This is a genomic window from Herminiimonas arsenitoxidans (assembly GCF_900130075.1).
Lineage (GTDB): Bacteria > Pseudomonadota > Gammaproteobacteria > Burkholderiales > Burkholderiaceae_D > Oxalicibacterium > Oxalicibacterium arsenitoxidans.
Map to the genome: position 1 here is coordinate 1 of NZ_LT671418.1, position 115,343 is coordinate 115,343.

Genomic DNA, 115,343 nt, shown 5'->3' on the forward strand with positions numbered 1-115,343 from the left:
TACGTATGGCACCTGAGTTCAAGTACGACACGGTATCGACCACATCGGGCGGCATTCTGATTTTCGATGAAATCAACGGCTTTGACGGCAAGATGGATAAGTTCGATTTCAAACTGATAGGCAAGAAAGAGATGTACGTTCCATATAACTCTTACAAGTTCATCAGTGCTGCGACTGAAGACACGATGAAAAAAGGTCATGCGAACCCGGATCTTTTCCGCTGGGAATTGCATAGAACCTGGATGGTCGAGGCAACTTTGAAAGCTGGTGAGCGTCATGTGCAGAAAAAGAAAGTTTTCTACGTTGACGAAGATAGCTGGATTCCAGTCATCTACTATAGTCTGGATCAGTCCGACAAGGTACATCACTTGATGCATTTGCCGGTATGGCAGCAATACGACTGGCCAGGCCCGCGCGGTGGCAATTATGTGCTCTACGATCTGAACCGCGGCATTTACGTAATCAGTCCAAACCTTCGGGAAATCGTCCTGAGGATACCGGCTGGTACAAAGTGCCACCACGCCCAGCGAATTACTTCACACCGGACGCGATGGCTGGTAGCGGAGTGCGGTAATTTACTGAATCAGGAAGGCGCGCCGGATTCGGCCGCCTTCTCTGATCGCATTAAGAGAGCAAGTAAGAACGCAAGTGTCAGACTGAGCAGTATTGGATGTTCAGCTTGTTCGTGCTGTACCTGGCAAGGAGTTATGGAATTGCGTAAATTCGTATTAGCAGCCGCGGTTGTTCTTTCAGTAGTACACACTTATTCCATCGCAGACAGTTTCAAGGATCCTCTTGATGTCGCTGCTCCTGCTACCCATCTGATCACGAGCACACCGCTGTCGGGAATAGCCGCAGCCGGCAATCGTCTTATTTCGGTTGGTGTACGTGGTCTCATTATTACTTCCGAAGATGCGGGTACGACTTGGGTGCAGCGAGGCTCCCCGGTATCTTCTGATTTACTGGCAGTGAATTTTCCTACGGCGTTGCAAGGCTGGGCAGTAGGGCATGACGGCGTCGTGTTACATAGCGAAGACGGCGGGAAAAATTGGAACAAGCAGTTTGACGGCCGTATGGCCGCTACGCAGTTGATCGCACGCTTCCAGAAACTTGTCGATGGCGGCGATGAAAGTAGCAAGCATTTGCTGCAGGACATGAAACTGAATTATGAAAATGGACCGGAGCAGGCCTTGCTGGATGTCTGGTTTGAGGACGCGCAGCACGGTTTTATCTGTGGTTCCTTCGGTACCTTGCTATCGACCGCGGATGGCGGCAAGAGCTGGCAGTCGCGCATCGAGGATGTCGAATATGGTGAGCTGCTGCATTTCAATGCTATCCGCTCTGATGGTAAAAATATTTATATCGCGTCGGAAAAGGGGATTGTGTTTCGCTTTGATCGCGAGCGCAAACGCTTCGTTCCGGTACAGACTGGTTACCAAGGTAGTTATTTCACCCTGGCGATCGATGGCGACACTGTGGTCGCGGCTGGTCTGAAAGGCAATGCCTATCGTTCGGTCGATGCCGGGAAAACATGGAGCAAAATCGACACTGGTGTGATGTCGACGCTGACTGCTGCAGCTTCTGCTGGACGCGGGCGCATGCTGCTGACCAGTCAGGCCGGCAATCTTTTGATTAGCGACGATGCTGGTCGCAATTTCAAGTCCATACGTGTCCCACGTCCTACTTTGCTGTCGGGCGTTGTGCCGACGGGAACAGATAACGTAGTGGTGGTCGGCCTGTCCGGCGTACAACAAGTCAAGCTGAAATAACGGCCTGTCATCCATACAGTATCAACTTATACGGAGCACCAAATGGCAGTATCGGACCGGTCAATTGACTTGCCAGTGATTACGGACTTGAGCAAGTTCGACCGTAATAGCGGATCGTGGCTTGAGCGATTTATTTTCAATCATCGTGCCATCATGGTTGGCATTTGTGTGCTGATGACGGCATTTCTCGGATGGCATGCTTCCAAGCTGCCGGTCAATGCCAGCTTCGACAAAATGATTCCGGGCTCGCATCCGTATATCAAGAATTACATGGAGAACCGCGAATCGTTGCGCGGCATGGGCAACTCGATTCGTATCTCCCTGGAAAATACCAGTGGCGATATCTTCGATAAAGATTATCTGGAAACCTTGCGTAGCATTAACGACAAGGTATATCTGATGCCTGGCGTTGATCGCGCGTTCATGCGCGGGCTCTGGACTTCAAGTCTGCGCTGGACAGAGATTACGGAAGAGGGCTATCGCGGTGGTGCCGTCATGCCGGAGCGCTGGGACGGTAGTGAAGACTCGACCAAGCAATTGCAGATCAATATCGCACGTGCCGGTATCGTCGGTAGTTTCGTTGCTGACAATCTGAAATCCTCGGTGATCTTTGTGCCGCTGGTCGAGAAAAATCCGGAGACTGGTGCGCAACTGGACTATGCAGAATTCTCGCGTCAGTTGGAGCGTGAAGTCCGCTCGATGCAGACCGACAAGTTCAAGGTTCACATCGTCGGCTTCGCCAAATTGGCCGGCGATCTGATTGATGGTCTGTATGACGTGATGATGTATTTCGGCTTGTCCGCCCTGATTGCTGCCGTGTTTGTGTTGCTCTATACGCGCTGCATACGCAGTACCGTTTTGCTGGTGGTGATGGCATTGCTCGGTGTGGTGTGGTTGCTAGGCTTGCTGCAATTGATGGGCTATGTGCTTGATCCGTATTCGATACTGGTACCGTTCCTGATCTTTGCCATCGGTTTGTCGCACGGCGCGCAAAAGATGAACGGCATCATGCAGGATGTCGGGCGCGGCACTCATAAATATGTTGCCGCACGCTATACCTTCCGACGTTTGTTTATGGCCGGACTTGCTGCATTGTTGACTAATATCGTCGGTTTTGCCGTGCTGATGATTATTGATATTCCGGCGATACGTGAAATGGCACTGACCACCAGCGTCGGCGTAACAGTGTTGATTTTTACCAAGTTGGTGCTGATCCCGGTGATGTTGTCTTATACCGGCGTGAGTGAAAAGGCGGCAAAACGTAGCGTGATGAATGAGGACAAGGCCGCGACGACAGGCATTTTCCGTTTCATACGCGCTGGTCTGATCAGCTTGTGCGAACGGCGCAATGCCATCATTGTTATTCTGATAGCAATCGGCCTGGCTAGCATGGCGATGGTGGTGCGTAAGGATATTCAGATCGGCGATCTGGATCCCGGCGCACCGGAACTACGGCCTGACTCACGATACAACAAAGACGTTGCGTTCATTACTGCCAACTACGGTCTTTCTACTGATCAGTTTGTGGTGATGCTGAAGACCAAGCAGGGCGAATGCTATTCCTATCCGACGCTGGTCGAAGCGGACCGTTTGGGCGCTGCACTGCGTCAGGTACCTGGCGTGCAAACTACATTCTCCTTGGCTGACGGTATCCGCCGCGGAACTTCGGGCATGTTTGAAGGCAGTCCTAAATGGCAGGCGATTTCTCGCAATGCAAACAATCGCGCTCAGGCATTCAATATTTTCCAAGGGGATAGACCTGATCTGGCTGACCGTACTTGTGCCGTCACGCCACTGATTGCGTATCTGAGCGATCACAAGGCTGGGACGCTAACTCGCGTAGTGCAGGAAGTGGAAGCTTTTTCTGCCGCACACGGTTCTCCTGATCGCGAATTTTTGCTTGCTGCGGGTAATGCCGGTATTGAAGCGGTGACCAACATCGTAGTCAAGAAGAGTTTTTGGACCATGCACTTTGTGTTGTACGGTGCAGTGACTCTGTTGTGCTTGATTACCTTCCGTAGTTGGCGCGCAACCCTGGTGGCGATCATTCCACTGCTGTTGACATCCATTCTGTGCGAAGCGCTGATGGTCTGGCTCAATATTGGTATCAAGGTCGCTGTACTGCCGGTGATTGCAGTCGGCGTTGGCGTTGGCGTCGACTATGCCTTGTATCTGTTGAGCATCCAGTTGGCGATGCAACGTCGCGGGGCAACGCTGGCAGAGGCTTATGCGCATTCGCTGGATTTCACCGGCAAGATTGTTGCGTTGGTCGGCATGACGATGGCTGCCGGCGTCATCACCTGGGCTTGGTCACCGATCAAGTTCCAGGCTGATATGGGAATCTTGCTGACCTTTATGTTCATCTGGAATATGGTCGGTGCGCTGCTCCTGATTCCTGCCTTGTCTTATTTCCTGTTGCGCACTAGCGCTGATCGCGACAATGCCAAGGCTGCGAAAGGCGTCAAGGCGGAGGATGCCAAGACCGAAGAATCCGTCCGCTCGGCAATGATATCGGGCCTCTCTGTGAATAACTAATAATAACGATCTAGTTCAGGGAATTAACAGCCGCATTTGCGGCTGTTTTTTTGTCTGCGACTTTTGTTGTGTGCCGACGGCAGCCAATGCACTGCTCAACAATTCATGCATTTAATTTATTAAAAACTGATGAAATGTCAGTTATAATAAATCGGCGTCGCGGCACCTTGAAGTTGATGGTTGTGCCGAAGACCTGAGTGCGCCCAGCGATCTACCATTTTGGGACATGCAAACAGCATTTTCGTTGACATACTTTTCGATTAGGAATCACGATGAAATTATCTGAATACAAAACTATTAGCTTTGAACGACGCGGCAAAGTGCTGTACTTGACATTCAATCAGCCGGATACGCTGAACAGTTTTCATGGCGAGTCACATACCGAGTTGTCGCATATTTTCTACGACGTGGTGGAAGATCCAGAGAGCGAAATCATCGTTGTGACAGGTGCAGGTCGTGCCTTCAGCGCTGGCGGGGATTTGAGTACATGCAGTGGTTGTACGACAATCCGAAAGAGTTCTATCGTTGCGTGCGTGAAGCCAAACGCGTTGTCATGGGCATGCTGGAATGTGACAAACCTATCATCGGTAAGATCAATGGCGATGCTATTGGTTTGGGCTCAACCGTCGCCTTGTTCTGCGACATGATCTTTGCAGCTGACACTGCTCGCTTCGGTGATCACACAATAACGTTGGCCTGACATCGGGTGATGGCGGTCAAATCATTTGGCCGCATCTGATTGGCTATGCACGTGCCAAACACTATTTACTGACTGGTGAAAAGATTGATGCCAAGGAAGCGGCCAAGATCGGCCTGATCAACGGTGCTATGCCGGCTGCTGAGCTGGATGCTTATGTCGATCAATACGTGGATAAACTGGCGGCGTTACCGACGCAATCTTTGCGCTGGAGCAAGTCGACCATCAATGTGCCGTTGCGCCAGATGGCTGCGAGCATGATGGATGTTGGCATGGCATACGAAAATGTTGCTGCACGTACCGCAGATCACGTAGAGGCGATTTCGGCATTCCGCGAAAAACGTAAACCGGCTTTCACGGGCAAGTAATCTGATTTACTTTCTATTTGATGGAAATTGCCGCAAATGGAGAGTAATTGGAGCGGACTTTGCCACAGATCACTATGTCTATTTTGATATGGTGATTGTCAATTGACAGTGGTAGGTCCGTGTGCTTTAATAAATGATGAGTTGTCATTTATTGTGCTCTGTACAACCATCAATCAGCACACATAAAGAAGTGTATGGTGGTATGAATACCGGTTCCGCCTGCGTTGTTATGCGCGACGGTCAGATGAATTCAGAAAATAATAATTATTTTTTGCACGGCATCGCGTCATATCGGATGACTGTTGCAGGAGACAGAAATGAAAGTACGCTTCCCCAAGCTGGACTTCTCCAAGGTGCGTGCCCATTGGGCCAGCAGCATAGAGTTCTCGCAGCGCTATAACTCAGCATCCACAGTGCCCGCTCATATCGAACCATATTTGGTCAAGGTCATGATACAGGCCAAGAAGGTCCTCGATCCCAAACATAAAAAGCTGCATGAAGATCTGGATATCTTCATCAAGCAGGAAGTCCAGCATTGCAAGCAGCATCTGGCATTCAATAATTCCCTGTATGCCCAAGGCTACGAAGGAATGAAAGCGATCGAAGATGTTTATCGCGCTGACTACGATCGCTTCCTGAAAGAGAAATCACTGCGTTTTAACCTGGCCTATGCCGAAGGTTTCGAGGCCATGGGCTCTGCATCTGCTCTGGTGTTCTTTGAAGATTTGGGTGATCTGTTAGATGGGGCCGATAAGGAAGCTGTCGATCTGTGGAAATGGCATCTGGCAGAAGAATTTGAACATCGGGAAGTTGCATTCCAGGTGTATCAGGCTATCTGTGGTCGTGGCTTCTTTGCCTGGCTGTATCGCTTGTATGGTCTGTTTTATGCCGTCAAACATCCGTACCCATACGACGATATTGGAAGAATTCCTGATCAGTCAGGATCGCAAAGGTATGACACCTGAACAGGTGGCGCAATCCATCGAGCGTCAGAAGGAAGTTGCCAAGCGCGTCTCCAAAGCATCCTTGCCACGCATGCTGGGTACTTTGTCACCATTCTACGATCCGGGCAAAAAAGTCGCGCCAGCTGGTATGGATGCGTATTGCAGCAGTTCTAATAATTTAAGCCAAAGATATCCATGATAAGAGGGTTGAACAAAGGGCAGAAGGCAGCTTTGCTGATCAGTGAGTGCCAGCGTGGTGTGATCGAAGCAGAATTGTCATCGTTCCCCGGATTGGTTGAACAAGTCAATACGCGTGGCATCGTCAAGAAAATTTCACGACTTGCAGATGAATTTCGTGCAGCCGGACTGCCTGTTGTGCATCTGCATGTGGTGCATAGGACAGACTATGCGGATTTGCCGGTGACCAGCGTCATCATGGGTATGTCGGTCAAGAATGGCCGCATGAAAATCGGTAGTGTGGATGTCGAATCGGTGCCGGAACTGCCGGTACAGCCTGGTGACATTCTGCACGCCAGAAGCTACAGTCTGGTTGCATTTCACGGCACAGATCTCGATCAAATTCTGCGTAATATGGGTGTGCAGACGGTGGTTCTTGCTGGTGTTTCTACCAACGTCGCCATAAATGGTTCGGCGCTTTGTGCATCTGATCTAGGTTATCAAGTGGTCGTGCCGGAAGATTGCATTGCCGGTGCATCGGCCGAGTCGCATGCTTTTTTATCAAAGCAACTTTTGCCGCTATATACGACAGTGACAAACAGCGATACGGTGATAGAGGTTATTGGCCAATATCATCCTGCTTGAATTAACCGCTAATATTTCAGATAGAAAAACGGGAGCTCACTGCCGTGAAGCTGACGCAGTTTTGTCAGCCTCAGGCGGAGAGCGATTCCAGTAAAGACTTCAGCGGCAGATTTTCATCTGCCAATTGTGCCGGATCAACAGCGCGGCGTAGCGCGACCAGTTTTTTCGCCAGCATGAATTCTTGAGGGCGATTAAGACAGTCAGCCGAAATCACAACATCGTTTTGCAGATAAAAAACGGCAAAGGATTTATCCTCTGGCGAACCACGCGTCACGGTGCGATCGTATCCCTGCGACAGGCCGGTCATTTGCAGCTTGGTTTCGTACTGGTCGGACCAGAACCAAGGGATCGATGCATATGGCTGCGGTTTCCCGCAAATGACAGCTGCAGCGACGCGTGCCTGTTCCAGTGCATTCGGCACTGATTCCAGGCGTATGCGACGCGCATAGATGGGATTCGGATGATTGGAGCAATCGCCTATGGCAAGAATGTCCGGATCGGACGTGCACATGAATTCATCGACCACGATGCCGTTATCGACTTCAAGACATGCATTGCTGGCCAGTTCACAATTGGGAATGACACCGACGCCCGCAATGATCAGATCGACGGCAATTTCGCTGTCGTCAGCGAGGTTGACCGACTGGATGTTGCCGTTCTTGTCTAGTTGGATATTTTCAATTTGAGCATCAACACGTATCTCGACACCCGCATCGCGATGCAACTTTTCGAAGAAGCTCGAGATGGCAGGCGCTGCCACACGCGCCAGCACGCGTGACTGCGTTTCTAACATGCTGACTTGCAAGCCGGATTTGATCGCGACGGCAGCGACTTCGAGGCCGATATAGCCGGCACCGATGATCAACAGTCGTGCTCCTGCGACGAAATGTTCGCGCATGCCTTGTACATCGTTCAGCGTACGCAAATAAAAAAGATTAGACGGTTTGACGTCGGCATTGAGTCCGGCAGCACTTACGGACGCGGGCGACTGCCGGTGGCGATACCAGCTTCGAATAGACGATTTGAGTGCCGTCAGACAATGTTGCCGTTTTGGTCGCTCGGTCTATGCTTTCGACACGTATGCCGGATAGGATTTCGATGTCGGCTTTTTCGTAAACAGCAGGAGCTTTGAGCAACAAAGTCTCGGCAGTGGCGGTTCCGGCCAAATAAGCTTTTGATAGCGGCGGACGATGATAGGGGAGAGAGTTTTCTTCTCCTACCAGTACGATGCGACCGACATGGCCAGCCTGACGTATTGCGGTTGCCGCTTCAGCTCCGGCATGTCCGGCACCGACCACCAATACTGTTGTGTTGTCGACTGTCACGCGACTTCTATCATGGCAAAATCGTTCTTGGTCGCGCCGCATTCAGGACAAGCCCAGTTTCGGGCACATCTTCCCAGCGAGTACCGGGTGCGATGCCTTCGTCAGGCAAACCCGGCCGCTTCGTCGTAAAAAAAATCCGCAAAAAAAAACATTGCCACTTCTTCACTCTGTTCTCCTTAAAAATATTATTTGCAGCCTATTAAACGAGAGCCTTTATCCATGGCTCAGAGTTCGCGTTGGAGTTTGCCATAGGCGCGTGCCGAAAGGATGAAATGTACAGCGGCCCAAGGGCAACTAATACAGATCACGGTGGCGATGGCATAACGCAGTGATTGATCGCCGCCGTAAAAGTCACTCAGTATGCCGACCAGGAATGGTCCCATGCCGTAGCCGATCAGATTTGTGCAGACTTGCATGGTGGCCGACGTGGTGCCGCGCATATTTGGTTTGGCTAAGCTCAGCATGCTGCCGAAAGCGGCTGGGAAAAATCGCAAACGCCACAAACATTGCGAAACAGAACATACCCATCGCCAAAGATGTGTGCTTGAGCAGCGCGCCGCCACAACCCAATAGCAAAATGCCGAAGCAAATGAAAAAACAGAGGTCGATGCGTCGTCTTGCACCACCTTTGCCGAGCTTGTCGCTAAGCATGCCCGCCGAGTACTGATCCGGCTGCAGCGAAGAAGCCACCGGCCAGCGCGGCCATGATGCCGGCTTCCTTGATCGACAGGCCGTGGAAACGCATGCCAAAAGAAGGTAACCATGCACCGATGGTGGCAATCGCCGCAGTAATGAGAGCTACGCCGGCCAGCAAGTGCAGCATAGCTTTGTTATTTGCTATGAAGTAAATCACTTCGCGGGGGGAGGCAGCCGCTTCCTGTGGAATGCCACTGGTGTCGGTAGCACCCGCGTTTTGGGTTACGTACAGTCAGTATCAACACTGCGGCCAGAATAATGCCAGGTATACCAGCCAGCAGCATCGCGGTGCGCCAGCCGTATTGTGCGGTAACAAAGCCGCCGATGATGATGCTCAGGGTAGCGCCAATGGCATTGCTGAGAAAGAAATAGCCAACCGCAGTAGAACGTTTGCTAGGCGGGAATAGATCAGAAATAAGCGAGAGACTGGCTGGGGAACCGCCAGCTTCTGAAGCGCCGACACCCATGCGCGCAAGCAACAGATGGATGTAACTGTTTGCTATACCGGACAAGATGGTCATGCCGCTCCAGATGGTCACCAGAATGGCAAGCAATTTGATGCGATTGACGCGATCAATCAGTAGCCCGATCGGGATGCCGGCGATGGCGAAAGTCGCACCGTAGGCGAGGCCAGTTAGTAGGCCGATCTGGCTGTCGTGTAAATGGAATTCTGCTCGTACCGGTTCGACAATGATAGAGATCATCGTGCGGTCAAGAAAGTGGCAGGAGTAAATCATGGTGAGGATGCTGAGGGCGTACCAGCTTTTGGCAGGTACGGCATCTTCTGTGACTTGTATTTTCGTTTCGTCGCCGACAACAGGATCGTTCAGTTTCATTTGCAAGGTCTCCTGGATGCAATGAATAAACATGGTTTTGCCGGCGCTTGTTTTTTTGTCTTCCGGGTCGATCTGATAATGCCATATAAATTTAAAAAATGATATAGTGTTAGTTATTGATCTGTGTCATGCGCGAATTCGGTGCAGCACGTATAAAAAAATGACGTGAAAAGTTTGCTGGAGTGACTTTTACGCATATAGAGGAGAGCATTGAAATGGATGTGGCAGACGATATTTCCAGCATCTTGCGGGATGCAGCCAGTACCTATATTGCAGGTCGCTACGACCCTGCGGATTTGCAGAAGGATTCGCTGAAACCACGGCTGGTCGATCGCCGTTTGTGGCGAGAGATGGCGGAAATGGGCTGGTTGGGCATCTGCCTGCCGGAATCAGTAGGTGGTTCTGAGTTGGGGCTGGATGGTGCGGTCGTGCTGTCGGAAGTTTTCGGAAGGACTTTATTCCCAGTTCCTTTTGCAACTGCTGTCTGTATGCCATCGGAACTGATACGTGTTGCGCTGAACGACGGCGTTTCTGATGCCGCTGCGGCGATTGAATTTTCTCAGTGGATCATCGCCGGGGAACGACTTCTTACCTTGGCATGGCAGGAGCGTCCAGGACAGATGTTTGTGGAACAGGCGGAAACAGTATTGAAGGACGGTAAAGTTTCTGGCCGAAAAATTTTCGTTCCAGCATTGGAAGAAGATTCTGTATTGCTGGTACAGGTAAGCAATGACGGTGAATCCGCTGTCGTCGCCGTTGCTGCAGATGCACCTGGTGTCAGCTACGAGCTGTTCGCGTCCGGCCTTGGCAGTTATGCCACTGTGACTTTCGACGCTGCTCCGATTTTGCATACGCGCCCCTTGTTGCAAGGACGGTCGGCGGAGGCCGCGCTCAGACGTGCTCTGGCGGCAGGCCGTATTGTGCTGTCTGCGCAACTGGCAGGACTAGCGTCCGGCTGCCTGGAAAAAACCATCAAGTATGTCGGCGAGCGTGTGCAGTTCAATCGTCCTATCGGGAGTTTTCAGACGATACAGCATCGTTGCGTCGATTTGCATATAGATACCTTGCTGGCGGCTGCGAGTTGGCGCAATGCAGTGCACTGCTGGCCTCAAGATGAATCTATCGACATTTCTCATGCAAGCGACGCCGCAATCAGTGCCGCTAAAGCACGCTGTGGCGATACTGCAATGAAGGTTGCAAAACAAGCGGTACAGATGCACGGTGCGATGGGTTTCGCGGAAGAGGTCGATGTCGGGTTTTATCTGCGTGCGGCCATGCAGTCAGCTTCCATTCTTGGTGATGCACATGCGCATCGTCGACATTTTGTCCAGGCCAGTGCGGCCCTTGTTGCAGGAGTAGCCCATGTCTGAACTTATTGCTGATGATCTGGTTACCAATCTTGCTGCGACACCATTGCAGCGTCAGACGCTGGCTGATCTGCCCGATGATGTTTTTCGTAGCACATTCAGAAACTGGCTAGAGACGCATTATCCGCACGAGTGGCGACAAAATCATCGCCGACCGTTTCTGCGTTTGCGCGGTGAAGATTTGCGTTACTGGTTGCGTTTGCTCAATCAGCATGGCTGGCGTGCGCCGGCATGGCCGCACGAATATGGTGGCATGGGTCTGAGTTTTCGCAAGCAACTGATCTATTACGAAGAAATCGAAAGACTCGGTGTGGCGCGCATTATCGATAATGGCGAGACCCAACTTGGACCGACGTTGATTCATTGCGGTACCGATGAACAGCGTAGCTATTATCTGCCACGCATTTTGGCTTGCGAAGATGTCTGGTGCCAGGGTTATTCAGAGCCAGGTGCCGGTTCTGATCTTGCGAGCTTGCGTACGCAAGCATTGCGCGATGGCGACAGCTTTGTCGTGACAGGACAAAAAATATGGACCACGCATGCCACCGAAGGTACACATATCTTCACGCTGGTTCGCACCGGCCGCTACGAAAAAAAACAGCAAGGCATCAGCTTCCTGTTGATCGACTTGAAAGCACCTGGCGTCACCATCCGACCGATTGCGAACATCGCTGGTGAGGATGAATTCTGCGAAGTCTTCTTTGATGCAGTGCGCGTACCGGCCGAGAATCTGGTCGGGGAGCTGGATCAAGGTTGGAATGTTGCCAAGGCCTTGCTCGGCCACGAGCGAGTGTGGCTAGGCAGTCCTGCATTGGCGTCAAAAGCACTGACTTTGGCGGAGTCGCTGGTAGAGCAACGTGGACTCTCTAACGATCTGGGTGTGACTGATCGACTGTCGGTTTTGCAGGCTGATCTGCATGATTATCGTTTGCTGTACGCAGAGATATGTAACCGCATCGCGGATACCGAAGGCCAGCCTGGTGCTGAGGTATCAGTGCTGAAGGTATATATCTCCGAGCTCTTGCAGCGTATTACCGAATTCAACGTCGAAATAGCGGCGGAATATGGTGGTGTCATCGGTGATGTACGGATTGCCGATCTGCATACTGATTTGCATTGGCAATTGATGATGGCACGACCGGCGACGATTTATGCGGGTGCCAACGAAGTACAGCGTGACATCCTTGCAAAGGCGGTGCTGCACATGCCAGCAGAGATACGCAAGACGGTTTGAAGCAATGAAAAGTAAGGAAAGGCAGGGAAAAAAGTAAGACATCATAATGACTAAAAGGAGACAGCATGGATCTGGGAATCAGAGGAAAGGTAGCTTTCGTATCTGGTGGTAGTAAAGGCATAGGTCGACAATGTGCGGAAATGCTGGGCCGCGAAGGATGCAAGGTGGTGGTTGCAGCACGTGGTCAGGAGGCCATCGACGAAGCTGTTGCCAGCATCAAGAAAGCGGGCGGCGAAGCGATTGGTATTTCAGTCGATCTGACTAAAGAAAAAGATGTCAAACGTGCCTTGTCCGTTGTAAAGGAAAGCTTCGGTTCACCTGACATTGTGATCACCAATGTTCACGGACCAGGACCTGGCGACTTCTTTGATCATGATGGCGAAGACTTTGTCGATGCGTTTCGTGATCTCACCTTGAGCGTCGTCTTTCTGGCGCGCGAAACCTTGCCTGACATGAAAAAGAAAGGCTGGGGACGACTGGTAACGATAGGTAGTGGTGCCGCCAAGGAACCGCCGTCTGAACTCAAGCACATCCTTGCCAATACCGCGCGCGCATCTGTGGTGTCACTCAATAAGTCACTGGCGAACGAATTTGGGCAATACGGTATTACTGTCAATACGCTGGGTACCGGCTGGATCGGTAGTGAGCGCATGTATAAATATCTGGAGCATGTGGCTGAAGAAAAAGGCCTGTCGCCAGATGGTGCAATGGATATGTTGAAGGGGCTTATTCCGGTTGGACGTCCAGGCAAGCCGGAAGAGATGGCGTCGCTGGCGGTGTTCCTTTGCTCGGCACAGGCGTCTTATATTACCGGCAATCTGATGGCGGTAGACGGCGGCTTGCATCGTTCGGCCTGGTAATAAGAATGCGTCGCGAGTGGGTTTGATATTCGCAGCGTATTGATATTGATGTAAAAAATAGTCAGCCGAATCGGCTGACTATTTTTTTGTCGGCATGTGTCGCGCAAGAAAATCGCGTACTGCCGCATTGAAAGCATCATTGCGGTCGCCGGCGATCATGTGGCCTGCACCTTGAATATTGGCCAGTTCTAGCTGCGGTATATGTGTCCGTAATTCGGCCGCGCCTTCCGGACTGACTACATCGCTTTCCTTGCCACGCACCAGTGCCACTGGAATCTTGATGCGATCCGATGCTGCCAGCATTTGCGTCGAAATGTTGGATAACTTGGCGTTGCGATCGCCTCCGATGATCTTCGGATCCCAATGCCAATACCAGCGACCGTTGTCGTGTAGCCGCAGGTTCTTGCGTAGACCATCCAGATTGCGCGGTCGTGGTCGTGCCGGGTTATAGGCAGCGACAGCATCTCCAGCTTCTTCGATACTAGCGAATCCATCCGGATTGCCGGCCATGAATTTATGGATATGTTCCACACCTTTCGGTTCCAGCTTGGGCGTGACATCCACCAGGATGAGGCAGCTTGCCAAATCCGGATGGTTGCCACAGGCGATCAGTGAATTGACGCCACCCATCGATGCACCGACCAAGGCAGGTTTGCCACCGACTGCTCGGGCGACAGCGATGACGTCGCCTACCTGTCCTTCTAGTGAGTAATCAGCATCGCTCATCCAGTCCGATTCGCCGTGACCGCGCGCATCGAACAAGATCACACGGTAGCCGGCGTTGATTAGTTCACGTTGTGCCTGTCCCCAGGAGTGGCGAGTCTGACCGCCACCATGAAGCAGAATCACAGCTGGTGCAGATGCATCACCACCGACGTCGGCAACAAGTCGATTGTTGCCAGCACCGATGAAGATTTGCTGCTGGATTGCTTCGTGCATGGTGGCCTTGTCGGTGATCAACGCTTCTGCAGGACAACACCAGCTTTTTCACGATCCCAGGTTGTTGGCGTGATGCCTTGATCGCGCAGCTCATACTTGAGAATGCGACCAACTGGACTGCGTGGGAAGTCCGTGCGGAACTCGAAGTAACGAGGCACCGCATAGTAGGGCAGGTGATCGACCGACCAACGGCATAGGGTTTCTTCATCGAGTTGAGTGCCGGCCTTGAGCACGATAGTCACCTTTAATTCATCCTCGCCGAGCTGATCATGGACCGCGTGTGCAGCAATGTCTTCGATGGCTTCATGTGCGCGGAAAGCATTTTCCACTTCGAAGCTGGAAATGTTTTCACCGCGACGACGCAGATAATCCTTCTTGCGATCGACAAAATAGAAATAGTCGTCTTCGTCGAACATGCCGATATCGCCAGTATGGAACCACATGTTCTTCATTACTCGCAACGTCTCTTCCGGACGGCGCCAGTAACCTTCGAACATGATGTGCGGCATGCGCGGGCGTACGATGATTTCGCCTGCTGTGTTGGGAGGCAGCTCGATATCGTTTTCATCGACGATGCGCACATCGAATTCTGCGTTACGCAATCCGGAACTGCCTGGTTTAGCTGGTGTGCCAAATGGCAGTGTCGACACGATAGAGCATTCCGTCAGACCAAAGCCACCAGCGACCGTATGTTTGACGCCGAAACGTTCTTTCCAGATCGCCTGGATATCAGGTGGGAACGGTGCGCCCCATGCTGCAAACAATTGGCCTTTGCAGCGCTTCATCGCGTCATTGTCTGGAGCCTTGGCCAGCATCGGGAACATCGCTGCCAGCATCGCAACATCGGTTGCCTTGGTGCGTTCGATTTCAGGCCAGAAGTTGGAGACGGAAAAGCGGGTATAGATAGATACGCGCGCGCCTATCATCATATTGACGAGGACGGTCGAGACAACGGCATTCTTGTGGAATAAAGGCAATGGCGTCCAGGTAATTGCATCCTTGGTACGTGCTGTCAGCGTGATCATTTGCCCGGCGAAGTTGCAGCAATAGTTGTGGCTGATCATGCATCCCTTGGAAGGGCCGGTAGTGCCGCCGGTATAGACCAGCATGGCCAGGTCACCCGGTTTGACTTCGACAGTCTGATCCGCAGTGTTGTCGCTGAGAATTGCTGACCATGGTAGTACCGGCAGCTTGAAGTTTTTCAGCTCAGGTTTTTGGCCGCGATAAACCAGTGTTTGGAGTTCCGGCAGACGGTCGGCAATCGCAGCGACGCGTTCTGCATAGTCATGCTCGGCAATGATCACTTTAGCGCCTGCATCTCCAACCTGATGCCGCAGGAACTCTCCCTTCAATGCTGTATTGATAGGCACGCTGATCGCACCGAGCTTATTGATAGCCAGCCAGATCAAGACGGTGTCCACCGAGTTGTCCATGAGAGTGACGACGGTGTCACCTTTCTGGATGCCTAGACCGTTGAGACCGTTCGCCAGCCGGCAGGCGAGGCGGTTGACATCAGCAAACGAATATTCCTCACCGAGGAACTCCAGAAAAATGCGGTCCTGGTGGCGCTCCGCCGATTGCCTCAATACCTGATTGATCGTGTTTTGCGAACCGGATGTCCAGGCATTCAATGTTTCGGTGCTCATTCCATATCTCCTTAGTTGTTATCGAATTGCTCGGGTAAGCCCGGCGATCGGCCTCTGCGAGCACGTCGTGTACTTCTATCGTTTTACTGCTGTCTCGTTCTTGTCCTTACCGCATTTCAATGCAACTTCGGGTGGCGGTATTGAAGACCGTCGCCGATGTTGCTCTTGACGCGATAGTGAAACCGCTTCATAGTTTAGTCTAAAAACTGACACTATGCCAGTTTTTGAATTATGATGTTTTCTTGATACATCAGCATCGCTTCAACAGACCTGAAAACAGGCTGGATGCGAGGCATCAAGAAGTATTGCACAGCTTTTTGTGGTGGCGCGATGGCGTTGCCCTAAACTTTTTTCAACCGAAAGAAAGTCATTTATGCGTGAAGCACTGATTGTATCCACCGCGCGAACACCGATTGCCAAAGCACATCGCGGCGCTCTTAACAATATCAAGTCGCCCACCATGACTGCGCACGCCATCAGTCATGCCGTGCAGCGTGCAGGTATTGATGGTGGGGAGGTGGAAGATGTAGTGATCGGTTGCTGCATGACAGCAGGAACTTCCGGCCGCAATCTGGCCAGAGCTGCTGCCTTGACCGCTGGATTGGGTGTAACAGTGGCAGGTTCGACAGTCGACCGCCAGTGCGCTTCTGGCTTGATGGCAATCGCAACCGCCGCCAAGCAGATCATTGTTGATGGCATGGAGATAGTGATAGGTGGCGGTTCGGAAAATGTCAGTGCATTGGCACCGAGTTATGGTGAATGGTCCTTGCGTGAAAAAGATCCGCGCCTGGTAGAGCAGGTGCCGCATGCGTATATGCAGATGATAGATACCGCCGAGTTTGTCGCCAATAAGTACAAGATCAGTCGCGAGGTTCAGGATCAGTTTTCGTTGATCTCACAGCAACGGATTGCAGCTGCGATGGCGGCTGGCCGCTTTGCAGATGAGATCGCACCGATCACGACGCAGATGAAAATCTTTGATAAGGACACAAAAGAAGTCAGTTATCGCGATACCACCTTATCCGTAGACGAATGTCCGCGCGCGAGTACCACCTTGGAAGGGTTGGCTGCGCTTCGTCCGGTTCTTGAAGGTGGTAGTGTGACGGCCGGGAATGCCAGCCAGTTGTCGGATGGTGCTTCGGCTTGTTTGATGATGGAAGCGAAGCTGGCCGAGCAGCGCGGTCTGACGCCGCTCGGCGCTTATCGCGGTTTGATGGTGTCGGGTTTGGCACCGGAGGAAATGGGGATAGGGCCTATCTATGCCATTCCAAAACTTCTATCCAAGCACGGGCTTAAGGTTGGTGATATTGGCCTGTGGGAGTTGAATGAGGCCTTTGCTTGTCAAGCCTTGTTTTGCCGCGATTACCTTGGTATCGATCCGGAATTATTCAACGTCAACGGCGGTTCGATTCCGTTAGGCCATCCTTTCGGCATGACTGGTTCGCGTTTAGTCGGGCATGCCTTGATCGAAGGTAAACGTCGTGGCGTCAAGCATGTCGTTGTCAGTATGTGCGTTGGCGGCGGTATGGGCGCGGCCGGTTTGTTCGAAGTTCTGTGATCTGATTGTCGCAGGTTGACAACATGCTGTCATGCTGGCAACCTGCGCAACTATGGAAAAAAAATTAACGACATCGACTGGTCGTCTGGTCGAACTCTTGGTGGACGAGACGTTGCGTCTGCGTGGACGTATCTTGTCGGCCTCGCGCGAAGCCAATGAGAAGCGTGGCCTGCAAAGCCATTCACAAGGTTTGATTTTGACTGCTGTCGTGCGGGCAAGTGAGCCGCCGACAGTCGCGAAGATTGCTCGTAGTCTCGGCCTGACGCGACAATCCGTACAACGTACCGCTAACGAACTGGCCGCAACTGGCCTGGTCATCTTCGAAGATAATCCGCATCATAAAAGAGCAAAGCAATTGGCGCCAACCAAGGCAGGCCTGAAGATGCATGCGCAAAATGCAGATTCTCAAGGCAAGTGGACGGATCGTGTTGGCACCGCGGTCAGTGCCGCGGATCTTGAGCATGCAGTAAACGTACTGCGTAAAGTGCGACGCTATCTTGAGCATCCTGAAGCAACGCACGAGGAGCTTGATGCGCCGCCAGAGAAAAGTACTGTAACTCGGCGCAAAATCAAGCAGACCTGAACGACAAGCGATCAAGTTTGCTTGAAGGATTGTTATTAAGCGCTTTCCACCCCAAACTTTTGCAACATTCCCTGCAAGCGTTCCTCTTCAGTAGTGGCATCGATATGTGGAAGCCCGTTGACTGCATTAGGATCGCAAGCACGTCGTAACGGACCCGGACGGAACATTTCATCGACCACATTGCGCGCTGCGATCTCTGGTGCTAGCGCATTGGTGCGTGCCGTTTCGGACATAGCAGCTTGCGATTGCGCCATCGGTCGATAAAGTTCATATTCGATTGCTTCCGGTGGTCGATGTGCGATGCCGGTGCGCAGCATGTCGGTATCGACTCCGCCGATCGGAATCTCGATCACACGCACACCGAATGGCGCCAGCTCGATACGCAAGCCTTCCGATAGCGCAGCCACCGCAACCTTGCTGGTGCGATAAATCGAATAAAAGGGCAACGGCACATACGCACCCAGCGATCCGATATTGCAGATCAGTCCGTGACCATGATTACGCAGTGCTGGTATGGCTCTACGTGTCAGATCGATCAAGCCAAAAAAATTGGTGTCAAAAGTCCTGCGCCACTCATCCATGCCTGCTTCCTCTATCGGCAGGTAAGGGCCGCGGTAACCAGCGTTGTTGACCAGTATGCGCAAGTCGGCTGGAGGTTGATAGTCGCCCAGCGCAGCCATATCCATGCGTTCAAGGACAAGTGTGCCGGGCAGGCTGCGCGCTTGTTCCAATAGATCGATTGCTGTATCAGGATTGCGTACGCCAGCAATCACGTCGAAGCCACGAGAGACTAATTCCAATGCAATTGCCTTGCCTAGACCGCGATTCGCACCGGTGACTAGCGCCTTGCCTTTCTTGTCCATATTTACCTTTCATGATTGGCCTGCAAGCGGCCGTCAGCAGTTGACCCGATGCGGGTAATATTGCACATAAATAATACATCGTCATTTTTAATTATTGACAGCATTCTGTCAATATGACATATTTGTGTCAATTGTTCGGTGGTTGTCGTGCCGGCTATTACAGCAATGACATTAACGTGCGGCGTAGCCGCCTCATCAAAATCAAGGAGATGATTCAAATGTGGGATTTTTCGACTGATGCTGAATTTCAAAAGAAGCTCGACTGGATCAAAGTGTTCGTTGAGGCCGAGTGCGAACCGCTGGACCGTTTGTTCCCAAGTGCAGGTGATTGCTATGACGTTGGCAACAAGAAAGCACGTGCCATTGCCAAGCCGCTGATGGAAGAAGTCAAACGTCAGGGATTGTGGGCTTGTCACCTTGGACCGGAACTGGGTGGTCAAGGTTATGGTCAGGTCAAGCTGGCCTTGATGAATGAAATTCTCGGTCGTTCGCTGTGGGCTCCGACAATTTTTGGTACTGCCGCTCCTGATACCGGCAATGCGGAAATCATCGCCATGTTTGGCACTGATGAACAAAAAAAGCGCTATTTGCAGCCTTTGCTGGATGGCGATATCGTCTCCTGTTATGCGATGACAGAGCCACAGGGCGGCGCCGATCCTGGTGTGTTCGAATGTAAGGCAGTGCGTGATGGCGATGAATGGGTCATCAGCGGCGAGAAATGGTTTGCATCGAATGCTCGCTATGCCGAATTTCTTATTGTGATGTGCGTTACCGACAAGAAAGCACCAATCTACAAAGGAGCATCGATGTTCCTGATGCCGACGAATACGCCTGGTATCAATATTTTGCGCAATACCGGCATACACGGTGAGCCTGGAGGTATAGGTTCGCACGGCTATATTCGTTTTGAGAATGTGCGTCTGCTAGCCGATGCCTTGCTGGGCGGCGAAGGCGAAGGCTTTGCTGTAGCGCAGGCGCGTCTGGGCGGTGGCCGTGTGCATCATGCGATGCGTACTGTCGGTCAGTGCCAGATCGCCATCGAAATGATGTGTGAACGCGCAGTCAGCCGTAGCACCAAAGGCAGCATGTTGGGCGACAAGCAAACTGTTCAGGGTTATCTCGCCGATTCATGGATAGAACTTAAACAATTCCGCTTACAAGTCTTGCAGACTGCCTGGTTGATTGACCAAGGCCACGATTACAAATCCAATCAAATTTCGATTGCCGGCATCAAGGTGATGGCTGCGAAAGTTTTCCACGACATCGTGCAACGCGCGATTCACATGCACGGCGCGCTTGGTGTATCTGACGAAATGCCGCTCGGTCATATGTGGTTGTACGCTGTGATGATGGGCATCATGGATGGCCCAACCGAAGTGCACAAGGCGACAGTTGCCAAGACGATGCTGAAAAATTACAAGCCTGCAGCGGGACTGTTCCCTAGCGCACATCTGATTCCACGCACACAGGCTGCTCGTCAGAAGTACGAAGGGCAGTATTGAAAACATACGTCAGGAAATCATGAAGCGCTGGCTATTGGCCGGGCTAACTGGAAGAGGCGAGCAGCGCCGCTTCTTCTCTCTTCATTTGAATTGATTGAAGGTGCATGCACATGACAGATTCTCTTTCGGATTTTGACGGCTTGCTCAATTGGCCATCCTTGCAAGACTGGGTGGCGACGCAGTCGTTACCGGGAACCGGACCGATCACTGCCGTGAATAAACTATCAGGCGGCTCGCAGAATAATATTTTCCTGCTCAGTAGAAAAGACGCTAGCTTCGTACTGCGCCGTCCGCCCAAGCATTTGCGGCCCAACAGTAACGAAACCATGTTGCGTGAAGCACGTGTTCTGGCGGCGCTGAAAGGCAGCGCTGTACCGCATCCGGAGTTTCATGCCGCTTGCGCTGATGAGTCTGTTATCGGCTCAGCGTTTTATGTGATGGCGGCCTTGGATGGTTTCATGCCGATAGGCGCTTTACCCGGTAACTACGCCACCGATCCGCAATGGCGTCGAGCGATGGGACCAGAAATGGTTAAAGCAGCAGCGGCATTGGCGGCGGTTGATTATCAAGCGGTTGGATTGTCCGATTTCGGCAAGCCTGATAATTGGCTGGAACGCCAGGTATCGCGCTGGCGCACGCAATTGGACGGTTATCGCGAGATGCCGAACTATCCTGGTTCTTCCTTACCGTACATTGATGAAGTAGGCGATTGGCTTGAACGTAATCGTCCGGAAAAAGCGCATATCGGCATCATTCATGGCGATCTGCAATTCGCCAATGTCATGTTTCGCAAGGATGAGCCACGCATGGCTGGATTGATCGATTGGGAGCTATCGACGTTAGGCGATCCCTTGCTTGATCTGGGCTGGATATTGACTAGCTGGACCGAGCCGGGCGATCCAGATATGGGGCGCAAACCAGCGGTAGAGCCGTGGGATGGTTTCGTCTCACGTGCCGATTTAATCAAGCAGTACGGCGAGATCAGCGGCCGTGATATGAGCGACATGCCCTGGTTCTTCGTGCTGGCTTGTTTCAAGCTGACCTGTCTGTTGGAAGGTACTTATGCGCGCGCTTGTGCTGGTAAGGCCTCGATGGAAATGGGAAATTTCTTGCACAACTACGCGCTGTGGCTGATGGCAAAAGCGCGGCAATTGATCGCATGAGTGCGGCCATCCAGTTTCGTGGGAAAACCGTGCTGGTTACCGGCGGCGCACGTGGCATAGGGCTCGCGTGCGGACGACGTTTTGCCGCTGCCGGTGCGAAAGTGGTGTTGGCCGATGTATTGAATGAAGCACAGGCACGCAGCGAAAACGATCTTGATTTCGTTGCTGCCTACATACAGGCAGATGCGGGCAATGCTGACGATATGCGCAATCTTGTCGCAACGACGATAGCGCAATGTGATGGCATCGATGTTTGCATTTGTGCTGCAGGTATCGGTGGTGCGCCAACACCATATTGGGAAATGGCCGACGACGATTTCGATCGCGTACTGGGTGTCAATCTGCGTGGTCCATTTGTACTCGGCAAGCTGGTCGGAAAACATATGCAGGAGAGCGGACGACATGGCTCCATCATTCATGTGTCTTCGGTTGGTGGCCAGTTGGCCGTCGATATGCAGGCGGCTTATTGCGTGAGCAAGGCCGGTCTAGATATGCTGACCAAAGTGATGGCGGTTGCATTAGCTTCGTATGGTATACGCGTCAACGCGGTCGGACCCGGCCCGGTTGATACGCAGATGACGGCGGGTTTGCGTCAGCATCCTGCCGTCATGAAGCAGGTCTTGTCACGTACGCCGTTGGGTCGTTTTGGCACGGTGGAAGAAATGGCTGGTACTGTGTTTTTTCTGGCGAGTGCAGATGCCGGTTTCATCACGGGTCAGACGGTGTACGCCGATGGCGGTCGTCTGGCGCTGAACTATATGATGCCGGATCAGACTGAGAAGTAAGTCGAAATCAGATCGGCTGAGCTTCTTGTTTGTGCGCTGCTAGCAGTGCACGCAGGATGCCAATCACGGTAATCGGTTGGTCCAGCATGAGATGATGCTGTCCGCCGGGAACAACGATAGGGCCGCGTACATCTTGCAGGGCATCGATGATGCGAGCAGCATGCTCTGGCGTGACCAGCGCGCTGCGTTCTCCACATAAATAATCGACCGGTGTTGTGACGCGAGCCAGCATTTCGCCGCCATCGCACAGGTGCGAATCTTGTGCCTGCAAGCGGGTATCGAATTTCCAGCGATAGCCACCTTCGACGGCTCGGATGGAATGATGGGCAATGTAGTCGAGGACGTATTCCTGTGGCGGTGACTGTTCTGGCAGCAGGCGATAGCGCTTTCTTGCAGAAGCTGCATCCGCATACAAACGGCCAGTAATTGGCGCAGGGTCAGTCGGCAGATTCACATTCTCAAAAATCACAAAGGTATCCATGATCACCAATCGGGCGAACAGCTCTGGTCGCTGCGAGGTGGCGCGGAAACTGCACAGACCGCCGTAACTGTGTGCAACCACCGTTATCGGTGATATTTCAGGTGTTGTTGATTTCGATAAAACTTCTGCCAAAGCAATGATGTCGTCCGACATGGTGAAGGGCGTATAACTATCACGCCAGCCACTGTCACCCATGCCCGACATGTCCATCGCCATGACGCGATGCGTCTGTGTGAAGAAGGGCGCAATAAATCCCCACCAACGTGCATGAGCACGAAAGCCGTGCACGAACAACAGCACCGGTTTATGAATTTCTTCCGGATTCCATGTCAGGTAATGCAGGCGATTGCCGTTCGCTTCTATATAGCAGGAGCGCGGTGTCTGCGCGATTGCCGAGCGGAACCAGTCGGGAGCAAAGTCATCAGCCTTGGATATGAATGGGGCAGGAGCGAGCGTCATGAAGATCCTTTTCTGAAAAAACTGATATTCGGGGAAGCTTGTTGTGTTTGTTCTGTTTCTGTTTTGCGGCTTCCCTTGTCTTGCCTCTTTTCGGGTACTGAGCTAGAGTAGCATAAAACTGAATGTATGTTAGTTATTGACTTGCATGGATTCCCGACTGGCTATATTTTGATGGGCCTCAAATGGAACGATTTCCGCGCGGTCGCAGCGCAATTGTTGGAGCGGCAACTTACGGCATCGGCGAATCGCCGGGGCTGAAATCACTGGATCTGGCATCGCGTGCTGCTTTGCTGGCATTGGATGACGCCGGTTTGAAGTTGAGCGATGTCGATGCCTTGTTCGTCTGTACACCGGATGATGCCTTGTCCGGCCTAAGTGCTGCCGAATATCTCGGCATCTCGCCACGCTTCACCGAAAACAATCGTACCGGTGGTTCTGCCTTCCATTCGCATGCCATCGTTGCAGCGATGATGCTGGATGCCGGTTACTGCGACACAGCCTTGATCATGTACGGCAGCAATCAGCGTACGGGAGCTGGCGGTCTGGTATCGATGCGTGTCGCATCGCCTTATGAAAAGCCTTACAAACCTCTGACTCCATTGTCTTCGTATGCGTTGGCAGCGGCGCGTCATATGCATGAATATGGCACCACGCGTGAACAATTGGCAGAAGTCGCCGTGGCTGCGCGCAAATGGGCCAACCTTAATCCGGATGCTTACGCAAAAGGGGAATTGAGTATTGAAGATTGTCTCAAGGCGCGACTGGTTTCTGATCCTTTGGGTGTACGTGATTGCTGTTTGGTAACCGATGGCGCGGCGGCGATTGTGATGACGCGTGCCGATCGAGCGCGCACTTTGCATGCGCAACCGATATATCTGCTCGGCGCGGCGGCCGCAACCTGGTATTCCGGTGTTGATCAGGCGCAGGACCTGACTACGACTGCTGCGGCTGAGTCGGGCAAGCGTGCCTTCAATATTGCTGGTTTCGAACCAAAAGATATCGATGTCGTGCAGCTGTATGACGCCTTCACCATCAACACTATTTTGTTTCTGGAAGATTTGGGTTTCTGTCCCAAAGGTGAGGGCGGACGTTTCGTTCAGGATGTTGGTATTGGGCCGGACGGCGTGTTGCCAGTCAATACGAATGGTGGTGGCCTGTCCTGCTGCCATCCCGGTATGTACGGTTTATTCACCATGGTGGAATCTTGCGTTCAGTTGCGCGGGCAAGGTGGCGCACGTCAGGTGAACAATGCCAATCTGGCGCTGGCGCACGCCAACGGCGGCACTTTGTCGAGCCAGGCCACGATGATTCTGGGCAGCGCTGCAACACTATAAAAATAGAAGGAGATCAGATGGAATTTCTACAAATTGATATCAGTGAGCGCATCGCCACGGTGACGCTCAATCGTCCGCCGGTCAATGCGTTGACAGCCGACATGTTTCGAGAAATTACCGAAACCTTCAATGCCCTGGGTCGTTCCAAAGAGGCCAGCGTGATTGTCTTCACCGCACCGGGCGACAAACTTTTCTGCGCCGGCGTTGATCTGAAGGATTCTGCGCGTCGTCATGCACGCGAATTAATAGAAAGCGATACGGTTGTTGATCTACTCGATCCAGGTGCCGCGCCGCGCGATTGTTTCAATGCAGTGCTGGATTGTCCGCTGCCCGTGATCGCCGCTGTCAATGGCAAGGCTATCGGTGCCGGACTAGTGCTGATCGCTTGCTGCGATATTGTTATTGCATCGCACAATGCGTCGTTCTCGGTGCCGGAAATCAAAGCTGGTGTACTGGGTGGTGCACGTCATCTGCAACGACTGGTCGGCACGCATAAGACACGCATGATGTATCTCACCGGTGAGCCGGTTTCTGCCGAAGAGTTTTATCGGCTCGGCGCGGTAGAGTCCATCGTCGCACCGGATCAGTTGCAGCAGGCAGCGCGCGCGCTGGCAATGAAGATCGCGCAGCACAGTCCGCTCGGCCTGCGTCTGGGCAAGGAAGCCATGAATCGCGTCGAAGATATGGCGCTCAAGGATGGTTATCGTCTAGAACAGGATTACACCGGCCGTGTCACACGCTACAAAGATTCGCAGGAAGCGCGTAATGCCTATATGGAAAAACGCGAGCCAAACTGGACTTGGTCATGATGCGTTATCGCTTGCTGGGGCGTTCCGGCTTGCGCGTGTCGGAACTGGCTTATGGCGTGATGAACTTCGGTATGAAAGCCTGGGGCACACCTGATGCAGGCATGTGTGCGGAGTTGTATCGCACCTATCGCGACGCAGGTGGAAACTTTCTTGATACCGCCAATGAAGTCTATGCCAACGGCCGCTCGGAAGAATTTTTAGGAAAACTGGTCACCGGTCACCGGGAAGAAGTGGTGATCGGGAGCAAATACAGCTTGCACGTTCCCGGTACGCAAAACGCCAACCTCGCAGGCAATCATCGCAAGAGCATGATGCATTCGGTCGAGCGTAGTTTGAAGCGGCTGGGTACCGACTATTTGGATTTGTTGTGGATGCATGGTTGGGATGGCATTACGCCAGTCGATGAAGTCATGCGTGGCTTTGAGGATTTGGTCAGGCAGGGCAAGGTATTGCATGTTGGTGTTTCCAACACACCCGCGTGGGTGATTGCGCAGGCGAACACCTTGGCCGATTTTCGTGGCTGGACGCCGTTTGTTGGTTTGCAGGTTGAATACAACCTGGCTGAACGCGATGTCGAGCACGAGTTATTGCCGATGGCACGTAGTCTCGGTCTGGGCGTACTGGCTTATTCGCCACTGGCATCGGGCATCCTCAGCGGCAAGTACAACAAGGAGGTCGATGTCGGCCAACGTCGTCTTGATGTCAGCAAGATCATGAAGACAGTCGATCAGCGCTCGCTGGCAGTCACAGATGCCCTCATGCGAGTCGCCGAAGAAATCGGGCGGCCGCCGTCGCAAGTCGCACTCAACTGGCTGCGTCGTCAGCAAGGGGTGATTCCATTAGTGGGCGCGCGCACCGTGACACAGTTGCAGGATAATCTGGGCTGTCTCGAATTCAGTATCGACGATGCACACATGATGGTGCTGGATCAAGCCAGCGCGCGTGAGCAACCTTATCCGCAGCGCTTTATTGCTCAGACGCGGGCCGTGACTTCTGGTGGTTATCACGATCTGATCGATTACTAATATCGTGAAGCGGGCAGGTATCATCCGCGATAATGAGGAAATAAAATTAGTCGAGAAATTTCAATTGGCAATCGAAACAAGAACAACGATAACAACTAAACCAAGGAGAGCAATGTGATTGATTTCAAGGTCGAATGGTCGGAAGCAGAGGTCGCCCGTGTTCTGCAACGCGTCAAGGACTGTCGCTTGCCACCAGCTTTACCTGGCATGGGATGGAATCTCGGTTGCGATGCGGAATTCTTGAATAAGATTCAGAAATATTGGGTCGATACCTATGACTGGCGCGCTGCTGTTGCGACCTTAAATCGCTACCCACAATTCAAGGCTGAAGTCGACGGACTTGACATTCATTTCGTCCATGTCGTCGGTGAAGCACAAGGACGTCGTCCCTTGCTGCTGACACATGGCTGGCCGGGCTCGCATTTCGAATTTTGGGATTCCATCGATGCATTGGCTTATCCGTCACGTCATGGCGGTCGTGCGGAAGATGCCTTCGATTTGATTATCCCGAGCTTGCCGGGTTTTGGCTTCAGCGGTAAACCGCAAAAGATTATCAGTCAACGTGCTACTGCCGTACTGTGGAATAAGTTGATGACTGAAGTGCTGGGATATAAGCGCTATCGCGCGCAGGGTGGCGACTGGGGCGCAATCGTTACTTCCTGGCTGGGGCTCGATCATGGCAATGCCGTGGAAGCGATCCATCTCAATATGCTGGGTTTTCGCAGCATGGACCCGCCGCAGAATGAGGCGGAGCAAGTCTGGGCCAAACAATCAGAAATGGCACGCGGAAAACTGGGCGGCTATGCTGCCTTGCAGATGACCAAGCCGCAATCGCTGGCCTGGGCTGTTGCCGACAATCCTTTGGGGCAGGCGGCGTGGATACTGGAGCGGTTTCACGATTGGTCGGATCTGCGTCAACGCAGTTTTGAAGAAGTTTTCAGCATGGATCACTTGCTGACCAATATCATGATCTATGTCATGACGGGCAGTTTCGCTTCTGCCGCATGTTATTACCCTGGCGTTGCCATCGATGGTTTTGGACTATTGCCACATGGGCAGCGTTGCCAGACACCGACAGCGTATGCGGATTTTTCCGGCGACGCATCGCAGCCATCGCCACCGCGCAGCAGAGTCGAGCTTACATATGATGTGAAGCGCTGGTCGACTGCACCGGAAGGTGGTCATTTTGCGGCGATGGAAGCACCGGCCTGGTTTGTTGAAGATGTAAGGGCATGGGCAAAAAACTGATCTTATCTGTTGGTAAATAAAAAGGGCGCCGGAATACAGCGCCCTTTTTTACATCGGTGAAGACTAAAGCATCACAATGACCTTGGCCGATTGCTTGGCATTTTGCGCCGTCTTGAATGCCTGATCGAATTCATTGAACGCAAATACATGGCTGATCATTGGTTCCATATCTATGGATGTATCGTCCAGCATATCCAGTACTTCACGGAATTCGGTCGGATAGGATAGCGAGCCGCACAAGCTCAGTTCCTTGGTCATCAGCTGAACGACATCCAGCGGTACGACATCCTTGTGACGCGCCAGTATGACGATGCGTGCACGGTCTTTGGCCATGATGACGGTTTCTTGCAGCAAGGGACCGTGGCCAGCGCAGTCGACGTACAGTTCGCAATCTACCAGCGGTTCGCCGGACACGATGCGTGGTACGGTGCCGTAGAATTTTTCCAGTTCTGCGCGGACGTCGGCCTTGGTCGGATTGATGGTGAATTCTGCACCTAGCTGGCGAGCACGTTCCAGACGTTCATCGACGACATCGATGGCGACGATTTTTTTTGCGCCGCGATACTTCAATGCGGAGATCGCTCCCAATCCGATCGGGCCTGCACCCAGCACAACAGCGCGATCACCTGGTTGAATCTTTCCAAGATTGAGACCGTGCATGCCGACTGCGATTGGTTCCGTCAACACTGCGCGTTTGAATGAAAGATCTTCGCTGATGGGGAAGATGGAGTCGCCCAGTTTGGCTTTACGCACCAGCAGATATTCGGCAAAGCCGCCATGTTCGGTGTCGCCGGTACCGATGCGATTACCATCCTTCATCGGATGTACTACGACGCGCTGGCCTAGCTTCAAGCCCTGTACCTCGGCACCAATTTCATCGATGGTGCCGGCCAGCTCATGTCCCAGTGGCATCGCTTGCCCGTTGGGTTTGCCGATGTAGCCGAGATGGGCGAAGTTGAGATCGCTGCCACAAATGCCGAAGGCAGCCACTTTGATCACGACATCTTGCGGACCTGCGCTGGGTCTGCTGACATCTGCGATGCGCAGATCGTTTTGTCCATACAGTCTTACCTGTTTCATTGCTATCTCCATTATTGTTGAGCGGGAGCATGCGGCATTTCCCGATTATCGTTCAATGATCCTTTATTTGTGCAGCGGCGATAGGGATAAACTTTATATCTATCCTGCGAGCAATATTTCACTGCAATTCATCCGTGATACAGATTCCACTCTCCCGTTGTCGGTGATCGTGTCCAGCCACTGGAGGCAAGGGCGCCACCATCTACGGGAATCGTCAAGCCGTTCAGATAAGACGCCATGCCGGATGCAAGGAAGACGATGACGTTTCCTATTTCATCGGTAGAACCCAAGCGCGCCAGCGGAATGTAACGATCACGCGCTGCGTTCATCTCGGCGCTGGCCAGATCGAAGTAGGGGCTAAGCCCGGGCGTTTTTATCATGTCGGGCGCCAGTGCATGGACGTGGATGTCGTGATTCGCCAGTTCCAGTGACATGGATTTTGTAAAACTGACCATGCCTGCCTTGCATGCTGCGTAGACCGCATAGCCGGGTGCGGCGCGTAGTGCTTCGCTACTGGCGATGTTGATGATGGTGCCGCCATTACCTGCGCTGATCATGGCACCGGCAGCGGCCTGCGTTGCCGTCAACATGCTGATGAAATTAAGGTCGATATGTTTGCGCCAACTGCGTTCACTCTGTTCGAGAAAGGAAACTCTGCGGGAGCCACCGGCATTGTTGACGAGAATGTCGAGTCGACCAAAATGTGTTGCAGTTTGTTTGACGGCGGAATCGATCTGCTCGGTATGCATGACGTCGGTTGGAATATAAATAGCCTTGCGACCAAGCGCACGCACGGCCGCGGCTACGCGCTCGCCGTTTTTTGCATCATTGTCTGCAATGGCAATGTCGCCGCCGTAGCGGGCGATGTTCATGGCGGCACCTTCGCCTATGCCATTGGCTCCGCCTGTGATGAAGGCAACTTTGCCGTCGAGGCGAATAGCGTTCATTACGCTGTTTCCTTGCGCGTGATGGGCGCGCCCAGCGGCAATAAATGAAAGACTGCAGCGCTGGATGGATCCGCTGCATCGGACGGCGGTAGTTTGCCGGCTTGCATCAGGGCATTCATGCGTTGCAGATAAGCGCCCATATCGTTGGTCTCTATCGTGTACAAGGTGGAAAAGCGCCAGGTAGGGATGCCGTCGGGGGCAAAGTATTGCGTGACGCCAAAGCGCTGGGCAGAGAGCACTTCCGGCTGATGCTCCATGATGTCAGGAATATGACGATGGTCGTAATAGTCGTTGTACTCGGCTTCTCTACCGGCTTTGCAATCACTGATGACGAGAATAAATTGCTGGCTCATACACTCTCCTGTCTTGATGTTGCTACGTTAGAAAACTGTTCGCGCAATTTGAATTTCAATACCTTGTTGAAGGTTTCATTGCGCGGGAGCAGATCCACGATCTCCAATTGTTCTGGAATTTTTTGTCGCATCATGCCGGCCTCTTTGAAGTAAGCGGTCATTTCTTCAAAGGTCAGTGTTTGCTTGGGATCGTGCAATTCAATGACGGCGCACACACGTTCGCCGCGTTCCTGATCGGGTAAGCCGATGACTGCAGCGGCACGTACCTTGGCATGAGAAAAAAGCAGGTCTTCGATTTCTCGCGCCGAGACATTTTCACCCTTGCGTATGATGACGTCCTTGAGCCGTCCCGTAATGGCGAGATGTCCATCGGCACGCAACATGCCCAGATCACCAGTATGGAAATAGCCATCGGCATCGAAGGCTACCTTCGTCAGATCTGCGTTGGTATAGCCCTGGAATACGGTAGCGCCCTTGACGCAAATTTCGCCCGACTCGCCAGCATTTACCGGCGAGCCATCCAGGCGAACGATACGAATCTCAACACCTTCTACCGGGAGACCGTCGCTATAGGCCAGTTGCTCATCACTATGCGAGGGTGAGGCGCCAGCGATCATCGGCGCTTCCGTCATGCCGTAGCTGTGTGCAATTCGGCAATGCAATTCACTTTTCACCTGGAAGAATAATTCGGGTGGTTTTGGTGCGCCGCCGCCGGACAGCAAGGCAAGTTGTGGCGTTACAGGTATATCAGGCTGCTTGCGTTGCTCACCCAGGAAGGCTTGATAGTGCGCGGTACTGCCACCGCTGGTAGTCACGCCGTAACGGTGAAACAGCGCCATCGCCTCAACTGCAACAAACTTCGGTACAACCAGCGCCGACATGCCGACGCATAACAGCACGATGACATACATGGAACCGCCCACGTGTGCATACGGAAAAACGATGGAACCGATATCTTGCGGTTTTACCGCGAGAGCTGAGGCCAGAGCGCGGCCACTGGCGATCAGCGATGCATCGGTATGACAGACACCTTTGGGATCAGATGTAGTACCTGAGGTGTAATAGATCCAGCGCGCTATATTGTCCGCTGATGGCGGAGGTAATACGGTGGAGGTTGTATCAGTATCGCCGAGATGAATATCAACGGTAATGATTTGTGGCGGCGAGTCCAGTTCGCGACATGCCGCTGTAGCAAGTTCCTGATAGTCGCGTTCACCGGCGCGTGCAATTGGTATCAGATAAAAGGCCGAACGATTTTGTTTGAGTATGATCGCGACCTCTTTCTTGCCGTAGAGATGGATCACCGGATTCTGTATTGCACCCAGTCGTGCCAATGCTAGTGAAACGAAAATTGTCTCGATGCGCGATGGCAATTGCCAGGTGACTTGGGTGCCTGGTTCTATGCCCAGTCGCAGCAGCGCGGCAGCAAAGCGTTCAACCTGTACAACTACTTCGCTGAAATTCCACGTTCTGCCATCCATCGCTTCATCGCCTGCATCGATCAGCATAGGGGCTGCAGGTGTCAGGCGTGCACGCTGCAGCAACAGATCCCATAGCGTCGTTGCGTTCAATAGAGATCTGTTCATGGCGATGCGTGCTTATCTTGCGAGCAATGTGATCTTGCCGTTGTTGATCGCAAGAATATTGCGTTCGACGGCATGGACGGTAAAGCTGAGTACATCGCCGTCGCGCCAGATATCGGTACGGAATGTTTCGCCCGGATAGACTGGCGCGGTGAAGCGGCCGAAGATAGAGGCGATGCTTGCCGCGTCGTAACCACAGGCGCTTTTCAGGACGGCATGCACGGCTATGCCCCAGGTGGCGAGACCATGCAATATCGGTTTTTCGAAGCCGGCTTTGCGGGCTACTTCCGGGTCAGCATGCAAGGGATTCCAGTCGCCATTGAGTCGATACAGCAGTGCTGCATTCGGCTGGGTATGCAACACGCAGGAATAATCCGCAGGCCGGTTCGGTATCGCATGCGGTGGTACGGATGGCTTTACGGGGCCGCCGAAGCCACCATCTGCGCGCGCCAACATGGTTTGGCTGATGGTACAGAGCGCATCACCACTATCGCGTTCGTAGATCTTGCGTTCGTAGCTGATCAGTGCACCTTTTTCAGCGCCTTTGTCGATGATGTCGACCACGCGTGATTTACCGATGACATGCGCTTCTGGTGGCAAGGGTTTGTGCAGAACCAGCCCTTGTTCTGCGTGTACGATCTTGACCCAGTTCAAGCCAGTGTCTAGCGTGCGTGGCCAATAACCGGGATGCGCCAGCACGACGCCCATGCTCGGTACAGCCTGCAATATCGGCTCGAACACATAAGGTAGCTGTGCAGTATCCATAGGATCGGAGCCATAACCCAGACTGAGCGCATACAGCATTGCATCTTTGCGACTGTAACTTTGCTGTGTATCCGGGATATGCAGCGCCAGCAGTTTCTCGTAATCGATAGCCATGAATATAGTCCTTGCGATGGGATCAGACGCCCTTGAAGACTGGCGGACGTTTTCCCAGGAAGGCGGCGACGGCTTCCTTGTGGTCGGCAGTCAGATATAGCGCGGCCTGGTTGTCGACTTCGTTGCGCAGGGCATCTTCTAAAGTTTCCACACCCTTGGCATAGGCCGACTTGACCAACGCTATTGATAATGGTGCACCGACACTGAAGCTTTGCGCGACTTCCAATGCGGAGCTCATCAACGCATCCGGTTCGACTAATTGATCGATCAATCCAAGTTGCTTGGCTTCCGCAGCAGTCACCACACGGGCAGTAGCGAACATGCGCTTTGCTTCAGCGATGCCGATACGGCGTGGCAGCGTCCACATCAGACCGAGATCGGGAATCAGACCGACCTTGGCAAAGGATGAAACATACTTGGCACTGTTGGAGGAGACAACATAGTCTGCAGCGGCGGCCAGCGACAGACCGGCACCAGCGGCATAACCTTCGACGGCGGCAATGACCGGCTTGGCACCGCCGATAATGGCGCGTACCACGCGGTGTCCGATTTCCATACGCGTGCGTCCTATCATCAGTGGGCGCTCGGCTGCCATACCGGAGATATCACCGCCGGAGCAGAAGTGACCTTCAGCCCCTGTCAGCACGATGGCGCGGCAATCAGGATTGCGGTCAAGTTCATAGAGTTTTTCGGCCAGCAAGGCAAGCATGTCCCATGAGAGTGCATTACGGGTTTTGATATTGTTGAGCGTGACGATGGCAACCGTGCCGCTCATGGCGACTTGTACTAGTGGGTTCATGAAAGCTTCCTTGACTGTTGAGATGAATCGGTTGTGAGAGGGTGACTGCCAACATCAGCCAGCAATGCGCGCAGGGTGCTGATCAGTGCCAGCGGTTGATCCAGCATCAGATGATGTTGTCCTTGCGGGATCGCGATAGGACCGCGGACAGTTGCCGCACGTGGAGCGGCGCGCAGTTCTTTTACCGTGCGTGCGGCACGTTCCGCGCTGACAACAGTGCTGTATTCGCCGCAGATATAGTCGACTGGTGTGCGTATCCAGGAGAGCATGCCTTCGCCATCTTGTTCACGGTAGCCGGTGGCTGGCATGTCTGGATCGAATTTCCAGCGCCATCCGCCATCCACTTTGCGCAAGGCATGACGGGCGATGTGATCGACCAGAAATGCTAATGCGGCAGGCTGTTCCGGCATCAAGTGGTAACGTGCGCAGGCTTCATTGAAGTCGGAAAAGGTGCGCGTGCCCAGCAATTTGTGCGGCATTGATGGAGGTGTATCGCCAGAGAACAGGATGTAACTATCGATGACGACTGCATGCTGAAAAAGATCCGGTCGTTCCGCGCAGGCGCGCAAGAGGCGTGAACCACCGTAGCTGTGGCCGACGCCAATAACGGGTCCGATATCGAGCGCTTCAATCAGGCCGGTAATGTCAGCGGCGAATGTATCGAGGTCGTACTGTGTGCGATGCCCGCTATCGCCCATACCAGAAAAGTCCATTGCCAGCACGCGATAGTTGTCGGTAAAAAATGGCGCGATGAAATCCCACCAGTGCGCATGAGCACGAAATCCATGGAGAAAAAGCAGGACGGGCTTGGCTGTATCTTCTTTGCTCTCGGTATCATCCGACTGCCACGAAAGGTAATGTAGCTCGATGCCATCGACTTCTACTTTTGCCGATATGCCGGGCTGACGATTGGCCGTTCGATACCACTGCGGCAAAGACGCATCCTCTATGGCAGCAGGAATGACGTCGGAGAGTGCATGTGACATGATGAGCAGATCCTTTTACGCAGCAGTTTTTTTGTAATCTCTGCCTTTGACCAGACGCAAGGGTGTGTACTCCATCACGACGGTACCGTCTTGCTTAACTACCTTGTTGCGTGTGCGCACCAAGCCGAGACCAGGGCGTCCATTGCTTGCACGGCTCTCGATCACTTCACATTCGACATGCACGGTATCGCCGGCATAAGTTGGGCCTTTGATATCCAGTTCCATATTGAGGAAGGCGAAACCTACGCCTTGTAGTGCAGTCTGGAACAGCAAGCCTTCGGCAAAGCAGAACACCATGCCACCCGGTGTCAGACGATCTTTGAAGCCGGCTTCCTTGGTCAGGAATTCGATATTGGTGAACAATACTTCCAGCATCCCTGTGGCGGAGATGAAGTTGACGATATCTGCTTCGGTAATGGTGCGGCCCAGCGTCTTGAATTTGCGGCCTACTGGCATGTCTTCCCAAGGAAATCCCAAGCCTATCGTTTCGATTTCTTCCATGTCTGCTCCTGAATATGGTGACGTACCTTGCGCTTAGATTGGATCCCAGGTGGTTAGGGTCGGCGATGGTACGTTGTCGTAAAAGTAGGTGCGCATAGCCGGGATTGCGTGTTCAGCGATGCTCTCCGGTGTCCAGCCTTCACTGCGATGAACTGAGCGGATGACCCGTGATTGTGAATACAGATAGATTTCGTTGGCACGCACACCAAATACTTGCCCAGAAACCGCAGCACCGGCATCGCTGCCGAGGAATACTGCCAGTGGTGCGATCAAACGCGGTTCCATGCGTTTGAGTTTTTCTATACGTGCTGCAGCTTCCGGCGTATCCGTTGGTATCGATGCTGTCATCGGTGTCCAGGCAAATGGCGCGATGCAGTTGGAGCGAACGTTGTAGCGCGCCATGTCGAGTGCAATACTTTTCGACAAGCCGACCAGGCCGAGTTTTGCGGCTGAATAATTTGCCTGTCCCGGATTGCCGATCAAGCCGCTGGTGGACGTCAGGTGTATATAACTACCCGATGCCTGGCTCTTGAAGTGGGGTGCTGCAGCGCGCGATACATAGAAGGAACCGTTCAGATGAACGTCGATGACGGCCTTCCATTCTTCCTGACTCATATTGAAAAAGAAGCGGTCGCGCAAAATACCTGCATTGTTGACGACGCAATCAATGCGGCCGAAATTGTCGATCGCCGTTTGCATGATGCTATGTGCGGAATCCCATTCAGACACGCTATCGGTATTGGCGACTGCAGTGCCGCCGGCCTTGATGATTTCTTGTGCGACTTTGTCCGCAGCAGATACACCTGCCGCATCACGTGCTAGATCGTTGACTACAACCTTGGCACCGGCAAGGCCGAACGCCAGTGCGAATTCACGGCCGATCCCGCTGCCTGATCCGGTGATGACGACAACCTTGTCTTTGGCAAATCCTGTCATATAAATCTCCTCGCAATAACTGTTTTATGCGCTGCTTTTGTCCGACTGCTCGCGATGCCTATGCAATTTCTATTAACTGTCTTACGAGCATGGATGCATTTGATTGAACATTAGAATATCATAAAACTAATGAATCATCAGTTATTGAGGGAAAAGTTTTATCAGGAGTCTGCACGGTTTGTTTTAAGCACGGAGTTGATTGCAGAGAGATATCAAAAATCCTTTCACGGCGAATAAAATGCCGTATAAAATAAAATGATAATGTGTCAGTTATTTAATGTGGTCCATGTATTGAATGATATGAAGCCGACTATTGCAGTCGGATATAGCTATCGGCGGGAATGCTTAAGGGGAATGACATGAAGAAGGTCGGCATATGAAACTTGATCTGACCGAAGAGCAGCAAATGCTATGCGATTCAGTCGCAAGGCTGCTGCAAACAGAATCCAGCATGGCGCGTGTACGCGCTGTAGAAGCAACTGGGTTTGATCCAGTTCTGTGGAATCAGATGCGGGAGATGGGCGTACTCTCCATGCGCGTTGCAGAATCTTCCGGTGGTGGCGGTATGGGGTTGCTGGATGCCGTATTGGTAGCGGAACACGCTGGTTGCCATTTGGCTTCGATACCGTTTGCGGAGGCCTTATCGGCAAAAGGTTTGCTGGCGCATCTGGAGGGCCAAGTGGCTGCGCGGTATCTGGCAGATGCTCTGGATGGTGAAGTCGTGGTGCTGCATCCTCGTGAATTGCGCGATGATGAACCATTGGTATTGCCTACTACGGCGAGCGTGGTGATTGCCTTGCGTGGAAATGAGGTATTGGCTATACGCAATCTGGACCAGTGCGACGAAGAGGAAAAACTGTTGTGCTCCAACCTGGGCAATGAGCCGATCGCCTTGTTTGCCCCAGGTTGTGTCGGTGTACGTCACCTTGTAGCACGTGGGCCGTCAGCGCGAGCGGCATTCCTTGCAGCGTTGGATGAATGGAAATTGTTGAAGGCAGCAATGCTGGTTGGCTTGTCAGCGCAGGCTTTGCAGATGGCGGCAGATTATTCTCGTGAGCGCACACAGTTTGGTCGACCCATAGGTGCATTTCAGGGTATTGCACATCCGCTCGCTGATGCACTGACAGAAATCGACGGCGCACGCTTGCTGATATGGCACGCGATCTGGGCCATTGCACATGGCAAGGAAGATGCTGGTGCATTGATTTCCATGGCATGGTGGTGGAGCGCGAAGGCCAGCTCCAATGCAGTCGCACGCGCGTTACATACGTTCGGGGGATATGGAGTCTCACTTGAATATGACATCCAGTTATATTACCGACGCGGTAAAGCCTGGTCCTTGCTGGCTGGCGATCCGCAGCAGGAATTGCATCAGGTTGCCGATAGATTGTGGCCGCGTGGTGGAACTTCTGGTTTTGATACGCGCTTGCCCGAGGTTGGTGAAGTGTCGATGCAATTCGGCTATGGTTGCGATGCAGAGCATTTCGCTGAAGAAGTGCGCGCCTTCTTTAGCGAACATTTGACCGACGCCTATAAAGCACACGCACATCACTCGGTGGCTGGCTACCATCCGCAATTCCATCAGCAACTGGCTCAGGCTGGTTTGCTGTTCCCGCATTGGCCGGAGGAGTACGGCGGGCGCGGCAAGACGCCGTTCGACATGGCAGCGCTGGGGGAAGTGTTCGAAGAATTCAATTGGCAACGCATCACCGGACCGATTACCAATCAGGTCGCGCAGATCGTCATGCGCTTCGGCAATGATGAATTGAAGCAGGAAGTATTGCCGCGTTTCGCGAGTGCAGATGCGTTGGCGTGCATGGGTTTTACCGAACCTTCTTGCGGATCAGATGTTTTTGCGGCTAAGACTCGTGCGGCGCGAGCGGATGACGGTAGTGGCGATTGGATTATCGACGGGCAGAAGATATTTACTACGGCGGCCAATCTGGCTGATTATATTTTTCTGTTGGTACGTACAGGCGTAGAACAACCTAAACATGCCGGTTTGAGCTTGTTTCTGGTGCCTATGAATAGTCCTGGCATTGAAGTACAGGCGGTCCACACGATGCAGGATGAACGTACCAACATTACTTATCTTTTACAGGTGAGAGTAGCGGACCGTTATCGCATCGGTGAGGTAAATGGCGGTGCTGCGGTGATGGCAGCCACACTGGAGTTGGAACATGGTGGTGATCAATATCGCATCAGTTTTTCCAATATGTACCAACATGCTTTGACCTGGGCGCGTAATACGTATCGTGGTGGCGTTCCCTTGATTGATGATGCCGACGTCAGGCGTCGTTTGGCAAGTGTTGCAGTGCATGTCACGATCGCCAAGGATCTTTGTTATCGCTCGATCTGGGCAACGGAGAATGCCATTCCCGGTCGCGCCGCGTATGGGCCGATGTCCAAATTATTTTCTACCGAACGTTATCTGGCAGATGCCGCAGATCTGATGGATTTGGCTGCGCCGTACTCCTTGTTTGCAGACCGGCATGGTCTTGGCCATGTGGAGATCGGCTACCGGCAGGCCATGGGCATGACTATCTATGGCGGCACCAGTGAAGTACACCGTAGTTTGATTGCAGAACAAGGCTTGAAGATGCCGCGTTCGCGTACCTGAAAATACGGTCAGATTGATTCAATTTCACTACAGAAACTGAGTATTCATCTATGCAAGATCAAGATTTCAAGCAGCAAGATTGGCGCCGGTTCATTAGTAGTCTTGGAGAAAATCCTGATCGGCCAGGATTGCTGGAGACACCACATCGGGTCGAAAAAGCGTGGAAGCATTGGACTTCAGGCTATCAACAAAATCCGGCAGAAGTACTCAAGGTTTTTGAAGATGGTGCCGAGCAGTACAACGAGTTGATAGTGGTGAAAAGAATTCCGGTATATAGCCATTGCGAACATCACCTTGCACCATTCTTCGGCACTGCTGCAATCGGCTATCTGCCAAATGGCAAGATTGTCGGTCTGTCCAAGCTGACGCGTCTGGTGGATTGCTTTGCACGCCGTTTGCAAGTGCAGGAACGTTTGACAACGCAGATCGCTGATGCCTTGATGGAATACCTGGAGCCCAAAGCGGTCGGTGTAGTGATCAGTTGCCGTCATATGTGTATGGAGAGTCGCGGCATTCAGACTGCCGGAGAGGAAACCATCACCTCGGCCTTGCTGGGCGAGCTGCAGCCGAATCTAGCGCTACGTACCGAATTCCTGACTCTGGTTCGTGAGAAATGAGGTCGTATGAATACCTCTGATGAAAACAATGCACCCGTTGCCTTGGTGACCGGTGCTGGTAGTGGGATTGGTCGACACATTGCCTTGGCACTGGATCGTGCAGGTTATGTTGTCTATGCCTCGATGCGCGATCCACAGGGACGCAATGGCGACAAAGCGTGGTCCTTGAAAGCGGCTGCATCCGAGTATCTGAGCGTAATAGAACTCGACGTCACCAATGACAATTCCGTGCAACTCTGCATGCAGGCACTACAGATGCGTAGCGGCCACATCGATGTTCTGGTTAACAACGCCGGCATCATGCATCAAGGCGTGACGGAAGCCTATACGCTGGACGATATTCGTCTGCAAATGGAAACCAATTTCTTTGGTACGGCGCGCACGAACCGCGCTGTTCTTCCCTTGATGCGGGAGCGACGCAGCGGTTTGCTCATACACATTACGTCGATTGCCGGCAGCATCGTATTCCCGTATGCCGGCTTGTATTCAGCCAGCAAGATGGCCACTGAGGCGATGGCGGAAAGTTATCGCTATGAACTGGAGCCGTTCGGCATCGACTCTATTGTGGTGCAACCTTGTCCTTATCAGAGTGACTTGCTCGATAGTCAAAAAACGCCAGGTGACGAGGAGTGTCTGCGCGCCTATGGCGACTATGCACGTATTGCGGAAGAACGAATCGCTTCCACCAAGTCCTGGCATGACAGTGGAAAAGCACATGATGCGGCAGAGGTCGGGGATCTGATCGTGAGTCTGGCTGCGCTACCTTTTGGACAACGACCGTTTCGCACGGTTGCCGGTGCAATGGATATGGGCAGCAGAAAGCTCAACCTGCTCAAGCAGGAAATGCAGGAAAAACTCATGCGTCATTTCGGTGTCGGGCAGCGCAAGGACGCTTGATCTCCCTATCGGTTCGGCGTTTCTCATGGGCACGATCAATCATAAAAAACAGGTTTACAGCAGGCGGGAATATTCTGCTATTATAAAAACTGACTGTTTGACAGTTTTTGGCTGTTCGGACTGAAAACAGCGCACACGAAGAAAAGCAGGTGTTAGTAAAGCGTATGCATAACAACGAGACAACGTGAACGGAAGGAAGCTGCAAGTGTCCCTCAACTACGAAACAGTCAAGAACTGGCCGATACCAGAAGCGGCGCAAAAATATACCGCCAAGGACACCATCCTGTACGCACTGGGTGTGGGTTCTGCGACGCAGAATCCCTTACCTCCGGAAGATTTGAAATTCGTCTATGAGCGCAAATTGCAGGCACTGCCAACCTTTGCCTCCTTGCTGGCTGGGGATAGTTCATGGATGGCAGATCCCAAGGCTGGCATTGATCTGAACAAGGTGCTGCATGGCGAACAGTTTCTGACTATCCACAAGCCGCTACCGCCGGAAGGTTCGGTCATCGGCACAGATACCATCGATGAAATTTACGATAAAGGTGCAGACAAAGGTGCTGTGATGTATATGACGCGTACCTTGCGCGATGCCGTTAGCGGCGAGTTGCTGGCAACTTCAGGCTGGTCTGTCTTTATGCGCGGCAATGGTGGATTTGGCGGGACGGCGACTGGTCAACCTGCACCTTATCCGGTGCCGGAAGGACGTGCTCCAGATGCCACCATCGATTTGCTGACACGTCCGGAGCAGGCGACGATTTATCGTTTGTCGGGCGACTTCAATCCTTTGCATATCGATCCGAAAATTGCCGGATTGGTTGGCTTCGATAAACCTATTTTGCATGGCATGTGCAGTTACGGCGTGGCTGGGAGGGCGATCCTCAAGCTGCGTTGCGGTAATGACGCCAGTCGTCTGCGCAAGTTGAATCTGCGTTTCGCCAGTCCCGTATTTCCAGGGGAAACATTGCGTACAGAAGTCTGGGACGTAGAGCCGGGCAAGCTGGCTTTCCGTGTGCGTATTGTTGAGCGTGACGTGATTGCACTCAATAACGGCTATGCCGAATACATCGATTAATCGAAACAGGTTTGCATGAGCACTTGTCGTTGTTGCACAAGCAGAAGTTAAAAAACAGGAGAAGCGTTGTGGAATACACAGAAATTACATATGAAGTGCTGGGACCGGTTTTGCGCGTTTACCATAATCGCCCTAAGCAAGCTAATTCCGAATCGGAAAATCTGCTGGCGGAACTGGACCACGCGCTGGAACGCGCCAAGCGCGATGACAATATCCGTGTGTTGATCATCGGTGGTGTCGGCAAACATTTTTCAGCTGGTCACGATTTGATCGGCGGCATGGAAACACGCGGTGACTTCTCGCCTGAACAGCATTGGCTGTGGGAGTCAGAACATTATCTGGGCAATGCTTTCCGTATCTGGGATTTCCCAAAACCGACTATTGCGCAGGTGCAGGGCGCTTGTATCGCCGGTGGCTTTATGGTCGCAAACATGTGCGATCTGATGGTGGCGTCGGACGACGCCTTCTTCAGTGATCCTGTCGTACATAGTTTAGCTGCGGCCTCGGTCGAAGCTCTGGTCCATCCTTGGGTTATGGGCATGCGCAAGGCCAAGGAGTTCCTCTTTACCGGCCAGAAACTCACAGCCGCCGAAGCCAAAGAATGGGGCATGGTCAATCACGTGGTGCCGCGTGCCGATCTGGAAGAATTCACGCTCAAGCTGGCCAATCACATTGCGCTGGCACCACCGGTCGGTATACGCATGATGAAGCGTTCGCTGAATCGATCTGCCGACATCATGGGCTTCCGCAATTCCATCATGGCGCATTTCGATACACATATTTTGAGCACTTCGACCAATGAGCACTACAGCGTTGCTTCTGCCGGCATGAATGCATCGATGCAGACAGCGAAGAAAGTTGCGTCCAAAGGCTGATGCTTGTTGCAATCAAATTTTAAGGATGTTGTTTTGTGATGATCGATTACGACAAGTTGATGGCAAGACCGTTTCCAGATGTGAAGCGTCATTATTCTGCGCAAGACGCAATACGTTACGCTCGCGGTTTTGGAGCGGGACGTACGAGCGGATCGTATATTGATGAGCCGTTCTTGCAGCAGGATCAGACTCGTGCTTTGCCTATGATTGCTGTGCCGCTGGCTGATGGTGAGTTCTGGCAAAAGGATCCGGATACCGGCATAGATTGGCAGCAGATCGTTCATGCAGAAGAAGCCTTGACTGTACACAAGCCGATACCAGCACAGGGAACGGTGGTGATCAGCCAGCATATAGATGAGATTTACGACCGTGGCCCCGATAAGGGCGCTGTCATGCAGCAAAAGCAGTTTCTGCATGATGGGCAGGGCGAGTTGCTGGCGACGATAGACGTCACGACGATACTGAAAGGTAACGGCGGCTTCGGTGGCAAAGCATATGAATCTACGCGCCTGAAAATGCCGGAGGATTGCGCGCCAGATGCAGTCATAGAGATCATGACACCTAAAGAAGAAGACGCAATTTTTCGTCTGAGTGCGGATATCAAGATTTCCTCGAGAACAGGGAAGGACAAAGCCATGATGCGCGGCGTGGGTTGTTTCGGTACTGCGGGACGCGCTGTGCTGAAACTGGTTTGCGATAACAAGCCGGAGCGTCTCAAGCGTCTGGGTGTGCGCTATGTCGGGCCTATGTACACAGACGAGATCATGCGCGTCGAGTTATGGCATGTGGGAAAAGGACGGGCTGTGTTTCGCATGTCCGCACGTGGACGTGATGCGCTTGTTTTGAATCATAGTTATGTCGAGTTTGATGAGTGAACGGCATGACCGATAAAAGTCGGATACAGTCGAAAGAATAATAATTCTATATTTATAAAACGGCCCAAAGTGGCCACTCTTTTCGTCCGGCATTGATCATTGATCGTTCTGCCGAACGAGGGGAAACAAAGGAGACGAAGATGGAAATGAATGACATGATTTTGATCAGCGTGGATGACCATGTGATCGAACCACCGGATATGTTCAAACGCCACCTGTCGGCAACGCAATTCGCACGCGCGCCGAAGATGAGCACGATGCGCAGCGGTTCAGACTCATGGATCTACGAAGGACGCTCGGTACCCAACTTTGGTCTGAACGCCGTGGTCGGTCGACCACCTGAAGAATACGGCATGGAGCCAGCTTCCTACAGCCAGATTCGTAAAGGTACCTACCTGGTCAAGGACCGCATCGACGACATGAATGTCAACGGCGTCCTGACCTCAATCAACTTCCCAACCTTTCCTTCTTTCGCCGGTACCTTCTTCCTGCAAGCCACCGACAAGGAATTCACCAAAAAAATCATCAGCGCCTACAACGACTGGCACATAGACGAATGGTGTGGTGCGGCACCGGGCCGCTTTATCCCGCTCGCCATCCTGCCACTGTGGGACATCGACGCCTGCGTTGCCGAAGCCAGACGTGTCGCCGCCAAAGGCTGCCGCACCATCAGCTTCCCCGACAACCCCGTCGCCAAAGGCCTGCCTAGCGTCCATAGCAACCACTGGGACCCACTCTGGCGCGTCATGGAAGACAACAACATCGTCATCAGCATCCATATTGGTTCCGGCGCCCAAGTTCCATACTCCTCACTGGACGCACCGATCGACACCTGGATCGTCAACATGCCGATGTACATCGCCAACGCCACCACAGACTGGCTGTTCTCACCGGTATTCAAGAAATTCCCGACACTCAAGATCGCGCTGTCCGAAGGTGGCATAGGCTGGATTCCATATTTGCTCGAACGTGCCGACTTTACCTACGGTCACCACAAAGCCTGGACCAACAGCAACTTCGACGGCATGCTCCCAAGCGACCTATTCAAACGCAACTTCATCACCTGCTTTATCGACGACGTATTTGGTTTGCACAACACCCAATTCATGAACGTCGACAAGATCACCTGGGAAACTGACTACCCGCACTCAGACTCTCTGTGGCCGAATGCGCCGGAAAGACTATGGAATACAGTCCAGCATTTGTCGAAAGAAACGATAGACAAGATTACCTATCAGAACGCGATTCGTGAATTTGGCTACGACCCGTTCAAGTTCCTGCCGAAGGCAGAGTGCACGGTAGGTGCATTGCGAGCGAAGGCTGCGCATGTAGATACACGTCCGGTGGCGAATATGGGTGGTCAGGATCCGTCGAATCGTGATGGCAAGCCCGTCACTAATGGTGAAGTCATGAAGCTCTTCGCTTAATAGCTCTGTACAACTCACGGCATCAACGCAACAAATACTCGCTGCTCTGAGCAGCGGGTGCGCAGGAATTTATTGACACAGGTTTGCGGATAAGGATTGCATATGGTTATGGAAGTGCCGGAGCAGCAAGCGATTATCTCGGGTATCGGCCAGTCGGCCGTTGGGCGACGATTAGGGCGTGGCGGACTGGATCTGACGCTGGAAGCAGTGATGGCGGCGATCGATGATGCCGGTATTGATCGTAAGGAGATAGACGGCATATCCAGCTGGCCTGGTTACAAGGCTGACTCGCCGGGCTTCTCGCCGGTGTCAATTGGTCAGTTAAAAGATGCATTGGGCATAGACCTTAACTGGTACAACGCCGGTAGCGAGGCAACCCAGATGAGCGGTGTGCTCAACGCTTGTATGGCGGTGGCATCGGGGCAAGCCAGACATGTAGTTTGTTTTCGCACAGTAACTGAAACGTCGGTCGCGCCGGGGACGAAGCCTAGTCTGGTTGGTAGTACTACACAGCGCGTTGCCGGTTTCGGTGAATATCAGGCACCCTTCCTCGCACCATCTGGCGCTAACTGGATGGCTCTGATTGCCAGTCGTTATTTCCATGAGTTCGGTACCAAGCGTGAGCAACTGGCACAGATCGCTCTGAACGCGCGTCACAATGCAGGTCTCAATCCCAACGCGGTTTATCGCGAGGCCTTGTCGCTGGAAGAGTATATGAACGCGCGCATGATCTCGACACCGCTTTGTCTTTACGATTGCGACGTGCCTGTCGATGGTTCGATTGCAGTCATTGTTTCGCACAGAGATACAGCGCGGGACCTCAAGTCAAAACCGATACGTGTTGAAGCAATTTCAGGCGGTCTTACTGGTAGAGATTCCTGGGATCAACTGGATGATTTGACGCGCTTTGCTGCGGAAGGTTGCGGCAAGCGTTTATGGAGTCGCACCGACTTGAAGCCGTCCGATGTCGATGTTGCCGAGTTGTACGATGGCTTCAGCATTCTGTCCTTGCTGTGGCTGGAAGGTCTTGGTTTTTGCGGGCGTGGTGAAGCTGGGGATTTCATCGAAGGTGGCAAGCGCATTGCGCTCAACGGCGAATTGCCATTGGCGACGGGCGGTGGGCAACTTTCAGGCGGTCGCTTGCATGGCATGATTCATGTAGTCGAAGCAGTCACGCAATTGCGTGGTGATGGCGGTGCACGCCAGGTGCCAGGTAATCCGAAAGTCGCAGTCGCTTCAAACGGCGGTGGTCCGATTGCAGGTGCGATTTTGCTGGCACGAGATTGATACTGATTAGTTTCCGATGAAGATTATTTGCTCGATAGAAGAGCTGCGAGATCATTTGCGCGGCCAGTTACGTACGGCGTTTGTACCGACCATGGGTAGTTTGCATGAAGGTCATTTGTCGTTAATGCGTCTTGCACGCCAGCATGGCGATCCGGTGGTCGCATCGATCTTTGTCAATCGCCTGCAGTTCGGGCCGAATGAGGATTTCGATAAGTATCCGCGCACATTCCAGAGTGATGTAGAAAAGCTGGAAAAGGAAGGTGTCTATATCCTGTTTGCGCCGACTGAAAAAGACATGTATCCGGAGCCGCAGGAATACCGCGTTCAGCCGCCAGATAGCCTGGGCAATATGCTTGAGGGTGAATTTCGCCCGGGATTTTTCAGCGGCGTTAGCACTATCGTGACCAAGTTGTTCTCTTGCGTGCAACCACGCGTGGCAGTGTTCGGCAAGAAGGATTATCAGCAACTCATGAGTGTGCGTAATATGGCACGCCAATTCGCGATGCCGACCGAGATCATCGCTGCTGAAACTTATCGCGCAGAAGATGGCTTGGCATTGTCATCACGCAATGCCTATCTCTCCGATTCAGAACGCGCCGAAGCACCTGAACTCTATCGTGTCTTGAATCGGGTCGCGCAGAACATACGTAACGGCAATGACGATATAGGCAAGCACGAGCAGCTAGCTATGCGTAGTCTCGCAGAACGTAACTGGCAGCCGGATTACGTTGCCGTGCGTCGTCGGATAGATTTGCAGTCGCCATCGGCAGACGATATCGCACAGAAAACACCACTGGTGGTGTTGGCTGCTGCCAAGCTTGGCAAGACTCGTTTGATCGACAATCTGGAAATTTGATCAGTCAACATATTGGTGCCGTACAAATCAATACTTACCGATTCCCCGTGACTGTTTTTCGAATGGCCTGGATGGAATTCGTCTTTGCACTTTTAGTCGCATGTCAATATTTCTACTGACTATTAGTTAGTTTTAAATTGACAGCTTACTGTCAATGTTTCAATATGAAAATATCGATTTTCATTTTGAAACGGCTGTGGCAAGCCAAGTCTGGGTAGCGGAGTGTATGGGACAAATTTATTTGATTCGTCATGGGCAAGCATCTTTTGGCAGTGATGACTATGATCAACTGTCATCGATAGGTCATGAGCAGGGCCGCGAATTGGGATTGTGGTTTGAAAAAAAAGGCTATCAGTTTGACCGTGTAGTGATGGGGAGTCTGAAACGTCATCGGCAAACCGTGGAGGCATGCATGTCTTCCATGTCTGGGACGTCTGCAGTGGAATCTGGATGGGAGACTGATGCTGGTTTCAATGAGTTTGATCATCACGAGACCATGCTCCGGCACTGGCCTGATTTTGCTGAACCCGGTGCTATCCGACGTTTCTTCGAAGAGCAAGAAAAAGCAAAATACTTATTCCAGGACATTATCGAAGGTGCGATGCAGCGCTGGATAGGCGGACACCACGATGCCGATTATCGAGAGCCCTGGCCGGTATTCAGTCGGCGCTGTAACTATGCTTTCCAGCGCTTGCTTGATGACGCAGGCCCATCACAGAATATTGCAGTATTTACTTCGGGTGGACCGATTGCCAGCATCACTCAGCAGCTTCTCGGGCTGGATGACAAGCACATGCTGGAGCTGAGCTGGTCGATCATGAATTGTTCAGTCACAAAAATTCTTTACCGTTCTGGTAAAGCAAGTCTCAGTTACTTCAACAACTACGCACACCTTGAACGCTCTGGGCAAACTGATTTCATCACGTACCGCTGACATTGTGTTCTGAATAAATACAGTTTTAGATTGACATTGATGTTTAGTTTTAATAATGTAACTGACATAATGTTAGTTTATATAATGCGTAATTTTTCATAAAAATATATGCGCTTAATGGTCATGATGAATATCAGACTGGAAGTTCTGGAAGAGTTCAGCTGTAAAAGCTTCTACCTTAAAGCTTGAGTGAATGCGGCAATAAAATTTTCGCAACATAAAACAAATGAGACGCCTGTCGTGCAGCATCCCGCGATAGCGATGCCGTAAGTCCACATGGCTTACATCGAACGAAGGAATTACATCATGAAAAATATTATTTTGATCACCGGGATGGGTGCGATGGGGCTGGCTTGTGCTCGTACTCTCGGCAGCGGTCATCATTTGCTGCTAGCCGACAACGATGCGAGCCGCGTCGATCACGCGATTCAACATTTGAGTGAAGAGGGTTATGACGTCAGCGGCTGTCGTCTGGATCTTGGTCAAGCGGCATCGGCACATGCATTGGCTGATGAAATTGGAAAGCACGGACATCTCAAGGCTATGGTGCATACGGCCGCTATTTCACAATCACAAGCACCTACGGCAGAGCGCATATATGACGTTAATTTGGTCGGCACCGCGACCTTGATCGATGTGATGCGGAAACTGGCAGGGCCGGGCACGGTCGGTGTTGTAATTGCCAGCATGGGCGCGCAATTTATTTCCATCCCGGCAGAAATAGAGCGTCGTCTGGCACTGGCTCCCTTGAATGAACTCAAGGATGCGATACGTGATTTGCCAGGTTACGACGACAAGAACATGGCTTATTTGATTGCCAAGCGCGGCAATCAACTGCGTGTAGAGGCAGAGTCGCTGATATGGGCGAAGACGGGCGCGCGGCTGATCTCGATTAGCCCAGGCGTGATTTCTACTGCACAGGGGCGGCAAGAGATGCGCGAGCATCCAGAAGTGGCAAAGATAGTCGATAACTGTCCAGCGCAACGCATCGGTACGCCACAAGACATTGCAAATGCCGTTGATTGGCTGCTCAGCAGGCATGCAAGTTTTATCACTGGTATCGACTTGCGTGTGGATGGCGGCACGATCGCCTCGCAACGCTGGCAGCAGTAATTATCGTATTACCATTTCCAGCCTCAATCAGGAGAAGACATGAACAGATTTATCGACCAAGTTGCTATCGTCACAGGCGGTGCTTCAGGCATCGGCGAGGCAACCTGTCGCAGATTGGTAGCGGAAGGTGCGACCGCCATCATTGCAGATCGCAACATGACGATGGCGAAGAAGCTCGCTGCCGATATTGGTAAAAAAGCGCATGCGGTCGAATTTGATGCTGCGGATGTGACGTCGATACGCGCGTTGGTGGAAGGGACGATAGAGAAGCATGGTCGCCTTGATGTACTGCATAACAATGCGGCGATCGGTTCGCCTGAGGTACATGCACGCGACACCAATGCCATCGATATCGATTTCGAGACTTGGGATCTGGTGATGGCCGTCAATTTGAAGGCCTACCTTGCGGCAAGTAAATACGCTCTGCCGCACATGATCGCGCGCGGTAAAGGCGTGATCATCAATTCGGCATCTGCCGGTGGTTTTTCTGGCGATATCTCGCGTATTGCCTATAACGTCTCCAAGACCGCCATCATCGGTTTGACGCGTCAGCTTGCTACGCAACATGGTCATCAGGGTATTCGTTGCAATGCAGTCGCACCCGGACTAGTGCTGACGCCTGCAGCGCGTGCGGTGGCGGCAGATGTGATTGAAGTGATGTCACGACATACCCTGACACCAGAAATGGGTGAGCCACAAGACATTGCTGGACTTGTTTGTTTTCTTGCTTCAGATGAAGCCCGCTATATCACAGGTCAAACCTACATCATCGACGGCGGCATGCTCGCACATAATCCGGCGAATCCGGATCTGGTCGATTTCGCCCGCAGACAAATTGCGCATTAAGCGGCATGCACGTCTTGCCAACGCATCACTGACATTACAAGACGCGTATCAGGTATCCATTATCAAGCGTCTATCTACGTATATATAAATATCAGGAGACAGACGCAATGGAATTGAACACGGTATTGACGGATGACATAGAGCTGACCACGGTGGCAGAGGCAGAAATAGAAGAAGCTGCAGAAGACAAAGTCCCGGCGAGAAGCTGGTATGCACTTGCCATTCTGGCCTTGATCTATGCGTGCGATTTTCTGGATCGCACAATGATTTCCATCATTGTCGAACCAGTACGGATCGAGTTCGGTTTGAGTGATAGTCAACTCGGGCTATTGACGGGATTGGCTTATGGCGTATCGTTTGCGTTGGCGGCAATTCCTATCGGTTTTCTGATTGATCGCAATAATCGCGTCAGGCTGCTTGCAGGATTGGTAGCGATCTGGGGCGCGATGACTGCGCTGTCTTATTTTGCACAAAACTTTGTGCAGCTTTTACTGGCGCGTATGGGTGTCGGTGCTGCCGAGGCGGGTGGTACACCAGCCAGTTTTTCCTTGATATCTGATTTTTTTCCACCCAGCAAACGCTCAACCGCGGTCGGCTATCTGTTTATTGGCAACGCGATTGGTGCTGCACTGACTATTGTTATTGGTGGTTATGTCACTGCTCACTATGGTTGGCGGCTGGCGATGCTGATTGCTGGCGTTCCCGGACTGATACTCGCTACCTTGCTGGTACTTACGGTGCGTGAACCAAAACGTGGTGGCTACGATGCCGCAGTCCTTGTCGCCAAGGAAGCAGTGGCGCCGCTTACGGTGATTCTCTATATCGTCAAGAATCGTGCGGTGTTGCATCTGATTGCCGGTACTTCCATCACGACTGCCGCGATCGCGACGCTGGGCGTCTGGATGCCTGCATTCGTGATGCGCTTCCACGGACTCAATATTGAGAAGGCCGGCATGGTGGCGGCATTGGCCGGAGGTCTTTTTACCGCCATTGGTTCAGTGATCGGCGGTATCGCCTGCGATCATATAGGCAAATCAAATCCACGGCGACGGATTGATGTCTGCGTGGTGATCTGCTTCATTACATTGTTGATTTCCTGCGGGGCTATTCTGTTCAAGCCAACATTGCTTGCTATCGTCTTGCTTTGCTTGGCGATGTTTTTTGCGTTTGTGGTATTTCCTGCTTCTTTCGGCACCATGCTGACCTTGGTATCTCCCGACATGCGTGGCGTAACGTCGGCCACAATGATGATCTGTACCAATCTGGTGGGCTACGGCCTCGGGCCATTTATGGTTGGTGTTCTCAGCGACTTGTATGGCGGCGATCAGTCACTGCGTTTTGCGATGATGACCATCATGTGCATTTGTTGTCCGTGGGCTGGATTGCATTTCGCCTTGTCAGCACGCGCTTATCGAAGCGCGGCTTAAGGAAAAATAAGATATTGAAACTGCTCGTTCAAAATTGCGATGCGGGCAGATTCACCACCAGTCCGTCGAGTTCAGGCTCTATTCGAATCTGGCAGAGCAGGCGGCTGTTTTCACAGGGGTTGAGTACGCCTTCCAATATGCCGGATTCTTCTTTCGACATCGGCGGTAGTGTGGCGAGCCACGCTTGATCTATATAACCGTGGCAAGTCCCGCAAGTACAGTTGCAGCCGCAGTCGCCAAGGATTCCTGGAACAAAATTATCTAGTGCTGCCTGGCACAGTGTTGTTCCGATAGTTGCTTCGACCGAGTGTTCCGATCCGTCGTGTTGGATGAATTTAATATGTGGCATGGCGTGATATTTTTAAAGTGAACGTGAGGTGAAGAGATCGTTTTCTCCTAATTCTTCTGCGAGCGATCTCTTCGGATTTTTGTTTACGTTTATTTGACGTCCCAGCTCAGCCAGAGTTTTTCCACGGTCAGTACCATGCCGGATGCCAGTTGCCAGTTTTTCTCAGTATCCAGTTCGAAGTCCGGGATTCTCTTGAGCCATTCTTCCAAAAATATTTTCAATTCGGTGCGTGCCAGCATCGATCCGACGCAGCGATGTGCACCGTTACCGAAAGCGCCGTGGAAGACTGTCTTGCGCGTAAAGTCGACTTTCATGGGATCGGGAAATACGCGGTCATCCAGTGTCTGCGCCGCACTATGGAGCATTATCAGATCGCCGTTGCGCATGTGCACCTCTTTGAGTTGCGTATCGCTGACCACCTTGCGTACTAGCGTGGATATGGGGAAGCGGCGTAGCAATTCTTCTACTGCACCAGGTATTAGCGCAGGCTGTTCAATCAGTAATTTGCGATGCCCCGGATTTTTCGCCAAAAAATTTGCGACGAAGCCAAGTACGGAAGCCACCGTATCCAACCCGCCTATCAGTAGCAAGGTAAATATGCCGATGATGCTTTGTTCATCCAGCGGCTGGTCGTCGACCTTCGCTTGTATTAGCTTGCTGAATAAATCGTCGCCTGGATTCTCCAGTCGTTCTTTCCACGTCTTGGTGGCATAGGCAATTAATTCATAAAATGCCGAGTTGTCGTCGATTTCGGTTGGTCTAACGATGCTATCGACTACGCGTAACAGCATTTCTCGATCGGCTTCCGGCAAGGCGACCATGTTCATGAAAATGCCGATCGGTAATTGGCGGGCGAACTCATCAACAAATTCGCAGCCGCCATTCGCCTGCATTTTTTCAATCAGATCGATAGTCATCTGACGCGCTTTTTCACCCAGTGTGGCAACCGCTTTTGGTGAAAATGAAGGATTGAGTAAGGCTCGAAATTTTGTATGATCCGGCGGGTCGAGATTGATAGGAATCTGTTTAAACGAACGGCTTTCCGGTACGACATTAACCCAGGAGCTGAAGACTGTTGGTTCAGTCAGCACCTTGTTGAACTCTTCGCTACGCGTCACTACCCAATGTCCGCCGTTGGCCGGTGTCCAGAAAATATCTGGGAGATCACGATTTGCTATCCACGTGAATTGCGCGTGTGGGTCGCGATCCTTTTCGGGAGCCTTGTAAATGTCGAAGTCATAGATCAGGTGGGGCGGCACATGCGCAGGGGCATTAACCTGATGCGTTGCTGTAGTCATGCTTGTCTCCTTGAATAACTGACTTTATGTAATTTATTTGTTTTTGAATGTTATCTCATTTTTCTTTGTAAATTTACGCATTATTTAAATAAATATTTAAATTTATTGATTAATGTATTAATTTATTTATTTATTAATACGCAAAATAAATTAATGCTTTGCTGGAGGTCTATGCGCGACTTGTCGTGCGATAGTCGCTATGCTAGTGTTTCGAGTCTTCAGGCGATGGCATGGGTATGTATGCGCGGAGATAGGGACTTCAATTTTGTGTAGCTTAAAATCTGCCTAGACAATGACAAATAAAACACTCAGAGCACAAAAATCTCCGACGCTGGATGAATTGGACCGCAACATCATCCTGTGTCTGCGTGCCGATCCTCGGCAAACTAATAAATCGCTGGCGGCCCAACTGTCGGTGACAGAGTTCACCATTGCGGCTCGTATTCGCGCCATGGAAAAAGGTGGCGTCATGAAGATCATGGCGCAGCGGGATTTTCATGCGGCCGGCTATCACGTCATGGCACATGTCGCGGTAAGCGTTTCAGGTCGACCGGTAGAAAGCGTTGCCAGAAAAATCGCGGATATCGAAGGTGTCGCTGGTATGAGCATCGTTATGGGCGATCCTTCCTTGTTGATTTTGGCGATGGCAGCTTCTTTGGAGGAGCTGGAAGAATCGGTGATAGAGCGGATATCCAAGGTCAACGGTGTACGTACTATCGAGGTCGATGTCTATACTGAAATCATCAAACACGTAAGCGAATATGCGCATCTATAAATTGGTACAAATATGACGAAGATGATCAAGCCAACGATAAAACTGGACGAGACCGATAACGCAATACTGGATCTACTCGCGCAAAACGGTCGCATGAGCAATCGTGAAGTAGGGCGTGTTCTGGACATTGCGGAAGGGACTGTACGCCAGCGGCTCAAACGACTGCTTGAAACCAAGGCGGCGCGTATCGGTCTTGTCACCGATGTTGCTGCGGTCGGTATTGCGGCTAGTGCAGTACTACTGATCAATACGCTACCCGAAGAGAGACGTCATGTTGCAGCTCGGTTAGCAAAACGCGCTGACTGCGGTTTCGTCGGTCTGACTTTGGGGCGCTACGAAATGACTGCATTCATTAGCGCATCGACTCGTGTAGAGCTTGCGGAAATCTTGGAGGAGATCAACGTCGGCATCAAAGGAATTACCAAGATAGAAGTGCGTGAACCGGTCGGCTGGCGTATGCATCGCTACGATCTGGTTCACGTCACTTGATTGCACCGCATAAAAAAAGCCTCATTCCATGAGGAATGAGGCAAATCCCGTTGCAAGGACGGACTGAGGACTCCTTGTGCTGAATGTTTTCGAGAAGTGGTTTGTTCCGCTCTCATTCTTTACATCCAGCTATCTTTCCTGGTTCTAGCGTATGCCACGGCCTGCCAGTGAATCCGGCGTAAAGTAATTTGCTGGATACGGGGCCACTTGGTAAAAACCGGGGTTGGTGCCACCCATCTGTTTGTTCTGGTTGCCGTAAATGCCGCGGTTCAGGTCGTACAGCAAGTAGTGGCCGGTACGCAATTCAGGTTTGTCGTATTGCTGCGTTGGCAGTAGTTGCATGGCGTGATGGACCTTGCCCGCGCTGTCAAGACCGTAGTAAGTCATGATGCTCCAGGAGTCTTCGTCCAGAGCAAAGATTTTCTTTTGCTGAACGTGGCGCTGACCCTGCTTCAGCGTACCTTCAACGACCCAGACGCGGTGCAACTCCCAACGCAGAAGATCGACGTTGCCAAAGTCTTTTGTGGACTGTTCTTCGATAGGTGCACTGGAGAATTTGTAAGTGTTATAAGGCACGTACATTTCTTTCTTGCCGATCAATTTGAAATCGTATTTGTCCATCTTTCCATCGAAGCCGTTGATCTCGTCAAACAGCAGGATGCCGCCTGACGTGGTCGCCACGGTATCGTACGAAAATTCGGGAGCCAATCGCACACGGCGCTGACCAGGAATGTAGCTCCATGCCACAGGATCTTTCTGATCGGTGCGCAGAAATTGATGGCGCATCTGCCCGCCACCAGCCTCTGACGGTGGATAGGTTGAGCGCGCAATCAGCGACCAGTAAGGTTTGTCTTCCGGTATCGAAGTAATCGTGTTGTCCCAGTAGGCGTTTTGATTCTCGACGATTTGATAGGACGTTTTGATCACCCTGCCGCCAGTGTCAACGATTACGGCATCGATGTCGCCCTTGGTGTTCGCGTGTTCGAATTTCAAGTTGGCATTCCACATTGCCTCGAAGCCCGATTTTGGAATCGGGAACGGTACTTGTGCATGAGCGCCTATCAGGCCGGGTGCAGTACCAACCAGTTTCGGACTCATCACGCGCTTGATGGTGTTTTCGTAGACGTAGTTGGGGAAGCAGGCTGTGCGGTGTGTCGGATAGACATCCATCGCATAGTTAGGATATCGCTGGAATAATTCCTTGGTACCGGCGTCGATCTTGTCAGCGTACTTGCTCAAATTGGCTGCGGTAATGCGGAACAGCGGTTTTTCATTGGGAAACGGATCGGGATAAGGTGCGCCGCCCGATGCGCCTTTGATTGGTTTGTAGCCTGCTATTGGTTTGCAGATGCCACCGTCCCAGGCGGGAATTGTGCCGTCTTTGTTTCCGGCTTTTTCTGCCCCCATCGGGGTGAGTGAAACGCCGAGTTCTTTGGCTTCTTCCGGCGTCGGCGCTGCGAGGGCAGAAGCCGTGATTAGAGTGCCTGTTGCGATCGCAATAAAGTAATTTCGGTAATTCATTTCTTGTCTCCAATGTTCAGAATTTGACGGCGGAAAATTTTCCCGCCGCTTTGCTCTTTATGTTTTTTCTATATGCAGGGATCGTTACATACTGGTTTTATATGTGAAGAAAATCCAGTTATGGTTGCTTTGTACGGCATTGCTGCCATTGGTGGTGGTGACCACGCCGGTGGCAGGATCGGTGTTGTAGCGCGAACGGGCTTCTGCATATTTGAGTGAGAACTCATGCCGTGCCAGATATTTTCCGGTGAGGCCTATGCTCCATGACAGCGAACCTTCATTGCCACCACCCAGCGCTGGGCCGTTCCCCTTGATCTGATAACCCAGCGACGTAGGCATGGAAAGATCCCAGCCTGCCATCGCTTGTGGCCATTCTGGCGTGAAGCCGAGATTCATGCCCCAGGCATCTTTGGTTGAGCATCCGTCACTCTTGCTTAGGCCAAGGCAAGAAGCGTAGCCTTCGCCGTAATAGAGTTGGGGATTGGATGTCACCTTGAGCAGGCGGCTGTAGTTAATTTCAGCCTGCACAGAACCGCCGGTCCATAAGGAGTTTCGTTGCAGCAAAGTGACGACGTTAACTAGCGCATGCATGGTGTCGCCTCGTGCGCCTTCGCTTTCTGCATACGTTGGATTGCTGCCGTTCGCGGGCATTACCGGATAGCCTGCGGCCGAATTCAGTGCGCTATTCTTGCGATAAGAAATTTCACTACCCACATTGAGCGTACCGATGTTCTTGATCATACTGAAGCCGTACAGCTCGGTATCGCGCGCATATACCAGTCGAACTGCAGGGGCCGGTGCCACTTGCGTCATCGCCCATGGCAGTTTTTCGGTGAACTTACGGTAGTACAGCCCTGCGGACCCGGACAGCCAGCTCGGACTCCATCGCATGCTGAGGCCAAAATCGCCGCGTTTACGATCAGGACCTAAATCGGGACCGTTGGGAATATTGAAGCCGCCAGGAAAATTTGCTGCGTAGTCTGAGCGCGAACCGTCGCCAGACGCAAAGAAAGTTCCCCCCGGTACCAATCGATACGGCTTCCAGTCGAATGCATATTGGGCGGCGGCGGAAAGCTCGCTAGTCAGTTGTACTTGCGCCGACAACTGGGTCAATGGCAAGAACAGTTCCTTGGCTTCGGCACCGGGGCTGGTTGCTGCTTTGATGGTGTCGATAGGGCCTTGCGAATAGGCAATGCTGTTTGTGGCTGAATACAGCGATTCGCCCCAATACACATTGTGCTGACCCAGTTTGAACTTGACTGGTGTGCTGGCGATGTCGATGCTGCCGAATACGAAAGCATCGAGGATTTCGCCCGAAGGTCCAGCCACATAACGTTTGGTATAGCCGTTGTAAGTGTTGTCTTTGTAATTGCCGTTGATGCCCTGTGCCGTAAGTGCAGGATTAGGGAAGGAACGTTTGTTGTAAGCGCCATCCCCCCAGAGTGCAGCGCTGACACGGAAGCCGAAATTGTTTTTGTAAACGAAGTCCAATTCGGACAGTACATCGAGACGATTGCTGACCATATCACCGCGGCCGAAACGGCCTTCGGTTTCATCGTAGGCAGGATTGTTGAGGAATGCGGGATTGATCTTGCCCGCACGCCAGCCACCGGTATAGCGGAATGAATTATCCCAGCGCAATTCGACGTCCGGATTATCAGTTTCTATTATGGCGGCCAGCACTGGTGTTGCAATGCTCGCAGCAAAAGCCATCGTGATTGATGATGCCAATATCGTTTTATATCTTTTGCTACTTGTTTTATTTTTTGTTGCCATCTTTTGTCACCTCCTGTTTCGTTGATTTGTCATGCCTGAATCCGAGGTCATGTCGGAAAATGCACGTTCTCCTTTTTGGTTTATGAATGTTGTTGAATGAGTTCCGCTGCGCGCATGGCGATGGCCATTGCCGGGCCGTTGGTGTTGCCCGATATCAGTGTGGGCATGATTGATGTGTCCACCACACGCAATCCCTGTACACCTCTTACGCGTAGTTGCGGATCGACTACTGATGCAGCGTCGGCTCCCATGCGGCAGGTGCCTGCGACATGAAATGCGGTCGAGCCACATTTGAAATAGGCGTCGACAATTTCTTCATCGGATGCATAAGCGGCGCCGGGTATGGTTTCTTCGACTACGTAAGGACGCAAGGCTGGCTGCGTGATGATCTTGCGCATCAGACGCAGTAAATCGGCGGAGTGACGTCGGTCGGTGTCGGTGCTTAGATAATTGACATCAATACTCAGTGGCGCATCTGGCTTGGTGCTGGTGATTGTCACTGAACCCTCGCTGGTGGGCCTGGTGAAATAGGCTGCCCATGTCATGCCATGTTCTTTTTCAAGAACGATCTTGCCGTCGGTAATGGCAATCGAATACATGCCCATGCCGATTTGCGCGTTGGGTCGGTCAAGATCCGGATTGGTTTTCACGAGTGCACAGACTTCATGCGCTGCATGGGTCAGGGGGCCGCGACCACGCGCATAGTAATTAAGGAGATTCTTGGAAAGCCGCATGCCGGAAAATTCAGCATTGAGACTGCCACTCTTCAAGCGTGTCTGCATCATCATCGTCCGATGTTCCAGCATATGGCGGCCTACACCCGGTGAATCCTGCAGAACGCTGATGCCAAGCTTGGCAAGTTCCGCGCCGGGGCCGATGCCGGATAGTTGCAGCAGTTTTGGTGAATGTAGTGCGCCAGCAGCAAGAATTACTTCACGACGAGCACGTATGAAGGACACTTCGCCTGTACTTCTATCGCGGACTTGGACGCCGCTAGTCACGCGATCTTCGAACGTGATGTGCAAGACGTCAGTGCCGGTACGTATGCTCAGATTGGATCTGGATGCTGCAGGTGCAAGAAATGCCTTGGCCGAACTCCAGCGGCGACCACGCCAGATCGTGCGTGGCTGATAGCCGACACCGGTATCACCAGAATTAAGATCGGCGACGCGCGGCACACCGATTTGCTCGGTGGCCTTGATCACCGCTTCGCACAGTGGATCGCCTGGAGGGTGCACAGATATCTTGAGTGGACCGCCGGCACCGCGCCATTCATCCGCGCCCAGTTCATGGTCTTCCATCTCCTTGAAGCATCGCCCAATGTCGCGCCATCCCCAACCGGTGCAGCCAGCAGCTTCCCAGTCATCGTATTCGGATGGCAGGCCGCGCATGTAAACCATCCCGTTGATGGAGCTGGAACCGCCGAGTACGCGGCCCTTGAGCCAGTCTTCTTCGGGGCGTCCTGATCCCTGCGATGCCTTATAACTCCAGAGATGCGGATTGCCGGGCGTCAGCATCATGCCAATCCCGCGTGGCATCTGTATCAGTGGGCTTGTGTCGAGATGGCCGCTTTCAATCAGTAGCACCGATTTGGAGCCATCAACTGAAAGTCGTTCTGCCAGTACGCAGCCGGAAGAGCCGGCGCCGACGACGATATAGTCAAATTCTTTTGTCATTCCGGTTTTCTCATCTTTCTTGTGTCAAGTTGTTGAAGGCCTTTCGTCAAACTCAGCGCGCGTAGCGGATCAGCCAAGCGGATAGGTAATCGATTTATCCAGCATGAATTCATTGAGCCAGGCGGGACCGAATTCGCGACCGATGCCCGAGTGTTTGTAGCCGCCGAATGGTGCCTTCACGAAAAGATCTCCGGTGCCGCCATTGATGGAGACACCACCGGTCCGCAGTCGCAAAGCCATGCGATAGGCGGCAGCGCGGTCAGTTGACATCACTGCGCCGCTAAGACCGAAACGTGAATCGTTGGCCAGTGCAATGGCTTCTTCATCTGTGTCGTAGCCGATTACCACGCCTATCGGACCGAACACTTCTTCCTGTGCGATGGCGGAGCGGTTATCGACGTCGTCGAATAACGTAGGCTCAAAAAAGTAACCGCGCTTGTGTTCAGCAGGACGCTTGCCGCCAACGACTAGACGCGCACCGCCGGCTAGCGCTTTTTCTACATAGCTTTCTGTTTTCTGACGTGCGGCTTCGCGGATGAGCGGACCGACGATGACGGAAGGATCGGCTGGATTACCCATCTTCAAGGTGCTGACGATCTGTTTGACGATTTCGACGAATTGCGCACGGATCGAGTTGTGCACGATATAGCGTGTCAGCAAGGCGCAGCCCTGACCGGCATGCAAGGTAAAGGAGAAGGCAGCAGTTCCAGCCGCTTTCATCAGGTCGGCGTCGGGGCGCACGATCAAGGCAGACTTGCCACCCAATTCCAGATACACGCGCTTTAGAGTCGGTGCAGATTGCGTAAGAATCGCTGCACCTACTTTGTCTGAACCGGTAAAGGTGACCAGATCGACGCGCGGATCGCTGGTCAGCAGAGTGCCGACTTCAGGTCCGCCATTGATGATGTTGAATGTCCCTTTAGGCAGGCCGCTTTCTTCAATGATCTGGCCTAGCAACAAGGCCGAGAACGGTGTGAATTGCGAAGGCTTCAGCACCACGGTATTGCCAGTCAGTAGTGCTGGTACGGACTTCACGACATTCAGAAAGAACGGATAGTTATATGGCGTGATGCCGGCCACCACACCATACGGTTCGCGGATGATGACGCCACCAGCGAAGATGTCGCCGCCAGCGGGATCGAAAGGATTGGGCTTTAGTTCTATCGGCGAAGGTTCTGGTGCGATTCTTTGTGCCAGTTCAATCGCATAGTCGATGGCATCCAGTGCGCCTTGAAATTGCGCGCTTTGCATCAGCATGTAGACTGCGCCGACTTCAGCTGTCAGTAGTGCTTTGATTTCTTCGGAACGGCTGACGATGGCTGCCTTGAACTTGCGGATCACTGCAATGCGTGCGTCCATCGACATACGCGGCCATGGCCCGGTATCGAAGGCATGGCGGGCAGCGGCGATGGCGGCATCGACCTCGACCTTACCGCCGACAGGTGCTTCACCGATAATTTCTTCAGTTGCAGGATTGACGATGGCTTCAAAGCCGACGGAAGGTGAGACCCAAGTGCCGTCTATAAAAAGTTGTTTGATATTGGTAAACGGAATGCTCATTGCTCAATGTCCTCAGGTTGATATTGGGTATCGCCTCATCGGCGACGGTAGGGGCTTGGTGGTTCGGGCTGAAAGAATCAGACGCCGCGCAGCTCGATCAGGTCGACATTCGCTTCGCGCGGCAAATCCAGTACACGTACCAGATAGTCGGCCACGGTCTTTGGCGACATACCAGCGCCGACGGCGGCGGCATGCCCAGAGGCCTGAATGGCAGCTATGAATTTATCCAGCATGCCGGGTGCCCACTTTGCTGCGCTTTCATTGCCTGTCATGGCACCGACACGTAATGCGCTGACGCGGATTTTGTCTTCTCGCAATTCGGTGCGCAGACCTTGGGTTAGGCTTTCCAGTGCAGCCTTGGAGGATGCGTACACGCTCAGATAAGGGAATGGATTGCGCACCGATTCAGACGTGATATTGACGATGTCGCCGTTGCCACGATGGCGCATGAGAGGAATTGCTGAGCGGATGCAGAAAGCGGCGCCGATGACATTGGTAGCAAACGTTGACTGTAATTCGTCGTCGCTGGCGTCTTCTAGTCGAAACGGCGTGTAAATGGCGGCATTGTTGATCAGGATGTCGACGCCGCCGAAAACTTGCGTCACCTTGGCAAACGCAGCACGTACCTGATCCGATTGTGAGATGTCGCAGACTATGGGGAGCGTCTGCTTGCCTATTTCGGCGGCTGTTTTTTCCAGAGTGGACAAAGTGCGTCCAAGGATGGCTACCTGCGCACCTTGCTGTGCAAATCGCAGCGCTATTTCGCGACCCAAGCCAGTTGCTGCGCCTGTGACGACCGCAATTTTCCCTGTCAATGTTCCGACCATTTTTGTCTCCTTTTTTGTTGGTACGCCTTGTTGCGTAATTCCAAAAGGCGGGTTTTATATTTTTATAGCTGCGCTACTTTGATTCAGATAATAACTTAAAAAAATGAAATGTCATCAGTTATTTAAAATATTGCGTAATTATTTTTAATAAAATAAACGCAATATGTTGTTTCCATTTTTAATGTTATTTGCGTTTATTCGCTCTGTTAAGCGGATGTGGAAGAAGTAAGGCTGGTCAAGTACACGGCATGTATTTGCAAGAAATGATGGAGGCGAGGGGCGAAGAGATTTATCCATCAAGGATAAAAAAGCCCTATGCAATCGAGATAAATTTGCATAGGGCAATCACACATTTGAGGACGGCGGCAACAGAAAACTAGCGAACGGGATTACGGCTCACCAGTAAATCTGAGCGCACGCCCCGAGTAGTTGCTTGGAGTAGTACTCAAGCAACGATGCCGCGTGCGAACAGATCATCGATGGCGTCGACCCTCAGACCGAATTCCTCCAGCAGTTCTCGGCTGTGCTGACCTAGCGTCGGTGCGGCGCGCTCGATGCGTGTCTGCATGTCGCTGAAATTCCAGATCGAACCTGTTTGTCTGAGCTTGCCGTAATGCAGATGATCGGTATCGGCGAGCAGCCTCATTTCCAGATTGAGCGGATCGTCAAGGAAGGTTTCACGATTATCGAGTGCGAGCTTGACCGCTTCCGCACCGGCATTGTGTACTTGTGCAATGGCATGCTGAGCCGACATGGATGCAAACCATGTGTCCAGTTCCTTGCCTTCAGCTTGACTATGCAGATGATCTAGCATGCCTGGGCCTTCTGCCACCAACGAGATCCAGCCATCGCTGCATTGATAGATGCGCCGTCCCGGACTCACGCCCAGTTGCATTTCATCGATGCGAGGATAGGGCGTCAGCGTGCCGTCCGGTTTCATCATCGTTTCACCAGTAGTCAATATGGCGGCGCCATAGAGCGATGCATCGACGAACTGGCCGTCGCCAGTTTTATCGCGATGCCTGAGTGCTGCTAGTGTCGCTAGCAGAGAACCCATCGCACAGAGATGATCGAACATGCCATAGCGGAACCAGATCGGCGGATTGCTTGCGCTGCTGCCTTCGATTTCCCAGCCGCTGCCGGATTGAACAGTAGGGTCGAGGCCAGGCCAAGTTTGCCATGGTCCTTCAAGACCGTATGCGCTGACGTGGGAGTAAATGATGTCGGGCTTGATTGTCTTTAGGCTGTCATAGCCGAGGCCGAGTTTGTCGGCGGCCGGCATGCGCAGATTGTGATGAACCACATCAGCCCATGCGACCAGTTTTTCGACGATGGGGCGCGCTGCTGGGTCTTTGATATTCAGAGCAAGTACACGCTTGTCGCGCTGCGCGGACATAAAGGCCCAACTACCCATACGCAAACTATCGCCGTTCACGGGTTCTACCTTGATGATTTCTGCACCCAGATGCGCGAGCATCATCGGTGCCAACGGACCAGCGACAAACATGCCGAAGTCGAGGACCTTCAGTCCTTGTAACGGGTATTGCGGTGGTGTGCCTGCGTTGCTTGGCCAGCTTCTTGATCGAGGCTGCCATTGTGCGAATACCTCTTCTTGATGCTGACCTGGTCGCGGAGCCGGACCTGATACGTGCGGTGTTGGTGAAATACGTAGCGGTGGTCCGGGTTGTCGCACCGGACCATGCTCTGGATCGTTCACTTCGACTACATAAGCGTTGGCAATAGCCTGCTCTTCTGTATAAGCGCTGCCAAAGGACTCTACCGGCATGACCGGGAGATCGGCAGCGCGCATTTCTGCTACCCAGAAATCACGTGGACGCGTTTTGAAGATGAGGGCATTGGCACCACAGTTGGGTGCACTAATGATCTTGGGTCTGCTGGCATTGGCAGCGGCCAGCTCCTCTGGCGACATCGCTTCCAGCGCAGCTTTCATGGTGGGGGCGGAATCGGGCGGCGGGGTATGCGCCTGTAACCATAAGCCGTCAGCGCATTGATAAATGGTAGATCCTGATTCCTTGCGTATCCAGGATTCAGAAGAGCGATCTGGATGTTCGGTGCGAAACCAGTATTGCATCATCGGTACCAGCGCGCCCTGGATCAGACTGGTGCTAACGGCACCCGCGATGCCGCTGCGATCGCGTACCCGCAAGCGTGCCACCAGTCCGTTGGCAGCAAGATAGGCTGCCGTCCAACTACCTAGTGGAAAACGGTAGTACATGGGGCCGCTACGTCGCGCTGGCATATGTTCGTCGAACACGCCCATTTGCGCGAGTACTAATGCATCGTCAACCGATGTTTCTGCTAAAGGATGTCCCGGCGGATAACTGCCAATGGCGCTAACGATTAACTGCGGTGAGAATTTTCTCAGCGTCGCATCGTCTAGCCCTGCTGCAATAGCGCGTTCCGGCGTGTAATCGTGTATCAGTGCATCGGCGCTGGCTAGAAGTTGATTGAAGCTTAGGCGTTGTTCGGCATCGTTGATATCCAGCACCACGCTGCGTTTGCTACGGTTCCATACCGGTGCGCCGGGTATCTGCCGTTTCGGAGATGTACCAGGCGGTTCGACCATAACGACATCGGCGCCGAGTTCGGCAAGCAGTAGGGCGGCAATGCTGCCAGCCATGCCTTGCGAGAGATCAATGATGCGTACATCTGAAAAAATGCCGTCCATATTTTGTCTCCATTATGTTTCTCGATAGATTCTTGTTTTTCTCGACTTTGCTGTTGCGAAACTCTGAAAAAAATAAAAAAACCCCCATGCAAACGAGGAGCCTGCATGGGGAAATCACATCACATCTGAAGAATGGAACGGTGCTACATAATTAATTCAACGTACGCCTGCGAGTAATTCCTTGAGATTGGTGCTCATCACGCGTTGCGTTTGCGCAGCATTGAGGTTGGAAATGTCTTTGAAGAAATCCAGTGGATGCGCCAATCCTTCCGGATGCGGCCAATCGCTACCGAACAGCACCCGTTCAACACCGATCAGGTCGATGACCTTGTCGACCTTGTCTTCATAAAACGGCGCGACATAGACATGCTGACGGAAAGTCTCGATCGGATTGCGTTTGAATGCGTGCGGCATCTTGTGATAAGTCGACTCCATGCGTTGCATGAGCGGTTCCAACCAGGAGGCGCCGTTTTCCAGTGACGCGACACGGATATTCGGGAAGCGATCGAATACGCCGTGGCAGACGAAGGCAGCCAAGGTGTCGGCGATAGGACGACCCATCCAGTCGAGAATTTCACCGAAAGGATCTTTTTCAAAGGGACGGAATTCGCCTTTACCACCAGCGGTCCACCATTGGTTGATCTTGTCGTAACCAGAGTCGGATACGTGCAGGACGACAAAAATCTTTGCTTCGTTGACGCGCGCCCAGAACGGGTCGAATTCTGGAAAGCCCATCGAACGACCGCCCTTGAGCCCGGGGACAGGTGCAGGGCGAATACCGATGACGCGTGCACCTTGTTCCAGCAAGAAATCGAGTTCCTTGCATGCTGCGTCGACATCGGCGAGGTGAATCATTGGCACCGGATAGAGGCGTTGATCTTTGGCGAAGCCAGTTTCCTCTGCTGTCCACATATTGATCGAGTGGAATAGCGCCTGAATGGCATCCGGTTTTTGCGCGAGACGCTCTTCGATTACCGATGCCAGTGTTGGCAGAAACAGGCCTGCATGAATCTTCTGCTCATCCATGACCTTGATGTGTGCGGCACCGTTGTTGAAGGCTGCTTGCGATGCGATCGGCTTGCCGGTGATTTCGCGCAGAGACAGGCCTTCTGGGTTCTGACCGCGGTACCACTTTTCGTGTGAACCAGGAGCGGCGACGACTTCGAAGGTCGGATTCGGGATGTAGTCAGACAGTATGCCGCCGACAGCCAGTTTGGTACGGCCGTTGACTTCTACGTACTGAAATTCTTTTTGATACTTCTTGGGTAGATGCCGGAGGAAGGCTTCTGGTGGTTCGTAGAAATGCCGATCTGCGTCATAGATTGGGTAAGTCACAGCAGTCATTGTGATCCTCATGTAAAAAAGGTCGGGTACTTGCTTTGTTAAAACTAACTATATGTCAGTTATCTGAGAAGGTCAAGAATCTGTCGTGAATAATTAATGTTGAGCTATAACTGACGATATGTTAGTTTATTGAAATTCATTCATGGCCATTCGTGGAAAGGAAGTAATCATGTCTTCAGTCGTTGTAATCACTGGTGCGGCAGGCGCTCTTGGAAAGTCGATCGTAACGTTTTTTCTTGATCGAGGTGCAACCGTCGTGGCCGTAGATATGAATGCCAATGTGCTGCAGACGGCGTATGGCAGTAATCCAAAAGTGAAGACGGTCGCTGTTGATTTGACCAATGCAGACAAGACAGAAGTGGCCTTAAAAGACGCTTTGTCCAGCCTCGGCCCGGCCAATGTCTTGTGCAATATTGCTGGCGGTTTTGATATGGGCCCTGCTGTGCACGAAACCGATGACGCTATGTGGCGGCGTCTGATGGATATGAATGTTGCTACCTTGATCAATGCTTCTCGCGCAGTCGTGCCAGGTATGAAAACCGCAGGGCGCGGCAAGATTGTCAACGTCGCGGCCGCATCTGCAGTCAGTGGCATCGGCGCAATGGGTGCTTATTGCGCATCCAAGAGCGCAGTGGCGCGTCTGACTGAATCGATGGCACAGGAACTTCGTGGTTACGGCATCAACGTCAATGCTGTCGCACCAAGCATTCTCAATACGCCGACCAATCGCGCTGCCATGCCGGATGCAGATACTAATAAATGGGTGGCGTTGGAAGATCTGAGTGCAGTAGTCGGATTCCTTGCATCGGATTATGCGAAGGCAGTCCACGGCGCAGTGCTGCCGGTAGTCGGCTTGAGTTGATGCACAGAATTGAAACGCGTTCCTAACGTAAATAATTCAAACGGAGAAGATGGTCATGGATAAAACAAAGATGCTGGAAGGAAAGTGCGCAGTCATTACTGGCGGTACCAGCGGTATCGGACGTTCAGCAGCATTGGCATTGAAGGCAGCCGGTGCAAAAGTGATTGCAACCGGCGTTTCTGAAAAGGAAGTCAAGGCAGCTCTGGCTGATCCTGCATTCGCCGGTATAGATGCGGCGGTTCTGAACGTTGCGTACGACAAGGACGTCAACGACTTCTTTGCAGGTCTCACACGCATAGATATTTTGATCAATGCTGCAGGGATTGGCGGTCAGGGACCGGGTGAGTTTCAGGCGGAATCATTCGCTAATACCTTGAACATCAATCTGACTGGCACCTTGCGCGCCTGCTCTGCAGCGAAGCCGCTATTGCAGAAGCAGGGTGGTGCGATTGTCAACATTGCTTCCATGATGAGCTTCTTTGGCAGCGCCACTGCGCCCGGCTATTCGGCCAGCAAAGGTGGTGTTGTGCAGTTGACCAAGAGCTTGGCGGTTGCCTGGGCCGAGTTGGGTATTCGCGTCAATGCTGTGGCGCCAGGTTGGATTGATACACCGATGACCAAGCCATTGCAGGACGATCCGGAGCGCAATGCACGCGTGCTGGGACGTTCGCCTATGAAGCGCTGGGGGCGTTCAGAAGAAATTGCTGATGGCATTTTCTTCCTGTGCTCGCCGCTGTCGTCATTCGTCAACGGTGTGGTGCTGCCTATCGATGGTGGTTATCTCGCGGTGGGGATGTAAGCAGAAAATATAAAAGCGGTCGCTTTCTTCCGACCGTTGGCGCTGCTTGTTGTTTGACGGGACGAGCGGGCAAGAAAAACTCAAGATCAGGTAAAAATGACAATGAACACGAGCAGCATCATTGAGAAGTACGGTCCGCGCGAAGCAATGGAATACGACGTTGTTGTGGTTGGTGGTGGTCCGGCTGGTTTATCGGCGGCCATACGCATCAAGCAACTAGCTGCCGAGGCCGGCAAGGAGGTTTCGGTTTGCGTACTGGAAAAAGGCAGCGAAGTTGGTGCACATATTCTCTCCGGTGCGGTGATGGATCCACAAGCAATTACCGAACTGTTCCCTAACTGGAAAGAGCTAGGCGCACCGCTGAATACAGAAGTTACCGAAGATCGCTTTCTTTTTCTGAGCGCCAACAAAGCATACAAGACGCCGTCATGGATGTTGCCAGCTTGTTTTCAGAATCATGGCAACTACATCGTCTCACTGGCCAATGTTGTACGTTGGCTTGGCCAGCAAGCCGAAGCTTTGGGTGTAGAAGTCTTCCCCGGCTTTGCTGCAGCAGAAATTTTGTATAACGATGATGGTTCAGTCAAAGGTGTTGCCACCGGCAATATGGGTGTGGATCGTCATGGAGAACCTACGGCTACTTTTCAATTGGGTATGGAACTGCATGCCAAATACACCTTCTTTGCCGAAGGCGCACGCGGCCATCTTGGCAAACAGTTGATCAGCAAATACAAACTCGATGCCGGCAAAGATCCACAGACCTACGCCATCGGCATCAAGGAAATCTGGGAAATCGATTCGAAGATGCACCGGCCCGGCCTGGTAGTGCATACCGCTGGCTGGCCTTTGGATAGTAAAACTTACGGTGGTTCTTTCTTGTATCACCTGGAAAAAAATCAGGTCGCGGTAGGCTATGTGGTCGGTCTGGCGTATGAAAATCCTTACCTGTCGCCGTACGAAGAATTCCAGCGCTATAAAACTCATCCAGAAATCCGCAAGTTCTTCGAAGGTGGCAAACGTCTCGCTTATGGCGCGCGCGCAATAACGGCTGGTGGTTTGCAATCGTTGCCCAAGTTGACTTTCCCAGGCGGCGCATTGATAGGTTGCGATGCTGGCTTCCTGAATGCGTCGCGTATCAAGGGCAGTCATGCTGCGATCAAGACCGGCATGTTGGCGGCTGAAGCAGTATTTGAAGCACTGAATAATGACCGTCAGTTCGATGAACTGACTGCTTACAGCGCCGCTTTTGAAAAATCTTGGCTGCACGAAGAACTGCACAAGGCACGTAACTTCAAGCCATCGATGAGCAAGGGCTTGGTTACAGGGACGCTTTTGGTTGGTATCGATCAAGTGCTTTGTGGCGGCAAAGCACCGTGGACCTTGCGTCATAAACATGCCGATCATGAATGTCTGAAACCGGCAGCAGATTACACGCCGATCACCTATCCAAAGCCGGATGGCAAGCTAACTTTTGATCGTTTGTCATCGGTGTTCATATCCAATACCAATCACGCCGAAGATCAGCCTATTCACTTAACGCTAAAAGATGCATCGATACCGGTCAGTATCAATCTGGCGAAGTACGCTGGACCCGAGGCGCGTTACTGTCCGGCCGGCGTGTATGAGTTTGTGAAGAGCGACGATGATAGCGACCGTTTGCAGATCAACGCGCAGAACTGCGTGCATTGCAAAACTTGCGACATCAAGGATCCAACGCAGAACATCACGTGGGTGACGCCTGAAGGTGGTAACGGGCCGAATTATTCGAATATGTAATAGAGCGGAAAAGAGTCTCATGAATATGAAAACGATAGGTGTCATCGGCGCTGGTCAGATGGGTAATGGCATCGCGCAAGTTTGTGCTGCTGCCGAGTTGGATGTGGTCTTGCGCGATCTGAGCGAGGAAGCATTGGAAAAAGCGCTGGCGACGATCAGTACCAATCTGGATCGCAGTATTAAAAGTGGAAAGCTGGAGGCTAAGAAAAAGCAGGAAATTCTTGCCCATATTTATACCAGCACAGACATTGGTGCACTAGTTGGCTGCGATTTCATCATCGAAGCCGCAACGGAAAGTATTGATATCAAGCAGTGCATCCTTGCTGAACTGGAATCGGTGATCGCTCATGACGCGATTGTTGCGACTAACACTTCGTCTGTATCGATCACGCGTCTGGGTGCAACGCTCAAGAATCCGGACCGGATGGTCGGCATGCATTTTTTCAATCCTGTTCCTGTTATGCCCTTGGTCGAAATTATTCGCGGGGTACGAACGACAGATAGTGTTTTCAGGGCTGCGACAACACTCGCTGTAAAGATAGGCAAGACGCCGATTGCAGTAAAAAATTCTCCGGGCTTTGTCGTCAATCGCATTCTGGTGCCGATGATCAACGAAGCTGTATTTGTTTTACAGGATGGCCTGGCTAATGCTGAAGAAATCGACGCCGGGATGAAGCTGGGAGCGAACCATCCTATCGGGCCATTGGCATTGGCAGACTTGATTGGTATCGATGTCTGTCTTGCTGTGATGGAAGTGTTGTACCGCGATTTTCACGACTCCAAATATCGTCCAGCTCGCTTGCTGCGCGAGATGGTGGATGCCGGGCAGTTAGGACGCAAGAGCGGTAAAGGATTTTACGAATATGGTCAGATGCCGGTCGTTTAAGAAACGCTAAGGATAGACATGAACGTTTTCCGTTACGAAAAAGACGACGATGGCATAGTCACCGTCATCATGGACATGGCGGGACCGGTCAATGCAATGAACGCTGAATATCTGGCAGCGATGGAGCAGACGTTAGTAAGGCTGGAACAAGAGTCTGACTTGCGCGGCGTGGTACTGGCATCGGGCAAGAAGACCTTTTTTGCCGGAGGTGACATCAAAGACATGATGAATATCCGACCGGAGGAGTACGCATCATTTTATGAACGTCTACTAACGACGAAGGCGCAACTACGGCGACTGGAGTTGCTACCAGTGCCAGTTGTGGCTGCGATCAACGGTGCAGCCTTGGGTGGTGGTTTTGAAATATGTCTGGTCTGCAATCGTCGTATCGTGCTGGATGTGCCCAAGGCAGTCGTTGGTTTGCCAGAGATAACGCTGGGATTGCTGCCGGGAGGTGGTGGTACGGTAAGACTGGTGAGATTGTTAGGATTGCAGAAGGCGCTTCCTTTGTTGTTGGAGGGTAAACTTCATCTCCCACAGCATGCCTTGAAACTTGGTTTAGTAGATCAATGTGTGAACAAGGCAGAAGACCTGCTACTGCAAGCGAAAGCATGGATATTGTCTGATCATGCCATTGCGTACCAGCCTTGGCAGCTAGATGGTTATACAGTTCCCGGTGGCGATGCGACAACGCCAGCCGTAGCCGAGTTTCTTGCGCTATGCATGCAGCAAGCACGCGCGGCAACACGTGGTTTGTTACCGGCACCCGAATGCCTGATCGATTTAGCAGGGCGGTCCACAAAATTGCCGCTGAATGCAGCATTGGAACTGGAAGGTAAGGTTGCAGCAGAATTGACGCTGTCACCTCAGGCAAAAAACATCATGACGACCAGGTTTTATCAAATGAACTTGGTGCGTCGCGCGATGCGGCAACTAGGTGAGACAGCCAGAACACAGACTAAACGTATCGGTATCGTCGGGTTGGTCGGAGAAAACAGCACGGCAGCACAGGCGCTTGGTATAGCGGCATTGGCAAAAGGCATACATGTCATTTGCGGCAGCGTCGATGAAAAAGCATGTCTGTTGGAGATGGCTTCGTCTCATGCCAAGGGCGTGTCTGAATTCGCCTTGAGCGACATGATTGAAGTTGTTGAGTCGGAAGAACAAGCGAAGCAGAAATCCGCGTGCGATCTTATTTTTGATTTTTATGTGGACTCGGATAGTGTGCGCAGATCACAGCATTACATCCTTGCGGGACATGGTGTCTACGTTTGTATCAATGACGCAAGAGTGGTGAGTGAGGATACAGACTTCACAATATTAAGAGCTTCTTTGTACATGGCTGGATCGAGCATCACCTTGGTCGAGCTTGTTCTGAGGCTGGACGATACGAGAACAAGGCTGTCCCTATTAATAGCTTTCTTGCATCGCATCGGCTTGATTGCCATCGTTACCAAAGCTCATGACCGAGGTTTTGTTGCCGGCGTTATTGCAGCGTATGACGATGAGCGGCAACGGCTTCTTCAAGAGGATATCGCTGCCGACATGATTGACCGGCAAGCGTGGAGGCTGGGTATGGCAGTGGCTAGCCCTGTGTTGGCATCAGGTTATGCGATGCCCTTGACTAGCTCGCAAATCGAAGACGATATTCGAGACCGACTGCTGTTCCGGCAAGTCATTGAGTCTGTGCGCTACTTGGAGCAGGGACGCTTGGGATCCGTTGCCGATGTTAATGTCGCGACAGTGTTGGCTGCCGGGGCACCATCCTGGACCGGCGGTTATCTTCAAGTCATCAATACCTACGACATACATGCATTCGCCGCGCGCGCCGCCGAGCTGATGCGATGCTATGGCGATCGTTTCGCGCTCCCTCGCTTGTTTCTTCATAAATTGGAAACACAAACGAGCTTTCTCTGAGGCCTATTTTGTCAACGATATCTCTTGTGATGAGAGCCATTCCTGCTCGCGATTTACCTGTTAGATTTTCGATTTAGATTAAAAACTGTTGATTTATCAGTTTGTTTGCTATCATTCAAATTGCAATAACTGACTATTAGTTAGTTATTATTAAATTCCGGATTCATGAATCACATTTCATTTCGACATTGCACCTACGGGTACGCACATTCAGGGAGGAATACATGGCTTTACTCGAAGGAAAAATAGCAGTTATTACCGGTGCCGGCCGCGGTCTGGGAGAGGCTTACGCACGATTGCTGGCCAAGGAAGGCGCTGCGATCATCGTTAACGACATCGGCAAGAATGAGGATGGCAGCTTTACTGCAGAGGCAGTTGCTGCATCGATACGCAAAGATGGCGGCCGAGCAGTCGCCAATACGCAAGACATTGCCACGATTGAAGGCGGCAACAGCCTGCTGAAAGCGGCGCAGGACAACTTCGGCGGCGTGGATATTCTAATCAACAACGCTGGAATTTTGCGCGACAAGACCTTGTTGAAGCAGGAAGAGCAGGACTGGGATCTGGTTCTCAAGGTCAATCTCCGCAGTATGTATACCGTTACCAAACCGATTTTTGCGGCAATGAAAGATGCAGGACGCGGCGGTGTGATCGTCAACACCACTTCGGTTTCCGGCATTGTTGGCAATTTCGGACAAAGTAATTACGCCGCATCCAAAGCGGGTGTCTGGGGCTTTTCTAACGTGCTGGCTCTTGAAGGTGCTAAATCGGGCATCCGTGTCTGGACACTTGCGCCGGCCGCTGCGTCAGCATTGACTGCGTCGGTCATGTCGGAAGAACTGCGCGAACAATTGGCGCCGGAGCATGTTGCTGAAGTAGTGCTGTACATGGTCAGTGAATTGTCTGGCAAACGTACCGGACAATGTCTGTTTGCTTCCGGTCAAAGCGTCAAGGAAGTGAAACTGGTCGCAGCCGAAGGATTACGAGGCGTGGCTTACGGTAAACCTTTGGATGCCCGTGCACTTGCGGCTGGTGAAGCGCAGTTGTTCCATAAGGAGCCGTCGCTGACGGTCATGGATTTTGCCAAGTAAGTGAATTATGTCCGGGAGGTATTGGCCTTATCCATCACCCCGGTTTTTTTGAGAGAGAACAGACATGAGTAATAAAGTATTGATTGCCGGCGTCGGCATGGTGAAATTCACCAAACCAGGAAAGAGCGAACAGTACGATGTTATGGGGGCAAAGGCTACACGTAGCGCGCTGGAAGATGCCGGTATTCCATATGAGAAAGTTCAGCAAGCCTATGTCGGTTTCGTCGGTGGTGATACCTGTTCAGGTCAGAATGCGCTGTATGGGGTAGGTATGACGCAAATCCCGATCATTAACGTCAACAATGCTTGTGCGACGGGTTCTTCCGCATTGTTTCTGGCACGTCAGGCGGTGATGAGCGGAGTGGTGGATGTGGCGTTGGCACTGGGTTTCGAACAGATGAATCCAGGTGCGTTGGTTGCTGATAACTCGGGCCGCACGCCGATCACGGCACGTATTGATCAAGCCACGCGGAATATACGCGGATGGGATGACAATGCTCCGCAAGGTCCACAATATTTTGGCGGTGCCGGTGCCGAGTACATGGAAAAGTACAACGTCGGCGCAGATCTGTTTGGCCGCGTATCGGTCAAGGCGCGTAGCCATGCATTGCGTAATCCTTATGCGCTTTTCACTGAGCCGCTTACGCTTGATCAAGTCATGGAATCACCGAAGATTTTTGGTCCTTTGACGCGTTTGATGTGCTGCCCGCCCACATGTGGCGCGGCTGCAGTGGTGGTGGTGTCGGAGAAGTTCGCACGTGAAAATGGCATCAAGGATACTGTTCAGATCGCTGGGATGGCATTAACAACCGACAGTCCGACCACTTTTGAATCCAGCATGCTGAAGGTCGTCGGCATTGATCTGACTCGTCTGGCGGCCAACAAGGCCTACACCGAAGCTGGCATCGATACCTCGGACATTGATGTGGTCGAATTGCATGATTGCTTCTCGCCCAACGAAGTGGTCTGCTACGAAGGCTTGGGTTTGTGTCCAGAAGGTGGTTCCGAAAAATTCGTCATGGATGGCGATAACACCTACGGCGGAAAGATCGTCACCAATCCTTCTGGCGGCTTGTTGTCCAAGGGACATCCACTGGGCGCAACAGGATTGGCGCAGATTTCGGAAATCGTCTGGCATTTACGCGGCACGGCTGGAGAGCGACAAGTGCAGGATGCCAAGGTCGGGGTGCAGCACAATCTTGGACTTGGTGGCGCTTGCGTCGTGACTGTATTGACGCGCTAATGTAGAAAATGCTCTGCGCCTGAATTTTTGGCACAGAGCATTACAAGTAAATACGTCTAATTCTTTATTCGACTAAAGCCGCAATGGCTGTATCTAGAAGACCAGACCGCTCTTTTTGAAGAGTGCGATATCGAGATAATTCGACAAATGATTGCTGCTAGGCGATGCATTAATCGATAAACCGCCCAGATCGATATTGGTATCCTGGCTCATCAATTCCTGCAAGGCTGTGCGCGAAGAGCGCTTGGATCGCTGAATTGCCTTTGCCAAGGCTTTGGCGACGGTAAATCCTTCTAAGGTCAGCGATGAAGGTGGTTCGTCGCGGTATTTCTTCATCATGTTCAAATGTTCCAGTTGAATAGATGACTTGCCCGTATTCGGATTGGGCACGACTTGTGAAAAAACCGTCCATTCCACAGCACGTGGACCGGCCAATTCACGCAACGTTTCCAGATTGATCAGCGAAGTGCCGGCCACAAAAGTCTGCGCTGCATATTTACGGAATTCCTTTAAAAACAATGCCGTACTGATCGTGTCGGCAATCACAATAACGAAGCCGGGCTTGGTCGCGGCGAGCTGGGTGGCTTCCTGCGCGTTCTGCTTCTCGTTATTTCCAATTTTTGCGGAACCGGTCAATTTCAATCCACGTCCGCGCAACTCTGTCGACAGGTTGCGAAATGCCTGCTGAGCTGATGGCACATCCTGGTAAACGATGCCGACATCCGTCATGCCGAGTTGGCTGAAGTGCGAAAAGATGTGGCGTACTTCCTGCAGATAACTTGGCCGCCAGAACAGCACGCGGTTGCTGTTCAACTCGATGGCATCGACCAATGGTGCAAATAAAATCAGATTGCTGCGTTTGAAGGACGGCGCATTCAGCACAGCTTGTGCAACGTTGTCGCCGACGCCGCCCAGCAAATAATCGATTTGGTCGCGCTCAATCAACTCATTGACTACTTTGACGGCGACCGCAGGCACGGCTTGATCGTCTCGTACGACGTAACGAATCCGCTTGCCATTGATGCCGCCAGCCGCATTTAACGCATCAAAATAGGTTTTGATGCCGGCGACGTAGTCGCGACCGATAGAGGCATTCGGACTGGACAAGTCTATCGCCTGTCCGATTACGATCGTGTTGGCATCATCTGCTGCGTAGACAGAAGTGGACATCAAAAAAGCAGCTGAGGCGATCGAGAAGAACCGGAGGAGGGTCATGAGTGGAATGTAGTTATCGTATTTGACCGTAATTTTGTTATTGGATTGTGACCTCTTGATGAATTTTTATCGCGGCAGTGCAGCATATTGAAAGTTCTGTTTGCGAGCGTTACATTGGGGTTTTGCCTTTTTTCTTGCAAAAAATAGATAAACTATATATATTATTTATACTATTTATTATTAAGGAGAAGCCTGTGTCGAACGAAACAGAAGTAAAGGTGGAAGTAAAGCCAGCCGCCACCGTAGCTGTACCAGCAAAAAAAGCAGTAGCGCCGACAAAAAAAGTCGCGGCAAAAAAAACACCAGCTAAAACAGCGGCTAAAAAAACAACAGCAAGCGTTGCCAAGCCTAAGGCCGCAGCTACCAAAGCCGTGAAGAAGTCGCTTGCAGCAGCCAAGAAGCCGGCAGCTAAAAAAACTGTAGCTACTAAACCAGCAGTAAAGGCTAAAGCGCCAGCGAAAAAAGTTACAGCGAAACCAGCGGTCACCAAACCGGCAGCAACCAAGCCTGTTGCCAAGGCAGTCAAGCCAGCGGCAAAACCAGTAGTGCAAGCAGTTGCGAAACCTGCGCCAGAGCTAAAAGGCAAAAAAGCCAAACTGGTACGCGATAGCTTCACGATGCCGGAAATCGAATATCAGGTCTTAAGTGACGTGAAGAAAGCTTTCCTGAAAGCTGGTGTGGCGGTCAAGAAAAGCGAATTGCTGCGTGCAGGCGTTGCTTTGATCAAAGACATGGATATGACAAAACTCAATGCAGTGATCACTGCATTGTCGCCGCTCAAAGCAGGTCGTCCAAAGAAATCCAAGTAAGACTTTCTGTTCTTCGTAGAAATCTTGTTGCCTGTTGTTTCAAGGCAAGTTCAAGCCGGCGCAATGCGCCGGTTTTTCATAGTGTTGTCGTGTCATGAAACTGACATGATCCTGTCATTTTCTTGAAGTAATCAACAGTTACGCTTCGTTCGTCACAATACAAAGGACGACACATGCGATTACTGAATGCTTCTGCCGATACCAATCTTGCTTCTCCCAAGCTGACGCTGAGCCTTGCCAGCACGCAGAAAGAAGTACGTGAAGTACAGCGTTTGCGTTACAAGGTTTTTATCGAGTCTATGGGACTGTCTTCACTGAAGAACGAAGAGAGACTCGATAAGGATGAATTTGACGCGTATTGCGATCACCTGATCGTGCGCGATGCAGAAACACTGAAAGTGGTAGGCACCTACCGCGTCATGAGCCCGCAAGCTGCGCGCAAGATGGGTCAGTTCTATTCCGAACAAGAGTTTGACCTGAGCCGCCTGAACAATCTGCGCAACAGCATTGCTGAAGCCGGACGGGCCTGCATCCATCCGGACTACCGCAGCGGCGGCGTCATCATGATGCTGTGGGCTGGCCTGGCCGCCTTCATGAAAAAAGAGAAGTGCGAATACTTGATCGGTTGCGCCAGCGTTAGCCTGGCTGATGGTGGCCACAATGCAGCGGCGCTGTACCACTCGCTGGCTGAAAACAATCTGGCACCGGCGGAATACCGTGTTACGCCACATTTACCTTTCCCTATTGCCGAGCGCGAAGCCGGCCATGTTGCCGTGGTACCACCGCTGATCAAGGGTTACCTGCGCAGCGGCGCATGGGTTTGCGGCAATCCGGCTTGGGATCCTGATTTCCATAGCGCCGATTTATTCATGTTGTTGCCACTGTCCAAACTAGATAGCCGTTATGCACGTCACTACCTGAAAGAGGGAAAGACAGCATGAAACCACGTGACCAATTTTTGACGACTGATTTTATCGGCTCGGGAGTTGGTACGAAGCGCGAGCCTGTTCGTGAGTCGAACAAGTTTCGCGCTATCTGGATTTCAGATGTTCATCTGGGAACAACCGGTTGCCAGGCGCAGAGACTGCTGGAGTTTCTGCGTAAAACGGAATCGGAAACCTTGTATCTGGTCGGTGACATCATCGATGGATGGCAACTCAAGCGTCGCTGGTATTGGGAGCAGTCACATAACGACGTGGTGCAAACCGTCTTGAAAAAAGCCAAGAAGGGAACGGAAGTCATCTTTGTTCCTGGCAATCATGACGAAGCAGTGCGTCAATTCATCGACCTTGATTTTGGTGGCATACGCATACGCGATGAGCTGGTGCATACGACCGCGCAAGGCAAGCGCATGCTGGTATTGCACGGCGATCGTTTCGACGGCGTGATCGCTTGTGCTAAATGGCTGGCCTATGTGGGCGACAACCTCTACACGGTCATCCTTAAATTCAATCAATGGTTCAACACCTGGCGCGCCCGTGCCGGTTTGCCGTATTGGTCGCTGTCGCAGTACTTGAAGCTAAAAGTGAAGAACGCCGTCAGTTACATCTCTTCATTTGAAAATGCCTTGGCAGCAGAAGCCAAACGGCGCGGTCTGGATGGTGTGATCTGCGGTCACATTCACAAGCCGGAAATCCGCGAAATTGACGGCATCACATATTGCAACGATGGCGACTGGGTAGAAAGTCTGTCCGCATTGGTAGAGGATATGTCCGGTGCATTACGTCTGGTGACTTGGCAAGAGATCGTCATGCCACAGCAATCAGCGCAACATGAAAAGGTAGACGAATTATGCGTATCGCCATCGTAACGGATGCTTGGGAGCCGCAAGTCAATGGTGTCGTCAACACGTTAAAGGCAACGCGCAAACAGTTGCGTGCGAATGGTCATGCGGTACTGATGATCACGCCAGAGAACATGCGCAGCTATTCCTGTCCTACTTATCCGGAAATCCGTCTAGCCTACAAACCTTATGCCAAAGTCGCTGCTGCGTTGGATGACTTCGATGCAGACTGCATTCATATAGCGACAGAAGGGCCGATGGGTCTGGCGGCACGACGTTACTGTATTAATCACGGGCTGGATTTCACTACTGCTTATCACACGCGCTTTCCGGAATATTTGCGTGCGCGTTTTCATCTCCCGCTGGCACTGACGTATCGCTGGTTGAAGTGGTTTCATCGTCCTGCCAAGGCTGTGATGGTGCCTACACCGCGTATGCAGGATGCATTGGAGAAAAGTGGTTTCAAGAACGTAGTGCAGTGGAGTCGCGGAGTCGATACGGATTACTTCCAGCCGGGCCAGCGTGAAGAAATGACATTAGAGCGCCCCTTGTATCTGTATGTCGGACGTATTTCGGTCGAAAAAAATATTGAAGCATTCTTGCGGATGGAATTGCCAGGCGCGAAATGGGTGATAGGCGATGGGCCTATGCGCGAGGAGTTGGAAAAGAAATATCCTGACGTGCATTTTCTCGGCGCCAAACCGCATGAAGCATTGCCTGCCTATTACAGTTGCGCTGATGTATTCGTTTTTCCTAGCCGCACCGATACCTTCGGCCTGGTCTTGATCGAAGCGATGGCATGTGGCGTGCCGGTGGCTGCCTATCCGGTCGAAGGACCGATAGACGTGGTCGCCAATGGCAAATCAGGAATCCTGCATGAAGATTTAACGCGCGCCTGTTTTGACGCATTGAACCTCAAGCGTAATGTGGTGCGTGAACACGCGCTTGTTTATTCGTGGAGTGCAGCGACGCAGCAGTTCTTGACGCATTTGCACCCTGTACGCAAGACCGATCATATTCCTATGGCAAGGTCGTCTCTAGCGTGAAACATTGTGTATGCGTTTAGTGAGTTGTTTTCTTATGACGTGATGATTGTTTGTGTGGCTGCGGAGTCTCAACGACGATAAGCCAAGCTGGATAGGGGAAGTTTCCTGTCCAGCGATTCCTTCAGAGCGGAATTTTCTTTCCGTTCAACTCATTTTTCGAGTCAGCTTAAGCCAGTAATGTTTTCTGCGACGAGGTGACTGTCTTGTGTTCGCGTTGCTGCGGCATTTGGTCGTTTGCATCTTCCCTCAAAAAGAAGCAGGTATACGATGGCACGCAGTATACTGTGCTCTTTTCAGCCATTGCCTTACCCGGAAGATTACTCATGAGCGCTTTACCTCCATGCCCACAATGCAACTCCGAATTCACGTATGAAGACAGCGGTCTTTATATTTGCCCAGAGTGCGCGCATGAATGGTCTGCGCATGCAACTGCAGAAGCCGTTGAAGATGGCAGCAAAGTCTATCGTGATGCTGCGGGGAATGTGTTGCAGGATGGCGATACCGTCACTGTGATCAAGGATTTGAAATTGAAGGGTTCCGCTGGAGTTGTTAAAGTGGGAACCAAGGTCAAGAATATCCGTCTAGTGGATAGCGATCATGACATAGACTGCAAAATCGATGGTTTCGGTGCAATGAGCTTGAAGTCGGAATTTGTCAAAAAAGTCTGATCTTGCAGTAGCGATACTTGATTGTGCCGCCTTACGATAATTCACTTATAGCGTGATCCCTGATATGCAATCGCCTTCATTTGTTATTCGAGAAGAATGTCCGCCCGGCGCTTGTAGCTGTGCGCGGGATGACTTATTGAATGATCCTGCCGGCGATTTACGCATATTGCAACTGACGAAGTTGCAAGAGAAGAAACTCATCGAGCGGATTGAAGCTATTTCCAGTTATGCGGATTTGAAGCATATGGAAGAGCGTATGTACGCGCAGCTAGGCATCGTACTGAACATTACGCCAGGCTTGAATGAAGTAAAGACGGTGCGTGGTTTGCAGATTGAAGTGGTAGAGCGCCCGGGACTTTGTCGGAAGACCAAGCAATCGATTCCGGCAGCGATTCGTAAATGTCTTGAGAAAAATCCAGAGATTACCTACGCAATTCTGGATACCTACGGTTTGTTTGGGCAGGATTAATTACTTTGCCAATAAGTCCGGCGCCATCACAGCACGGACATAATTGCCGGCGATCTCGCTGCGCTCACGTTGCACTATCCACCAGACATTTCCTTTGCGTATCGTCCAGTCTTGCGCTGTGCCAGTGAGCAAGGTGGAGGCAACTTGCCCCAACGTTGGTTGATGGCCGATGATCAAGACGGGTTCGCGGCTATCTGGCCAGTGTGCTGCGGCCAGGATTTTTTCTACGTTTGATTCGGGCGACAAATCGTCAACGATCTTGAATTTACGCCCCAATGCTTCGGCTGTTTGTACGGTGCGTGTAGCCGGACTGACGAGAATTTTGCAGCTATTAGGCAGATTGTGATCCAGCCATTCGGCCATCTTCCACGCTTGCTTATGGCCTTTTGCCGTCAATGCGCGGCCCTCATCGGGTTCGCCCATCTCCGCTTCTGCATGACGCCACAAGATCAATTCCATTTTTTTACTCCACAGGATTACCCAGGACTTGCATCAAATGTTGCTGCGCGCTGAATGCGCCAGATTTTCCGCGGGGCTTACGTTTTTGATAGATGCCGTTGGAATCTAGTTCCCAGGAGTTGAGATTATCTTTGAGGTAAGGATTCAAACCTTCTTCGATCACACGTTTTTTCAATGCTGGATCGATTATCGGAAAGGCAACTTCTATGCGTCGGAACAGGTTACGGTTCATCCAGTCGGCGCTAGACAGATAAACATCGTGTGCCAGATCGTTGCGGAAGTAGTAAATGCGGCTGTGTTCCAGAAAGCGTCCGACGATGGAGCGCACGCGGATGTTGTCCGATAAACCGGGAACACCAGGGCGCAATGCGCAGGCACCGCGCACGATCAGGTCGATCTTTACACCGTCAGCAGAGGCTGCGTACAAGGCGCGTATCACTGATTCATCCAGCAAGGCATTCATCTTGGCGATAATGCGGCCGGGGCGACCGGCTTTGGCAATCTTTGCTTCATTGCGTATGGCGCGGATGAATTCCTTTTGCAAGGCGAAAGGCGCCAGCCATAGATGGTTCAGAGTTTTTGGTTTTGTCAGGCTGGTCAGATGTATGAAGACTTCATTGACTTCAGTAGCGATGGCTGGATTGGCCGTCAGCAAGCCGAAGTCGGTGTAGAACTTGGTCGTGCTCGGGTGGTAGTTGCCAGTGCCTAGATGCGCGTAATAGCGCAATGCGCCACCTTCACGGCGGATCACGAGCGCCAGTTTGGCATGTGTCTTCAAGCCAACTACACCGTAGACGACTTGTGCGCCAGCGCGTTCCAGCCTGTCAGCCCAGTTGATATTGGCTTCTTCGTCAAAGCGCGCCATCAACTCAACAATGACAGTCACTTCCTTGCCGCGCTGTGCTGCGGTGATCAGCGATTCCATCAAGTCGGAATTCATGCCGGTGCGGTAAATCGTTTGCTTGATCGCGACTACATCCGGGTCCTGCGCCGCGCTGCGTATGAAGTCGAGCACAGGTTGGAAGGATTGAAATGGATGATGCAACAAGACGTCGTGCTTGCTGATGACGGCAAACAAATCGGTATTCGACAGTTTGGCCGGATACATCGGCGAGTAGGGCGGAAAGCGCAGTTCCGGCTTGGTCACGAGATCAATCAACTCGGACAGACGAACCATGTTGACCGGACCGTCTACGGCATACAGGCGGTTTTTATCGATGGAAAACTGTTCAAGCAGGAATTGCGACAGATGCGGCGGGCAGTTTTTGGCGACTTCCAGACGCACGGCGACACCGAAGTTGCGGCTTTGTAATTCGCCTTGCAATGCTTGACGCAGATTTTTGACCTCTTCTTCATCCACCCACAGGTCACTATTACGTGTCACACGGAATTGTGAGTAGGCCAGCACTTCGCGTCCGGTGAATAGATCGCTGATATGCGCATGGATGATGGAAGACAAGAGGCAGAAGGAAACGCCGTTCTTCGATAATTCTGGTGGTAATTGAATCACGCGCGGTAATACACGCGGCGCTTTCAGGATGGCAATCGCGGTACCGCGGCCAAATGCATCCTTGCCGGACAGTTCGACAATGAAGTTCAAACTCTTGTTAACGACTTGAGGGAAAGGATGCGCAGGATCCAGTCCGATAGGCGTCAGAAGCGGGCGTACTTCACGGTCAAAGTAGGCTTTTACCCAGGCACGTTGTGCTTCATTGCGATCCTGGTCACGTAATAAATGGATACCTTGCTCTGCCAATTGCGGCAAAACGCTCTCATTTAAGACACGATACTGACGTTCGACGATTTGATGACATTCCGCGCCGGCGATGGCCAAGGCGGCGGAAAGTGCTGGCGGTTCGATGAATTCGCCATCTAAATGGTTGTTGGCAAGCAAGCTGGCGATGCGTACTTCAAACAGTTCATCCAGATTGTTACTGACTATACATAAGTATTTAAGGCGTTCCAGCAAAGGTACGGCAGGGTTCTCTGCCTGTGCCAGGACACGGCGATTAAAGGCCAACTGTGACAATTCACGGTTCAGGTATATGGCACTTTGTGACGGGATAGGTGCTGTGATGATGTCTGGCGCGACTCTCTTATGCATTTTCTTTACTTTGGCCATTGGTAACCTCGCCGAGTGTAGTGACCCATTATGACAACTTAATGACAGGGTTTTTTGCTCAAAATCAAGTTTATGACATGATTTTTTAGAAGTCATAAAGCTGTCATAATTGTTCGCTAGAGTTCGCACTGTCTTATTTAGTTAACCCTAAGGAGCAGATATGCGATTGAATCAATTTGTCAAAACCGCCGTGGTAGCTGCAGGTGCAGCAGTGGCGTTCTCTTCCGCAGTAGCAGCTGATATTACAGGTGCTGGTGCGACATTCCCTTACCCTATCTATTCGAAATGGGCTGAGTCCTATAAAGCTGCAACCGGCAATGGCTTGAACTATCAATCCATCGGCTCCGGCGGCGGCATCAAGCAAATCAAGGCAAAAACTGTTGATTTCGGCGCATCTGACATGCCGCTGAAAGAAGAAGAGTTGGAAGCAGAAGGCTTGATCCAGTTCCCAGCGATCATGGGCGGCGTAGTACCTATCGTTAATCTGGACGGTATCACACCAGGTCAACTGAAAATGACGCCAGAAGTATTGGCTAACATCTACCTCGGCAAAATCACCAAATGGAACGATGCACGTATTACTGCATTGAACCCAGGTGCAAAACTGACAGATTCCGATATTACCGTTGTTCACCGTTCAGACGGCTCGGGCACCACATTCCTGTGGACCGACTTCCTGTCGAAAACCAATGCAGACTTCAAAACAGAAGTTGGTTCGGGTACAGCAGTTAAATGGCCAGCAGGCGTAGGCGGCAAAGGTAACGAAGGCGTTGCAGCTAACGTACAACGTATCAAAGGTTCGATCGGCTATGTTGAATATGCATACGCTAAAAAGAACAAAATGTCGCACACCCAGTTGAAAAACCGTGATGGCCAATTCGTGCAACCTGACGATGAAACCTTCAAGGCAGCAGCTGCCGGCGCTGACTGGGCAAAAACCCCAGGCATGGCTGTCATCCTGACCAACCAAACTGGTAAATCGAGCTGGCCTATCACTGGCGCATCGTTCATCCTCTTGCACAAATCGCAAGCGTCGGCTGAGCGCGCTAAAGAAGTCTTGAAATTCTTTGACTGGTCCTACAAAAACGGCGGCTCAATGGCTTCCGAGCTGGACTATGTTGCAATGCCTGCACCAGTTGTGAAATTGGTTCAGGACGCTTGGAAAGCAAATGTTAAAGATGCTTCCGGCAAGGCTATTTGGTAAGAGCTGATTTAATCGTAGATTCAGTCGCTATTTAACTAAGGACTGTCTCAGTCACACATCGCGAGATGCGCTGAGGCAGTCCTGCTTAAAACCAAATAATTATGAGCGCAAGTTTTAATACTATCCCTGCCCACGCAATGAATCTTGATAAAGACAATAGTGACGGCGGTATATTCAGCAAAGCGCTGATGGCCACGATGCGTAAGCAGCGGCTACAGGACTTTCTATTTCATAAAATCACGTTCATCTTCGCGTTGAGCGTTTTGTTCGTTTTGCTCGGCATCATTGCATCATTGATGATCGGTGCCTGGCCTGCATTTAAAGAATTCGGTTTACCCTTTATCACCAGCGTTGAGTGGGATCCAGTCAACGATAAATATGGTGCGGCAATTGCCATCGTCGGTACTTTGGTTACCTCCTTCATCGCCTTGTTGATCGCTTTCCCGATCAGCTTTGGCATCGCTTTATTCCTCACTGAAATTTGCCCGGCATGGTTGAAGCGGCCACTGGGTACGGCAGTTGAATTGCTGGCCGGTGTGCCTAGCATCATCTACGGTATGTGGGGCTTGTTCGTATTTGCACCTTTGTTCTCGGATTACATACAGCCTGCATTGGCAAATACCTTGGGCCACATTCCAGTCATCGGCCAATTGTTCAAAGGCCCGATGATGGGCATTGGTATTTTGGCTGCCGGCATCATCCTGGCGATCATGATCATTCCATTCATCGCTTCTGTGATGCGTGATGTATTTGAAATCGTACCGCCGGTTCTGAAAGAATCGGCCTATGCGCTTGGTTGCACCAAATGGGAAGTCGTACGCAAGGTGGTCTTACCTTACACACGTATCGGCGTGGTTGGCGGCGTGATGCTCGGCTTGGGTCGTGCTCTGGGTGAAACGATGGCGATTACCTTCGTGATCGGTAATGCACACAAACTCTCATGGTCGCTGTTCTCCGCCGGTAACAGTATCGCGTCGACGCTGGCGAATGAATTCGCAGAAGCTGAAACAACCTTGCACGTATCGTCGCTGTTTGCTCTCGGCTTGATTCTGTTCGCGATTACTTTCCTCGTTCTGTCGGCTGCGAAGATCATGTTGATGGGTATGTCCCGCAAGGAAGGTGCTAAATGAAAACCGAAGCAATGAACCCTGTTTATAGAAAACGCCTGTTTATTCATCGCGTCGGTATCGCGCTGTCGTTCCTGGCAATGATGCTGGGCTTGTTCTTCCTGATGTGGATTTTGTTCACACTGGTGACCAAAGGCATAGGCGCGATCAATCTGGCAATCTTTACGCAAACTACACCGGCACCTGGTAGCGAAGGTGGTGGTTTGATGAATGCGATCGTCGGTAGCTTGCTGATGGTGGGCGCTGCAGTCTTCATCAGCACACCTATCGGTATTCTGGCCGGCATCTATCTGGCTGAATACGGTGAAGTCAGCTGGTTTGCCAAGATCACGCGCTTTGTGACCGACATCATGTTGTCGGCACCATCGATCGTGATCGGCTTGTTCATCTACGCAATCTATGTGGCGAACGTTAAACACTTTTCTGGTTGGGCAGGTAGCTTTGCGATTTCATTGATTGCGATTCCTGTGGTGGTGCGTACGACTGACAATATGCTCAATCTGGTACCAACCAGCTTGCGCGAAGCGGCATTCGCACTCGGTGCACCGCGCTGGCGTGTTGCGACCTTCGTGCGTTTGCGCGCGGTCAAGGCTGGTGTGATTACCGGTGTCTTGCTGGCAGTAGCACGTATCTCCGGCGAAACGGCACCATTGTTGTTCACTGCCTTGAACAATCAGTTCTACAGCTCCAACATGAACGCGCCTATGGCCAACTTGCCAGTGGTGATCTATCAGTTCGCGATGAGCCCGTATGACAACTGGCGCTCGCTGGCATGGGGCGGTGCATTGCTGATTACTTTCAGCGTACTTGCACTGAACATCTTGTCGCGCTCGATGTTCAACCAAAAAATCCATAATTGAATTTATCCAAGCGAACGCTATGACTACTCAAACGTCTGTGGACATGACAAATAAAAAAACACTCGAAATCGCCAATCTGAATTTCTTCTACGGCTCCTTTCAAGGTCTGAAGAATATCAATCTGGATATTCACGATAAAAAGGTAACGGCATTTATCGGCCCATCCGGCTGTGGTAAATCGACCTTGCTGCGTACCTTCAACCGTATGTATGACCTGTACCCAGGTCAACGTGCGGAAGGCAAGATCATGTACCACGGCAAAAACATCCTGGAGCCGGGACAAGACGTGAACATGTTACGCGCTAAGGTCGGTATGGTGTTCCAGAAGCCAACTCCGTTCCCGATGTCGGTCTACGACAACATCGCCTTCGGCGTGCGTCTGTACGAAAACCTGCCGAAAGGCGAGATGGATGAGCGCGTCGAATGGGCTTTGAACAAGGCAGCGTTATGGACTGAAGTTAAAGACAAGCTCAACAAGAGTGGCCTGAGCCTGTCAGGTGGTCAGCAGCAGCGTTTGTGTATCGCCCGCGGTGTTGCGGTCAAACCTGATGTGTTGTTGCTAGATGAGCCAACCTCGGCGCTGGATCCGATCTCGACGGCCAAGATTGAAGAGTTGATCAGCGAATTGAAAGGTGATTACACCATCGCCATCGTGACGCACAATATGCAACAAGCGGCGCGTTGCTCTGATTACACCGCGTATATGTATTTGGGTGAATTGGTTGAATTCGGTGAGACCGATCAGATCTTCATGAACCCGAACAAGAAAGATACACAGGATTACATCACTGGTCGTTTCGGTTGATTTGATAAGAATAATTATTGCGCAAGCACCGTATACAACCCGCTACATACAAACATCTAACAGAATTCATTTAGGAGAAACCTGATGCCAGGCGAACACTCTTCCAAGCAATACGATATGGACTTGGAGACCATCCGTTCCAAAGTATTGCTCATGGGCGGTCTTGTTGAAAGTCAGTTTCAAGACGCCATCTCGTGTTTTAGAACCGGCAATATCGCGCAAGCAGAACAAGTCATCAAGGCAGATGAGAACGTCAATAGTCTGGAAGTGTCCTTGGACGATACTTGCAGTCATTTGATCGTCAAGCGCCAACCTGCTGCAAATGATTTGCGCACAGTGATGGCAACGATCAAGGTGATTACCGATCTGGAACGCGTCGGTGACGAAGCGACCAAAATTGCACGCGCGGCAAAGAACATTACTGAGCGCGGTGTGACGACCATCAACCATTACGAAACCATCCGTGTCATGGCGGTCAGCGCAGGTAATATGCTGCACGATGCCTTGGATGCATTTGCGCGTCTCGACGGTAAACAAGCGATCAAATTGATTGCGCAAGACGAAATAGTTGATCACGAATTCCGCTCCATCATGCGTACCCTGATTACCTTCATGATGGAAGATCCACGCACCATTTCTGGCGCACTGGATACATTGTGGGTAGCCAAGGCGATTGAACGCATCGGTGACCATGCAAAAAACATTGCTGAATACGTGATCTACATTGTCGAAGGCAAGGATATTCGCCATACTGATTACGCTGCTACGCAATTAGACGAACGCACCACTAACTGAAGACCATGGCTGCCGAAAAACCTACCATTTTGATTGTTGAAGATGAACCGCCGATTATCGAACTGGTGACATTTACTCTGAAAGGCGCTGGCTGGAATGTCGCCGCCGTTCAGACTGCCGGCGAAGCGTGGGACTACATTCAGCACCGCTTGCCACAATTGATTCTGCTCGACTGGATGTTGCCGGACCAAAGTGGCTTGCGCTTGTTGTCGCGTATTCGTGCGGATAGACAGTTCAATGAGCTGCCTATCATCATGCTGACGGCAAAAAGCATGGAAGAGGACAAGATTGCAGGCCTTGATAATGGTGCGGATGACTACGTTACCAAACCATTCTCACCACGCGAACTGACAGCACGCATCAATGCTTTGCTACGTCGGAAGACACCAGAGCATTCGCAAACCTTGATGACAGCAGGGAATATCAGCCTGGATCCGGTTAATTTCAGTGTCAGCATGAACGATGAAAAAATCGACATTGGCCATGCAGAATTCAAATTGCTGAAGTTTTTCCTCGCACATCCCGATCGCGTGTTTTCGCGCAGTCAATTGCTCGACAAGGTCTGGGGTGATCATGTGGTGATCGAAGAACGTACCGTCGATGTGCATGTGCTGCGCTTGCGCAAAGCCTTGAAAGATGCGGAGCACTTGATCAAAACGGTGCGTAGTGTAGGCTATATGCTCTCAGAAAAATAAGCCTAGCCAACCCGTCTATGAATCCTCAGTTGTTGTTCTGGGTACCCGCAACCCTGCGTTTATCCATCATCTTGATATTCTCCGCCGTGGTCGGGTATTTCTTCGGCCCGATCGCCGGCCTTGTAACGGCGCTGGTTTTAGTGATCGCGCTGATCGTTATTCAACTCAACTATTTATATCTTTTGAGTGGTTGGCTCGACCATCCTGATAGCGAAAAGCTGCCGGATGGCTGGGGCGCATGGACAGATATTTTCTCGCGTTTGTATCGTCTGCGTCGCGACGATGAACGTAATCGTGCCGAATTGACTGAATGGCTGGCGCGCTTTCGTCAGGCGATGAGCTTGTTGCCGGATGGTGTCGTCATCATGGATGACGTGCTATTTCTAGAATGGTGCAATCCAGCGGCGGAAAAGCATTTGGGCCTGAATAACGGGCGTGACAAGGGTATGCGCGTCACCAACCTGATTCGTAACCCTGATTTTATCGATTACATCATTCTCGGTCGCTACGAACAACCGCTTACGCTCAGTGTTAAGGATCGTAAGTTGATCGTGCAGATCATTCCGTTTGAAAATCGTCGCCAGATTCTGGTCACACATGATGCAACGGAATCGGATCGTATTGAAATGATGCGCCGCGACTTTATCGCTAACGCTTCGCATGAATTGCGTACGCCGCTGACGGTGATCAACGGCTTCCTGGAAATCGCGCAAGGTCAGCCAGATCTCGATCCTGGTGTCCGCATGTCGCATCTGAACCTGATGATAGAGCAGGGCAAGCGCATGCAGAATCTGGTCGAAGACATGCTGACGCTGACGCGTTTGGAGTCTATCGATTACCCATTACGCCCTGAGCACGTCAATATTCCTAATTTGTTGCGCCAAATTCTGCAGGAAGCAGAAGCTTTATCTGGCGGGCGTCATGTCATTTCGCTAACTGTGGACGGTCCTGAGATTCAGGGCAGTACCGACGAGTTGCGTAGTGCATTCGGCAATCTTGTCTCGAATGCCGTGCGTTATACGCCGGAAGGCGGTCGTATTGATATCAAATGGCAGGATGCGGGTAGCGGACCGCAGTTTTCAGTCAAAGACAGCGGTATAGGCATACGCGCCGAGCATATTGTCCGCCTGACTGAACGTTTCTACCGTGTGGACAAGAGTCGTTCACGTGAGACTCAGGGTACAGGTTTGGGGCTGGCAATTGTTAAGCATGTGCTGCTACGGCATGGTGCGGTGTTGGCGATTGAGTCGCAACCGGAGATGGGCAGTACATTCATTGTGAAATTCGATAAGAGTGTGGTTGATAGTGAAATGACCAAGGAGTTAGTAAACTAGGGTAATTGTTCAAAAAACTTAATCTCGATCTCTGAGTCTCAGTTTGCCTGCATAACGGCATTTGATTAATTCTTTTGCAATGCGGTAAAAATGGCTTATCAATCGACTAAAATACGGGACGCGTATTTTTAGTCTGATTGAAAGTTATTTAGATGCTTCTTCCCATCATTCTTTCCGGCGGAGCTGGCTCACGTTTGTGGCCGGTTTCCCGCGAAGCCTTGCCCAAGCCGTTTATCGCCTTACCGGATGGCGAAACCTTGCTGCAGAAGACACTCAAGCGTGCGATTGCACTGCCGGGAGTGGAACATGTCTTAACGGTTACTAACCGTGACTATTACTTTCTGACACGGGACGAGTACGAGTCCAATGCGTCTGAGGTAGATGGTGGTCATGTTATTCACGATTATCTATTGGAGCCACTCGGTCGCAATACGGCGCCAGCAATCGCTGCTGCAGCGTTGCATGCGGCGCGAAAACACGGCGATGACGTCATTTTGCTGGTGCTGCCGGCGGACCATCTGATCAAAGATCAAGCATCGTTTGCGCAAGCCGTATCTGGTGCTCAGGAGCTCGCCCTTCAAGGATATTTGGTGACTTTCGGCATAAAGCCGACCGCTCCGGAAACAGGCTATGGCTATATAGAGAGCGGAGAAGTGCTGTCAGGATCACCGGGACGCAAAGTAGCTCGCTTTGTTGAGAAACCTGATTTGGCAACTGCTATGGATTACCTTGTTTCAGGGCGTTTTACGTGGAACTCAGGTATGTTCTGCTTTACTGCCGGAGCTATGTTGGCAGCGTTGCGTGAATGTGCGCCTGATGTGTTGGTCGCAGTAGAACAGGCCTTTGCTGCAACTGCGCTTGAAAAGGATCCCGTGGTACTGGATGCTGCTGCATTTACCTGCGCGCCGGATATTTCTATTGATTATGCAGTGATGGAAAAGGCTGCCAAAGTGGCGGTGATTCCGGTCAGCTTTGACTGGAGTGATATTGGTTCATGGTCGGCGTTAGCCGAGCTGGTCGTGCCGGATGCGCGTGGTAATCGTGCCAGCTGTGAAACAGTGCTGATTGACGCGGATAACTGCTTTATTCAAAGCGATAACCGGATGATTGCTGCGGTTGGCGTGGATGATCTGTTTATCGTCGATACACCGGATGCGCTCCTGATAGCACATAATTCGAGAGCCCAAGACGTCAAGTCTGTGGTTACGCAATTAAAGTTGCTTTCACATGCAACGGTTCAACATCATAGAACTACGCATCGTCCTTGGGGAACATATACGGTACTGGAAGAGGGTGAGGGCTTCAAACTCAAGCGCATCGTGGTAAAGCCAGGTGCCAGTCTGTCCTTGCAGATGCATCATCATCGTAGCGAGCATTGGGTAGTGGTTTCGGGCACCGCGAAGGTTGTCAATGGGGAGCAGGACATCCTTGTCCAGCGCAACGAATCCACGTATATTCCTGCCGGGACTGCACATCGACTGACCAACCCTGGTGTTGTAGATTGCGTAATGATAGAGATTCAAACTGGGGATTATCTGGGCGAAGACGATATCGTTCGCTTGGAAGATCGATATGGACGTGTTTAACTCAAGAATAGAAAATGACCATGCGTAAAGTTGCATTGATTACTGGCGTCACAGGACAAGATGGCGCTTACCTCGCCGAGTTACTGCTTGATAAGGGTTACGAGGTGCACGGCATCAAGCGTCGTAGTTCACTTTTTAATACGGCTCGTATTGATCACTTATTCCATGATATTCATGAAACGGGTAAACCGTTTTTCCTGCATCACGGCGATATGACAGATTCGTCTAGCCTGACGCGTATTATCCAAAAGGTCCAACCCGACGAAATCTATAACCTCGCCGCACAAAGCCATGTCGCGGTGTCGTTCGAGGAACCGGAATACACGGCCAACTCCGATGCCTTGGGTGCTTTGCGCATCTTGGAAGCTATCCGAATCCTTGGCTTGGAGAAGAAGACTAAGTTTTACCAGGCGTCTACTTCCGAGTTGTATGGCCTAGTGCAAGAGACCCCTCAGAAGGAAACCACTCCTTTCTATCCTCGCAGTCCGTATGCTGTGGCTAAACTCTATGCCTATTGGATCACTGTTAACTATCGCGAAGCTTACGGTATCTATGCCTGCAACGGCATCTTGTTCAACCACGAAAGCCCGATCCGCGGCGAAACCTTCGTCACTCGGAAGATCACCCGCGCACTGGCGCGCATCAAACTCGGTCTACAGGAATGCCTGTATCTTGGCAACATGGATTCGTTGCGTGATTGGGGGCATGCTAAAGACTATGTCGAGATGCAATGGTTGATGCTGCAACAAGAAAATCCGGAAGACTTCGTCATCGCCACTGGTGTTCAATACAGTGTGCGCGACTTCGTGAATGCTGCAGCCAAGGAGCTCGGGATTAAGATTACTTGGCAAGGAAGCGGCGAAGAAGAGAAGGGGTATGACGCGGAAGGTAAATGTATTGTGGCCGTAGACCCGCGCTATTTCCGTCCGACTGAAGTGGAAACTCTCCTCGGTGATGCCTCTAAGGCCAGAATCAAACTCGGTTGGACGCCGAAGATTACGTTCGATGAACTTGTCAGCGAAATGGTGCAGGAGGACTTGAAGGCGGCTGAAAGAGATGAGCTGGTGAAAAAACATGGTTATCAAACCATGAATTATCGCGAGTGATCAGGTTCTAATATGGATTTCGATAGTAAGATTTATGTGGCTGGTCATCGCGGGCTGGTCGGTTCTGCCTTGATGCGCCAACTACAGCAGCGCGGATATAAAAATTTGATTACTCGTACGCACGCCGAACTGGATTTAACTGATCAGCGTGCGGTGCAAGTTTTTTTCGCTGAGGAAAAGCTTGAATACGTATTATTAGCTGCGGCTAAGGTAGGTGGAATCTATGCAAATAATGCGTGTCCAGCGGAATTCATTCATCAGAATCTAGCAATCCAGACAAATGTCATTCATGAATCTTGGCGTAACAACGTCAAGCGACTGTTGTTTTTGGGCTCGTCCTGTATTTATCCTAAAGATTCTCCGCAACCCATCAAAGAGGAGTATTTGCTTACTGGGGAGCTTGAGCCAACAAACCGTCCATACGCATTGGCAAAAATAGCAGGTCTAGAAATGTGTTGGTCATATAACCGTCAATATGGTTCGCGCTATATAACCGTTATGCCTACCAATTTGTATGGGCCAAATGACAACTATGATTTGAATACTTCACACGTATTGCCTGCCCTCATACGCAAGATGCATGAGGCCAAGCTAAATAACCTGAGCGAAGTAGTGGTGTGGGGCACTGGTGCACCAAAACGTGAATTTCTGTATAGCGACGATATGGCAGACGCGTGTATTTACCTGCTGGAGCAACCTGAAGGAAAGTTGCAAAGTCTATTTTGCGACACTAAGCCACCGTTAGTAAATGTGGGCTGTGGCAAGGATATTACAGTTCGTGAGTTGGCTGAGATGGTCAAAAATATTATCGGTTTTTCCGGTGAGTTGGTATTCGATAATACGAAGCCGGATGGAACCATGCGCAAGTTATTGGACGTGTCACGTATTAATGCTCTTGGCTGGAGCCGAAAAACTCTTTTGACGGAAGGCATTCTTTTGTCGTATCGAGATATGTTGGGGGAGACTTGAGTAACTCATGCTAGAGAAATTGCTGCCTAAAATTGTTATGTTAGCGGTTAGTGCTGGACATGCTGTTATGGAGGTTTACGCTGATTCAACCGATATAGTGGCGATAAAGACGGACAACTCACCATTGACTCACGCTGATCTAGCATCTGATCTTATTATTAGAGAAGGATTGCAGGAATTGGGATTGGGTTGGCCGTTGCTTTCAGAGGAATCCGCGCAGCTCGACTTTATTGAGCGCCAAGCATGGCAACGATTTTGGTTGATTGATCCACTTGACGGAACCAAAGAATTTATTAAGCGTAACGGCGAGTTTACGGTCAACATTGCATTGATCGAAAATGGCGTTCCCATCCTCGGGGTGGTATATGCCCCGGCTTTAAAGACGTGTTACTACGGTGCGTCGGGAGTCGGTGCTTTTGTTAAACGAGGTGATTTAAATCCGCAGCCAATCGTAGTGGCATCGTATGACGTCAACGAAATTATGAGAGTAGTTATCAGTCGTTCGCATTGCAATTCGCGGACTCAAAAGCTGCTTGACCAGATGGGTGAGTATGAATGCATTAGGATAGGTAGTTCCCTCAAAATGTGTTTAGTGGCAGAAGGCGCGGCTCATTTTTATCCACGCCTTGGCCAAACCATGGAGTGGGATACGGCTGCCGCACATGCTGTGGTATGTGCGGCAGGAGGATGTGTGCAAGATCGTGAAGGTCTGCAATTAAGGTACAACAAATCTGATCTGCGCAACTTAGATTTTTTTGTGTTTTCCTCGAGAAATAAAACACTTTCAAAAGTGATTAATAACTTTAATTCATAACGGAATTACATTTCTCCCTCGTTATTTCATGTTTTCGCTTTGAGTTACGCCAGGTTTGGAATCTGAGATTCGACTGCATTTCCACTATTTCAAAATTTTTGGTATGCATGTTCATACCCATGAGGTGCCCATCTTGGCACTTGTAAATTTGGTTCGATTTGACAGCAGTAAGATACAGGCCTCGTAATTAATGTAGTTAATCGATATAAACAGGTCGGATAGAGTTATGTCGAGATTTTGAGATGAATAACACCACATGAATACTTTTTTTAAAATTCACGCGCTGCTCACGCTGGCTGAACGTCGGCGTGCATGGGTGTTGCTTACTCTGATGATGGTGGGAATGCTATTGGAGACATTGGGCATCGGACTAATTATCCCTGCAATAACATTAATGATGCAAGGCGATCTTGTCGTTAAATATCCAGTAATTTCTTCCATTCTTAGTTTTTTGGGTAGTCCTTCGCAAACGCAGTTGATTGCAATAGCCATGTTTGGTCTTGTGGGCGTTTTCCTAGTCAAGAACCTATTTTTGGCTTTTCTTATCTGGAAGCAAACCCATTTTGCATTTGATGTGCAGGCAAATCTTTCGCAGCGTTTGTTTACAATTTATTTGCGGCAGCCTTATACATTTCATTTGCAACGGAATTCGTCAGAGTTGGTTCGGAATGTGACCGGTGAGGTAGGTATTTTCGCAGGAGTCTTGACCAATGCCCTATTGCTATTTACGGAGCTTCTAGTACTTGTTGGTATTGCTATTCTTCTGTTGTTTGTTGAGCCGCTAGGCGCATTAATTGTGGCTGTTGTCCTTGGCGGCGCAGCTTGGGGTTTTCATCGTGTGACACGCGAACGTATTTCCCAATGGGGCGTTGAACGTCAGCTTCATGATGGTTTGCGTCTCCAGCATTTGCAGCAAGGTTTGGGCGGAGCAAAAGATGTCAAGTTGCTTGGTAGGGAGAGCGATTTTTTGAGGCAATTTCATACGCACAATGTAAAAAGTGCTCGTGTATGGAAACTTCAATCTACCCTACAGAATTTTCCTCGATTGATGTTTGAATTACTTGCGGTGACGGGTCTTGCAATTCTCGTGTTGAGTATGCTTAGTCAGGGGCGGGACATGACAAGCATCATCCCTACCTTAGGTTTGTTTGCCGCAGCGGCATTTCGGTTGATGCCTTCAGCGAATCGAGTGCTAGGGGCGATACAGGCATTGCGTTACAGTCTACCCGTGGTAAACACACTTTATGAGGAAATAAAGTTAATTTCTCCGGAGCCTGTTTGTCAAAAAACTAGTGATCCAAACATTCTCATGAGTGAAATACGTCTGATGAATGTCGCATACCAATATCCGGGCGTGGCATCTCTAGCTCTTGATGGTATCTCGATCAATATCCGAAAGGGTGAATCTATTGGTTTGATAGGCTCTAGCGGTTCAGGTAAAAGTACTTTGGTTGATGTAATTTTGGGACTTTTGGCACCAAGTGATGGACAGGTTGGAGTTGATGGGGTTGATATTCAACGGGATTTGCGTAAGTGGCAAGATCAGATTGGTTATGTGCCTCAATCAATTTATCTGACGGATGACACGCTTAAAAGAAATGTGGCGTTTGGTCTTCCTAGTGAGCAGATAGATGATCTAGCTGTGGAACGCGCCATCAAAGCAGCGCAACTTGAGGAGTTCGTGACTACCCTGCCAGAGGGGCTCAATACTGTAGTGGGTGAGCGGGGCGTTCGTCTGTCAGGGGGGCAGCGTCAGCGCATAGGTATTGCAAGAGCTCTTTATCATGATCCAGCCGTATTAGTGCTCGATGAAGCCACTAGTGCCTTAGATGGCGTCACCGAGCGTGGCGTGATGGGAGCTGTTACGGCGCTGCAAGGTAGTAAAACCATTATCGTGGTTGCGCACAGACTTTCTACCGTTGAAAATTGTGACCGTTTGTTTCATTTGGAACGTGGCAAGGTTATTGGTGAGGGGCCTCCAGAAAAAATATTGTCTTTTCCGACAATCTAATACTCTGCATAGTAATCATCTTTTAGATAAAAATTGGCAAAATATGACGGTGACAATTCCTTATGGGCGACAAGATATTTCTGATGCAGACATCCAGGCTGTCGTGGATGTATTGAAATCAGATTATTTGACCCAAGGCCCTGTGGTTCCCGCTTTTGAGAAAAGCATCGCGGATTATTGTGGAGCACAATATTCAATTGCGGTGAATAGCGCTACTAGCGCACTGCACATTGCTTGTTTAGCGCTAGATGTTGGCCCGAATGACATCGTATGGACCACGCCAATTACCTTTGTCGCAAGCTCAAATTGTGCACTTTATTGTGGGGCACGGATTGATTTTGTAGATATTGATTCTCGTACCTACAATATGAGCGTGCAGTGTTTGGAAGAGAAATTAGTGCGTGCTGAGCGGACGGGCAATCTCCCAAAGGTGGTAATTCCGGTGCATTTGTGTGGTCAGCCGTGTGATATGGCTGGCATTCATGCACTTGGTCAAAAATACGGGTTCAAGATCATCGAAGATGCATCGCATGCTATTGGTGGAAAATATCGCGGTGAACCCATTGGCAATTGTCGCTACAGTGATATCACCATACTCAGTTTTCATCCAGTCAAAATCATCACTGCTGGCGAAGGCGGCATGGCGTTGACCAATGATGTCAAGGTGGCTAAACGGATGAATTTGCTTCGCAGTCATGGTATTACTAGTGATGCTGAAGATATGACTCCTCAAGCCCCAGAAGAAATTTGGAATTATCAACAGATAGGCTTAGGTTTCAATTATCGAATGACAGATATCCATGCTGCGCTGGGATTGAGCCAAATGCAGCGACTGGATAAATTTGTTAACAAACGCCATATTATCGCCAAGCGATATGAGGAGCAGTTATCAGGGCTTCCGGTCATTACACCTTGGCAGCATATGGATAGTTATTCGGGATTCCATTTATATGTGGTACGACTAAAGTTGGAAGAAATTGATAAGTCCCAAAAAGAGATATTTAATGTCTTGCGTGCCGCGGGAATACTGGTGAATTTGCATTACATCCCTGTGTACCGTCAACCTTATTATGCAAATTTTGGCTTTAAGGCAGGGCTGTGTCCGGAGGCAGAGCAATATTATTTAGAGGCCATTAGCTTACCAATGTATCCGGCTTTAACAGAGGGGCAGCAAGATCAGGTAGTGGCAGTATTACGTGAGGCAATTGTTGCATGAAAATTGCTATAATTCCCGCTCGCAGCGGTAGCAAGCGTATCCCGCGTAAGAACATCCGTGATTTTGCAGGCAAACCGATGATTGCCTATGCAATAGGTGCAGCAAAAAAATCAGGGTTGTTTGATCATGTGATTGTTTCTACTGACAATGATGAAATTGCTCATATCGCTCGCGAATGGGGTGCGGAAACCCCTTTCATGCGGCCAATAGAATTGGCCGATGATCATACTCCGACTGTGCCAGTGATCGCCCACGCCATTACTTCGTGTCAAGCTAGCGGATGGCACATTGATTACGCCTGTTGTATCTATCCCGGGACACCTTTTATCCGGACTGAAGATTTGAAGTGTGCTCTTGAGTTGCTCCAAACAAGCCAGGCTGCTTATTGTTTTCCTGTAACCGAGTTTTCATCATCCATTCAGAGAGCGTTGCACCGGTTGCCAAATGGTCGGATGCAATCTTTTTTTCCAGAATATGAACTCACGCGTACACAGGATCTAGAGACGGTTTTCCATGATGCGGGACAGTTTTATTGGGGTAAGCCAAGTGCGTGGTTAGCGAATAAACAAATCCATCGCAGCGGTGTTGGCTTGCCTATTCCCAACTGGCGAGTTGTTGATATAGATGTCCCTGAAGATTGGCACCGTGCAGAGTTAATGTATGAGGCGTTTAATAAGAGCGATAAGGGAATTTCTAATTTTGATGATTGTTAAGCTAACTCAGCTGAGGATGAAGCTATTTAGGTTCAATGCCTAGAGTTTGGTGGTGCCCTGTCTTATTATATATATAGATCGAAATGCTGATGTGTCGCAATTACGGGGCATATAAATAGAGCCTCAAGACTTGTAATGTTTAGCTAAATTTAAAACTGTGTTTTACAGAGTACTGGCTATATCGGCCTCTTTATAAATTTTTGCGATTAAATATTGAATAAGTTTACGGCTCTAAATTCTTGGTTTGGGCTTTCATGTGTTGCGAATCGATAAGTTCAAAAAATATTGACGATATTACTGGTGCTGGTTTGCAAAACGATAATAAAAAAATTGCATTTCGAGTAGACGCCTCTTTGTTAATTGGTACCGGGCATTTGATGCGTTGCTTGACTCTGGCGGATGCATTGAAACAGTTCGGAATTAATTCCTGTTTCGTTAGTCGCCATATGCCTATTCATTTGCGCGACCTCCTTGTAAGCAAGGGGCATGAATTTAAGTTGCTCAGCGCTATGCACAATGATAGTGCTATAAGTCATCTTGCTCACGCTAAATGGCTAGGTGTCCCACAGAAGTGCGATGCGCAAGATACTATTGATGCCTTGTTCGGCCAATCTTGGGATTGGTTGATCGTTGACCACTATGGGTTAGATATACATTGGGAAAGTGCATTGCGTAGGGCTGTCGGGCAGATTATGGTCATTGATGACATCGCTGACCGTCAGCACGATTGCGATGTATTAGTAGATCAAAATCTATATGAGGAAATGAACAGTCGATACAGCGATAAAGTGCCGAAAGATTGTCGCCTATTGTTAGGGCCTCGGTATGCGCTGTTGCGTGAAAAGTTTCGGCAGTTGCGTGAACAGATCAAGCCGAACCGAGGGGTAGTCAAGAATATATTGGTGTTTTTCGGTGGTGTGGATGCCGATAACTACACTGGGCGGGTAATTGAAGCGTTGTCTGCGATGGATGTGTCAGCTTTGCATGTCAATGTGGTGATAGGTGCACAGCAACCTTATCGTGAGCAGATTGAGGTTGCTTGTAAACGATATGGATTTATTTGTCATGTTCAAATTGATCGCATGGCTGAACTGATGGTGGAGGCTGATCTGTCTATCGGTGCGGGTGGTGGAGCAACATGGGAGCGTTGCTGCCTTGGTTTACCTGCCTTGGTACTGAGTACGGCAGATAATCAGAAGAAGCAGCTTACGGATGCGGCCAAGAGAGGATTGGTATATGCCCCTGATGTTGATGGTGATATTGAGAATTTTGTCACCAGACACGTGATTGCCTTGATTGAAAATCCGTCCTTGCGTAATTTTCTGTCAGCCAATGGTATGCAAGCTGTTGATGCCCGAGGAGCCTTGCGTATCATTAATGCATTGGGCAACAGCAGTATTGAAATGCGTGTTGCTACTATCGATGATTCTCGAGATCTATTTAATTGGCGTAATGATCCAGCCATTCGTGCATTCTCTCGCAACACGGAATCGATTGCGTGGCATGACCACCAACACTGGTTGAATGCTGTGCTCACTGACCCAAGCAGAATTTTGTTGGTAGGCTTAGTACAGGATATGCCAGTAGGTGTAGTGCGATACGATCTAGAAGAGAAGAGTGCTGAGATTTCGATCTATTTGGTACCAGACAAGTTTTCGTCTGGTCTAGGGACGGAATTATTATTGGCGGCTGAAATGTGGTTGAGAAAAAAACTACCGATGGTTCGCTCTATACATGCTCATGTGTTGGGTGGCAATGAACGTTCAATGCGCCTGTTTGACAGTGCAGGTTACGCTAGTGAGCTTACCCGTTTTACGAAAAGGTTGAAGCAAGATGAATGAAGCGATAACGATTGCGGATCGCCAAGTAGGACAAGGCCATGTGCCGTTCGTGATTGCTGAAATGTCTGGCAATCACAATCAGTCACTTGATCGTGCATTGGAGATTGTGGATGCAGCTGCGCGGTCAGGTGCGCACGCATTGAAGATCCAAACCTATACACCAGACACAATGACGATTGATCTTGACGAGCGCGAGTTTCATATCAGTGATCCGAACAGTCTGTGGTCCGGGACCTCACTGTACAAGCTGTACGGTGAGGCATATACGCCATGGGAGTGGCATGCGGCGATTTTTGCGCGTGCGCGGGAAAAGGGAATGATCCCATTTAGTTCTCCTTTTGATGCAACAGCGGTCGACTTCCTCGAAAATCTGAATGTTGCCTGTTACAAGATTGCTTCGTTTGAGAACACTGATTTGCCTTTAATTCATCGTGTAGCATCGACCGGAAAGCCGTTAATCATTTCGACCGGTATGGCGACTCTAGCTGAGCTTGATGAGTCAGTACGCGTCGCACGGAAGGCTGGGTGCAAGAATTTGATTCTACTCAAATGTACTAGTACCTATCCCGCTACTGCGGCTAATACGAACATATTGACCATCCCGCACATGCGCGAGCTCTTTGATTGTGAAGTAGGTCTGTCTGACCATACGATGGGCATTGGCGTTGCTGTAGCAAGCGTGGCACTTGGTGCCACGATCATCGAGAAGCACTTTACGCTCGATCGTGCAGATGGCGGCGTTGACAGCGCTTTCTCGATGGAACCGGCTGAAATGACTCAACTGGTGTTGGAAACTGGGCGGGCATGGGAGGCATTGGGAGGTGTAAGCTATGGTCCAACAGAGGCTGAAAAAAAATCGACTCAATTTCGACGTTCACTGTATATAGTGCAAGACCTTAAGGCGGGAGACGAATTGACGCGCGAAAATGTGCGCGCGATTCGTCCGGGTTTGGGCTTGCCGACGAAGTATCTTGAGCATGTATTGGGTAAAGTGGTAAAGCATAATGTAAGGCGTGGGACAGCAATAAGGTGGGATCTAATCAGATAATTATAAATATTGAAGAATGTCTTAACAGATCGTTATTAGGAGCGTAGGTGAACACTTTAACAGAACAGCAAATACGGCCAGCACAGTTTATGGCTAAACAACGTATCGCAGCGTTGACGGATATCGGCAGACTTTTATCAAGGTGTGGAGAATTTGTTCAGGTGAATTGTCCGGCTTGTAATGCTAATGATCACGAGCCGAAATTCGAAAAAAATGGAATGAGTTACGTTACTTGCAAAGAGTGCCAAACTTTTTACGTTAATCCTAGACCGACCTCAGAGGTTTTAGGGTGGTTTTATCAAGGCTCTCCCAATTATGCGTATTGGAATGACGTTATCTTCCCTGCTTCGGAAGCCGCAAGGCTTGAGCGAATTTTCGTTCCACGGGTAGATCGTTTGTTGGAGCTTTGCAGTAAGTACGATGTTCAAACAAATTCGATATTGGAGATCGGGGCAGGATTCGGTACTTTCTGCTCAGAAGTGAAAAGACGTAATGTATTTTCCCGCGTGGTGGCGGTTGAACCTACACCTGATCTTGCAAAAACATGCAGGGAGAGGGGTATTGATGTGCTGGAACAGCCAGTTGAACAAATTCAATTGGGTGTGGATGAACTATTTGATGTGGTGGCGAGTTTTGAGGTCATAGAACATTTGTTTGCGCCGATTGATTTTGTTCGGCATATGGCTCGTTTACTAAAGCCAGGTGGAATTATGATGCTGACATGCCCGAATGGACGTGGCTTTGATATTGAGACTTTGGGTGCGGCAAGTAACACAGTTGATCATGAGCATTTAAATTACTTTAGCCCGGAATCATTGGCCACACTACTTGTCCATTGTGGAATGGAAGTGCTTGAGAGTTTTACTCCGGGGAAATTGGATGCTGAGCTAGTAAGAAATAAGATTCTTGCTGGCGAATTTGACGTGTCAGAACAACCCTTCCTGAGAAAAGTACTAATCGAAGATTGGAATCAATTAGGCATACCTTTCCAAGAATTTTTGGTGCAACAAGGGCTCTCTTCCAATATGTGGATAGTAGCGAGAAAGTTTCACGGCTAAGCTGATTACCTTATGAAGTATTGCAAACGTTGCCTCCAACCTGACACCCGACCTAATACCGTTTTTTCTGCGGATGGGATTTGTCCTGCCTGTAATTATTTTGAAGCGCTCCAGCATGTAGATTGGCAGGAGCGTTTTGAGATACTTCAAGATCTGTTATCAAAATACCCCAAAAAAAAAGGCCAATATCACGACTGTATTATTGGTGTAAGTGGAGGCAAGGACAGTACTCGTCAGGCATTATTTCTGCGTGACAAAATGGGTATCAATCCACTATTGGTTTGTTTAAGTTACCCTCCTGAACAGGTAACAGAGCGAGGTGTGGATAACCTTTCAAATTTGATTAATTTAGGCTTTGATGTCGTTATTAGTGCGCCAGCACCAGGTACTTGGAGAATTCTTAAGCAGGAAGGTTTCCGGAAGTTTACTAATTCGTTTCGTTCGACAGAAATGGCTCTTTTCTCTTCAGTTCCGCAGATTGCGATTAAGTATGGAATTAAGCTAATACTCTGGGGCGAAAATCCGGGATTGCAGCTTGGTGATATGAAGACTTTAGGGCGCACTGGTTTTGATGGTAATAGCTTACGTTATATGAACACTCTTTCCAGTGGACTTGATTGGATGCTTGAGTGCGGGTTTGCTAAGGCAGAATTAGTCTCGTATGTATATCCGCGAACAGAAGAATTTGAAAAGCATGATTTGCAAATTGTCTATTTAGGATGGTTTTTGGGTGACTGGTCACTTGTAAATAATGCGACATATTCCTGTGGAAATGGAATTGAAATACGCGCTGACGGCGTAGAAAAGACCGGTGATCTTTATGGCGTAACGGCCTTAGATGAAGACTTTACACCGATTAACCAGCTAATAAAATATTACAAATTTGGTTTTGGGCGTGTGACGGATTACATCAATGAAGAAATTAGATTGGGTCGAATTAGTCGATGCGAAGGGATCGAACTTGTTGAAAAGTATGATGATGCAAGGGATGAGAAATATATAAAAGATTATTGTGATTATCTAGCTATCTCAGTTGATGATTTTTGGGGGAAAGTGAGGGTCGCTACTAATACGAATCTGTTTGTAGTTAAGGCGAATGGCTCGATTCACCGGAAATTTGTAGTTGGTGTTGGGTTATGAGTTCTGTGACAGTAGGTATTGTGGATTACGGGATGGGAAACCATGCTTCAGTGATTCATTGTTTGCGTGATCTTGGTTTTCGTGTTCGCGTCAGCGCTGATTTCGAAGTTCTTGACAATTCGGATGTCCTTGTTATTCCCGGAGTGGGGGCATTTCCTTCTGCAATGCAAGCACTTCATCAACGTGGACTAGTTGGATACTTACAACAACAAGCTCGAGAACAACGTCCCATCATTGGTATATGTCTAGGTATGCAATTGCTTACCAGTGGCTCCTATGAGCTTCAATATACAACCGGGCTAGATATCATACCAGGAGAAGTTGTCGCATTAGCGGGCGCAAAATGGCATATAGGTTGGAATACATTGGAGTGCATAAATCCCGATGTATCTGCCCAGTTCAGTGATGGACAGGCGTTTTATTTCAATCATTCATTTTGTTATCAAGGGCCAAACGAATATCAGGTTTGCATATCCAGAAATCCTGAGCCTATTCCCGCCATAATACGTAGGGGGAATGTGGTTGGAATCCAATTTCATCCAGAAAAAAGTCAAGGGACTGGACGGACGCTACTAAAAAATCTAATTTCGGGTTTTATACATGCTTAAAAAACGGTTGGTCGGGATCGTTACAGTTAAGAATGGCTGGGCTGTCCAGTCTTTTGGCTATCGACGTTATTTGCCCTTGGGTAAACCTGAATGCTTGATTGAAAATCTGGATCGGTGGGGGGCTGATGAGATTTTGGTTCAGGTGATCGATCGATCAGTGAGCAGCTTGGGTCCAGACTTCAAGTTGCTTGAGCGACTTGGTGCACTCGGTTTGGAAACCCCTTTAATTTATTCTGGAGGTATTCGCTCAGTATCGGACGGCATTAAGGTAGTTCAATCAGGCGCTGATCGTATTTCTGTAGATGCACTTTTGCATAGTGACCTGTCTTCGGTTAAGGATTTATCAGAGAGGCTTGGTGCACAAGCACTCATAGCATCATTACCGTTGTCCTTTCAGACGGGAGGCTTAGAGTGGCTGGATTACCGCTTTCGAACTTCGAAGCCAATTCCGGATGAAATATTCAGCCTGATTCAAAATGGCATTGTTTCCGAAGTTTTGATTTCAGATTGGCAGCATGAAGGACTACCAGGTGGATTCGAGCAGAAACTTGTTCAAGAGTTTCCTTTGAAGAATGTGCCAATAATCGCATTTGGTGGGATTAGCGAGCATGAGCAGATGAGGACATTATTGAAATCAACTAACGTTGCTGCTCTCGCTGTAGGTAATTTTTTATCCTATAAGGAGCATGCGATACAAAAATACAAAGAAGCTCTAACCGGCTTGCCATTAAGGCTTGCGACCTATGAATCCATGTTTCCACTTATAGCTAATGTCTGATATTGAATTTTGTAAGCGTTGTTTATACACGACGTCGCATCCTTTGGGTTTGACGCTGGATGAGGACGGTATCTGTTCAGGTTGCCGTGTTCATGAAGAAAAAGATACGTTTGACTGGGCTGCACGTTGGCAAGTGCTTGAAAGCGTCGTTAAGCCCTATCGCAATCGAGAGGGGGAGAGCTACGATTGCATCGTGCCAGTGTCAGGATCGCAAGATTCATACTATATCGTCCATCTGATCAAGGAGCGTTTGGGGTTGAATCCGCTGCTTGTTACGTACAACAAGTATTTCAACACACCTCTGGGTATCCGTAATTTGGCGAATCTACGTATCAGATTTAATTGTGACATTCTCTATCAGAATATAAACCCTGTATCGGTTAAAAAGATTACGCGTAGTACATTACGTCGCTTTGGTAGTGTTTACTGGCCTATTTTGGCAGGTCAGACAGTGTTCCCCGTCCAGACGGCAGTGAGGTACAAGGTGCCTTTAATTATTTGGGGAGCACATCAAGGTCTTGAGCAGGTGGGTATGTTTTCTCACGAACATGAGATCGAAATGACTCGGCGCTATCGTAAGGATCATGACCTGATGGGACATGAGGCTGACGATCTCTTATCCATTTTTGATACGCTTAAAGAAGAAGATATTTGGCAATATCGTTATCCTGATGATCAGGATCTCAGCGCCATTGGTGTGCGAGGAATTTATCTGGGAAATTATGTTCGCTGGGATCCGAAGTCTCAACATGAGCATATGATGAAAACATGCGATTACCGTACGGCAATTTTTAATCGAACATTTGATTGTTATGATCACGTAGATTGTTTTAACTACATGGATGTACATGACTTGTTAAAGCTGTACAAACACGGCTATTCCAAAGTAACAGACCATGCTTGCCGTGAGATACGTTTTGGACGCTTGACTCGTGAAGAAGGGCTTGCTCTTGTTCGCAAACATGAGCAAGCACCATTAAAATATCTTGATCAATTCTGTCAGTGGTTGGGAGTTACGCCAAGATCGTTACAATTTTTGCTTGATCAACACCGAAATCCACAGTTTTGGGAACAAATTGTACCGAACGAGTGGACGTTTAAGGGTTTGAGTACTCTTCAGGGGGGAGGGCTAACGTCGTTTCCATTAAAGGGTCTGCCAGAGATATTTGTACCTAATAGTACCCTCGAATTGGAGGGGGGGGCGAATTACATCACTATAGGTAAAGGCTTTTCTTGATTGTAGGCCTCATATACATAATGCTTTAGTTCGGATATGGCAGCTCCCAAATAACCCAAGCACCATAATAATAAGGCACGCGAGAGGGCATAGATGTTTAAGCAGTTTTTGAGAAAAAGCATTTCTCGATTGATGAGATTAATAAGGGGGCCGAAATTGGCGACCAGCCCCTATGTGATTGATTATAAAACAGATGTAATTCTCGCAAAATTGGGTAGGGCTGCGCGGGAACATCTTGATAAAATCCCGTTAAGTAATCGAAAAAAAGTACTTTTTTTTCTGGGATATCATCATTCTAAATTTGTCGCCTTAAATGATGCGACGATTATCCTTGCTCTTCAATTGCGAGGAGTGGATGTTATACCGGTTCTTTCAGGATTTTTTTATGAAAAAGAAGACGTTATTTACGGTGGTGTTTTTAATGACAATAGATTTAATAACCAATACAGGTACGCTTATAGTGAAAACGCTTTAGTCGGCACTCTGCTAAGTACAGATCCCGTATCACTCGTTGCTTTTGCAAATAAACAGACGGAAGTTAAGGCGAGGACTTTAGCTGATTCGATTACGTTCTCAGCATGGAGAGAGTTGGAATATTCTGGATTCGCTGTGGGCGAGATGGCCGAAAAGCTAGTCAGTAACATGAATAATGTACCTGCAATGCTTGACACACCTGATCATTTGCAACAGTTTCGTTGGCATGTATATAACGTTGTACGCCTTATAGATGCATCAACAGCCCTTGTCAAAACTATCAATCCTGATTCTATCGTTTCAAATACCCCTTTTTATTACAAATGGCGCATTCCCTTTCAAGTCGCACAGACATATAAAATTCCATTTTATTCATATACGTTGGGGGAGCGTAAAAACACATTAGCTTGGGCTACTAATACAACTAAAATTTTTGACTCTTCACCTTGTTGGGACTCCTTTAAAGAGTCTGATATTTATACAAAATATCAGAGCATTGTTGAGGCAGGCATCGAGGATCGAATACATGGAAGAATTTCGCACGTTTCCTTTCTACCTGGTAAGAATGAGGAGCATGTGCGGATTAAGGAGATACGTGCTGCAATCAATGGGCGTCCTTCGATATTATTTCCAGTTAACGTGCTCGTTGATGCTGCCGTACTTATTCCTACAAAGGCGTTCTCCTCTTGCCTTGAGATGGTCATTGGAGTTGTTGAGTATTTTCGTGAACATCCTGAATATGTTTGCCTTATTAAAGCCCATCCAGCTGAAAAAATATGGAAAAGTAGTGGTACCGATGTCTCATCAATGCACTTATGGAGTGCATTGCAAAATGCTGGGGTAAAATTGCCGGAAAATGTATTGTTTATTGATTATGATGAGGAGTTGTCCTCTTTTAATTTATATGAATTGGTTCGAGGATTAATCGCATATACATCGTCGACTTGTATGGAGATTTCATGGTTTGGTAAGCGTGTGATTACTGCACATGATGCACATTATTCCTGTGCTGGTTTCACTTGTGTTCCAGAATCTCAGGAAGATTTTTTCCAAAAACTTGAAAAAATTCTTCGTTCTGGGCAAGGCGCTTTACCTGATCCGGAGATTCAAAGGTTGGGGCGTATTTACTACCTTCTTTATTATTATGTCTGCCAGATCGATTGCAAGCTTGTAGAAGGTAATGATATTGAAACTATTCCTGCAAAATTGCTTTACGACAGCATTGATTCCTTACTTCCGGGGGGGAATGCTGCGCTTGACTATGTTTGTGATTCAATTTTGCATGGCAAGCCTATTTTTGGGGAGAATAGGTGGCCCCCTCTTACTGCTTAATATTCAATATTTTGGATTGAGCACCTACCAACCGTTGTCTAATTTTAGTTAGAACTTGCAGCCTATGGAAGTAGTAGAAGTGGCAACAATTATGTTTTTATCTAAAGCTCAAACTATTGAGAAGCTTAGAGGGAATTTAAGTGTCTTCAAAATTCCTAAAGCCATTGTCTTCAGTGTCTCGACATGGAGAGACACTGAAGACACAATAGTTAAGGAGGTAACTAATTTTTTTGCCGGGAGTACGGTTGTTGTTCGCTCGTCGGCCAGTGATGAGGATGGCTCTAGTTCTGCTAGGGCAGGGGAATATGATTCGGTTCTAAATGTGCCATCCAATAATCTGGTAGCTATTCGCGCAGCCATTGCTAAAGTGATTGCCAGCTACGAGCGTAATGGGCCTCGTACTGGTGATGATGAAGTCATTGTTCAAGAGATGGTGCTGAACACCAGTTTAAGTGGTGTAGTTTTTACGCATGACCTGAATTCTGGGGCGCCTTATTATGTAATTAATTACGATGATGTTTCTGGGCTAACTAATACGGTTACATCCGGCGGCGGCGAATATGCAAATCGCACATTGTATATTCATCGCGGAGCTTCACAAGTTCTTCGATCGGAGCGTTTTCAGCGTCTGATGCAAGCGATACAAGAACTTGAGAAAGTCATGGGTAGTCAGTTTCTGGATATTGAATTCGCACTCGGAAATGACTTCACCCCTTATCTATTGCAGGTGCGTGCGATTACTACGCAACCAAACTGGAACAGAGCTGTTACAAAACGTATTGATGCAGCGTTGCAAGGTATTCAGTCTTTTGTCAGGGGACGGCTACAGCCTATAGCTGGTGTTTACGGTAAGACGACGGTGTTGGGACAAATGCCTGATTGGAATCCAGCGGAGATGATTGGTCGAGCGCCTAGAGCGCTGGCTTTTTCGCTTTATAAAGTTCTAATAACAGATTGTGCTTGGCGTATTGCTAGAGAGAAGATGGGCTATGCAGTACCCTTAGGCCAGCCATTGATGGTTTCTTTAGCTGGTCAGCCTTTTATCGACACGCGTTTGAGTTTTCATTCATATTTGCCTGCATCCATTTCCGCTGATGTCGGGCGGAAATTAGTCGATGTTTGGGTTGATCGCCTTCGTGAGCATCCGGAGCTTCACGATAAAGTTGAATTTAGTGTTGCAATTACGACATACAGCTTCGATCTTGATGAGAAATTACTAAATCTATCGGCAGCAGGCATTGCCGATTCGGAGTTGCGTGATTTCAAAACATTGTTGCACAAACAGACACGTGTTCTTTTGCAGCCAGATTCAGAGGGTGGTATTACTGAAGCACTCGCCAATGTAGAGGCGCTGGCGAAAAAACAGGATGAAGCACAACATTCATTATCTGCGGCAAATATTAGTGCCATTTTTAAAATGGTCGACGATTGTATTCGCTTAGGAACTGTTTCGTTTGCGATTTTGGCGAGGCATGGATTTATTGCTCGCACTATCTTACTTTCATTACATAGCCGTGGCCTCCTTACGGAGGAAGACGTTGGGGCAATTCAGTCATCAGTAAAAACCGTTGCAAGCACGTTGGTGAACGACATGCGGGAATTACAACTGGGAGTGCTTTCACGTACTCATTTCATGCAGCGGTACGGCCATTTGCGTCCTGGGACTTATGATATTTTGTCGCATCGGTACGATCAGATGGTCGATTTTGGTGTTAACGACTCTCAAATGCAACCGGAACATGATCACTCCACGTTTAGTTTGAGTGCGGATCAACAGCAAAAAATCAATCAACTTCTTATAGATGAAGATTTTCCAGAGTTGGATGCGGACAAGTTGTTTGAATATATTCATGCCGCAACAGCAGCTCGCGAGTATGGGAAATTCGTATTCACTCGATCAGTTAGCGATATTCTTGAGTTGATAGCAGCTTTTGGTGAAGAGAATGGCCTTAGCCGCGATGAAATGTCTCATGTATCAATCGATAATTTATTCGATATCGTCACAAAAAGCAGTGAAGGTAGCATTGAAGAGAGATTGCGCCAGATTGCGGAAGATGAGGCTGAGCGGCACGCTATTAGTGCCGCAATTCGCCTGCCTCAGGTTTTGTTCGATGAGGCCGGTGTGCATGTCGTCCCATTTCAGGTGAGTCATCCAAATTTCATTACACATAAAAAAATCACGGCAGCTTGTGTTTGCCTCCTTGCGGGGGAAGTAGCGCCATCCTTGACAGGTAAAATTGTATTAATTGAAAATGCTGATCCGGGGTTTGATTGGATATTCTCACAGCAAATAAAGGGCTTGATTACAAAATATGGTGGTGCAAATTCGCATATGGCAATTCGCTGTGCAGAATTTGGTATTCCTGCTGCCATAGGCTGTGGTGAGCAACGATTTGATGTTTTTGTGCGAGCGAATCAAATTCTTCTGGATTGCTCAGCTGGATTGATTAATCCTTTGCATTAATGGGTAGATATTTATGGTTGTTTGGATCATCGGATTGTCCGGAGCAGGTAAAACGACGCTGGCTAACGCTGTCGTTGAAAAAGTACGTGCACGACAGGATAATGTAGTGTTGATCGACGGCGATGCCGTTCGAGAAATGTTTGGCAATGATTTGGGATATACGATTGATGATCGTTTAAGAAATGCTGAAAGAATTTGCCAGCTCTGCAAGTTTCTCGAGTCCCAAAATATTAATGTGGTTTGTGCCATTTTATCCTTATTCCCGGAATCCAGAGCTTGGAATCGGATGCATCTGAAAAGTTATTTTGAAGTTTTTATAGATGTGCCCTTGCAAGAACTAGAGACTAGAGACTCAAAAGGAATATATCGAAAGTTTCGTGCAGGAGAAATTCGCGACGTAGCAGGGTTGGACATTCCATTTTTGCGACCTCAAGAGGCGCACATGATTATCAGCAATGACAATGCCAAGGAAAATTTGCTGAGTTATGCCGGAGAGATTGCTGAAAAAATTCAGAATGGTCTTGCATGATGTATCAATATAGCGCGATTAACCGCCTAGACTATCCTCATACATATATGTATACCACTTTTGAAGGCACTCCTTTTCTACGATCGTATATTGAAAGTAGATTGCAAGCGATCAATTCTTTAGACAAAAAAGACAACGAGACAAATATCGATGATGCATTTCTGAATGCAGCTTTTGTTCAAATGAACGAGAATTTCTTGGCCCCTTTTTTTAATAAACAGAAGGAATTCTGTTTATTGGTAGGGCCTGATTTTTCTGAACTCTCTGCGGGTAACTTTAGAAATACCATAAATTCAATGGTGCAGCAATATGATGAGTTTTCTCTAGAGTGCCGTGTTGTTACGCTCGAATTATTGGAATCAATGATTTCCTTGCAATTGCAGGATCCATCATCTGCAACTATTAAAATTTGGCTCGACCGTTTAATTCAGCGTTTTGAAGTAACTAAGAAATTATTTATGTATTACCTCCCCGGCTTTAGAAAGGGAGATGGGGCTAATGATGACATTCGTCTTTACTGGCTATTGGCACTTTCTTTGTCATTATTTTATTCAAAATCGCATGAAATTAAATATTTGAATACGCTTTTGAAAATATGCGATTTACTTTGTTCGTTGCTTCTCCAAAGAGGTGTATTGGAGTTGCCGCAGAGAGGTCTGCGATTGGTTTTGGCTGCAGAAATTGTGAGTATTCAAAGCTTATTGGCTAGGAAGGGAGTAGCCCTTGATTCTGATTGAAATCGGAATGATTGCGTCTGATACTTCTCGATCGCGTGCTTATTTGCAAGCGCTGATAAGGAATAATCTATTGCCGAATTTTGTAATCCTGTTGAGGCAAGATGCATCAGGTACATTACCCGGACAAATTAATCCCGAAGCTAATGCTAAAGAAAAAGTCTATTATGCTCCAGAGGAGGAGGAGTGCTGGAGTGAAGCTCATTTTGACCCAACTCGATCAATTCTCTTGGATTTAAATGCGTCAAACATTCCATATGAAGTATTGGAAACGAATGACATCAATCATCCATTAGTAAGTAAGCTTCTCTCGGAAAGTTCTGAGTCCACGTTCATATATTCTGGGGTTGGTGGAGTTCTTTTGCGAAGAGATGTTCTCGCAAGTGGGAAGAATTTTCTTCACGTGCATGGTGGTTATCTCCCAGACTATAAGGGAAGTACAACCAATTTTTATAGTTTGCTAGTCGATGAAACTGTTGGAGCTTCTTCTCTTTTCTTAGTTGAGGAAATTGATAGTGGACCTGTAATTTTAAGACGAAAATTTCCTGCGCCGAATAATCGTCTCGCCATTGATCATATTTACGATTCTGCTGCTCGCGCCAAAATATTAGTTGAGACTTTACAGAACTATGTGCGATCGGGTTTTTGGACGTGTGAGCTTGAGGAGAACTCGGGCGGGGAAACTTACTACATAATTCACCCGGTTTTAAAACATATTGCAATTCTCGATAAAGGTGGACGAAGTTTATGCGAGTAACCTATCGCACGCGAGGTGCTAAGGAGTATTGGACTGCTCGCTGGGAGGATATTCCTGCGGATATGCCTATGAAGAATTTGAATGCTTATCCGCTTAAGTATGCCGAAATGATTGTCAAAAATCCGGAAGCGAAAATTCTCGAGGCCGGTTGTGGTGCTGGGCGCATCCTTCGTTACTATCATAACAAGGGATACAATATTATTGGGATTGATTATATTGACGTCGCCATTAAAAAACTTGAGGAAATTGATAATTCTCTGAAGGTGAGCGTCGGAGATATTGCTAACTTGCAATTTTCAGATCAATCTTTTGATTGTGCACTGGCGTTTGGGCTTTATCACAATATCGAAAATGGTCTAGATGCAGCGATTTCAGAAACATATCGCGTGATTAAACATGGCGGTGCAGTCTGCGCTTCGTTTCGAGCTGATAATATTCAAACTAGACTTACGGATTGGCTATCTGATAGACGTTCAAAAACAAAAAATGACGGTAAAGTCGGGCGTTCTTTTCATAAAATGAATTTAACAAAAAAGGAATATAGGCATTTGTTTGAGCGTGCTGGTTTTTTCGTCGAGGCTGTATTCCCTGTCGAGAACATGCCGATCCTATACAAATTCCGTGTTTTTCGAGCTTCATCGCAAAAGGTTTTTAATGAGGAGCGAGCTCGTGTAGACGGGTATCGTTTATCGTGGTTAGGCCAACGTTTGCAAAAATTTCTTATGCGATTTTTTGCGCATCAGTTTTGCAACATTTACGTTATCATTGCGCGCAAGTTTTAATGGGAAATTCTGCGAGAATTTTGATCGCTGTTTCACAACGTATCGATCAAATAAAAGACAGAAATGAATCGCGAGATGCGTTGGACCAGCGGTTTATCAAATGGTTGGTTGACGCCAAATTTTGCCCGCTTCCGGTACCAAATTCATTGACTACTAAGGATCATTTGGGTGGGATTCATGACGTGTCACTCCAAAAATGGCTTGCAGCCGTAAAGCCTGATGCCGTTATTCTTTCTGGAGGGAATGATATCGGTGAGTTTCCAGAACGAGATGTTACGGAGCGTTGCTTATTGTCGTGGGCTGCATTGCATCGACTTCCCGTCCTCGGTATTTGTAGAGGAATGCAAATGATGGGGGTATGGGCCGGGGGGAGTTTGATCAAGGTGGCATCGCACGTCGGTGTTCGTCACATATTGAGTCCGTGTACCGCAATGAATATTTGGCCGAAAACTGTCAATAGTTTTCATAATTGGTCGCTTTCATTTTGCCCGAATAATTTTGAAGTAATTGCTACATCTGAAGATGGAGAAATAGAGGCAATTCGCCATACTGAATTGCCTTGGGAAGGCTGGATGTGGCATCCGGAACGTGAAAATCAATTTGCAATTGAAGATACGCAAAGACTAATTAGGTTATTCCGTGAACATTAAAAAAACATACAAGGCAATTATTTTGGCAGCAGGTGAAGGCACTCGTCTACGCCCTTATACACTTGATCGGCCGAAGTGTCTGGTTGAGGTGGATGGAGTGAGCCTACTTGATCGCCAATTATCGATACTTACAACAGAGCCTATTGCCCCGATCATTATTATCGGCGGATATTTATTCCCAATGTTACAACGTCCGGAGCTTGAACTTCGGGTCAATCCCCGCTATGCGGAAACTAACATGGTGTGGACCTTATTTTCAGCAGAGGATGATTTGCAAGGAGATGTTCTCATTTGTTACGGTGATATTGTCTATTCTAGAGCGATTCTGAAAGCAGTGCTTGCATCAGACGCCGACATTGCCGTTGCTATTGATCTTGATTGGGAGGCGTACTGGCGCATGCGAAATGAAAATCCTTTGGATGATGCTGAAACACTGAAACTCGGAACCGATGGGCGTATTCTTGAGATCGGTCAAAAACCAGAATCACTTGCTGATATTGATGGGCAATATATGGGTTTGATGAAGTTTTCAGCAAAAGGTATGGATCTATTAAAAAAAACGTTTCATGGCGCGAAACTCTTAGGGCAATTACGCGGTAAATCACTAGAGAAGGCGTATATGACGGACTTGTTACAAGCAATGATAGATTTAAACATCCGAGTGGATGCAGTAACGGTGAATGGCGGATGGGTAGAAGTAGATACGGTGGGGGATTTAGAAAGTGAAATTACAAGACAGCGGCTTGAATGTATAGAAAATGATTAAATCAATTTTGAGAAAATTTAAGCATGCTGTTTTGCATCAAATCAAAAAAACAGAGTACTTATTACTTATCAATAAAATTAGCTCATTTCAGAAAGAAATAAACGCTAAAAAAAAGTCTCATAAAATTATTGCTTTGGTTATGAGTAATGTTGGCCAACAACAATTTTTTGAAGATATATATCGTTTATCGGTAAAAAATAATAATAGCTATCACTATTTCATAGTGAATGACTGCTATGTCAAAAATGAGGAAAAAATTGATATATTCCAGTCAATAAAATTTATCACTCCGGGTATATATCGCCACATTAAGGGCATTGATCTTGCTTTGCATGCGGAAATATCTTGCAGGTCTCGGAATGTTAAAGACGTTTGCTATGTCGGACATGGATTTCCAGGAAAGCACACGAAATGGTCTGTTGAGAACTTAAATTCTTTTAATCATTATTTTCTCTATGGACCCCGTGATCGACATATCTTAAATTTTGTTGTTAAGGATAATCCTAGCTGCATAAGTCATATGAAATTTTGGGAAGTCGGCTATCCAAAATATGACGCACAATTAAATAGTCTATATCAAGAAGATGCCTTGAAAAATGAATTGGGCTTAGATCCAAATCGCAATACATTACTTTTTGCTCCGGCATGGGATCCTGGTGGGGCGCTACGCAAATATGGTGTCGAATTACTTGATAAATTCGGTGGCATGCAAAATTTTAATGTGATCATCAAATTACATCCAGCATCCTTAGTTAGCGAATTATCAAAGGACTACGAATTTTATACAGGGAAAAAAAATTGGGCGCTGATATTAAAAGATATTTGCGAAAAATATGACAATATTTACTTATATAAACCGCAACAAATAAATCCTCTGTTTAAATTAGCCGATGTGCTGGTAACTGATTTTAGTGGCGTTGCAATGGGGTTTTTTATTGAGGACAAACCCGTAGTTTGTATAGATTGCCCTGAATATTTCGAGGAAGTATTGCCGAGCTGGGGGCAGGATGGGGAAATGTCTAAATCAAACGACTTATTTAATAATGGAAGAAATGCAAGTTATATAGTGGAAAATTTAGAATCTCTGGAGAGTGTTATTAAGCATTCGATTGAATTCCAAGATGAGTTGTCATCAGCACGTAAAAAAATTGCGGTTGATCTGCTATACAATCCGGGCGAAGGAACATCACATACGCTGATTGCAATGAATAAAATTTTTAAATCAATGTAAACGTTGTTAGTTTCAATGAGCGCCTAAATAAACCAATTAAATATTTATACCAAACGGTAGATTGCCTACTTATAGGCTCGTGAAGGCGATGAAAAGAGCATTAATTACAGGAATTAACGGCCAAGATGGCTCCTATTTGGCAGAATTGTTGTTGACCCTTGGCTATGAAGTTCATGGAATTGTGCGGCGCGAAGCTATTGAGGACGCTTCGCACCGGCTGGTCAATATTCTTCATTTAATTGATAAACTTAAACTTCATGTCGGAGCCGTTGATAATCATCTTTCAATATATAAGATTGTTGCAAATGTTCGTCCAGATGAGTGCTACCACTTAGCGGCATCCAGCTTTGTAAGTTATACATTTGACGATGAAGCTTCAGTTTTGTCTAACAACTTTACAGCTACGCACGCGCTGTTGGCTAGTGTGAAAGAGTTAAGTCCTCATTGTCGTGTTTATTTTGCTGGATCG

At 50.0% G+C, this 115,343-nt stretch carries 108 protein-coding genes and 2 pseudogenes (1 of these 110 running past the window's edge); 79 read left to right on the forward strand and 31 right to left on the reverse strand.

The genetic code is table 11. The features are described from left to right. The 8 genes and pseudogenes from BQ6873_RS17845 to BQ6873_RS00030 form a co-directional block, all read left to right on the forward strand. Positions 1–1,769 (forward strand): DUF1329 domain-containing protein (locus BQ6873_RS17845; protein WP_083664337.1); only part of this gene is annotated, 1,769 nt, incomplete at its 5' end. 42 nt (positions 1,770–1,811) lie between these two features. Beyond that, positions 1,812–4,304: an efflux RND transporter permease subunit gene (locus BQ6873_RS00015; protein ID WP_076590817.1), complete on the forward strand. Its 2,493-nt coding sequence runs from the start codon at positions 1,812–1,814 to the stop codon at positions 4,302–4,304. Positions 4,305–4,576: 272 nt separating this feature from the next. Next, positions 4,577–4,738: pseudogene (locus tag BQ6873_RS18300) on the forward strand (enoyl-CoA hydratase/isomerase family protein); the annotation flags it as partial. A gap of 53 nt (positions 4,739–4,791) precedes the next feature. Next, positions 4,792–5,004 (forward strand): enoyl-CoA hydratase-related protein, encoded by a 213-nt coding sequence (locus BQ6873_RS18305; RefSeq protein ID WP_269457198.1) that lies wholly within the window; start codon positions 4,792–4,794, stop codon positions 5,002–5,004. 38 nt (positions 5,005–5,042) lie between these two features. Beyond that, positions 5,043–5,369, forward strand: coding sequence for an enoyl-CoA hydratase-related protein (locus BQ6873_RS18310; RefSeq protein ID WP_269457250.1), 327 nt, complete (start codon positions 5,043–5,045; stop codon positions 5,367–5,369). A gap of 317 nt (positions 5,370–5,686) precedes the next feature. After that, complete coding sequence (locus BQ6873_RS00025; RefSeq protein WP_197685157.1) at positions 5,687–6,334, forward strand: metal-dependent hydrolase; 648 nt, start codon at positions 5,687–5,689, stop codon at positions 6,332–6,334. Further along, complete coding sequence (locus BQ6873_RS18125) at positions 6,324–6,512, forward strand: hypothetical protein (protein ID WP_197685158.1); 189 nt, start codon at positions 6,324–6,326, stop codon at positions 6,510–6,512. The genes BQ6873_RS00025 and BQ6873_RS18125 overlap by 11 nt, the downstream gene beginning before the upstream one ends. After that, complete coding sequence (locus BQ6873_RS00030) at positions 6,509–7,135, forward strand: cysteine hydrolase family protein (protein WP_076590818.1); 627 nt, start codon at positions 6,509–6,511, stop codon at positions 7,133–7,135. The genes BQ6873_RS18125 and BQ6873_RS00030 overlap by 4 nt, the downstream gene beginning before the upstream one ends. A gap of 70 nt (positions 7,136–7,205) precedes the next feature. On the opposite strand, the gene BQ6873_RS00035 is transcribed toward BQ6873_RS00030, so the two are convergent. The 6 genes and pseudogenes from BQ6873_RS00035 to BQ6873_RS00055 all read right to left on the reverse strand — a co-directional run bounded on the left by BQ6873_RS00035 (position 7,206) and on the right by BQ6873_RS00055 (position 9,992). Further along, the gene (locus tag BQ6873_RS00035) at positions 7,206–8,060 is read right to left on the reverse strand and encodes an NAD(P)/FAD-dependent oxidoreductase (protein WP_231949165.1); all 855 of its coding nucleotides are present in this window, start codon (positions 8,058–8,060) and stop codon (positions 7,206–7,208) included. Between the two features lie 10 nt (positions 8,061–8,070). Continuing rightward, positions 8,071–8,460, reverse strand: a complete 390-nt coding sequence (locus tag BQ6873_RS18185) for an FAD-dependent oxidoreductase (protein ID WP_231949167.1) — start codon at positions 8,458–8,460, stop codon at positions 8,071–8,073. Beyond that, positions 8,457–8,626, reverse strand: a pseudogene (locus BQ6873_RS00040) (rubredoxin). The gene BQ6873_RS18185 and the pseudogene BQ6873_RS00040 overlap by 4 nt, the downstream one beginning before the upstream one ends. 58 nt (positions 8,627–8,684) lie before the next feature. Beyond that, positions 8,685–8,924, reverse strand: a complete 240-nt coding sequence (locus BQ6873_RS00045) for a hypothetical protein (RefSeq protein ID WP_157889085.1) — start codon at positions 8,922–8,924, stop codon at positions 8,685–8,687. Between the two features lie 179 nt (positions 8,925–9,103). Continuing rightward, positions 9,104–9,283: a hypothetical protein gene (locus tag BQ6873_RS00050; protein WP_076590820.1), complete on the reverse strand. Its 180-nt coding sequence runs from the start codon at positions 9,281–9,283 to the stop codon at positions 9,104–9,106. Between the two features lie 7 nt (positions 9,284–9,290). Further along, positions 9,291–9,992 carry an MFS transporter gene (locus BQ6873_RS00055; protein WP_157889086.1) on the reverse strand — a complete coding sequence of 234 codons (702 nt, stop codon included), beginning with the start codon at positions 9,990–9,992 and terminating at the stop codon, positions 9,291–9,293. Between the two features lie 215 nt (positions 9,993–10,207). On the opposite strand from BQ6873_RS00055, the gene BQ6873_RS00060 reads away from it, so the two are divergent. The 3 genes from BQ6873_RS00060 (at position 10,208) to BQ6873_RS00070 (ending at position 13,453) form a co-directional block, all read left to right on the forward strand. Beyond that, positions 10,208–11,362 carry an acyl-CoA dehydrogenase family protein gene (locus tag BQ6873_RS00060; protein ID WP_076590822.1) on the forward strand — a complete coding sequence of 385 codons (1,155 nt, stop codon included), beginning with the start codon at positions 10,208–10,210 and terminating at the stop codon, positions 11,360–11,362. Continuing rightward, the gene (locus tag BQ6873_RS00065; RefSeq protein ID WP_083664338.1) at positions 11,355–12,593 is read left to right on the forward strand and encodes an acyl-CoA dehydrogenase family protein; all 1,239 of its coding nucleotides are present in this window, start codon (positions 11,355–11,357) and stop codon (positions 12,591–12,593) included. The genes BQ6873_RS00060 and BQ6873_RS00065 overlap by 8 nt, the downstream gene beginning before the upstream one ends. 65 nt (positions 12,594–12,658) lie before the next feature. Then, positions 12,659–13,453: an SDR family oxidoreductase gene (locus tag BQ6873_RS00070; RefSeq protein WP_076590823.1), complete on the forward strand. Its 795-nt coding sequence runs from the start codon at positions 12,659–12,661 to the stop codon at positions 13,451–13,453. 78 nt (positions 13,454–13,531) lie between these two features. On the opposite strand, the gene BQ6873_RS00075 is transcribed toward BQ6873_RS00070, so the two are convergent. Both BQ6873_RS00075 and BQ6873_RS00080 read right to left on the reverse strand, forming a co-directional pair. Beyond that, positions 13,532–14,392, reverse strand: coding sequence for an alpha/beta fold hydrolase (locus tag BQ6873_RS00075; protein ID WP_076593859.1), 861 nt, complete (start codon positions 14,390–14,392; stop codon positions 13,532–13,534). Positions 14,393–14,409: 17 nt separating this feature from the next. Then, positions 14,410–16,038 (reverse strand): AMP-binding protein, encoded by a 1,629-nt coding sequence (locus BQ6873_RS00080; protein WP_076590824.1) that lies wholly within the window; start codon positions 16,036–16,038, stop codon positions 14,410–14,412. 373 nt (positions 16,039–16,411) lie between these two features. Between BQ6873_RS00080 and BQ6873_RS00085 the strand changes: the two genes are divergently transcribed. Both BQ6873_RS00085 and BQ6873_RS00090 read left to right on the forward strand, forming a co-directional pair. Then, on the forward strand, positions 16,412–17,596 hold the full coding sequence (locus BQ6873_RS00085; protein ID WP_076590825.1) for an acetyl-CoA C-acyltransferase: 1,185 nt from the start codon (positions 16,412–16,414) through the stop codon (positions 17,594–17,596). 52 nt (positions 17,597–17,648) lie between these two features. Beyond that, positions 17,649–18,179 (forward strand): MarR family winged helix-turn-helix transcriptional regulator, encoded by a 531-nt coding sequence (locus tag BQ6873_RS00090; RefSeq protein WP_076590826.1) that lies wholly within the window; start codon positions 17,649–17,651, stop codon positions 18,177–18,179. 35 nt (positions 18,180–18,214) lie between these two features. Here the strand turns inward: BQ6873_RS00090 and BQ6873_RS00095 are convergent, their stop codons facing one another. Continuing rightward, positions 18,215–19,042, reverse strand: coding sequence for an SDR family NAD(P)-dependent oxidoreductase (locus tag BQ6873_RS00095; protein WP_076590827.1), 828 nt, complete (start codon positions 19,040–19,042; stop codon positions 18,215–18,217). A gap of 113 nt (positions 19,043–19,155) precedes the next feature. Between BQ6873_RS00095 and BQ6873_RS00100 the strand changes: the two genes are divergently transcribed. The 3 genes from BQ6873_RS00100 (at position 19,156) to BQ6873_RS00110 (ending at position 22,492) form a co-directional block, all read left to right on the forward strand. Beyond that, entirely contained in the window at positions 19,156–20,544 is a 1,389-nt protein-coding gene (locus tag BQ6873_RS00100) for an acyl-CoA dehydrogenase family protein (RefSeq protein WP_231949168.1), read from the forward strand. Between the two features lie 110 nt (positions 20,545–20,654). Continuing rightward, a complete protein-coding gene (locus BQ6873_RS00105) occupies positions 20,655–21,707 on the forward strand; it encodes a phosphotransferase family protein (protein ID WP_076593861.1) in 1,053 nt (350 codons plus the stop codon). After that, a complete protein-coding gene (locus BQ6873_RS00110) occupies positions 21,671–22,492 on the forward strand; it encodes an SDR family NAD(P)-dependent oxidoreductase (RefSeq protein WP_231949170.1) in 822 nt (273 codons plus the stop codon). The genes BQ6873_RS00105 and BQ6873_RS00110 overlap by 37 nt, the downstream gene beginning before the upstream one ends. 7 nt (positions 22,493–22,499) lie before the next feature. Here the strand turns inward: BQ6873_RS00110 and BQ6873_RS00115 are convergent, their stop codons facing one another. Continuing rightward, a complete protein-coding gene (locus BQ6873_RS00115; RefSeq protein ID WP_083664340.1) occupies positions 22,500–23,432 on the reverse strand; it encodes an alpha/beta fold hydrolase in 933 nt (310 codons plus the stop codon). A 182-nt stretch (positions 23,433–23,614) separates the two neighbouring features. On the opposite strand from BQ6873_RS00115, the gene BQ6873_RS00120 reads away from it, so the two are divergent. From BQ6873_RS00120 to BQ6873_RS00135, 4 genes are all read left to right on the forward strand, one after another. Beyond that, positions 23,615–24,766 (forward strand): thiolase, encoded by a 1,152-nt coding sequence (locus BQ6873_RS00120; RefSeq protein ID WP_076590829.1) that lies wholly within the window; start codon positions 23,615–23,617, stop codon positions 24,764–24,766. A gap of 17 nt (positions 24,767–24,783) precedes the next feature. Then, a complete protein-coding gene (locus BQ6873_RS00125; protein ID WP_076590830.1) occupies positions 24,784–25,575 on the forward strand; it encodes an enoyl-CoA hydratase-related protein in 792 nt (263 codons plus the stop codon). After that, complete coding sequence (locus BQ6873_RS00130) at positions 25,572–26,600, forward strand: aldo/keto reductase (RefSeq protein ID WP_197685160.1); 1,029 nt, start codon at positions 25,572–25,574, stop codon at positions 26,598–26,600. Before BQ6873_RS00125 ends, BQ6873_RS00130 begins: the two co-directional genes overlap by 4 nt. A 114-nt stretch (positions 26,601–26,714) precedes the next feature. Beyond that, entirely contained in the window at positions 26,715–27,848 is a 1,134-nt protein-coding gene (locus tag BQ6873_RS00135; RefSeq protein ID WP_076590831.1) for an epoxide hydrolase family protein, read from the forward strand. Between the two features lie 63 nt (positions 27,849–27,911). Here the strand turns inward: BQ6873_RS00135 and BQ6873_RS00140 are convergent, their stop codons facing one another. The 9 genes from BQ6873_RS00140 to BQ6873_RS00180 all read right to left on the reverse strand — a co-directional run bounded on the left by BQ6873_RS00140 (position 27,912) and on the right by BQ6873_RS00180 (position 35,912). After that, a complete protein-coding gene (locus tag BQ6873_RS00140; RefSeq protein ID WP_076590832.1) occupies positions 27,912–28,928 on the reverse strand; it encodes a zinc-dependent alcohol dehydrogenase in 1,017 nt (338 codons plus the stop codon). A gap of 128 nt (positions 28,929–29,056) precedes the next feature. Beyond that, positions 29,057–29,875, reverse strand: a complete 819-nt coding sequence (locus BQ6873_RS00145) for an SDR family NAD(P)-dependent oxidoreductase (RefSeq protein WP_076590833.1) — start codon at positions 29,873–29,875, stop codon at positions 29,057–29,059. Then, positions 29,875–30,228: a hypothetical protein gene (locus tag BQ6873_RS00150; RefSeq protein ID WP_076590834.1), complete on the reverse strand. Its 354-nt coding sequence runs from the start codon at positions 30,226–30,228 to the stop codon at positions 29,875–29,877. The genes BQ6873_RS00145 and BQ6873_RS00150 overlap by 1 nt, the downstream gene beginning before the upstream one ends. Beyond that, positions 30,225–31,814, reverse strand: coding sequence for a class I adenylate-forming enzyme family protein (locus BQ6873_RS00155; protein WP_076590835.1), 1,590 nt, complete (start codon positions 31,812–31,814; stop codon positions 30,225–30,227). Before BQ6873_RS00155 ends, BQ6873_RS00150 begins: the two co-directional genes overlap by 4 nt. 12 nt (positions 31,815–31,826) lie before the next feature. Further along, on the reverse strand, positions 31,827–32,690 hold the full coding sequence (locus BQ6873_RS00160) for a MaoC/PaaZ C-terminal domain-containing protein (RefSeq protein WP_076590836.1): 864 nt from the start codon (positions 32,688–32,690) through the stop codon (positions 31,827–31,829). A gap of 22 nt (positions 32,691–32,712) precedes the next feature. Next, on the reverse strand, positions 32,713–33,489 hold the full coding sequence (locus BQ6873_RS00165) for an enoyl-CoA hydratase/isomerase family protein (protein WP_076590837.1): 777 nt from the start codon (positions 33,487–33,489) through the stop codon (positions 32,713–32,715). Continuing rightward, positions 33,486–34,475 (reverse strand): alpha/beta fold hydrolase, encoded by a 990-nt coding sequence (locus BQ6873_RS00170; RefSeq protein WP_076590838.1) that lies wholly within the window; start codon positions 34,473–34,475, stop codon positions 33,486–33,488. The genes BQ6873_RS00165 and BQ6873_RS00170 overlap by 4 nt, the downstream gene beginning before the upstream one ends. A gap of 15 nt (positions 34,476–34,490) precedes the next feature. Beyond that, positions 34,491–34,976: a MaoC family dehydratase gene (locus tag BQ6873_RS00175; RefSeq protein ID WP_083664342.1), complete on the reverse strand. Its 486-nt coding sequence runs from the start codon at positions 34,974–34,976 to the stop codon at positions 34,491–34,493. A 33-nt stretch (positions 34,977–35,009) separates the two neighbouring features. Beyond that, entirely contained in the window at positions 35,010–35,912 is a 903-nt protein-coding gene (locus BQ6873_RS00180; protein ID WP_076590839.1) for an SDR family NAD(P)-dependent oxidoreductase, read from the reverse strand. A gap of 376 nt (positions 35,913–36,288) precedes the next feature. Here BQ6873_RS00180 and BQ6873_RS00185 point away from each other — a divergent pair, with 376 nt between their 5' ends. The 13 genes from BQ6873_RS00185 to BQ6873_RS00245 all read left to right on the forward strand — a co-directional run bounded on the left by BQ6873_RS00185 (position 36,289) and on the right by BQ6873_RS00245 (position 50,761). Then, the gene (locus BQ6873_RS00185; RefSeq protein ID WP_076590840.1) at positions 36,289–38,532 is read left to right on the forward strand and encodes an acyl-CoA dehydrogenase; all 2,244 of its coding nucleotides are present in this window, start codon (positions 36,289–36,291) and stop codon (positions 38,530–38,532) included. Between the two features lie 50 nt (positions 38,533–38,582). After that, complete coding sequence (gene folE / locus BQ6873_RS00190) at positions 38,583–39,149, forward strand: GTP cyclohydrolase I FolE (protein WP_076590841.1); 567 nt, start codon at positions 38,583–38,585, stop codon at positions 39,147–39,149. 6 nt (positions 39,150–39,155) lie between these two features. Then, the gene (locus BQ6873_RS00195) at positions 39,156–40,046 is read left to right on the forward strand and encodes an SDR family oxidoreductase (protein ID WP_076590842.1); all 891 of its coding nucleotides are present in this window, start codon (positions 39,156–39,158) and stop codon (positions 40,044–40,046) included. Between the two features lie 205 nt (positions 40,047–40,251). Then, on the forward strand, positions 40,252–41,121 hold the full coding sequence (locus BQ6873_RS00200) for a MaoC/PaaZ C-terminal domain-containing protein (protein ID WP_076590843.1): 870 nt from the start codon (positions 40,252–40,254) through the stop codon (positions 41,119–41,121). A gap of 68 nt (positions 41,122–41,189) precedes the next feature. Next, complete coding sequence (locus BQ6873_RS00205) at positions 41,190–41,996, forward strand: enoyl-CoA hydratase (RefSeq protein ID WP_076590844.1); 807 nt, start codon at positions 41,190–41,192, stop codon at positions 41,994–41,996. A 38-nt stretch (positions 41,997–42,034) separates the two neighbouring features. Next, positions 42,035–42,871: an FAS1-like dehydratase domain-containing protein gene (locus BQ6873_RS00210; protein WP_083664343.1), complete on the forward strand. Its 837-nt coding sequence runs from the start codon at positions 42,035–42,037 to the stop codon at positions 42,869–42,871. Positions 42,872–43,011: 140 nt separating this feature from the next. Next, entirely contained in the window at positions 43,012–44,298 is a 1,287-nt protein-coding gene (locus BQ6873_RS00215) for an amidohydrolase family protein (RefSeq protein WP_076590846.1), read from the forward strand. Positions 44,299–44,400: 102 nt separating this feature from the next. After that, the gene (locus BQ6873_RS00220) at positions 44,401–45,585 is read left to right on the forward strand and encodes a thiolase family protein (protein ID WP_076590847.1); all 1,185 of its coding nucleotides are present in this window, start codon (positions 44,401–44,403) and stop codon (positions 45,583–45,585) included. Positions 45,586–45,601: 16 nt separating this feature from the next. Next, positions 45,602–46,441 carry a pantoate--beta-alanine ligase gene (panC, locus tag BQ6873_RS00225; RefSeq protein ID WP_076590848.1) on the forward strand — a complete coding sequence of 280 codons (840 nt, stop codon included), beginning with the start codon at positions 45,602–45,604 and terminating at the stop codon, positions 46,439–46,441. 154 nt (positions 46,442–46,595) lie between these two features. Next, positions 46,596–47,375: a histidine phosphatase family protein gene (locus BQ6873_RS00230; protein WP_231949172.1), complete on the forward strand. Its 780-nt coding sequence runs from the start codon at positions 46,596–46,598 to the stop codon at positions 47,373–47,375. 306 nt (positions 47,376–47,681) lie between these two features. Next, complete coding sequence (locus tag BQ6873_RS00235; RefSeq protein ID WP_076590850.1) at positions 47,682–48,488, forward strand: SDR family oxidoreductase; 807 nt, start codon at positions 47,682–47,684, stop codon at positions 48,486–48,488. Between the two features lie 39 nt (positions 48,489–48,527). After that, positions 48,528–49,334, forward strand: a complete 807-nt coding sequence (locus BQ6873_RS00240) for an SDR family NAD(P)-dependent oxidoreductase (RefSeq protein WP_076590851.1) — start codon at positions 48,528–48,530, stop codon at positions 49,332–49,334. A gap of 107 nt (positions 49,335–49,441) precedes the next feature. Then, positions 49,442–50,761, forward strand: coding sequence for a spinster family MFS transporter (locus tag BQ6873_RS00245; protein WP_076590852.1), 1,320 nt, complete (start codon positions 49,442–49,444; stop codon positions 50,759–50,761). 28 nt (positions 50,762–50,789) lie between these two features. Here BQ6873_RS00245 and BQ6873_RS00250 read toward each other — a convergent pair whose 3' ends face one another. Further along, positions 50,790–51,110, reverse strand: coding sequence for a 2Fe-2S iron-sulfur cluster-binding protein (locus tag BQ6873_RS00250; RefSeq protein WP_076590853.1), 321 nt, complete (start codon positions 51,108–51,110; stop codon positions 50,790–50,792). An 89-nt stretch (positions 51,111–51,199) separates the two neighbouring features. After that, the gene (locus BQ6873_RS00255; RefSeq protein WP_076590854.1) at positions 51,200–52,408 is read right to left on the reverse strand and encodes a cytochrome P450; all 1,209 of its coding nucleotides are present in this window, start codon (positions 52,406–52,408) and stop codon (positions 51,200–51,202) included. Positions 52,409–52,700: 292 nt separating this feature from the next. Between BQ6873_RS00255 and BQ6873_RS00260 the strand changes: the two genes are divergently transcribed. After that, positions 52,701–53,183, forward strand: a complete 483-nt coding sequence (locus BQ6873_RS00260; protein ID WP_076590855.1) for an Lrp/AsnC family transcriptional regulator — start codon at positions 52,701–52,703, stop codon at positions 53,181–53,183. Between the two features lie 12 nt (positions 53,184–53,195). Further along, complete coding sequence (locus BQ6873_RS00265; RefSeq protein ID WP_076590856.1) at positions 53,196–53,672, forward strand: Lrp/AsnC family transcriptional regulator; 477 nt, start codon at positions 53,196–53,198, stop codon at positions 53,670–53,672. 144 nt (positions 53,673–53,816) lie between these two features. On the opposite strand, the gene BQ6873_RS00270 is transcribed toward BQ6873_RS00265, so the two are convergent. The 7 genes from BQ6873_RS00270 to BQ6873_RS00300 all read right to left on the reverse strand — a co-directional run bounded on the left by BQ6873_RS00270 (position 53,817) and on the right by BQ6873_RS00300 (position 65,065). After that, positions 53,817–55,193 (reverse strand): DUF1329 domain-containing protein, encoded by a 1,377-nt coding sequence (locus tag BQ6873_RS00270; protein WP_076590857.1) that lies wholly within the window; start codon positions 55,191–55,193, stop codon positions 53,817–53,819. 84 nt (positions 55,194–55,277) lie between these two features. Then, positions 55,278–56,969 (reverse strand): DUF1302 domain-containing protein, encoded by a 1,692-nt coding sequence (locus BQ6873_RS00275; protein WP_076590858.1) that lies wholly within the window; start codon positions 56,967–56,969, stop codon positions 55,278–55,280. Positions 56,970–57,049: 80 nt separating this feature from the next. Further along, positions 57,050–58,645, reverse strand: coding sequence for a GMC family oxidoreductase (locus tag BQ6873_RS00280; RefSeq protein WP_076590859.1), 1,596 nt, complete (start codon positions 58,643–58,645; stop codon positions 57,050–57,052). A 69-nt stretch (positions 58,646–58,714) separates the two neighbouring features. Further along, on the reverse strand, positions 58,715–60,205 hold the full coding sequence (locus BQ6873_RS00285; RefSeq protein WP_076590860.1) for an aldehyde dehydrogenase family protein: 1,491 nt from the start codon (positions 60,203–60,205) through the stop codon (positions 58,715–58,717). A 77-nt stretch (positions 60,206–60,282) separates the two neighbouring features. Then, positions 60,283–61,032, reverse strand: a complete 750-nt coding sequence (locus BQ6873_RS00290; RefSeq protein ID WP_076590861.1) for an SDR family oxidoreductase — start codon at positions 61,030–61,032, stop codon at positions 60,283–60,285. Positions 61,033–61,477: 445 nt separating this feature from the next. After that, complete coding sequence (locus BQ6873_RS00295) at positions 61,478–63,721, reverse strand: CoA transferase (protein WP_076590862.1); 2,244 nt, start codon at positions 63,719–63,721, stop codon at positions 61,478–61,480. A gap of 156 nt (positions 63,722–63,877) precedes the next feature. Further along, on the reverse strand, positions 63,878–65,065 hold the full coding sequence (locus BQ6873_RS00300; protein ID WP_076590863.1) for an amidohydrolase family protein: 1,188 nt from the start codon (positions 65,063–65,065) through the stop codon (positions 63,878–63,880). A gap of 169 nt (positions 65,066–65,234) precedes the next feature. Here BQ6873_RS00300 and BQ6873_RS00305 point away from each other — a divergent pair, with 169 nt between their 5' ends. The 7 genes from BQ6873_RS00305 to BQ6873_RS00335 all read left to right on the forward strand — a co-directional run bounded on the left by BQ6873_RS00305 (position 65,235) and on the right by BQ6873_RS00335 (position 73,639). Beyond that, the gene (locus tag BQ6873_RS00305; RefSeq protein WP_076593865.1) at positions 65,235–65,927 is read left to right on the forward strand and encodes an SDR family NAD(P)-dependent oxidoreductase; all 693 of its coding nucleotides are present in this window, start codon (positions 65,235–65,237) and stop codon (positions 65,925–65,927) included. Positions 65,928–65,982: 55 nt separating this feature from the next. Then, positions 65,983–66,726 carry an SDR family NAD(P)-dependent oxidoreductase gene (locus BQ6873_RS00310; RefSeq protein WP_076593866.1) on the forward strand — a complete coding sequence of 248 codons (744 nt, stop codon included), beginning with the start codon at positions 65,983–65,985 and terminating at the stop codon, positions 66,724–66,726. 102 nt (positions 66,727–66,828) lie between these two features. Further along, a complete protein-coding gene (locus BQ6873_RS00315) occupies positions 66,829–68,502 on the forward strand; it encodes an electron transfer flavoprotein-ubiquinone oxidoreductase (protein WP_407928075.1) in 1,674 nt (557 codons plus the stop codon). A gap of 19 nt (positions 68,503–68,521) precedes the next feature. Then, on the forward strand, positions 68,522–69,388 hold the full coding sequence (locus BQ6873_RS00320) for a 3-hydroxybutyryl-CoA dehydrogenase (RefSeq protein WP_076590865.1): 867 nt from the start codon (positions 68,522–68,524) through the stop codon (positions 69,386–69,388). Positions 69,389–69,406: 18 nt separating this feature from the next. Further along, positions 69,407–71,305 (forward strand): enoyl-CoA hydratase-related protein, encoded by a 1,899-nt coding sequence (locus BQ6873_RS00325; RefSeq protein WP_076590866.1) that lies wholly within the window; start codon positions 69,407–69,409, stop codon positions 71,303–71,305. A gap of 224 nt (positions 71,306–71,529) precedes the next feature. Then, positions 71,530–72,396: an SDR family NAD(P)-dependent oxidoreductase gene (locus tag BQ6873_RS00330; RefSeq protein WP_076590867.1), complete on the forward strand. Its 867-nt coding sequence runs from the start codon at positions 71,530–71,532 to the stop codon at positions 72,394–72,396. A gap of 64 nt (positions 72,397–72,460) precedes the next feature. Further along, positions 72,461–73,639, forward strand: coding sequence for a lipid-transfer protein (locus tag BQ6873_RS00335; RefSeq protein ID WP_076590868.1), 1,179 nt, complete (start codon positions 72,461–72,463; stop codon positions 73,637–73,639). Between the two features lie 93 nt (positions 73,640–73,732). Here the strand turns inward: BQ6873_RS00335 and BQ6873_RS00340 are convergent, their stop codons facing one another. After that, positions 73,733–74,854: an ABC transporter substrate-binding protein gene (locus BQ6873_RS00340; protein ID WP_076590869.1), complete on the reverse strand. Its 1,122-nt coding sequence runs from the start codon at positions 74,852–74,854 to the stop codon at positions 73,733–73,735. Between the two features lie 194 nt (positions 74,855–75,048). On the opposite strand from BQ6873_RS00340, the gene BQ6873_RS00345 reads away from it, so the two are divergent. The 6 genes from BQ6873_RS00345 (at position 75,049) to BQ6873_RS00370 (ending at position 79,629) form a co-directional block, all read left to right on the forward strand. Continuing rightward, a complete protein-coding gene (locus BQ6873_RS00345; protein ID WP_231949173.1) occupies positions 75,049–75,663 on the forward strand; it encodes a hypothetical protein in 615 nt (204 codons plus the stop codon). Positions 75,664–75,836: 173 nt separating this feature from the next. Further along, on the forward strand, positions 75,837–76,604 hold the full coding sequence (locus BQ6873_RS00350; RefSeq protein ID WP_076590870.1) for a GNAT family N-acetyltransferase: 768 nt from the start codon (positions 75,837–75,839) through the stop codon (positions 76,602–76,604). Then, a complete protein-coding gene (locus BQ6873_RS00355) occupies positions 76,601–77,473 on the forward strand; it encodes a UDP-2,3-diacylglucosamine diphosphatase (RefSeq protein ID WP_076590871.1) in 873 nt (290 codons plus the stop codon). Before BQ6873_RS00350 ends, BQ6873_RS00355 begins: the two co-directional genes overlap by 4 nt. After that, complete coding sequence (locus BQ6873_RS00360) at positions 77,455–78,492, forward strand: glycosyltransferase family 4 protein (protein ID WP_076590872.1); 1,038 nt, start codon at positions 77,455–77,457, stop codon at positions 78,490–78,492. Before BQ6873_RS00355 ends, BQ6873_RS00360 begins: the two co-directional genes overlap by 19 nt. Positions 78,493–78,815: 323 nt before the next feature. Then, the gene (locus BQ6873_RS00365; RefSeq protein WP_076590873.1) at positions 78,816–79,160 is read left to right on the forward strand and encodes a zinc ribbon domain-containing protein YjdM; all 345 of its coding nucleotides are present in this window, start codon (positions 78,816–78,818) and stop codon (positions 79,158–79,160) included. Positions 79,161–79,224: 64 nt separating this feature from the next. Further along, a complete protein-coding gene (locus BQ6873_RS00370; protein ID WP_076590874.1) occupies positions 79,225–79,629 on the forward strand; it encodes a hypothetical protein in 405 nt (134 codons plus the stop codon). On the opposite strand, the gene sixA is transcribed toward BQ6873_RS00370, so the two are convergent. Beyond that, on the reverse strand, positions 79,630–80,088 hold the full coding sequence (gene sixA / locus BQ6873_RS00375) for a phosphohistidine phosphatase SixA (protein ID WP_076590875.1): 459 nt from the start codon (positions 80,086–80,088) through the stop codon (positions 79,630–79,632). Positions 80,089–80,092: 4 nt separating this feature from the next. Beyond that, the gene (gene ppk1 / locus BQ6873_RS00380; protein WP_076593868.1) at positions 80,093–82,192 is read right to left on the reverse strand and encodes a polyphosphate kinase 1; all 2,100 of its coding nucleotides are present in this window, start codon (positions 82,190–82,192) and stop codon (positions 80,093–80,095) included. Between the two features lie 178 nt (positions 82,193–82,370). Between ppk1 and pstS the strand changes: the two genes are divergently transcribed. From pstS to BQ6873_RS00535, 31 genes are all read left to right on the forward strand, one after another. After that, complete coding sequence (gene pstS / locus BQ6873_RS00385; RefSeq protein WP_076590876.1) at positions 82,371–83,414, forward strand: phosphate ABC transporter substrate-binding protein PstS; 1,044 nt, start codon at positions 82,371–82,373, stop codon at positions 83,412–83,414. Between the two features lie 137 nt (positions 83,415–83,551). Next, a complete protein-coding gene (gene pstC / locus BQ6873_RS00390; protein WP_173830610.1) occupies positions 83,552–84,544 on the forward strand; it encodes a phosphate ABC transporter permease subunit PstC in 993 nt (330 codons plus the stop codon). Beyond that, a complete protein-coding gene (gene pstA / locus BQ6873_RS00395; RefSeq protein ID WP_076590878.1) occupies positions 84,541–85,401 on the forward strand; it encodes a phosphate ABC transporter permease PstA in 861 nt (286 codons plus the stop codon). The genes pstC and pstA overlap by 4 nt, the downstream gene beginning before the upstream one ends. Positions 85,402–85,420: 19 nt before the next feature. Further along, entirely contained in the window at positions 85,421–86,206 is a 786-nt protein-coding gene (gene pstB / locus BQ6873_RS00400; protein WP_076590879.1) for a phosphate ABC transporter ATP-binding protein PstB, read from the forward strand. A gap of 84 nt (positions 86,207–86,290) precedes the next feature. Next, positions 86,291–87,001: a phosphate signaling complex protein PhoU gene (phoU, locus tag BQ6873_RS00405; protein ID WP_076590880.1), complete on the forward strand. Its 711-nt coding sequence runs from the start codon at positions 86,291–86,293 to the stop codon at positions 86,999–87,001. Between the two features lie 5 nt (positions 87,002–87,006). After that, a complete protein-coding gene (gene phoB, locus BQ6873_RS00410) occupies positions 87,007–87,696 on the forward strand; it encodes a phosphate regulon transcriptional regulator PhoB (protein WP_076590881.1) in 690 nt (229 codons plus the stop codon). A 17-nt stretch (positions 87,697–87,713) separates the two neighbouring features. Beyond that, positions 87,714–89,030 carry a phosphate regulon sensor histidine kinase PhoR gene (gene phoR, locus BQ6873_RS00415; RefSeq protein WP_076590882.1) on the forward strand — a complete coding sequence of 439 codons (1,317 nt, stop codon included), beginning with the start codon at positions 87,714–87,716 and terminating at the stop codon, positions 89,028–89,030. Between the two features lie 152 nt (positions 89,031–89,182). Then, positions 89,183–90,616, forward strand: a complete 1,434-nt coding sequence (locus BQ6873_RS00420) for a mannose-1-phosphate guanylyltransferase/mannose-6-phosphate isomerase (protein ID WP_076590883.1) — start codon at positions 89,183–89,185, stop codon at positions 90,614–90,616. A 20-nt stretch (positions 90,617–90,636) separates the two neighbouring features. Further along, positions 90,637–91,722, forward strand: coding sequence for a GDP-mannose 4,6-dehydratase (gene gmd, locus BQ6873_RS00425; protein ID WP_076593869.1), 1,086 nt, complete (start codon positions 90,637–90,639; stop codon positions 91,720–91,722). A 12-nt stretch (positions 91,723–91,734) separates the two neighbouring features. Continuing rightward, the gene (locus tag BQ6873_RS00430; RefSeq protein WP_076590884.1) at positions 91,735–92,691 is read left to right on the forward strand and encodes a GDP-L-fucose synthase family protein; all 957 of its coding nucleotides are present in this window, start codon (positions 91,735–91,737) and stop codon (positions 92,689–92,691) included. A 7-nt stretch (positions 92,692–92,698) separates the two neighbouring features. After that, positions 92,699–93,505 carry a 3'(2'),5'-bisphosphate nucleotidase CysQ gene (gene cysQ, locus BQ6873_RS00435; RefSeq protein WP_076590885.1) on the forward strand — a complete coding sequence of 269 codons (807 nt, stop codon included), beginning with the start codon at positions 92,699–92,701 and terminating at the stop codon, positions 93,503–93,505. Positions 93,506–93,761: 256 nt separating this feature from the next. After that, positions 93,762–95,516, forward strand: coding sequence for an ABC transporter ATP-binding protein (locus BQ6873_RS00440; protein ID WP_076590886.1), 1,755 nt, complete (start codon positions 93,762–93,764; stop codon positions 95,514–95,516). A 43-nt stretch (positions 95,517–95,559) separates the two neighbouring features. After that, positions 95,560–96,732, forward strand: coding sequence for a UDP-4-amino-4,6-dideoxy-N-acetyl-beta-L-altrosamine transaminase (gene pseC / locus BQ6873_RS00445; RefSeq protein WP_076590887.1), 1,173 nt, complete (start codon positions 95,560–95,562; stop codon positions 96,730–96,732). Continuing rightward, positions 96,729–97,445: a pseudaminic acid cytidylyltransferase gene (pseF, locus tag BQ6873_RS00450; protein WP_076590888.1), complete on the forward strand. Its 717-nt coding sequence runs from the start codon at positions 96,729–96,731 to the stop codon at positions 97,443–97,445. The genes pseC and pseF overlap by 4 nt, the downstream gene beginning before the upstream one ends. A gap of 239 nt (positions 97,446–97,684) precedes the next feature. Continuing rightward, entirely contained in the window at positions 97,685–99,286 is a 1,602-nt protein-coding gene (gene pseG / locus BQ6873_RS00455; RefSeq protein ID WP_157889087.1) for a UDP-2,4-diacetamido-2,4,6-trideoxy-beta-L-altropyranose hydrolase, read from the forward strand. Continuing rightward, the gene (gene pseI, locus BQ6873_RS00460; RefSeq protein ID WP_076590889.1) at positions 99,279–100,334 is read left to right on the forward strand and encodes a pseudaminic acid synthase; all 1,056 of its coding nucleotides are present in this window, start codon (positions 99,279–99,281) and stop codon (positions 100,332–100,334) included. The genes pseG and pseI overlap by 8 nt, the downstream gene beginning before the upstream one ends. Before the next feature lie 47 nt (positions 100,335–100,381). Next, positions 100,382–101,392, forward strand: a complete 1,011-nt coding sequence (locus BQ6873_RS00465; protein ID WP_197685162.1) for a class I SAM-dependent methyltransferase — start codon at positions 100,382–100,384, stop codon at positions 101,390–101,392. Positions 101,393–101,404: 12 nt separating this feature from the next. Then, positions 101,405–102,532 (forward strand): N-acetyl sugar amidotransferase, encoded by a 1,128-nt coding sequence (locus BQ6873_RS00470; protein WP_076590890.1) that lies wholly within the window; start codon positions 101,405–101,407, stop codon positions 102,530–102,532. Further along, positions 102,529–103,140, forward strand: coding sequence for an imidazole glycerol phosphate synthase subunit HisH (hisH, locus tag BQ6873_RS00475; protein ID WP_076590891.1), 612 nt, complete (start codon positions 102,529–102,531; stop codon positions 103,138–103,140). The genes BQ6873_RS00470 and hisH overlap by 4 nt, the downstream gene beginning before the upstream one ends. Continuing rightward, positions 103,133–103,918, forward strand: a complete 786-nt coding sequence (locus BQ6873_RS00480) for a HisA/HisF-related TIM barrel protein (protein ID WP_076590892.1) — start codon at positions 103,133–103,135, stop codon at positions 103,916–103,918. The genes hisH and BQ6873_RS00480 overlap by 8 nt, the downstream gene beginning before the upstream one ends. Beyond that, positions 103,911–105,155: an N-acetyl sugar amidotransferase gene (locus BQ6873_RS00485; RefSeq protein WP_076590893.1), complete on the forward strand. Its 1,245-nt coding sequence runs from the start codon at positions 103,911–103,913 to the stop codon at positions 105,153–105,155. The genes BQ6873_RS00480 and BQ6873_RS00485 overlap by 8 nt, the downstream gene beginning before the upstream one ends. A 93-nt stretch (positions 105,156–105,248) precedes the next feature. Then, on the forward strand, positions 105,249–106,961 hold the full coding sequence (locus BQ6873_RS00490) for a hypothetical protein (protein WP_076590894.1): 1,713 nt from the start codon (positions 105,249–105,251) through the stop codon (positions 106,959–106,961). A 64-nt stretch (positions 106,962–107,025) separates the two neighbouring features. Beyond that, positions 107,026–109,425, forward strand: a complete 2,400-nt coding sequence (locus BQ6873_RS00495) for a PEP-utilizing enzyme (RefSeq protein ID WP_076590895.1) — start codon at positions 107,026–107,028, stop codon at positions 109,423–109,425. A 13-nt stretch (positions 109,426–109,438) separates the two neighbouring features. Continuing rightward, the gene (locus tag BQ6873_RS00500) at positions 109,439–109,954 is read left to right on the forward strand and encodes an adenylyl-sulfate kinase (protein WP_076590896.1); all 516 of its coding nucleotides are present in this window, start codon (positions 109,439–109,441) and stop codon (positions 109,952–109,954) included. Beyond that, complete coding sequence (locus BQ6873_RS00505) at positions 109,951–110,691, forward strand: hypothetical protein (protein WP_076590897.1); 741 nt, start codon at positions 109,951–109,953, stop codon at positions 110,689–110,691. The genes BQ6873_RS00500 and BQ6873_RS00505 overlap by 4 nt, the downstream gene beginning before the upstream one ends. After that, positions 110,678–111,445, forward strand: a complete 768-nt coding sequence (locus BQ6873_RS00510) for a hypothetical protein (protein ID WP_076590898.1) — start codon at positions 110,678–110,680, stop codon at positions 111,443–111,445. The genes BQ6873_RS00505 and BQ6873_RS00510 overlap by 14 nt, the downstream gene beginning before the upstream one ends. After that, a complete protein-coding gene (locus tag BQ6873_RS00515; RefSeq protein ID WP_076590899.1) occupies positions 111,436–112,227 on the forward strand; it encodes a class I SAM-dependent methyltransferase in 792 nt (263 codons plus the stop codon). The genes BQ6873_RS00510 and BQ6873_RS00515 overlap by 10 nt, the downstream gene beginning before the upstream one ends. After that, entirely contained in the window at positions 112,227–112,877 is a 651-nt protein-coding gene (locus BQ6873_RS00520) for a gamma-glutamyl-gamma-aminobutyrate hydrolase family protein (RefSeq protein WP_076590900.1), read from the forward strand. Before BQ6873_RS00515 ends, BQ6873_RS00520 begins: the two co-directional genes overlap by 1 nt. Continuing rightward, positions 112,867–113,643 carry a phosphocholine cytidylyltransferase family protein gene (locus BQ6873_RS00525; RefSeq protein ID WP_197685163.1) on the forward strand — a complete coding sequence of 259 codons (777 nt, stop codon included), beginning with the start codon at positions 112,867–112,869 and terminating at the stop codon, positions 113,641–113,643. Before BQ6873_RS00520 ends, BQ6873_RS00525 begins: the two co-directional genes overlap by 11 nt. Further along, positions 113,636–114,874: a CDP-glycerol glycerophosphotransferase family protein gene (locus BQ6873_RS00530; protein ID WP_076590901.1), complete on the forward strand. Its 1,239-nt coding sequence runs from the start codon at positions 113,636–113,638 to the stop codon at positions 114,872–114,874. The genes BQ6873_RS00525 and BQ6873_RS00530 overlap by 8 nt, the downstream gene beginning before the upstream one ends. 88 nt (positions 114,875–114,962) lie before the next feature. Then, on the forward strand, positions 114,963–115,343 hold the start of the coding sequence (locus BQ6873_RS00535) for a GDP-mannose 4,6-dehydratase (protein WP_076590902.1). It continues 597 nt past the right edge of the window; 381 of the gene's 978 nt are visible here — the first part of the coding sequence; the start codon lies at positions 114,963–114,965; its stop codon lies off the right edge, out of view.

Bases quoted from the DNA above. Each gene is read 5' to 3' on its own strand.
- BQ6873_RS00030 (WP_076590818.1), top strand. From the start codon at position 6,509: ATGATAAGAGGGTTGAACAAAGGGCAGAAGGCAGCTTTGCTGATCAGT.
- BQ6873_RS00480 (WP_076590892.1), top strand. From the start codon at position 103,133: ATGCTTAAAAAACGGTTGGTCGGGATCGTTACAGTTAAGAATGGCTGG.
- BQ6873_RS00440 (WP_076590886.1), top strand. From the start codon at position 93,762: ATGAATACTTTTTTTAAAATTCACGCGCTGCTCACGCTGGCTGAACGT.
- BQ6873_RS00430 (WP_076590884.1), top strand. From the start codon at position 91,735: ATGGATTTCGATAGTAAGATTTATGTGGCTGGTCATCGCGGGCTGGTC.
- ppk1 (WP_076593868.1), bottom strand. From the start codon at position 82,192: ATGCATAAGAGAGTCGCGCCAGACATCATCACAGCACCTATCCCGTCA.
- BQ6873_RS00090 (WP_076590826.1), top strand. From the start codon at position 17,649: ATGGAAAAAAAATTAACGACATCGACTGGTCGTCTGGTCGAACTCTTG.
- BQ6873_RS00065 (WP_083664338.1), top strand. From the start codon at position 11,355: ATGTCTGAACTTATTGCTGATGATCTGGTTACCAATCTTGCTGCGACA.
- hisH (WP_076590891.1), top strand. From the start codon at position 102,529: ATGAGTTCTGTGACAGTAGGTATTGTGGATTACGGGATGGGAAACCAT.
- BQ6873_RS00240 (WP_076590851.1), top strand. From the start codon at position 48,528: ATGAACAGATTTATCGACCAAGTTGCTATCGTCACAGGCGGTGCTTCA.
- BQ6873_RS00025 (WP_197685157.1), top strand. From the start codon at position 5,687: ATGAAAGTACGCTTCCCCAAGCTGGACTTCTCCAAGGTGCGTGCCCAT.
- BQ6873_RS00145 (WP_076590833.1), bottom strand. From the start codon at position 29,875: ATGAACGCTATTCGCCTCGACGGCAAAGTTGCCTTCATCACAGGCGGA.
- BQ6873_RS00045 (WP_157889085.1), bottom strand. From the start codon at position 8,924: ATGCTGAGCTTAGCCAAACCAAATATGCGCGGCACCACGTCGGCCACC.
- BQ6873_RS00320 (WP_076590865.1), top strand. From the start codon at position 68,522: ATGAATATGAAAACGATAGGTGTCATCGGCGCTGGTCAGATGGGTAAT.
- BQ6873_RS00340 (WP_076590869.1), bottom strand. From the start codon at position 74,854: ATGACCCTCCTCCGGTTCTTCTCGATCGCCTCAGCTGCTTTTTTGATG.
- BQ6873_RS00150 (WP_076590834.1), bottom strand. From the start codon at position 30,228: ATGAGCCAGCAATTTATTCTCGTCATCAGTGATTGCAAAGCCGGTAGA.
- BQ6873_RS00125 (WP_076590830.1), top strand. From the start codon at position 24,784: ATGGAATTTCTACAAATTGATATCAGTGAGCGCATCGCCACGGTGACG.
- BQ6873_RS00420 (WP_076590883.1), top strand. From the start codon at position 89,183: ATGCTTCTTCCCATCATTCTTTCCGGCGGAGCTGGCTCACGTTTGTGG.
- BQ6873_RS00350 (WP_076590870.1), top strand. From the start codon at position 75,837: ATGCGATTACTGAATGCTTCTGCCGATACCAATCTTGCTTCTCCCAAG.
- BQ6873_RS00300 (WP_076590863.1), bottom strand. From the start codon at position 65,065: ATGACTGCTGTGACTTACCCAATCTATGACGCAGATCGGCATTTCTAC.
- pstC (WP_173830610.1), top strand. From the start codon at position 83,552: ATGAATCTTGATAAAGACAATAGTGACGGCGGTATATTCAGCAAAGCG.
- BQ6873_RS00285 (WP_076590860.1), bottom strand. From the start codon at position 60,205: ATGAGCATTCCGTTTACCAATATCAAACAACTTTTTATAGACGGCACT.
- BQ6873_RS00170 (WP_076590838.1), bottom strand. From the start codon at position 34,475: ATGTCACATGCACTCTCCGACGTCATTCCTGCTGCCATAGAGGATGCG.
- BQ6873_RS00490 (WP_076590894.1), top strand. From the start codon at position 105,249: ATGTTTAAGCAGTTTTTGAGAAAAAGCATTTCTCGATTGATGAGATTA.
- BQ6873_RS00245 (WP_076590852.1), top strand. From the start codon at position 49,442: ATGGAATTGAACACGGTATTGACGGATGACATAGAGCTGACCACGGTG.
- BQ6873_RS00355 (WP_076590871.1), top strand. From the start codon at position 76,601: ATGAAACCACGTGACCAATTTTTGACGACTGATTTTATCGGCTCGGGA.
- BQ6873_RS00070 (WP_076590823.1), top strand. From the start codon at position 12,659: ATGGATCTGGGAATCAGAGGAAAGGTAGCTTTCGTATCTGGTGGTAGT.
- BQ6873_RS00140 (WP_076590832.1), bottom strand. From the start codon at position 28,928: ATGAAACAGGTAAGACTGTATGGACAAAACGATCTGCGCATCGCAGAT.
- BQ6873_RS00325 (WP_076590866.1), top strand. From the start codon at position 69,407: ATGAACGTTTTCCGTTACGAAAAAGACGACGATGGCATAGTCACCGTC.
- BQ6873_RS00335 (WP_076590868.1), top strand. From the start codon at position 72,461: ATGAGTAATAAAGTATTGATTGCCGGCGTCGGCATGGTGAAATTCACC.
- BQ6873_RS00275 (WP_076590858.1), bottom strand. From the start codon at position 56,969: ATGGCAACAAAAAATAAAACAAGTAGCAAAAGATATAAAACGATATTG.
- panC (WP_076590848.1), top strand. From the start codon at position 45,602: ATGAAGATTATTTGCTCGATAGAAGAGCTGCGAGATCATTTGCGCGGC.
- BQ6873_RS00115 (WP_083664340.1), bottom strand. From the start codon at position 23,432: ATGACGCTCGCTCCTGCCCCATTCATATCCAAGGCTGATGACTTTGCT.
- BQ6873_RS00220 (WP_076590847.1), top strand. From the start codon at position 44,401: ATGGTTATGGAAGTGCCGGAGCAGCAAGCGATTATCTCGGGTATCGGC.
- BQ6873_RS00095 (WP_076590827.1), bottom strand. From the start codon at position 19,042: ATGGACAAGAAAGGCAAGGCGCTAGTCACCGGTGCGAATCGCGGTCTA.
- BQ6873_RS00210 (WP_083664343.1), top strand. From the start codon at position 42,035: ATGATCGATTACGACAAGTTGATGGCAAGACCGTTTCCAGATGTGAAG.
- BQ6873_RS00295 (WP_076590862.1), bottom strand. From the start codon at position 63,721: ATGGACGGCATTTTTTCAGATGTACGCATCATTGATCTCTCGCAAGGC.
- BQ6873_RS00105 (WP_076593861.1), top strand. From the start codon at position 20,655: ATGACAGATTCTCTTTCGGATTTTGACGGCTTGCTCAATTGGCCATCC.
- BQ6873_RS00230 (WP_231949172.1), top strand. From the start codon at position 46,596: ATGTTTCAATATGAAAATATCGATTTTCATTTTGAAACGGCTGTGGCA.
- BQ6873_RS00260 (WP_076590855.1), top strand. From the start codon at position 52,701: ATGACAAATAAAACACTCAGAGCACAAAAATCTCCGACGCTGGATGAA.
- BQ6873_RS00250 (WP_076590853.1), bottom strand. From the start codon at position 51,110: ATGCCACATATTAAATTCATCCAACACGACGGATCGGAACACTCGGTC.
- BQ6873_RS00235 (WP_076590850.1), top strand. From the start codon at position 47,682: ATGAAAAATATTATTTTGATCACCGGGATGGGTGCGATGGGGCTGGCT.
- pstS (WP_076590876.1), top strand. From the start codon at position 82,371: ATGCGATTGAATCAATTTGTCAAAACCGCCGTGGTAGCTGCAGGTGCA.
- sixA (WP_076590875.1), bottom strand. From the start codon at position 80,088: ATGGAATTGATCTTGTGGCGTCATGCAGAAGCGGAGATGGGCGAACCC.
- pstB (WP_076590879.1), top strand. From the start codon at position 85,421: ATGACTACTCAAACGTCTGTGGACATGACAAATAAAAAAACACTCGAA.
- phoB (WP_076590881.1), top strand. From the start codon at position 87,007: ATGGCTGCCGAAAAACCTACCATTTTGATTGTTGAAGATGAACCGCCG.
- BQ6873_RS00120 (WP_076590829.1), top strand. From the start codon at position 23,615: ATGGAACGATTTCCGCGCGGTCGCAGCGCAATTGTTGGAGCGGCAACT.
- pseC (WP_076590887.1), top strand. From the start codon at position 95,560: ATGACGGTGACAATTCCTTATGGGCGACAAGATATTTCTGATGCAGAC.
- BQ6873_RS00130 (WP_197685160.1), top strand. From the start codon at position 25,572: ATGATGCGTTATCGCTTGCTGGGGCGTTCCGGCTTGCGCGTGTCGGAA.
- BQ6873_RS00495 (WP_076590895.1), top strand. From the start codon at position 107,026: ATGGAAGTAGTAGAAGTGGCAACAATTATGTTTTTATCTAAAGCTCAA.
- BQ6873_RS00290 (WP_076590861.1), bottom strand. From the start codon at position 61,032: ATGGTCGGAACATTGACAGGGAAAATTGCGGTCGTCACAGGCGCAGCA.
- pseF (WP_076590888.1), top strand. From the start codon at position 96,729: ATGAAAATTGCTATAATTCCCGCTCGCAGCGGTAGCAAGCGTATCCCG.
- BQ6873_RS00055 (WP_157889086.1), bottom strand. From the start codon at position 9,992: ATGAAACTGAACGATCCTGTTGTCGGCGACGAAACGAAAATACAAGTC.
- BQ6873_RS00255 (WP_076590854.1), bottom strand. From the start codon at position 52,408: ATGACTACAGCAACGCATCAGGTTAATGCCCCTGCGCATGTGCCGCCC.
- BQ6873_RS18305 (WP_269457198.1), top strand. From the start codon at position 4,792: ATGCAGTGGTTGTACGACAATCCGAAAGAGTTCTATCGTTGCGTGCGT.
- BQ6873_RS00270 (WP_076590857.1), bottom strand. From the start codon at position 55,193: ATGAATTACCGAAATTACTTTATTGCGATCGCAACAGGCACTCTAATC.
- BQ6873_RS00215 (WP_076590846.1), top strand. From the start codon at position 43,012: ATGGAAATGAATGACATGATTTTGATCAGCGTGGATGACCATGTGATC.
- BQ6873_RS00050 (WP_076590820.1), bottom strand. From the start codon at position 9,283: ATGCTGCACTTGCTGGCCGGCGTAGCTCTCATTACTGCGGCGATTGCC.
- pstA (WP_076590878.1), top strand. From the start codon at position 84,541: ATGAAAACCGAAGCAATGAACCCTGTTTATAGAAAACGCCTGTTTATT.
- BQ6873_RS00500 (WP_076590896.1), top strand. From the start codon at position 109,439: ATGGTTGTTTGGATCATCGGATTGTCCGGAGCAGGTAAAACGACGCTG.
- BQ6873_RS00370 (WP_076590874.1), top strand. From the start codon at position 79,225: ATGCAATCGCCTTCATTTGTTATTCGAGAAGAATGTCCGCCCGGCGCT.
- BQ6873_RS00315 (WP_407928075.1), top strand. From the start codon at position 66,829: ATGAACACGAGCAGCATCATTGAGAAGTACGGTCCGCGCGAAGCAATG.
- phoR (WP_076590882.1), top strand. From the start codon at position 87,714: ATGAATCCTCAGTTGTTGTTCTGGGTACCCGCAACCCTGCGTTTATCC.
- BQ6873_RS00530 (WP_076590901.1), top strand. From the start codon at position 113,636: ATGATTAAATCAATTTTGAGAAAATTTAAGCATGCTGTTTTGCATCAA.
- BQ6873_RS00100 (WP_231949168.1), top strand. From the start codon at position 19,156: ATGACATATTTGTGTCAATTGTTCGGTGGTTGTCGTGCCGGCTATTAC.
- BQ6873_RS00310 (WP_076593866.1), top strand. From the start codon at position 65,983: ATGGATAAAACAAAGATGCTGGAAGGAAAGTGCGCAGTCATTACTGGC.
- BQ6873_RS00165 (WP_076590837.1), bottom strand. From the start codon at position 33,489: ATGAACCCACTAGTACAAGTCGCCATGAGCGGCACGGTTGCCATCGTC.
- BQ6873_RS18125 (WP_197685158.1), top strand. From the start codon at position 6,324: ATGACACCTGAACAGGTGGCGCAATCCATCGAGCGTCAGAAGGAAGTT.
- BQ6873_RS00060 (WP_076590822.1), top strand. From the start codon at position 10,208: ATGGATGTGGCAGACGATATTTCCAGCATCTTGCGGGATGCAGCCAGT.
- BQ6873_RS00365 (WP_076590873.1), top strand. From the start codon at position 78,816: ATGAGCGCTTTACCTCCATGCCCACAATGCAACTCCGAATTCACGTAT.
- BQ6873_RS00155 (WP_076590835.1), bottom strand. From the start codon at position 31,814: ATGAACAGATCTCTATTGAACGCAACGACGCTATGGGATCTGTTGCTG.
- BQ6873_RS00485 (WP_076590893.1), top strand. From the start codon at position 103,911: ATGTCTGATATTGAATTTTGTAAGCGTTGTTTATACACGACGTCGCAT.
- BQ6873_RS00195 (WP_076590842.1), top strand. From the start codon at position 39,156: ATGAATACCTCTGATGAAAACAATGCACCCGTTGCCTTGGTGACCGGT.
- BQ6873_RS00520 (WP_076590900.1), top strand. From the start codon at position 112,227: ATGGGAAATTCTGCGAGAATTTTGATCGCTGTTTCACAACGTATCGAT.
- BQ6873_RS00305 (WP_076593865.1), top strand. From the start codon at position 65,235: ATGTCTTCAGTCGTTGTAATCACTGGTGCGGCAGGCGCTCTTGGAAAG.
- gmd (WP_076593869.1), top strand. From the start codon at position 90,637: ATGCGTAAAGTTGCATTGATTACTGGCGTCACAGGACAAGATGGCGCT.
- BQ6873_RS00160 (WP_076590836.1), bottom strand. From the start codon at position 32,690: ATGGCTATCGATTACGAGAAACTGCTGGCGCTGCATATCCCGGATACA.
- BQ6873_RS00330 (WP_076590867.1), top strand. From the start codon at position 71,530: ATGGCTTTACTCGAAGGAAAAATAGCAGTTATTACCGGTGCCGGCCGC.
- folE (WP_076590841.1), top strand. From the start codon at position 38,583: ATGCAAGATCAAGATTTCAAGCAGCAAGATTGGCGCCGGTTCATTAGT.
- pseI (WP_076590889.1), top strand. From the start codon at position 99,279: ATGAATGAAGCGATAACGATTGCGGATCGCCAAGTAGGACAAGGCCAT.
- phoU (WP_076590880.1), top strand. From the start codon at position 86,291: ATGCCAGGCGAACACTCTTCCAAGCAATACGATATGGACTTGGAGACC.
- BQ6873_RS00175 (WP_083664342.1), bottom strand. From the start codon at position 34,976: ATGGAAGAAATCGAAACGATAGGCTTGGGATTTCCTTGGGAAGACATG.
- BQ6873_RS00180 (WP_076590839.1), bottom strand. From the start codon at position 35,912: ATGACAGGATTTGCCAAAGACAAGGTTGTCGTCATCACCGGATCAGGC.
- BQ6873_RS00515 (WP_076590899.1), top strand. From the start codon at position 111,436: ATGCGAGTAACCTATCGCACGCGAGGTGCTAAGGAGTATTGGACTGCT.
- BQ6873_RS00265 (WP_076590856.1), top strand. From the start codon at position 53,196: ATGACGAAGATGATCAAGCCAACGATAAAACTGGACGAGACCGATAAC.
- BQ6873_RS00470 (WP_076590890.1), top strand. From the start codon at position 101,405: ATGAAGTATTGCAAACGTTGCCTCCAACCTGACACCCGACCTAATACC.
- BQ6873_RS00075 (WP_076593859.1), bottom strand. From the start codon at position 14,392: ATGCACGAAGCAATCCAGCAGCAAATCTTCATCGGTGCTGGCAACAAT.
- BQ6873_RS00280 (WP_076590859.1), bottom strand. From the start codon at position 58,645: ATGACAAAAGAATTTGACTATATCGTCGTCGGCGCCGGCTCTTCCGGC.
- BQ6873_RS00360 (WP_076590872.1), top strand. From the start codon at position 77,455: ATGCGTATCGCCATCGTAACGGATGCTTGGGAGCCGCAAGTCAATGGT.
- BQ6873_RS00185 (WP_076590840.1), top strand. From the start codon at position 36,289: ATGAAACTTGATCTGACCGAAGAGCAGCAAATGCTATGCGATTCAGTC.
- BQ6873_RS00505 (WP_076590897.1), top strand. From the start codon at position 109,951: ATGATGTATCAATATAGCGCGATTAACCGCCTAGACTATCCTCATACA.
- BQ6873_RS00085 (WP_076590825.1), top strand. From the start codon at position 16,412: ATGCGTGAAGCACTGATTGTATCCACCGCGCGAACACCGATTGCCAAA.
- BQ6873_RS00015 (WP_076590817.1), top strand. From the start codon at position 1,812: ATGGCAGTATCGGACCGGTCAATTGACTTGCCAGTGATTACGGACTTG.
- BQ6873_RS00080 (WP_076590824.1), bottom strand. From the start codon at position 16,038: ATGAGCACCGAAACATTGAATGCCTGGACATCCGGTTCGCAAAACACG.
- cysQ (WP_076590885.1), top strand. From the start codon at position 92,699: ATGCTAGAGAAATTGCTGCCTAAAATTGTTATGTTAGCGGTTAGTGCT.